84 protein-coding genes are annotated in these 82,740 nt (G+C 32.7%); 58 read left to right on the top strand and 26 right to left on the bottom strand.

The window, feature by feature from the left end:
* On the top strand, positions 1-431 hold a 431-nt coding region (locus tag ABD690_RS00420), incomplete at its 5' end, for a T9SS type B sorting domain-containing protein (RefSeq protein WP_344725914.1).
* Position 432: 1 nt separating this feature from the next.
* On the opposite strand, the gene ABD690_RS00415 is transcribed toward ABD690_RS00420, so the two are convergent.
* The gene (locus tag ABD690_RS00415; RefSeq protein WP_344725912.1) at positions 433-1,491 is read right to left on the bottom strand and encodes a 3-oxoacyl-ACP synthase III family protein; all 1,059 of its coding nucleotides are present in this window, start codon (positions 1,489-1,491) and stop codon (positions 433-435) included.
* Positions 1,492-1,588: 97 nt separating this feature from the next.
* Positions 1,589-4,438 (bottom strand): aminomethyl-transferring glycine dehydrogenase, encoded by a 2,850-nt coding sequence (gene gcvP, locus ABD690_RS00410; RefSeq protein WP_344725910.1) that lies wholly within the window; start codon positions 4,436-4,438, stop codon positions 1,589-1,591.
* Between the two features lie 122 nt (positions 4,439-4,560).
* Here gcvP and ABD690_RS00405 point away from each other — a divergent pair, with 122 nt between their 5' ends.
* Positions 4,561-5,391, top strand: a complete 831-nt coding sequence (locus ABD690_RS00405; protein ID WP_344725908.1) for a UbiA prenyltransferase family protein — start codon at positions 4,561-4,563, stop codon at positions 5,389-5,391.
* Here ABD690_RS00405 and ABD690_RS00400 read toward each other — a convergent pair.
* The 5 genes from ABD690_RS00400 to ABD690_RS00380 form a co-directional block, all read right to left on the bottom strand.
* Positions 5,368-5,637 (bottom strand): hypothetical protein, encoded by a 270-nt coding sequence (locus ABD690_RS00400; RefSeq protein WP_344725906.1) that lies wholly within the window; start codon positions 5,635-5,637, stop codon positions 5,368-5,370. The two genes, ABD690_RS00405 and ABD690_RS00400, sit on opposite strands and share 24 nt — an antisense overlap.
* 2 nt (positions 5,638-5,639) lie before the next feature.
* Positions 5,640-6,191 (bottom strand): sigma-70 family RNA polymerase sigma factor, encoded by a 552-nt coding sequence (locus tag ABD690_RS00395; RefSeq protein ID WP_344725904.1) that lies wholly within the window; start codon positions 6,189-6,191, stop codon positions 5,640-5,642.
* Positions 6,192-6,231: 40 nt separating this feature from the next.
* Positions 6,232-8,268, bottom strand: coding sequence for a M3 family metallopeptidase (locus ABD690_RS00390; protein ID WP_344725902.1), 2,037 nt, complete (start codon positions 8,266-8,268; stop codon positions 6,232-6,234).
* A gap of 203 nt (positions 8,269-8,471) precedes the next feature.
* Positions 8,472-8,951 carry a 5-(carboxyamino)imidazole ribonucleotide mutase gene (gene purE / locus ABD690_RS00385; RefSeq protein ID WP_344725900.1) on the bottom strand — a complete coding sequence of 160 codons (480 nt, stop codon included), beginning with the start codon at positions 8,949-8,951 and terminating at the stop codon, positions 8,472-8,474.
* Between the two features lie 3 nt (positions 8,952-8,954).
* Positions 8,955-10,109: a 5-(carboxyamino)imidazole ribonucleotide synthase gene (locus ABD690_RS00380; RefSeq protein ID WP_344725898.1), complete on the bottom strand. Its 1,155-nt coding sequence runs from the start codon at positions 10,107-10,109 to the stop codon at positions 8,955-8,957.
* Between the two features lie 168 nt (positions 10,110-10,277).
* Here ABD690_RS00380 and ABD690_RS00375 point away from each other — a divergent pair, with 168 nt between their 5' ends.
* From ABD690_RS00375 to ABD690_RS00350, 6 genes are all read left to right on the top strand, one after another.
* Positions 10,278-11,825: a T9SS-dependent choice-of-anchor J family protein gene (locus tag ABD690_RS00375; protein ID WP_344725896.1), complete on the top strand. Its 1,548-nt coding sequence runs from the start codon at positions 10,278-10,280 to the stop codon at positions 11,823-11,825.
* A gap of 127 nt (positions 11,826-11,952) precedes the next feature.
* Positions 11,953-13,062, top strand: a complete 1,110-nt coding sequence (locus ABD690_RS00370) for an adenylate kinase (protein ID WP_344725894.1) — start codon at positions 11,953-11,955, stop codon at positions 13,060-13,062.
* A gap of 48 nt (positions 13,063-13,110) precedes the next feature.
* A complete protein-coding gene (gene obgE, locus ABD690_RS00365; RefSeq protein ID WP_344725892.1) occupies positions 13,111-14,121 on the top strand; it encodes a GTPase ObgE in 1,011 nt (336 codons plus the stop codon).
* 37 nt (positions 14,122-14,158) lie between these two features.
* A complete protein-coding gene (locus ABD690_RS00360) occupies positions 14,159-14,677 on the top strand; it encodes a DUF4136 domain-containing protein (protein WP_344725890.1) in 519 nt (172 codons plus the stop codon).
* 87 nt (positions 14,678-14,764) lie between these two features.
* Positions 14,765-15,319 (top strand): mycothiol transferase, encoded by a 555-nt coding sequence (locus ABD690_RS00355; protein ID WP_344725888.1) that lies wholly within the window; start codon positions 14,765-14,767, stop codon positions 15,317-15,319.
* A 6-nt stretch (positions 15,320-15,325) separates the two neighbouring features.
* Positions 15,326-16,048: an SDR family oxidoreductase gene (locus ABD690_RS00350; protein ID WP_344725886.1), complete on the top strand. Its 723-nt coding sequence runs from the start codon at positions 15,326-15,328 to the stop codon at positions 16,046-16,048.
* Positions 16,049-16,083: 35 nt separating this feature from the next.
* Here the strand turns inward: ABD690_RS00350 and ABD690_RS00345 are convergent, their stop codons facing one another.
* Positions 16,084-22,284: an alpha-2-macroglobulin family protein gene (locus ABD690_RS00345; RefSeq protein WP_344725884.1), complete on the bottom strand. Its 6,201-nt coding sequence runs from the start codon at positions 22,282-22,284 to the stop codon at positions 16,084-16,086.
* A 126-nt stretch (positions 22,285-22,410) separates the two neighbouring features.
* Between ABD690_RS00345 and ABD690_RS00340 the strand changes: the two genes are divergently transcribed.
* The 3 genes from ABD690_RS00340 (at position 22,411) to ABD690_RS00330 (ending at position 25,646) form a co-directional block, all read left to right on the top strand.
* The gene (locus ABD690_RS00340; RefSeq protein WP_344725882.1) at positions 22,411-23,139 is read left to right on the top strand and encodes a tetratricopeptide repeat protein; all 729 of its coding nucleotides are present in this window, start codon (positions 22,411-22,413) and stop codon (positions 23,137-23,139) included.
* Positions 23,140-23,193: 54 nt separating this feature from the next.
* The gene (locus tag ABD690_RS00335; protein ID WP_344725880.1) at positions 23,194-24,549 is read left to right on the top strand and encodes a UDP-N-acetylmuramate--L-alanine ligase; all 1,356 of its coding nucleotides are present in this window, start codon (positions 23,194-23,196) and stop codon (positions 24,547-24,549) included.
* Positions 24,550-24,731: 182 nt separating this feature from the next.
* A complete protein-coding gene (locus tag ABD690_RS00330; RefSeq protein ID WP_344725878.1) occupies positions 24,732-25,646 on the top strand; it encodes an Abi family protein in 915 nt (304 codons plus the stop codon).
* Positions 25,647-25,658: 12 nt separating this feature from the next.
* Here ABD690_RS00330 and ABD690_RS00325 read toward each other — a convergent pair whose 3' ends face one another.
* A complete protein-coding gene (locus ABD690_RS00325; protein WP_344725876.1) occupies positions 25,659-26,246 on the bottom strand; it encodes an FMN-binding negative transcriptional regulator in 588 nt (195 codons plus the stop codon).
* A gap of 65 nt (positions 26,247-26,311) precedes the next feature.
* Here ABD690_RS00325 and radC point away from each other — a divergent pair, with 65 nt between their 5' ends.
* Genes radC through ABD690_RS00305 form a run of 4 tightly spaced genes read left to right on the top strand, consistent with a single transcriptional unit; the run spans position 26,312 to position 29,860 of the window.
* Positions 26,312-27,010, top strand: a complete 699-nt coding sequence (gene radC, locus ABD690_RS00320) for a RadC family protein (protein WP_344725874.1) — start codon at positions 26,312-26,314, stop codon at positions 27,008-27,010.
* Complete coding sequence (locus ABD690_RS00315; protein WP_344725871.1) at positions 27,011-28,312, top strand: polysaccharide deacetylase family protein; 1,302 nt, start codon at positions 27,011-27,013, stop codon at positions 28,310-28,312. It begins immediately after the preceding gene.
* Entirely contained in the window at positions 28,302-28,991 is a 690-nt protein-coding gene (locus ABD690_RS00310) for a YjjG family noncanonical pyrimidine nucleotidase (protein WP_344725869.1), read from the top strand. Before ABD690_RS00315 ends, ABD690_RS00310 begins: the two co-directional genes overlap by 11 nt.
* 23 nt (positions 28,992-29,014) lie before the next feature.
* A complete protein-coding gene (locus ABD690_RS00305) occupies positions 29,015-29,860 on the top strand; it encodes a hypothetical protein (protein ID WP_344725867.1) in 846 nt (281 codons plus the stop codon).
* Here the strand turns inward: ABD690_RS00305 and ABD690_RS00300 are convergent.
* Positions 29,857-31,134, bottom strand: coding sequence for a replication-associated recombination protein A (locus tag ABD690_RS00300; RefSeq protein WP_344725865.1), 1,278 nt, complete (start codon positions 31,132-31,134; stop codon positions 29,857-29,859). The two genes, ABD690_RS00305 and ABD690_RS00300, sit on opposite strands and share 4 nt — an antisense overlap.
* A gap of 120 nt (positions 31,135-31,254) precedes the next feature.
* Here ABD690_RS00300 and ABD690_RS00295 point away from each other — a divergent pair, with 120 nt between their 5' ends.
* Entirely contained in the window at positions 31,255-32,019 is a 765-nt protein-coding gene (locus ABD690_RS00295; protein WP_344725863.1) for a rhomboid family intramembrane serine protease, read from the top strand.
* Here the strand turns inward: ABD690_RS00295 and rlmB are convergent.
* The 6 genes from rlmB to ABD690_RS00265 form a co-directional block, all read right to left on the bottom strand.
* Complete coding sequence (gene rlmB / locus ABD690_RS00290) at positions 32,016-32,750, bottom strand: 23S rRNA (guanosine(2251)-2'-O)-methyltransferase RlmB (RefSeq protein ID WP_344725861.1); 735 nt, start codon at positions 32,748-32,750, stop codon at positions 32,016-32,018. The two genes, ABD690_RS00295 and rlmB, sit on opposite strands and share 4 nt — an antisense overlap.
* 66 nt (positions 32,751-32,816) lie before the next feature.
* Positions 32,817-33,851 (bottom strand): hypothetical protein, encoded by a 1,035-nt coding sequence (locus ABD690_RS00285; RefSeq protein WP_344725859.1) that lies wholly within the window; start codon positions 33,849-33,851, stop codon positions 32,817-32,819.
* A 24-nt stretch (positions 33,852-33,875) separates the two neighbouring features.
* Positions 33,876-34,769: a hypothetical protein gene (locus ABD690_RS00280; protein ID WP_344725857.1), complete on the bottom strand. Its 894-nt coding sequence runs from the start codon at positions 34,767-34,769 to the stop codon at positions 33,876-33,878.
* A gap of 18 nt (positions 34,770-34,787) precedes the next feature.
* Positions 34,788-36,263: a SusD/RagB family nutrient-binding outer membrane lipoprotein gene (locus ABD690_RS00275; protein ID WP_344725855.1), complete on the bottom strand. Its 1,476-nt coding sequence runs from the start codon at positions 36,261-36,263 to the stop codon at positions 34,788-34,790.
* Positions 36,264-36,275: 12 nt separating this feature from the next.
* Positions 36,276-39,335, bottom strand: a complete 3,060-nt coding sequence (locus ABD690_RS00270; protein ID WP_344725853.1) for a SusC/RagA family TonB-linked outer membrane protein — start codon at positions 39,333-39,335, stop codon at positions 36,276-36,278.
* A 120-nt stretch (positions 39,336-39,455) separates the two neighbouring features.
* Positions 39,456-41,150, bottom strand: a complete 1,695-nt coding sequence (locus ABD690_RS00265; protein ID WP_344725851.1) for a BamA/TamA family outer membrane protein — start codon at positions 41,148-41,150, stop codon at positions 39,456-39,458.
* 177 nt (positions 41,151-41,327) lie between these two features.
* Here ABD690_RS00265 and rpsL point away from each other — a divergent pair, with 177 nt between their 5' ends.
* From rpsL to ABD690_RS00080, 37 genes are all read left to right on the top strand, one after another.
* Positions 41,328-41,702 carry a 30S ribosomal protein S12 gene (gene rpsL / locus ABD690_RS00260; protein ID WP_006795815.1) on the top strand — a complete coding sequence of 125 codons (375 nt, stop codon included), beginning with the start codon at positions 41,328-41,330 and terminating at the stop codon, positions 41,700-41,702.
* 25 nt (positions 41,703-41,727) lie between these two features.
* Entirely contained in the window at positions 41,728-42,204 is a 477-nt protein-coding gene (gene rpsG / locus ABD690_RS00255; protein ID WP_344725843.1) for a 30S ribosomal protein S7, read from the top strand.
* Between the two features lie 6 nt (positions 42,205-42,210).
* Complete coding sequence (fusA, locus tag ABD690_RS00250) at positions 42,211-44,337, top strand: elongation factor G (RefSeq protein ID WP_344725841.1); 2,127 nt, start codon at positions 42,211-42,213, stop codon at positions 44,335-44,337.
* Between the two features lie 12 nt (positions 44,338-44,349).
* Positions 44,350-44,655 (top strand): 30S ribosomal protein S10, encoded by a 306-nt coding sequence (gene rpsJ, locus ABD690_RS00245; protein ID WP_007650482.1) that lies wholly within the window; start codon positions 44,350-44,352, stop codon positions 44,653-44,655.
* Between the two features lie 146 nt (positions 44,656-44,801).
* On the top strand, positions 44,802-45,419 hold the full coding sequence (rplC, locus tag ABD690_RS00240; protein ID WP_344725838.1) for a 50S ribosomal protein L3: 618 nt from the start codon (positions 44,802-44,804) through the stop codon (positions 45,417-45,419).
* A complete protein-coding gene (gene rplD / locus ABD690_RS00235) occupies positions 45,419-46,048 on the top strand; it encodes a 50S ribosomal protein L4 (RefSeq protein WP_344725836.1) in 630 nt (209 codons plus the stop codon). Before rplC ends, rplD begins: the two co-directional genes overlap by 1 nt.
* A 7-nt stretch (positions 46,049-46,055) precedes the next feature.
* Positions 46,056-46,346 carry a 50S ribosomal protein L23 gene (gene rplW, locus ABD690_RS00230; RefSeq protein WP_344725834.1) on the top strand — a complete coding sequence of 97 codons (291 nt, stop codon included), beginning with the start codon at positions 46,056-46,058 and terminating at the stop codon, positions 46,344-46,346.
* Between the two features lie 10 nt (positions 46,347-46,356).
* Positions 46,357-47,181 carry a 50S ribosomal protein L2 gene (rplB, locus tag ABD690_RS00225; protein ID WP_344725832.1) on the top strand — a complete coding sequence of 275 codons (825 nt, stop codon included), beginning with the start codon at positions 46,357-46,359 and terminating at the stop codon, positions 47,179-47,181.
* Positions 47,182-47,187: 6 nt separating this feature from the next.
* On the top strand, positions 47,188-47,466 hold the full coding sequence (rpsS, locus tag ABD690_RS00220) for a 30S ribosomal protein S19 (RefSeq protein WP_027880209.1): 279 nt from the start codon (positions 47,188-47,190) through the stop codon (positions 47,464-47,466).
* Between the two features lie 6 nt (positions 47,467-47,472).
* Positions 47,473-47,880 (top strand): 50S ribosomal protein L22, encoded by a 408-nt coding sequence (gene rplV, locus ABD690_RS00215; RefSeq protein ID WP_344725829.1) that lies wholly within the window; start codon positions 47,473-47,475, stop codon positions 47,878-47,880.
* A gap of 9 nt (positions 47,881-47,889) precedes the next feature.
* Positions 47,890-48,603: a 30S ribosomal protein S3 gene (gene rpsC / locus ABD690_RS00210; protein WP_344725827.1), complete on the top strand. Its 714-nt coding sequence runs from the start codon at positions 47,890-47,892 to the stop codon at positions 48,601-48,603.
* Between the two features lie 20 nt (positions 48,604-48,623).
* Positions 48,624-49,043, top strand: a complete 420-nt coding sequence (gene rplP, locus ABD690_RS00205; protein ID WP_344725825.1) for a 50S ribosomal protein L16 — start codon at positions 48,624-48,626, stop codon at positions 49,041-49,043.
* A gap of 13 nt (positions 49,044-49,056) precedes the next feature.
* A complete protein-coding gene (rpmC, locus tag ABD690_RS00200) occupies positions 49,057-49,248 on the top strand; it encodes a 50S ribosomal protein L29 (RefSeq protein ID WP_344725823.1) in 192 nt (63 codons plus the stop codon).
* Positions 49,249-49,260: 12 nt separating this feature from the next.
* Positions 49,261-49,518 carry a 30S ribosomal protein S17 gene (rpsQ, locus tag ABD690_RS00195; RefSeq protein ID WP_119030689.1) on the top strand — a complete coding sequence of 86 codons (258 nt, stop codon included), beginning with the start codon at positions 49,261-49,263 and terminating at the stop codon, positions 49,516-49,518.
* Positions 49,519-49,520: 2 nt separating this feature from the next.
* The gene (gene rplN / locus ABD690_RS00190; RefSeq protein WP_344725817.1) at positions 49,521-49,889 is read left to right on the top strand and encodes a 50S ribosomal protein L14; all 369 of its coding nucleotides are present in this window, start codon (positions 49,521-49,523) and stop codon (positions 49,887-49,889) included.
* An 11-nt stretch (positions 49,890-49,900) separates the two neighbouring features.
* Positions 49,901-50,212, top strand: a complete 312-nt coding sequence (gene rplX / locus ABD690_RS00185; RefSeq protein WP_344725816.1) for a 50S ribosomal protein L24 — start codon at positions 49,901-49,903, stop codon at positions 50,210-50,212.
* A gap of 2 nt (positions 50,213-50,214) precedes the next feature.
* Positions 50,215-50,766, top strand: coding sequence for a 50S ribosomal protein L5 (gene rplE, locus ABD690_RS00180; protein WP_344725815.1), 552 nt, complete (start codon positions 50,215-50,217; stop codon positions 50,764-50,766).
* A 3-nt stretch (positions 50,767-50,769) separates the two neighbouring features.
* Positions 50,770-51,039, top strand: coding sequence for a 30S ribosomal protein S14 (rpsN, locus tag ABD690_RS00175; RefSeq protein WP_027880200.1), 270 nt, complete (start codon positions 50,770-50,772; stop codon positions 51,037-51,039).
* Between the two features lie 73 nt (positions 51,040-51,112).
* Positions 51,113-51,511, top strand: coding sequence for a 30S ribosomal protein S8 (gene rpsH, locus ABD690_RS00170; RefSeq protein ID WP_344725810.1), 399 nt, complete (start codon positions 51,113-51,115; stop codon positions 51,509-51,511).
* 17 nt (positions 51,512-51,528) lie between these two features.
* Positions 51,529-52,071: a 50S ribosomal protein L6 gene (gene rplF / locus ABD690_RS00165; protein ID WP_344725808.1), complete on the top strand. Its 543-nt coding sequence runs from the start codon at positions 51,529-51,531 to the stop codon at positions 52,069-52,071.
* Between the two features lie 10 nt (positions 52,072-52,081).
* Entirely contained in the window at positions 52,082-52,438 is a 357-nt protein-coding gene (gene rplR, locus ABD690_RS00160; RefSeq protein ID WP_344725806.1) for a 50S ribosomal protein L18, read from the top strand.
* Between the two features lie 6 nt (positions 52,439-52,444).
* Complete coding sequence (rpsE, locus tag ABD690_RS00155) at positions 52,445-52,969, top strand: 30S ribosomal protein S5 (RefSeq protein ID WP_344725804.1); 525 nt, start codon at positions 52,445-52,447, stop codon at positions 52,967-52,969.
* A 15-nt stretch (positions 52,970-52,984) separates the two neighbouring features.
* Entirely contained in the window at positions 52,985-53,167 is a 183-nt protein-coding gene (gene rpmD, locus ABD690_RS00150) for a 50S ribosomal protein L30 (protein WP_054729595.1), read from the top strand.
* A 12-nt stretch (positions 53,168-53,179) separates the two neighbouring features.
* Complete coding sequence (gene rplO, locus ABD690_RS00145) at positions 53,180-53,632, top strand: 50S ribosomal protein L15 (protein ID WP_344725802.1); 453 nt, start codon at positions 53,180-53,182, stop codon at positions 53,630-53,632.
* A gap of 14 nt (positions 53,633-53,646) precedes the next feature.
* On the top strand, positions 53,647-54,990 hold the full coding sequence (secY, locus tag ABD690_RS00140) for a preprotein translocase subunit SecY (protein ID WP_344725800.1): 1,344 nt from the start codon (positions 53,647-53,649) through the stop codon (positions 54,988-54,990).
* Positions 54,991-55,002: 12 nt separating this feature from the next.
* Positions 55,003-55,218 carry a translation initiation factor IF-1 gene (gene infA / locus ABD690_RS00135; RefSeq protein ID WP_007094967.1) on the top strand — a complete coding sequence of 72 codons (216 nt, stop codon included), beginning with the start codon at positions 55,003-55,005 and terminating at the stop codon, positions 55,216-55,218.
* Between the two features lie 4 nt (positions 55,219-55,222).
* Complete coding sequence (gene ykgO, locus ABD690_RS00130) at positions 55,223-55,339, top strand: type B 50S ribosomal protein L36 (protein ID WP_013305171.1); 117 nt, start codon at positions 55,223-55,225, stop codon at positions 55,337-55,339.
* Between the two features lie 2 nt (positions 55,340-55,341).
* Positions 55,342-55,716, top strand: coding sequence for a 30S ribosomal protein S13 (rpsM, locus tag ABD690_RS00125; RefSeq protein WP_344725793.1), 375 nt, complete (start codon positions 55,342-55,344; stop codon positions 55,714-55,716).
* A 103-nt stretch (positions 55,717-55,819) separates the two neighbouring features.
* Positions 55,820-56,203, top strand: coding sequence for a 30S ribosomal protein S11 (rpsK, locus tag ABD690_RS00120; RefSeq protein ID WP_344725791.1), 384 nt, complete (start codon positions 55,820-55,822; stop codon positions 56,201-56,203).
* Between the two features lie 172 nt (positions 56,204-56,375).
* Positions 56,376-56,981, top strand: a complete 606-nt coding sequence (gene rpsD, locus ABD690_RS00115) for a 30S ribosomal protein S4 (protein ID WP_344725789.1) — start codon at positions 56,376-56,378, stop codon at positions 56,979-56,981.
* 97 nt (positions 56,982-57,078) lie between these two features.
* On the top strand, positions 57,079-58,071 hold the full coding sequence (locus tag ABD690_RS00110; RefSeq protein WP_344725787.1) for a DNA-directed RNA polymerase subunit alpha: 993 nt from the start codon (positions 57,079-57,081) through the stop codon (positions 58,069-58,071).
* A gap of 61 nt (positions 58,072-58,132) precedes the next feature.
* Positions 58,133-58,606 (top strand): 50S ribosomal protein L17, encoded by a 474-nt coding sequence (rplQ, locus tag ABD690_RS00105; protein WP_344725785.1) that lies wholly within the window; start codon positions 58,133-58,135, stop codon positions 58,604-58,606.
* A gap of 85 nt (positions 58,607-58,691) precedes the next feature.
* The gene (locus tag ABD690_RS00100; RefSeq protein ID WP_344725783.1) at positions 58,692-59,411 is read left to right on the top strand and encodes a hypothetical protein; all 720 of its coding nucleotides are present in this window, start codon (positions 58,692-58,694) and stop codon (positions 59,409-59,411) included.
* Between the two features lie 112 nt (positions 59,412-59,523).
* Entirely contained in the window at positions 59,524-60,627 is a 1,104-nt protein-coding gene (gene carA / locus ABD690_RS00095) for a glutamine-hydrolyzing carbamoyl-phosphate synthase small subunit (RefSeq protein ID WP_344725781.1), read from the top strand.
* 157 nt (positions 60,628-60,784) lie between these two features.
* Complete coding sequence (eno, locus tag ABD690_RS00090; protein ID WP_344725779.1) at positions 60,785-62,077, top strand: phosphopyruvate hydratase; 1,293 nt, start codon at positions 60,785-60,787, stop codon at positions 62,075-62,077.
* Positions 62,078-62,266: 189 nt separating this feature from the next.
* The gene (locus ABD690_RS00085; RefSeq protein WP_344725777.1) at positions 62,267-63,553 is read left to right on the top strand and encodes a citrate synthase; all 1,287 of its coding nucleotides are present in this window, start codon (positions 62,267-62,269) and stop codon (positions 63,551-63,553) included.
* Between the two features lie 67 nt (positions 63,554-63,620).
* Positions 63,621-64,535 (top strand): dimethylarginine dimethylaminohydrolase family protein, encoded by a 915-nt coding sequence (locus tag ABD690_RS00080; protein WP_344725775.1) that lies wholly within the window; start codon positions 63,621-63,623, stop codon positions 64,533-64,535.
* A gap of 1 nt (position 64,536) precedes the next feature.
* On the opposite strand, the gene ABD690_RS00075 is transcribed toward ABD690_RS00080, so the two are convergent.
* The 3 genes from ABD690_RS00075 to lysS form a co-directional block, all read right to left on the bottom strand.
* On the bottom strand, positions 64,537-65,064 hold the full coding sequence (locus tag ABD690_RS00075; protein WP_344725773.1) for a YceI family protein: 528 nt from the start codon (positions 65,062-65,064) through the stop codon (positions 64,537-64,539).
* A gap of 86 nt (positions 65,065-65,150) precedes the next feature.
* On the bottom strand, positions 65,151-67,214 hold the full coding sequence (locus tag ABD690_RS00070; RefSeq protein WP_344725771.1) for a response regulator: 2,064 nt from the start codon (positions 67,212-67,214) through the stop codon (positions 65,151-65,153).
* A gap of 66 nt (positions 67,215-67,280) precedes the next feature.
* Positions 67,281-68,975, bottom strand: a complete 1,695-nt coding sequence (lysS, locus tag ABD690_RS00065; RefSeq protein ID WP_344725769.1) for a lysine--tRNA ligase — start codon at positions 68,973-68,975, stop codon at positions 67,281-67,283.
* A gap of 148 nt (positions 68,976-69,123) precedes the next feature.
* Here lysS and ABD690_RS00060 point away from each other — a divergent pair, with 148 nt between their 5' ends.
* Positions 69,124-69,282 carry a YqaE/Pmp3 family membrane protein gene (locus ABD690_RS00060; RefSeq protein WP_344725767.1) on the top strand — a complete coding sequence of 53 codons (159 nt, stop codon included), beginning with the start codon at positions 69,124-69,126 and terminating at the stop codon, positions 69,280-69,282.
* A 29-nt stretch (positions 69,283-69,311) separates the two neighbouring features.
* Positions 69,312-70,028, top strand: a complete 717-nt coding sequence (lipB, locus tag ABD690_RS00055) for a lipoyl(octanoyl) transferase LipB (RefSeq protein ID WP_344725765.1) — start codon at positions 69,312-69,314, stop codon at positions 70,026-70,028.
* Positions 70,029-70,117: 89 nt separating this feature from the next.
* On the opposite strand, the gene ABD690_RS00050 is transcribed toward lipB, so the two are convergent.
* The 3 genes from ABD690_RS00050 to ABD690_RS00040 all read right to left on the bottom strand — a co-directional run bounded on the left by ABD690_RS00050 (position 70,118) and on the right by ABD690_RS00040 (position 72,433).
* Positions 70,118-71,167 (bottom strand): nucleoid-associated protein, encoded by a 1,050-nt coding sequence (locus tag ABD690_RS00050; protein WP_344729259.1) that lies wholly within the window; start codon positions 71,165-71,167, stop codon positions 70,118-70,120.
* 102 nt (positions 71,168-71,269) lie between these two features.
* Positions 71,270-71,827: a hypothetical protein gene (locus ABD690_RS00045; protein WP_344725763.1), complete on the bottom strand. Its 558-nt coding sequence runs from the start codon at positions 71,825-71,827 to the stop codon at positions 71,270-71,272.
* Between the two features lie 180 nt (positions 71,828-72,007).
* Positions 72,008-72,433, bottom strand: coding sequence for a lipocalin-like domain-containing protein (locus ABD690_RS00040; RefSeq protein ID WP_344725761.1), 426 nt, complete (start codon positions 72,431-72,433; stop codon positions 72,008-72,010).
* 168 nt (positions 72,434-72,601) lie between these two features.
* On the opposite strand from ABD690_RS00040, the gene ABD690_RS00035 reads away from it, so the two are divergent.
* Together ABD690_RS00035 and ABD690_RS00030 are read left to right on the top strand one after the other, a co-directional pair.
* Positions 72,602-73,171 carry an RNA polymerase sigma factor gene (locus ABD690_RS00035; RefSeq protein WP_344725759.1) on the top strand — a complete coding sequence of 190 codons (570 nt, stop codon included), beginning with the start codon at positions 72,602-72,604 and terminating at the stop codon, positions 73,169-73,171.
* 1 nt (position 73,172) lies between these two features.
* On the top strand, positions 73,173-73,910 hold the full coding sequence (locus tag ABD690_RS00030; protein WP_344725757.1) for a tetratricopeptide repeat protein: 738 nt from the start codon (positions 73,173-73,175) through the stop codon (positions 73,908-73,910).
* Here ABD690_RS00030 and ABD690_RS00025 read toward each other — a convergent pair.
* The 4 genes from ABD690_RS00025 to ABD690_RS00010 form a co-directional block, all read right to left on the bottom strand.
* Positions 73,907-76,669, bottom strand: coding sequence for a CHAT domain-containing protein (locus tag ABD690_RS00025; RefSeq protein ID WP_344725755.1), 2,763 nt, complete (start codon positions 76,667-76,669; stop codon positions 73,907-73,909). The genes ABD690_RS00030 and ABD690_RS00025 overlap by 4 nt on opposite strands.
* Before the next feature lie 62 nt (positions 76,670-76,731).
* The gene (locus ABD690_RS00020) at positions 76,732-77,364 is read right to left on the bottom strand and encodes a hypothetical protein (RefSeq protein WP_344725753.1); all 633 of its coding nucleotides are present in this window, start codon (positions 77,362-77,364) and stop codon (positions 76,732-76,734) included.
* Positions 77,365-77,452: 88 nt separating this feature from the next.
* Entirely contained in the window at positions 77,453-79,888 is a 2,436-nt protein-coding gene (locus ABD690_RS00015) for a ribonuclease HII (protein WP_344725751.1), read from the bottom strand.
* 31 nt (positions 79,889-79,919) lie between these two features.
* Positions 79,920-80,519 (bottom strand): ribonuclease HII, encoded by a 600-nt coding sequence (locus ABD690_RS00010; protein ID WP_344725749.1) that lies wholly within the window; start codon positions 80,517-80,519, stop codon positions 79,920-79,922.
* Between the two features lie 69 nt (positions 80,520-80,588).
* Between ABD690_RS00010 and ABD690_RS00005 the strand changes: the two genes are divergently transcribed.
* Entirely contained in the window at positions 80,589-82,556 is a 1,968-nt protein-coding gene (locus ABD690_RS00005; RefSeq protein WP_344725747.1) for a putative porin, read from the top strand.
* Positions 82,557-82,740: the final 184 nt, after the last annotated feature.

Raw genomic sequence — 82,740 nt, 5'->3', positions numbered from 1 at the left:
CAAGTCAAACTGAGACATTGTTTTCGGATTCCAATGGAGAAGTAATCTTGACTGATTTGGCATCAGGGCTTTATCAAAGTATTTCAATTGAAGAGGTAACTACTGGTTGTATAGATGATTTGGGTCAGATTGATTTGGAATGTATGGGTCAAGAAATATTGTGCTTCAAAACAAAGATGTTTTTTACACCTAATGGAGATGGATTTAATGATTTTTGGCATTTAGAAATGCTCTCAAATAGTTGTGATTATATTTTATATATTTTCAATAGGTATGGTAAATTACTAAAAACCCTCACGCCATTTGATGATAAGTGGGATGGTACTTATAATGGGTTAAATATGCCATCCAGTGATTATTGGTATCTTGTTGATTATGACAATGGGCAAGGAAATTTACAATATAAATCACATTTTACTTTAAAAAGGTAATTTAATATTTGTAAACCATAGCGTTTATGTGCATGCCAGCACCAACACTTGCAAATATAATAACATCACCTTTAGAAAGGCTTTGATTTTCTATTTTATTATGTAAAACCAAATCATAAAGCGTAGGAACAGTAGCAACAGAGCTGTTTCCGAATTTTTGAATGCTCATAGGCATAATGTTATCAGGAATTGAAGTTCTGTATAGTCTATAAAAACGTTTTAAAATAGCTTCATCCATTTTTTCATTAGCTTGATGAATGAAAATCTTTTTCACATCGTTAATAGAATAGCCGCTTTTGTCAAGGCAGCTTTTCATAGCTTGAGGTACATGGCTTAAAGCAAATTCATAAATTTTGCGACCATGCATTTTTATATATCGTGTATCTCGACAAAGGTTTTGGTTATTTGAGTTTCCAAAATATAAATAATAGGCTTCGTCTAAAGTATGACTTACGGTTTCGTGGGCTAGTATGCCTCCTTCATTATCTGTAGCTTCAATGACTGTTGCTCCAGCGCCATCAGAAAAAATCATAGAATCTCTATCGTGTTTGTCTACAACGCGCGATAAGGTTTCTGCTCCTATTACAAGGCATTTTTTAGCTATGCCAGATTTAATAAAAGCATTTGCTTGTATCACACCTTCAATCCAACCAGGACAACCAAAAAGTATGTCGTAAGCGACGCATTTAGGATTTTTTATACGCAGGTTATGTTTTATTCTAGCGGCTAAACAAGGAAGAATATCGCTTTGAATGGTGTTGTGTTTCACATCTCCAAAGTTATGTGCAACAATAATGTAGTCTAATTCTTCAGGGTCTATATTAGCGTTAGCAATTGCTCTTTCAGCAGCAAAAGCACCTAAATCTGATGTAACAAGATGAGGTTCAGCATAACGACGTTCAACAATGCCTGTTATGTCTTGAAACTTCTCAACAATGACTTTATTTGAGGAATCTATACTAGAACCATCACTGTTTAAAAAAATATGTTGATTGAAGTTTTCGTTTTTTTCTATAGTGTCAGGAATATAACTTCCTGTGCCTGTTATGTGTATGTTCATTAAAAAAGGGTTTGCTATTAACGTAATATAAAATTAATTACTGTCAATCAAAAGCAAACCCTCTTTTTGTTTAAAATACGATGTTCAACCTGTTAAATTAGGCATCAATATACTCCTCAATAGGAGCACACGTACATATTAAGTTTCTGTCTCCGTAAGCATCGTCAACACGTCTTACTGAAGGCCAAAATTTATTGTCTTTTACATAATCTAAAGGATAAGCAGCTTGTTCTCTTGTGTAAGGGAAATCCCATTCGTTGGCTGTTACCATTTCTAATGTATGTGGAGCATTTTTAAGTACATTGTTGTTGTCCTCTTTTGATGCTTGGTCAATTTCTTTTTTAATTGAAATCATAGCATCACAAAAACGATCCATTTCGGCTTTGCTTTCGCTTTCTGTTGGCTCTATCATTAATGTGCCAGCAACTGGGAAAGATACTGTTGGTGCATGAAATCCGTAGTCCATTAGTCGTTTAGCAATATCAGTAACTTCAATACCATTAGCTTTAAAAGGACGACAATCAACAATCATCTCATGAGCAGCTCTACCCATTTCGCCAGAGTATAATGTATCAAAATGTCCTTGTAGTCTAGTTTTTATGTAATTCGCGTTTAAGATGGCTGCTTTTGTAGCATCAGTAACACCTTTAGCGCCTAACATTTTTATATATCCGTAAGAAATTAAACAAACTAAAGACGATCCGAAAGGCGCACCAGATATAGCCGTAATAGCTTTTTTACCACCTGTTTTTATAACAGGGTTGCCTGGTAAAAAAGGAACCAGTTGTTCAGCAACACAAATTGGTCCAACGCCAGGTCCGCCACCACCATGAGGAATGGCAAATGTTTTATGAAGGTTTAAGTGACATACGTCAGCACCAATATTACCAGGGTTTGTAAGTCCAACTTGAGCATTCATGTTTGCACCATCCATGTATACTTGACCACCGTTGTCGTGAATTATCTTTGTTATCTCTTTAATGGCAGATTCGTAAACACCATGCGTAGATGGATAAGTAACCATTAAACAAGATAAGTTGTCTTTGTGTAATTCAGCTTTTTCACGTAAATCATCAACATCAATGTTACCTTTTTCAGTTGATTTTGTTACAATTACTTTCATACCAGCCATAACGGCACTTGCAGGGTTGGTACCATGAGCAGATGAAGGGATTAAACAAATGTTTCTGTGATGATCACCACGAGATTCATGATATGCTTTAATAACCATAAGTCCTGCAAATTCACCTTGAGCACCAGAGTTTGGTTGTAGTGATGTAGCAGCAAAACCTGTGATTTCAGTCAATTGATCTTCTAATTCTTTTAAAATGGTTAAATATCCTTTGGCTTGTTTTTCTGGTACAAAAGGATGTACATTTGCCCATTTAAAAATACTTAAAGGAAGCATTTCTGCAGCCGCATTAAGTTTCATGGTACAAGAGCCAAGAGATATCATTGAGTGATTTAATGATAAGTCTTTACGCTCTAATTTTTTTATGTAACGCATTAACTCGGTTTCAGAGTGATATGTGTTAAAGACATCAGATGTTAAGAACTCGGTTTTACGTTGTAGGTTTTCAGATATGGTATTTGCTTGTGGTATTTCAGAAACTGTAAAGGCTTCTTTTTTTGCTACTTTAGCAAATACTTCAATAAGGTAATTGATGTCTCTTAATGTTGTAGTTTCATTTATAGAGATGCTTACGGTATCTTCATCAGGATAGTAAAAGTTCACCTTTTTTTCTTTGGCAACCTTTTTTACTTTTTTTGCATCCGTTTTAATTTGAAGCGTATCAAAATATTCAGAATTTACTTGATTGAAGCCTAACTTTTTTAAGGAGTTAGCTAATAGTGCCGCTGCATTATGAACGCTGTCTGCAATAAACTGCAAACCTTTAGGTCCATGATACACGCTATACATTCCGGCCATTACGGCAAGTAAAACTTGTGCAGTACAAATGTTTGATGTAGCTCTATCTCGTTTGATGTGTTGCTCACGAGTTTGAAGTGCCATACGTAACGCTCTGTTACCATCGGTATCTTTTGTTACTCCAATAATACGTCCTGGGATGTCACGTTTGTAAGCTTCTTTTGTTGCAAAATAAGCAGCATGAGGGCCGCCGTAACCCATTGGTATTCCAAATCGTTGCGTAGTTCCTACTACAACATCGGCACCAAATTTACCTGGAGCTTCTAGTTTTACCAAGCTTAAAATATCTGCAGCTACTGCAACTTTAATGTTGACGTTATTTGCTTTTTCTATAAACGATTTAATGTCTGTTACTTGTCCTAATTTTCCTGGGTATTGTAAAATAGCTCCAAAGAAATCAGATGAAAAATCAAAGTCGCTTTCTTTTCCAACAACTAATTCTATACCAATAGGAATCGCTCTTGTTGTTAAAATTGATAAGGTTTGAGGTAAAATATCTTCTGAAACAAAAAACTTATTTACATTTTCCTTTTTTTGGGCTCTGTCTCTGACAGCAAACAGTAAACTCATGGCTTCTGCGGCTGCTGTGCTTTCGTCTAGTAATGAGGCGTTGGCTAATTCCATTCCAGTTAAATCTGTAATCATGGTTTGGAAATTTAACAATGCTTCAAGACGTCCTTGGGCAATTTCTGCTTGATATGGTGTGTAAGCAGTATACCAACCTGGATTTTCTAGAATGTTTCTTTGAATTACTGCTGGAAGAATTGTAGGGTGATACCCTAAACCAATATATGTTTTATAGACTTTATTTTTTTTAGAGACATTATGCATATGAACAAGATATTCTTGCTCACTCATTGGTTCTTCAAGGTTAAGTGGCTTTTTTAGCTTAATATCATCTGGAATAGTTTCATAGATAAGTTGGTCTAACGAGTCAACACCAATAGTCTTTAACATTTGGTTTTGGTCCGCCTCTCTGGGACCTATGTGACGTTGTGCAAAAACAGTTGTATTCATTACAAAATTATAGTTGTGTTTTAAGGCGCAAAATTACGTAAATATTCACGTTATTTAGTTAATGAATACTAAAGTTTTTAACCAATTAAATAGGTTATTAACACTTTCCTTATTTTTGTTGTATGCGATTTATAAAGCAGATATTTGATTTTTATATAAACAGCAGTATTCATGTAGCTTTAGCTGTTTATTGTTTGGCTTGGTTAACCTTGCTGAAGTTTAATTTGCCTTATGATGAAGATGTGTTATATTTTATTTTTTTTGCTTCAATTACTGGCTACAATTTTGTGAAGTATTTTGGGTTGGCAAAATTTCATCATAGAAGTTTGGCAAGTTGGCTTAAAATAATTCAGGTTTTTTCATTTATATGTTTTGTAGCAATGTGCTATTATGCACTACGTCTTAATGCTACTACGTTATTATATATTGGTGGTTTAGGTGTTGTTACTTTTTTGTATGCAATACCTTTGCTGCCTAGTAAACTACTATTAGATAAGCATGAGAATTTACGTAGTATAAGTGGCGTTAAAGTTTACATTATAGCACTTGTTTGGGCTTGTGTTACTGTGTTTTTGCCTCTTATTAATGCAGATTATTTTATAGAAGCAGATGTGATTGTGTTAAGTTTACAACGTTTTGTGTTTGTGTTAGTACTTATGTTTCCTTTTGAAATACGAGATTTGCAATATGATAGTATAAAGCTGTCAACAATACCACAACAAATAGGGGTCAAGCTAACTAAAGTGATAGGTGTGTTTTTGGTTGGTATTTTCTTTTTGTTAGAATTTTTTAAGGATATATTGCCACAAAATCATATTTGGGCATCATGTATTGTGTCAATATTATTGTTGCTAGCATTGTTATTTGCCAAAAAACAACAAGGAGATTACTATAGTGCCTTTTTTGTAGAAAGTATTTCTATAATATGGTTAGTTTTGATTTTGCTTATTTAACTCTTGTTTGAATTGTTCTTTAAGATTTTGGCGTTCTAAAGTGTTTAAACATTCTATATTAGAATTGTCTAGGGTAGTTGTGAGCTGTTTGTTTTTTTTAACATAAGCCCTAGTAACTCTACACCAAGTGTATCTTAAATTAAGTTTAAGTTTTTCAACAATAGACGCCTCTTTGTATTGAGACTTATCACAGATATGTTTAGCCTCATCACAAGAAATAAATAAAAATGATTTTTTTTCTTTCATACTTAAAACCAGTTTTTCTCCATACAATCAGCCATTGCGCTTCTAGCTCTATGGACAATAACCCAAAGGTTAGACGCAGTGATATTTAGTTCATTACAAATAGTTTCGGTTTCTAAACCTTCAATAGTTTTCATTCTAAAAACTGTAGCTTGTTTTTCAGGGAGTTTGTCTAAACAATTAAAAATAGCATCACCAAGTTCGTCATTTTCTAAAGCGTCTTCGGCTGTTTTATCAAAAGGATCTGCAACACGTTCTTCAAGCCAATCACCTTCGTCTTCATCAGAGTTATAAGAAATACGTACTTCGGCTTGTCCTTTTTTGGAGTTTATTTTACGATAGTAGTCTATGATTTTTCGCTTTAAAATAGCAATTAGCCAAGTGCGCTCACTAGCATCGCCTTTAAAGTTTTTCATAGCTTTTAAAGCTGCAAAAAAAGTATCTTGTACTAAATCTTTAGCCATTTCTCTGTCATTTACGCGAGAGATGGTGTAATTAAATAGATAGTCAGAATATCTGTCAATCCAAGTGTTGGGATTTAGTTCGTGTTTAGGCATGCTCTTTTTCAAGAATTTTTATCAAATGTAGACAAAAAAATTATTTCTCAATCAAACCAGCACGTTTTAGTAGTGCTTCTGGTTGAGGTTCTTTTCCTCTAAATCGTTTGTAAAGTGTCATAGGATCTTCAGTTCCGCCTTGTGAAAGTACATTGTCTTTAAACTTCTGCGCCACATTTTTACTAAAAATACCTTCTTCTTTAAAGAACTCAAAAGCATCAGCATCTAATACTTCAGCCCATTTGTAACTGTAATATCCAGATGAATAACCACCTTGGAAAATGTGAGAAAACGAGGTGCTCATACAATTTTCAGCTACATCAGGATAAAGTTTCGTGTTCTCAAATGCTTTTTGTTCGTGTGCTTTTACTGAATTTATTGTTTCTGGAGCTTCATTAGCGTGCCAACTCATATCCAATAACCCAAAACTTAACTGACGTAAAGTTTGCATACCTTCATGAAATGTAGCCGAAGCTTTTATTTTTTCAATTAAATCCATTGGGATTACTTCTCCAGTTTCATAATGGGTTGCGAACAACTCTAAAGCTTCTTTCTCGTAACACCAGTTTTCTAATACCTGACTTGGTAATTCTACAAAGTCCCAAAATACACTCGTACCAGAAATACTTGGGTAGGTAGTGTTGGCTAACATACCATGTAAAGCGTGACCAAACTCGTGAAAAAGTGTGGTAACTTCATTGAAGGTTAGAAGTGAAGGTTTGGTTTTTGTAGGTTTGGTAAAGTTGCAAACTATAGAAATGTGAGGTCTGCTATTTTCGCCGTTTTTCACATACTGTGGTTTGTAAACAGTCATCCACGCACCATTACGTTTTCCTGCTCTTGGGAAAAAGTCAGCATAAAAAACCGAAATATAATTACCGTCACTATCAGTTACTTTGTAAGTAAGCACATCGTCGTGGTATTTATCAATCGTGTTGATTTCTTCAAACTGTAAATCGTATAGTTTTTCAGCAATGGTAAACACACCATTAATAACGTTTTCAAGTTTGAAATATGGTTTTAGCTTTTCGTCATCTAAATCGAATAGCTTTTGTTTTAATTTTTCTGAATAATAGGCGCCATCCCATTTTTGTAATTGCTCAATACCATTTAGTTCTTTGGCAAAATCGCTTAACGTTTTAAACTCACGTTCGGCAGCTGGTTTAGCCTTTTCTAATAAATCGTTTAAAAAGGTGTTTACAGTTTCAGGGTTTTTTGCCATACGCTCTTCTAAAACAAAATGCGCATGCGTTTTGTACCCTAATAAGTTAGCACGTTGATGACGTAGTTTGGCAATTTTTAAAACAATGTCTTGATTATCTAATGCATCATTGTTAAACCCTTTTGCTCCAAAAGCTAAAGCTAATTTTTTACGCAACTCACGATTTTCAGCATAGGTCATAAACGGAATGTAGCTTGGATATTGTAAGGTAATCATCCAGCCGTCTTTACCTTTTTGTTCAGCCGTTTGTTTGGCTTCTTCTTTGGCACTTTCTGGTAAACCGTCTAAATCAGCTTCATTAGTAATATGAAGTTCATATTTGTTAGTTTCGGCCAATACGTTTTCGCCAAATTTTAGTTTTAGTTTGCTTAATTCTTTATCAATGTCACGAAGCTGTTGTTTTTTTTCTTCAGGTAAGTTGGCTCCATTTCTAGAGAACCCTTTATATTTTTTATTAAGAAGTGTTAACTGTTCGGTTGTTAAATCTAGACTGTCTTTAGCATCGTAAACGGCTTTAACGCGTTTAAATAACGTTTCGTTTAAAGTGATATCATTACTGAATTCAGATAATAAAGGAGAAACTTCTTGAGCAATCTTTTGGATTTCGTCGTTGGTTTCAGCAGAATTTAAATTGAAGAATATACTTGAGATTCTATCTAACTGCTCACCTGAAAAATCTAAAGCTTCAATCGTATTTTGAAACGTTGGTGCTTCCGGATTATTGGTTATGGCATCAATTTCTGCTTTTGCATCTTCAATGCCTTTTTTAATTGCAGGAAGAAAATCTTCGTTCTTTATTTTTGAAAACGGAGCAGTATGAAATTGAGTGTCAAAGGGTTTGTTAAGAATATTCATGGTTTTATTAGAATAAGATTGAAAATCAATGTGTTAATTTTCTTACTAAATAGTTTGTTTTGTGATAATTAACGTTATTTTAAGATAAAAATCTATTAAGTATATTACTTTTGCGCTGATTTTTCATAAGAGTTAATAAGAAAACTCTATAAAAATAGTTGATTAATAGCAAAAAAACCTTGACGTCCTGTCAAGGTTTTTTATTATAAGTCTTTTGCAGATTCTATTACCTTGGCTTTCAGGCCTTCTTTATAAATCATAATTTTATCTAAAACGCACTTATCAGAACTTCCAATAATTTGAGCAGCTAAAATTCCTGCGTTTTTAGCACCATTTAGAGCTACAGTTGCAACAGGAACGCCTCCAGGCATTTGGAGAATAGATAAAACAGAATCCCAACCATCAATAGAGTTGCTACTTTTTACAGGAACACCAATAATAGGTAATGGAGATAAAGAAGCTACCATGCCAGGTAAGTGTGCTGCACCACCAGCTCCAGCAATAATTACTGAAATGCCTCTTGTATGTGCGTTTTTACTGTAGTTGAACAGTTTTTCAGGTGTACGATGCGCAGAAACAATATCAACTTCTATTTCTATATCAAATCCTTTTAGGATGTCAATAGCGTCTTGCATAACAGGCAAATCGCTTTTACTTCCCATAATAATTCCTACTTTGCTCATAGTTTATTTACTCATAACTTTAATGGTTTTCTTTACTTGTTCAGCTACACGTCTTGCTTCATTTATATCTTTATTAACAATGGTTACATGTCCCATTTTTCTAAATGGACGTGTTTGTTTTTTTCCGTATATATGAGGTGTAACACCTTCTAGTTTCATGATTTTAGCAATGTTTTCATATACAACATTTCCTGTATGACCTTCGGCTCCTACCAAATTTACCATAATTCCACCAACTTTACTATCGGTTTGTCCTAATGGTAAATTAAGAATAGCACGTAAGTGTTGTTCAAACTGTGAGGTGTAACTCGCTTCAATAGTTTGATGACCCGAATTGTGAGGTCTTGGAGCTACTTCGTTAACCAAAATCTCGTCGTTTTTAGTCTGAAACATTTCAACCGCTAAAAGTCCAACATGGTTAAATGCTTTAGAAACATTTAAAGCCACTTCACGAGCTTTTTTTGCAACTGCGTCGTCAATTCGCGCAGGGCAAATAACGTATTCCACTTGGTTGGCTTCTGGGTGAAATTCCATTTCAACGACTGGATACGTTTTTATATCTCCATCTACATTTCTAGCAACAATAACTGCCAGCTCATTTTTAAAAGGAATCATGTCTTCAGCAATACACTCAACATTTGGTAAGCCTTCTAAATCCTCAATAGTTCTTACAACTTTTACACCATTACCATCATAACCAAACTGTGCGCTTTTCCATACAAAAGGGAGTTGTAAACCGCCATTGTGAATAGCTTCTTTAATTTCAGATGTGTAAGCGAATCGAGTAAAATCGGCTGTAGGGATGTTATGGTCTTTGTAAAAGAGTTTTTGTGTTGCTTTATTTTGAATGGTTCTCAGAGTTTTTGAAGAAGGATATACTTTTACGCCTTCTTTTTCTAGAGCTTCAAGTGCATTGGTGTTTACGTTTTCAATCTCAAAGGTTAAAACGTCAACCTGTTTTCCAAAATTGTAAACCGCATCAAAATCCATTAAATCGCCAAGTTGAAATTCGTCGCATGCAATTTTGCAAGGTGCTTCGTTGCTAGCATCCAGTACTTTAGTGTGGATATCAAATTTTCTAGTGTTGTAAAGTAGCATTTTACCTAGTTGTCCGCCACCTAAAATGCCTAATTTAAATTTTGAAGAGAAAAAATTCATAGTTTGTTAAGCTCTATGCTTTTAGTGTATAAGATGATTTACGAGCTAATGTTTGTTAGTAATGCGTTACAAAGATAGTCGTAAGATGTTAAAAAAACAGTTAAAATGTTAAGATTTTGTTTTAAAAATCTTAAGTTTATGGTTAAATTAAACTATTAACTATTTTATATGATGAAAAAACTACTTTTATTTACATTTTTTGTTTTACCTTTTTTATCATTCTCTCAATTTGTAGAGAGTTTTGAAGGAAGTACAGACATTCCGTCAGGATGGACTGTTATTGATCAGGGAGATGCAGGTAACACGTGGCAGATTGTAGATTTGTCTACATCAGAACTAACTGCACAAACAGGAGATAATATTGTGTCTATTTTATATAATGCAGTGGCTCACGATGATTATTTAATTACACCTTCGGTTTCTGTACAAGCAGGTGTTTCAGATTTTTTAAGTTTTTGGGCAAGAAGCCGCGATCCTAATTACCCAGAAACGATAAGTTTAAGAGTTTCTACTACTGGAACGGCGGCTAGTGATTTTACTGAAACGCTAGAAGCCAATGTAGCTCCTGCTAGTGGTCCAGATTTTGTTAAGTATCAGTATGAATTAACAGATTATGTAGGGCAAACTATTTATATAGCATTTTATTCTTCTACTACAGATATGTTTGCTTTTGATTTGGATGAGATAGAAGTTACAGCAATACCAAGTTGTTTTTCGCCAACAGCAGCAGCTGTTGATAATATAACTACAACAACAGCTACAATTTCTTGGACAGGAGATTTAGGTAATTATGAGGTAGAGTATGGAGCTCCAGGATTTACTGCAGGTTCAGGTACGCCAGCACCAGCTGTTATGAATGCTACATCTACCATGTTATCGGGTTTAAGTTCAGGTACAATGTATGAATATTATGTGAGGCAAGATTGTGGTAGCTCTGATTACAGCGATTGGTTTGGTCCAATAGCATTTACAACTTTATGCGAGGCTGAAACAACATTCCCTGTTCAAGAAGGTTTTGAAAGTGGATCTATGCCAGTTTGTTGGGAGAATGAAGATGTTTCTGGAGGTGAATCATGGACATTTGTAGCTCAAAACGGTGATGGATCTATTACACCAAGAACAGGTGCTACTATGGCTGAATTTAGAACAACAACTTCTGGAGATGTAACAAAATTGGTGTCCTTACCTTTAGATCTTTCAAGTGCGACAAGTCCAGAATTAGATTTTTATTACGCAAATGTAAATTGGTTTGGAGATATTGATGAGCTTCGAGTATATTACAAAACAGACGTTAATGATGCTTGGGTACAAATAGGAGAAGATTACACAGCAGAGCAAACTGATTGGACTAATGTGGTTTTAGCTTTACCAAACCCATCTGCTACCTACTATATTGCTTTTGAAGGAACTTCAAACTGGGCAAGAGGGTTAAATATTGATGATGTAACTGTAAGATTAGAGTCTCTTTCTGTTGATAGTTTTGATAAAACTCAATTGTCAATCTATCCAAACCCTGTAAAGAATACACTAAACATTTCTTATGCTTCTCAAATATCATCTGTTGAAGTTTACGATTTATTAGGAAAAGTTGTTTTACAAAGCACACCTCAATCTACATCAGCAAAATTAGATATGAGTTCACTAGCGTCAGGAAGCTATATTGCAAAAATTTATAGCGGAAATAACACGCATACAATTAAAGTTTTAAAGGAGTAATTGACATTTTAATAACTTATAAAAAGGCAGCTATAATTAGCTGCCTTTTTTAATTTTAAGTATATTGTTTAGAATTCGCAAAACGTTAATCAAATGATTATCTTTGCATTTCTAAAATTAAAAACACGTGGTAAAATTACACGATTTACACTTTAAGCCATTTATTTCTGAAGACAAAATTCAGGAGGTTGTACAACGTATGGTTAATGAAATAGCCCATGATTTAGGTGATGAAGTACCTGTGTTTATAGGCATCTTAAATGGGTCGTTTATGTTTGTAAGTGATTTTGTGAAAAAATATCCTAAAGCTTGTGAAGTTACCTTTATAAAGCTAGCATCTTATGAAGGTTTGAAATCTACTGATGATATACAGCGCTTAATTGGCCTAACACAAGACTTGACAGGTAGAACGGTTGTGATTTTAGAAGACATTATTGACTCTGGTAAAACACTGGCTGAAGTTCATAGAATTTTCAAAAACGAAAATGTAAAAGAACTTAAAATAGCGACCTTGTTTTATAAACCAGAAGCCTACAAGAAAGATTTTAAACTACATTACGTTGGTATAGAAATTCCTAATAAATTTATAGTGGGTTACGGACTTGACTATGATGGATTAGGTAGAGATTTACCAGCTATATATCAATTAAAAACTACACAACACATGACTAATTTTGTCCTATTTGGACCTCCAGGAGCAGGAAAAGGCACACAAGCCGAATTTTTAAAAGAAAAATACAGTTTAGTACACATTTCAACAGGTGATGTATTTAGATTTAATATTAAAAATGAGACCGCTCTTGGTATGTTAGCAAAATCATACATGGACAAAGGAGAATTAGTTCCTGACCAAGTAACGATTGATATGCTAAATGCTGAAGTAGAAAAAAATGCAGATGCTAAAGGGTTTATTTTTGATGGCTTTCCGCGTACCAATGCCCAAGCTGAAGCATTAGATAAATTAATGGATGAAAAAGATTCTCAAATCAATGCTATGATAGCACTTGAAGTTGATGATGAAGTTTTAGTGCAACGTTTATTAGAGCGTGGTAAAACAAGTGGAAGAGCTGATGATGCTGATGAAAGCATCATTAGAAACCGTATTAAAGAGTACTATAAAAAAACAGCCATACTTAAAGACTATTATTCTGCACAAGACAAATACTACGGTGTAGATGGTGTTGGTAGTATTGAAGATATCACAGCGCGTTTGAGTAATGTTATAGACTCATTATAATACTTGCAATATATAATTAAATAATATCCGCTACTGCGGAAAGGGAATATGACTGAAGGGAATTTTGTTGATTACGTAAAGTTACATGTAGCCTCTGGAAACGGAGGTAAAGGGTCTGCACATTTACACCGTGAAAAGTATATAGAAAAAGGAGGTCCAGATGGTGGTGATGGTGGTCGTGGTGGACATGTAATCATAAGAGGTAATGCTAACCTCTGGACATTATATACCTATAAGTTTAAAAGACACTTTAAAGCTGGTCATGGCGAACATGGTAGTAAGCAGCGTAGTACAGGTGCAGATGGAGCAGATATATACATGGATGTTCCTTTAGGTACTGTTGTAAGAGATAAAGAAACCAATGAAATCCTTTTTGAGATTACCGAAAATGGTGAAGAAAAAACCATTGCCCAAGGTGGAATGGGTGGTCGTGGAAACTGGCATTTTAAAAGTTCAACAAATCAAACACCGCGATATGCGCAACCAGGTATTCCCGGAGAAGAGCGTGATATTATTCTAGAATTAAAAATATTAGCAGACGTAGGTTTAGTAGGTTTTCCTAATGCAGGAAAATCTACATTACTGTCTGTTGTAACAGCTGCAAAGCCTAAAATTGCTGATTATGAGTTTACAACCCTAAAACCTAATTTAGGTATTGTAGAGTATAGAGATCATCAATCATTTGTAATTGCAGATATACCTGGAATTATAGAAGGTGCTGCAGAAGGACGCGGACTAGGACATTATTTTTTACGTCACATAGAACGCAACTCGGTATTGTTATTTTTAATCCCGGCTGATGCTGATGACATTAAAAAACAATATGATATTTTACTAGATGAGTTAAAACGCTACAACCCTGAAATTTTAGATAAAGAGCGTTTTGTTGCTATCTCAAAAAGTGATATGCTAGATGATGAATTAAAGGCAGAGCTTAAAGAAGAGTTAGATAATGAACTTCCAGTAGACTACATGTTTATGTCTTCAGTAGCACAACAAGGACTTCAAGAGCTTAAAGATACTTTGTGGAAGATGTTAAATGCCGCTCCAACAGAGTAAGGTATATCCTAATTTCGTAACTTTAAAATAAAAAGTTATGCGATTTTCCTCTTTATTTGTCTTATTAATAATTGTTTCCTGTGCTCCTATATATGTTAATCATGATTATGAAAAGGGCACAGATTTTTCAAAATACAAAACCTACAATTATTACGATAATATCAATACAGGTTTAAGTGATTTTGATGCCAAACGCTTATTTTCTGCTTTAGATGAAGCTCTTCAGACTAAAGGATTTCAAATGTCAACTTCTCCTGATTTTTATATAGATATTAAAAGTTCAGAACGCCAATCAATGAAAAGAAATAGTGTTGGCGTAGGTGTAGGCGGCAGTGGGTCTCATGTTGGAGGTGGCGTTTCAGTAGGAATTCCTATAGGGCAACCTAATATAGACCGAAAAATACAATTTGATTTTGTTGATGAAAACGGAATAGGTTTGTTTTGGCAAGCTATTAGCGAGAGTACATTTAAACCTAATGCAAAGCCTGAAAGTCGAGAGGCACTCTTTAAAGCTATTGTTAACAAGGTTTTGAAAGAGTTTCCACCAAACCAATAAAGTTTTCTTAATATGCGTTAAGCTACTGTTAATCGTTTCATATCTATAAATAGGTTGTTTATCTTCGAGGGATTAAAACCAATCAACATGAAACGAACATTATCCATTTTAGCAGTATTATTACTCATTTGTTTTCAATCTCAAGCACAATACGAAATTAAATCGTCAAAGAAATACTCTCATGATATTGGGAATATGGTTTCTATGTTAGACGACCTTAAAGGGCGTGTTGAAAGGATTGTTAAAGATCTAAACCAAGAGCAAACAGATTTTTTAATTGATAAAAATGCAAATAGTATTGGAGCAATCATTTATCATTTAGCCGCTACTGAAGCCTACTATCAAGTTTACACCTTTGAAAAAAGACAATTTAATAAAGAAGAGGAAAGTAAATGGAGTGTTGCTCTAGGACTAGGAGATAAGGGTCGTGAAGAATTACAAGGAAAACCAATTCAGTATTATTTAGATATTTACAATGAAGTTAGAGAAAAAACAAAAGAACTACTAAAAACAAAAGACGATACATGGTTCTCAAAAAAGAATGGAGCTATGACCAATCACTGGGCGTGGTTTCATGTTATGGAGCACCAAGCAAATCATATGGGGCAATTAGCCTTTTTAACAAAACGATTACCAAAATAAAAAATTATGAATTTAAAAAACAAAGTAGCATTAATAACAGGTGGAAGTAAAGGTATTGGCTTTGGTGTGGCTCAAAGCTTATTACAACAAGGTATTCATGTAGCTATAACAAGTAGATCAAGTGCTTCGGCAAGTGAAGCTGCAGGGTTATTAAACGCTAGTAATACAACAGACGCAAAAGCTATAGGTATAGAAGCCGATGTGCGAAATTTTGAAAGTCAAACAAACGCTGTAAAACAGATTATAGATACTTTAGGTAGTCTTGATATTGTTGTTGCAAATGCCGGATTAGGACATTTTGCAAGCATAGAAGATTTAACCAGTGAGCAATGGCAAGAGACTATTGATACAAACCTTACAGGTGCTTTTTATTCAATAAAAGCAAGTGTAGATGCACTAAAAGCATCTAAAGGATATTACATTACCATTTCAAGTCTAGCAGGAACCAATTTCTTTGCTAATGGTTCTGCTTATAATGCCAGTAAGTTTGGTGTTACAGGTTTTACACAGGCGGTTATGTTAGATTTACGTAAGTATGGTATTAAAGTAAGTACCATTATGCCAGGATCAGTATCTACACATTTTAATGGTAATGAACCTGATGCTTCTGATGCTTGGAAAATTCAAAGTGAAGATATTGGAGAATTGGTTGTTGATTTATTAAAAATGAATCCAAGAACCTTACCTAGTAAAATAGAGGTTAGGCCAACAACGCCACCAAGTAAATAATAAAAAAGGCTTCAAATTTTTGAAGCCTTTTTTATTTAATTATTAACTGAAATTCTCACGCCTTCACTATGGCTACTAAACTCTGGTGCATACATACTTTGAATGGTTGTGATGCCATTACTCATATCTCCAGAATTGTTTACACGTAAGTCGTATTCAAACACATAAATTCCTTTTGGTAGATAATCAAAGAAGAAATTAGTACTTGCATCTTTAGTCGCTTCATAATAGCCTAATCCATCTTGCCATTTGTATTGTGATAGTGCATTAACAGGTTCTAATCCTGCTGCTCGCATATCTTTCATGTGAACAAATTCCATAGCGCGATCACTACGTAATTCTATACGCACACGTACCAAATCGCCAACTTCTAAATGCGTTTCTGAAGTGATTTCTGTAAGCTCTTCACCAGTATCAGTATTATTCTTTTTAAATAATTTCTTCTGAAGTTTTAAAGGTGTTTCAGCGGAAGTAATCTTATCTAAATCTTCAAAATATTGCCAGTATAAACTTCCCCAAGCAATGCCATTTCCTTTTTTGGTGAGTTTTACTTCTGCCATTTCAGGTTTAATTTCGGTAGTGTTCCAAGATGTTTTATAATAACCAGTTCCTGCTTCAACTTTTACGGTTTCTAATTTTGAAGGCTCAACAGGCTTATTACCTAAAACAACATCAACCATTTCGGTAACGCTTAACCAATCGCTGCCTTGTAATAGCAATGCGTAAACTGCTTCGGTAGTTGCTTTTGTGGTTTTCCACTGATTGGTTTGCTTGTTTTTAAGCAACCATATTTTTAGGTTGTCTACAGTTTTGGTGTCATTTTCAATTTCTGAAAACGCTTCAATCAGCAACGCTTGCGTTTCAATAGGTGCTTGATACCAATACCAAGAGCTTGTGTTTTCTTTCCAGTACATACCTAATTCATCTGAAGTAATACTGTTTTCTTTTAATGATTTTAAGATTTTAGAAGCTGTTTTGTTATCTTCCATTCTGTGTGTAATTAAAGCCATTAATCCTTTAGCATACAACGAACGTGACAACCAATGTTTTTCTATTTGTGTGTGGTAATATTTGGTAATGTCTTCAACTTCTTTTGATGTTTTAATTTCAGGGAAAAAGCTTCGCATGTACAAATAATGCAATTGAGTATAGCTCAAGTGGTCTTTGTCTAAATCTACTTTGCTGCTGTATTTTTTAAGGTCTTTATATTCTTTTACAAATTCAGCATCTAGATATTCTATAGCATGTTGTATCATAGATTGCTCTTCAAAACTAGAATTTACATTTAAGTGTTTTAAATGTCCAAAACCAGCAATAATATGCTGCGTAATGTAACGGTTTTCGCGTCCGCCTTTAAACCAAGACCAAGCACCATTGCTCATTTGGTTTTGTTGTAGTTTACGTAAGGCAGATTGCAATTCGTTGTTCATTTTATTCATGTCAAACAACAAAGCGATACGTTTCTTTTGTTCGGTTTCACTTTGTGCATCGCGTAACCAAGGCGTTTCTTGAATAAGAATAGATTTTAATGCTTCATTTTTTTCAAGATTGCTTAATAATGCATCTGTGTTTTTCCACTGATTGAAAACCTCTTGTATTCTAGGATTGCTGTTTGCAATATGACTTGCCAACGCATTTGCATAGTAACGACTAAAGGTTTGCTCATTACAATCATACGGATATTCCATAAGGTAAGGCAATGCTTGAACTGCATACCAAGCAGGATTAGAGGTCATCTCTAAAGTGAGCTTATGATGTTTTAAGGTTGTAGATACGTTATTTTTAAGCTTATCTAGAGTAAACGTTCTGGTTTCGTTACTTTTTATCCACATCGGTAATGTTTCGGTGACTAACATTCTGTTGGTTAGCACAGGTAATGCACTTTGTTCACCATCACTAAAATCACCAGATTTTGCTATAATTTTATATTGAATAGCACTCACATTATCCGGAATGTTTAGCGTCCATGATACTTGAGTATTACCTTTTGCGTCTACTGAAAAGGTTTCAACTATGTTGGAACTGATAAGATCTTGATTAATATCCTTTCCTGAAATAGCATCTGTTAACTCTAATTTAGCTTGACCAGAAAGCGCCTGTTCAGTAAGATTAGCAATTTTGGTGCTAATGGTAATAACATCACCTTGACGTAAAAAGCGAGGTGCATTTGGTAACACCATTAACTCTTTTTGAGTTACGGTTTCAAAACTGCTTACAGCGCTATGTAGCGTTTTGGTATGTGCTAAAAGCTGCAATTTCCATTTGGTCAAGGCTTCTGGTGTTGTGAAATTAAAACTTACGTTTCCGTTTTCGTCGGTTTGTAACTGCGGAAAGAAAAATGCGGTTTCTTGAAGGTTTTTGCGGATGCTAACCTGACTGAAATCCACATTTTTAGTGGAAATGATTATGACACCATTAGCACCTTGAGAACCATAAAGCGCAGAGCCTCCAGCGCCTTTTAGTACTGTTGTGTTTTCAATTAATTCTGGAGATATTTTTTGAAGATCTTCACTCGATGCTATTTTACCATCAATAACAATAAGTGCTTCTGTGTTCCCAGAAAGAGATCTATTTCCTCGTAAAACAATTCTTGTTGTTTGATTCGTATTGTTATTGTTGATTTGAAGACCAGAAACTTTACCTTGTAAACTTTCAACTACGTTTTCCTTTTCAAGCTTTTGATCTTCTGTGATTGACGCTAACCTAGCTTTTTCAGATTGAAAATAGTATGGCCTATGCCCAAAACTCAAACCAAACCAATTAAATTGATCATAAGATTGATGAGGATATTGAATAAATGTTTGGTTTAGGTTTTGTATTCTAAATCTACGTGTACCAAAGCTGTAAGCAGCATTTCTTCTGTTGTAGCTAGAGTAAGTAGTTTTGTGTATTGGGTTGAAACTCCAATTATGTGGTTTAAATTGGTCTAAAGATGCATCGTACATACTTGCTAATAGTTCGGCAGACACTTGTTCACCTTTTGAACCTTTTATTTTAAAACGCCAAGTTTCATCTTTTCCTGGTTGTAATTTGTCTCTAAATGTGGTGGTTTCAATCTCTAAATCTGTTTTAGGGTATGGTACTGAAATGATCTCTGATCCTGATTGATGACTATTAGCAAAAGCAAAACTATAGTGCACAGCAAAACCTCCTATGTCGTCTTTTGTGACTGGAATTTTAATAGTTTTTTTGTTGTTATTAAGGTCAATTATATACGTGTTTATAGTTTCATGATTTTTTTCAACATCAAGTGTTATAGTTATATTTTTTGCTGATGAACCTATGGTTATTTCAGCCATATCATTTACATCATAATTTGTTTTATTGGTTGTGATGCTGAATAATTGATTATCGGCTAGAGTATTGTCTTTATCACTGTAAAGCGTAGTTTTTGCTTCAGCTTTTACATCTTGTTTAAAGGAATCTTTACTTTCTAAAACAATGATGTATTGTCCAGATTGCCATTTTTTTATGTTGCCGAGTTCTAGAGTTTTCGATTTTTCTGTATCAAAGTGTTTTTCAAAAACTAAAAGCCCTTTTTTCCAGTTGTTAGGATTGTCTTCATCTTGATAAGCATCATGTGGGAATTGATTTTTAAATGCTGTTTCTGAAAGCATAAGGTAGTCTGGCGCTTCCCATGGTCTGTCACGTAATACATATTTTGGAGCTTGTAGTTTATAAATTTTTATAGTACCACTAGCAGGAACAAATTCGCCGTTAAGGTTTTGTGTGTTAATTTCTAACGTATGATTTTTATTTGTTTTGTCTAATAGATTTGCTACTGAAACAGTAGCTGTCATAGCATGATAGCCAACGTTTACTATTGTTGTGGCACTTCGTGTTTCGCCATTTAAATCGATAACATCAGCGGTGATTTCATAATTGAAAATAGGCTGTGAGCTTTTATCTACACTTATGTCAGGAATGGCTTTAAAAGTAATTTCAAACGCACCTTTATCATCTGTTGTTGTTTCGCCGTGACTAATTTCTTGTGATTCGCTAAAAAAAGCAGGGCGAGACCAATAGTACCAACTAGGATATTGTACTTTTCTGTGTACACGATACACTACTTTAGCATCTGTTATATTGCTGCCTGCGTAGGCTAAAGCAGTTCCTTTTACCTTGATAGAATCGTTTATTTTAAAAGTCTCTGTAATAGGAGCAAAGTTGGTTTCAAATTTAGGACGCTTGTATTCTTCAACCGAAATAGAACTTGAAGCATGAATTGTTTTATTGTCAGCTTTTAAATCGAGCGTATAATATCCTGTAAGTCCGTTACTAGGTAGTATAAATTCTCCAGAAATAGAGCCAAATTCATTGGTTTTAAATTTCAGTTCTTTTACAATTTCATAATTGGTATCATATAGAGTAACACTTAAATTTTCATTAGCTAAAACTTCAGATATATCATGATCAGTTTTCATGGCAATGCCCTTAAAGTAGACTGTTTGTCCAGGACGATAAATACTTCTGTCAGTAAAAATAAAGCCGTTGTACTTTGTGTTTTCTTTTTGTGTAGTGTGTGATTGATTTATGTAATAATCACCAAAATAGGCTTTATCATTTTTTGTGGTGGCTTCAATTTTTACTTGCGTCCAATTAAAACCATCTTTTATAATTTCAATTAACCCTTTAGAATTTGAAGTTAAATTTTTACTCTGTAAACGTCCATTGTAGTTCTTTTTGTAAGTGATTTTTACATCAATATCCTGAATAGGTTTTCCTGTATTTCTATTAACAAATTGATAGGCTTGCTTGTTGTTTTCTGTCTTATCAATAGCCGCGATATTGGTAATTTGTATGGTTTGAGTAGCAAAGGTATCGTTGCCTAAAACAGATGCAACAATTAGGTAACGACCATTTTCTAATGCAGGCATGATTACTTCTGTGCTATGATTTTGGTAGTCGCCTTCGTTTTTTAATGTTGTTTCCCAAGTTTTTGATGCAGTAAGTTTTTTTATAAAGGCTAATTGCTCATCTTCACGATAGGTTTTATTAAATAAGGCAAATTGCTTTTCATTAAGTTTATAAACATCAAATTTTAAGTTGTTTATATTTTTGTAAGAAACAAGTAATCTAGAAGCTTCTTGAATTGGTAAAAAGCTTTCTGTTTGAATTTGAATATTTTGTTTTAAGATACTTTTTTTAAGAGCGTCACATTTATCTGCTGCAATGCTTTTAGGGAAAGCCGTTATAACCGATTGGCAAATATTATAGGCATCTTTAACTTTCCATTGAGCTGATTCATTTGTTTTAGGATCATATTTGCTGCCTTGTTGATGCCACAATTTTGCTAATTCAAAACTGTATAATCCGGAAACTGCTTTTGAGTTGTAAAAATCTTTAGATGATTTTAGTGTTGCTTCTAGCTTGGTTTCTTTATTAGAAAAAGTAGCATGTTCTGCTACAAAATTTAATCGTTCTATATCTACATCAACCAAAGCTTCTGGCGACTTATCTTTTAAATGAAATTGAATTAAATCTTGAAATATTTTTAAAGCTTGTAATTGTAGAGATGTTGTGTCTTTTGATGTTAATTCAAGACGAGAAAATGTTTTTACACCGCTTAAATATTTAGGGTTGTCAATTTCAAACTTGTAAGCAGGTTTGGTAATGCTGTTTTCGTTGGTTTTATAAAAATCTAAAGCATTATGCGCTAACAAATCAAATAATGTAGGTCTAAATGTTTTAGAGTTTTTTTGAAGAATTAATAATTCATCATAAGTTTCTAATGATGTTTGTTGTAGAATAAGTCCGTTTTGTAACGCATTATTATGGTGTTTTTTAATTTCAGAAAATAGAGTTTCTAAATCCCAAGTTCTAAAGTCGGTTTCATTTACTTTATCAGCGGTTTTTGTACGGTTGTAAAATTTCCATCGATTTTGCTGAAAATATTGCCAATATAAGTCGGCAAGCATGCTTTCTAATACATTTTTTGTAGGTGTTTCGCTCTGTGATATTTCAACTTTAAAGTCGTTTATAATGGTAAGTTGTGCATCTTCTTCTAGAATTAATGCGTATTTGCTTTTATGTAATAGCGCTTTTATAATTTGTGGTTTATTGTTCGTTTTTTTAGCTTTTTCAGAGATTTGTTCAACAATTTTTAATGCAGATTTAGGTAACCCTTCGGCATCAAAAGCCTCGACTTGTTTCCAAAGTGATTCAAATTTGTTGTTTTGAGCTTGAGAGACGTTTGCAAAAAGAATTATGGTAAAGAATATGGTAAGGTGTTTCATATGTTTGTTTTTCTACAAGGTTACTTTCAAAAGGTATACCAAAAAAGAACTAATTAGTAAAAGGCGCGTTTGCTTTAGTGAAGTTAGTTGTTTTTTAAGTTATTAAGAAAAGTTACTTTTGTTTTTATGAGACTGTTTTTTATACTATTTATACTGCCAGTTTTATTATCGGCCCAATCTACGGTAGCTGATGTTGTTTTATTGATTGAAAATAGAAAATTTGAAGAAGCAGAAACGTTAACAAAGCGTTATTTAACAGAGTTTCCCAACAATCAAGAAGGTTTAGAGTTGCTGGGCGATGTATTTGCTTATCAAGAAAAATGGGATGATGCAGTTTTGCAATACAAAAAACTAACCGCTTTAAACCCTAAAAAAGCAAATTATCATTACAAATACGGAGGCGCTTTAAGTATGAAAGCAATAAATGCGAATGTTTTTGTAGCTACTACATATGTTTCAGATATAAAAAATGCTTTTTTAGAAGCATCGCACTTAGACGAAAGTCATGTAGATACACGTTGGGCATTGGTAAAACTTTATATAGAGTTGCCTTTTGTTTTAGGAGGAAGTAAAAAACAAGCCATGCATTATGCCCAGCAGTTAGAAGTAATCTCTAAAGTAGATGGTTATTTGGCAAAAGGCTTTGTTTATAATGAAACCGATGATAAAATCAATGCTGAAAAATTTTATAAAAAAGCATTAGCGGTTGGAGGTTCAAAAACGTGTTATAAAGAATTATCTAATTTTTATTTAAAACACAACGAAAAAGAAAAAGCATTGCATATTTTGAAGCAAGCCTACGATAAATTTAAAGATGTAAAGTTTAAAGAAAAAATAGAAGAGATTACAAGATAATACCATAAAAATACGTAGGAAAACCAGTATATTTGAACCCTACAAAATCATATTATGAACGTACATTTTATAGCTATAGGTGGTGCAGCTATGCACAATTTGGCCATTGCATTACATAACAAAGGTTATCAAGTAACAGGAAGCGACGATACTATTTTTGATCCTTCAAAAACTCGTTTGGAAAACAAAGGTTTGTTACCAGAAGCTTTTGGTTGGTTTCCTGAAAAAATTACAGCAGATTTAGATGCAGTCGTTTTAGGTATGCATGCCAAAGCTGATAATCCGGAGTTGCTTAAAGCGCAAGAATTAGGCTTAAAAATTTATAGCTATCCAGAGTTTTTGTACGAACAGTCAAAAGAAAAAACGCGTGTTGTTATTGGTGGAAGCCATGGTAAAACTACCATTACGTCTATGATTTTACACGTGATGCATTATCACGATCGTGATGTCGATTATATGGTTGGTGCGCAACTTGAAGGGTTTGATGTTATGGTAAAACTCACAGATGACAACGATTTTATCGTGTTAGAAGGTGATGAATATTTAAGTTCACCAATAGACAGACGACCAAAGTTTCACTTGTACAAACCAAACATTGCCTTGTTAAGTGGTATTGCTTGGGATCATATTAATGTATTTCCAACCTATGAAAACTATGTAGAGCAATTCAGCATATTTGTTGATAGTATTGTGCGCGGTGGAAGTGTGACATATAGTGCTGAAGATGCTGAAGTTGCTAGAGTAGTAGAAGCTAGTGAAAATACCATACGTAAGTTACCATATTACACACCAGAATATACGGTTGAAGATGGCGAAACCCTATTAGAAACTCCAGAAGGCCCTTTACCTATTGAAGTGTTTGGGAAGCATAATTTAAACAATCTTGCAGGAGCTAAATGGATTTGCCAACACATGGGAATTGACGAAGACGATTTTTACGAAGCCATTGCAACCTTTAAAGGCGCGAGCAAGCGTTTGGAGAAAATAGCTGAAAGCGCAACCAGTGTTGCTTACAAAGATTTTGCGCACTCGCCAAGTAAGGTAGAAGCCACTACAAAAGCGGTTAAAGAGCAGTACAAAAACAGAACGCTAGTTGCGTGTTTAGAACTGCATACCTATTCTAGTTTAAATGCTGAATTTTTAAAAGAATACAAAGGCGCTTTAGATGCAGCTGATGTTGCAGTGGTGTTTTATAGTCCACATGCAGTGGAAATTAAAAAGCTAGATGCAGTAACACACGAGCAAATTGCCAAAGCGTTTGAGCGTGACGACTTAATTATTTATACCAATCCTGACGATTTTAAAAACTATTTATTTTCTCAAGATTTTAATGACAAAGCCTTGTTGTTAATGAGTTCTGGGAATTATGGCGGATTGGATTTTGATGCCATTAAAGGATTGATTGGGTAATGGTTTTGATTAAATTAATGATAATCAGGCGCTTGCGTGTTAAAAAATGTTAAATTTAATTAAAAACTATTTATTTGTACGGTACAAACAATAATTATGTTGTATATTTGTACACAACAAACCACTCCCGCCTATGATTTTCATGCGTATCAGGAGTGGTAATTTATTTTATACCTATTCCATTGAAGATATATAATAAACCTCCGTTAACATATCAGGAACAATTAGACAGATTAAAAGAAAGAGGTTTAATTGTCAACAACGAAGCTAAAGCAATTCATTTATTAGAGAATTTAAGTTATTACAGAATAAGTGGATATTTATATCCGATGCTTACAGATAATAAAGAAGATCATGAATTTAAAAAAGGAAGCACATTTGAGAATGCTTTTAAAATGTATTGTTTTGATAGGGAGTTGAAGCAATTGATTTATAGTGATATAGAGAAAATTGAAGTTTCTTTCAGGGCTAAATTGACTTACGTGTTATCACATAAGTACAATGCTTTTTGGTATACATACGAAGGTTTATTTAAGAACAGAGACAAGCATTTAAAAAGTCTTGAAACTACGTATAAAATGGTTTCTGACAGTACTGAAGATTTTGCAATAAAGTACAGAAAGAGATATGTTAATACATATCAGCCAAGTTGGATGGCATTAGAAATTGTCACCTTTACACATCTCTCGGTTGTTTATGAGAATTTAAAAGATACAGCTGCAAAATCAGAAATTTCAGAACATTATGGAGTTCCATATCAATTGTTAGAAAACTGGTTGAAAATTCTAACATATACAAGAAATATTTGTGCTCATCACTCCAGGTTTTGGAATAGAAATTTATCATTGCCGATAAAAAAGTCTACAAAAGAATTACCCTTTAATTGGATTGAGCAAACCGATATACCAAGAAATAAGTCCTATATCTATTTAAGTGCAATAAAATATTTATTGGATAGGGTTAATCCAAAAAATACTTTTACAGAAAGATTAACTGTTTTATTTGAGAAATATAATAATATAGATATCCATAAAGGAATGTCATTCCCAGAAGATTGGAAAGAACAACCATTATGGAAATTAGATCTTTCTAAATAAATTTAAAATAGACTAAAAAACTGATTCTAAAAACGCTTTAATGCTATTCTGGTTTTGTTTAATCAGTTCATCTTTAGCCAATTCAAAATCTTTTTTATTTCGGTTTTGGGAGAGTTTAAACTTGCCTTCCCAAGCAGTAATTGTAATTTTAAAACCCTTTACATAAGGCAGGTACGCATCCATTTTAGGGTTGTCAGGTTCTAGTACATACGCGTTATTTGGTTCAAGAAATTCGGTCATAGCAATCATGCTTTGCTTTATGGCTTCAGGATTATCAATTTCGGCAACCGTTCCTTTAAGGTGTACTTTTACATAATTCCAGGTTGGGAGTTGTTCGGTACTGTAAATACTTGGCGATATGTAACATTCTGGTCCAGAAAAAATAACCGTTACAGCTTGGTTGTTCTTAAGTAGTTCGACTTGCGGATTAAACATATCTAAATGGCCAATAAGGGTTTCGTCTTTGTAAATCAAAGGTAAATGCGTTACTAAAGGTTCATTGTTTTTCACCGAAATAAGCGTCGCCAAAGGATACTGTTGCATCACAGCAATCATGTGTGCTTTATTGTCATCCTGATGTATTTTTGGAGGATAGGTCAAATGAAAATTTAGATTTCAGATTAACGATTGTTGATTTATAAATTTACAATATTTATCTTTATGCTATGCAGGAGAAACCCACGTCATTTTCTATAAAACATTGGAGTCAAGACGACCAACCTAGAGAAAAGCTTCGCGATAAAGGTAAAGCAACGTTAAGCGATGCCGAATTGGTAGCAATATTAATAGGTTCTGGTAATAAAGAAGAAAGTGCTGTAGAGTTGTCTAAACGTATTTTGGCAAGCGTTGGCAATAACTTAAACGAACTTGGAAAACTATCACTCAAACAATTGATGGATTTTAAAGGTATTGGTGAAGCTAAAGCTATTACTATTGCAGCAGCTATGGAATTGGGACGACGACGTAGAGGAGAAGAAGCACTAGAAAGAAAGAAAATTACCTCAAGTATTTCGGTATTTGAATTGATGCAACCTGTTATTGGTGAGTTGCCACATGAGGAATTTTGGATTGTGTATTTAAACAATTCTAATAAAGTGATTCAGAAGCAACAATTAAGTAAAGGTGGCATTACAGGAACTCTAGTAGATGTACGTTTGGTGATGAAAAATGCATTAGAGCTTGGTGCTACAGGACTTATTTTAGCGCACAATCATCCATCAGGAACATTAAAACCTAGTGAAGCCGATAAGCAACTTACCCAAAAAATGAAGCGTGCAGGAGAAAGTTTAGATATAAAAGTACTAGATCACTTAATTGTTACAGAGAAAGCGTATTTTAGTTTCGCCGATGAAAATATCTTATAAGTGCTATTAGTTTACACCCATAAAATCACGCCAAGAGTAAAATATGCCTTTAAGCATATCCTTACACGAATTTTAGGAATACCTGTTACATTTACCACAACTATAGAAGATTTTATAGCTCATGACAGCCTAAAAATGTCTTATACAAAGCAACCTTTAAGTCATGAAGTTTTTATAAGAAGTCACGATATTTTATTTGAGCATGGATTATCAGATATAGATATTCATGTTCAAGATTGGGAAAACACAAAGTGTTTCTTTTCTAATGGAGAAAAAAGCGCAATACCTTTTGATATTTTTTCAGCAGCATTTTATTTGTTGAGTCGCTATGAAGAATATCTACCTCACGTAAAAGACGAATATGGACGCTTTACAGCTGTAGAAAGTTTAGCGTACAAGCATGATTTTTTACATCAGCCAGTGATAGATGTTTGGGCCTATAAGTTCAAAAAGGTTCTTGAAACTCAATTTCCAGATTATGAGTTTCCAAAAAAATCTTATGCTATAAAGCCTATAATAGATGTGCCTTCACCTTACAATTTTAAGCTAAAAGGTCTAATGCGTAATTTTGGAGGAACCATAAAAGACCTTTTCGGATTTAAGTTTAAACGTCTTTACTATAGGTATATAGTGCTTTTCGGAATTAAGAAAGATTCTTATGATACCTTTAAGTACATCATAAACAAGCAAAAACAAAGCAACTTTAAATTCTTATTCTTTTTCTTGATAGGCGATTACTCTACATATGATAAAGGTATTAGTGCAAATAAAAAACAGTTTGTTACTCTAATAAAGCAAGTAGCAGATTATTGTAAGGTAGGAATAAAAGCATCATATTTTGCACTAGAAGACATTGATATTTTAAAAAAAGAAAAGCAACGTATGGAAGCTATTTTAAATACATCATTGACAGCGTCTAGGCAATCTTTTTCTAAACTAAATTTACCACAATCTTACAGAAACTTAATTGAGTTAGAAATATTAGAAGATTATACTATGGGTTATGTAAATCATACAGGGTTTAGAGCAGGTACATGTACGCCTTTTTTCTTTTATGATTTAGATTATGAAATACAAACACCACTTAAAATTACATCATATCATCTTTTAGATTTTTCGTTGCTGAAACACCAATCATTATTAGATAAAAAGAAAGCACTAAATGAGATTATATCTGAAATAAAAGCTGTAAACGGAGAGTTTGTTCCGGTGTTTCATAATTATACATTTAGTGATGTAGATAGATGGGTTGGCTACAAAGAATTATTTAATAATATACTAAATTCAGTAAATGAAAATTAACGGAATAGAGCATGTGTTTTTTGATTTAGATCACACACTTTGGGATTTTGATAAAAACTCTGCATTAACATTTGATTATATTTTTAAAGACAATAATATCTCATTAAACCTTGATGAGTTCTTAATACATTACGAACCAATAAATCATGCTTATTGGAAATTATTTAGAGAAGATAAAATAGATAAGGAGAGCTTACGCTACAAGCGTTTGTATGATAGTTTTAAGGCAGCAAACTACCAAGTATCAACAAGTATGATTTATAAACTATCAGAAGCCTATATTAATGAACTGTCTAATTACAACCACTTATTTGTAAATGTATTTGAAGTTTTAGATTATTTAAAACCAAAGTATAAGTTACATATTATTACCAACGGATTTAAAGATGTGCAACACAGTAAGTTAAATAAATCTAACATTGATCATTATTTTGAAACCGTAACAAATTCTGAAATGGTAGGCGCAAAAAAACCTAACCCAAGAATATTTAATCATGCTTTACAAATGGCAAGAGCAAACCCAGAAGCAAGTATTATGATTGGTGACAATTATGAAGCTGATATTTTGGGAGCACTTAATATGGGAATGCGAGCTATATGCTTTAATTATCATGACGCAAGCTTAAGTGACGACATACATCAAGTTAAAAATTTGATAGATTTAAAAAACTATCTATAAATCGCCGTATCTTTATAAAAAATATGACAAGTATTATGGTAAAAAAAATGTTTCTTCTTTGTTCTTTATTTGTATGTACAACAATTGTTTTAGCTCAAGATAATTTAAACGCTTATAAGTATGTAATTGTACCATCAATGTATGATTTTCAACGAGAAACAGATCAATATCAATTAAACTCTCTCTCAAAATTTTTGTTTGAAAAATATGGCTTTATTTCCGTTTTAGATAGCGAAACTTACCCCGAAGAAATAGCTAATAATGCTTGTTTAGCCTTAAGAGCTGATGTTTTAAAAGACCCAGGGATGTTTAAAACCAAGCTTAAAATTCAATTAAAGAATTGTAAGAATGAGGTTGTTTATGTTTCTAAAGTAGGAGAGTCAAGAGAGAAACAATTTAAAGTAGCATATAACAAGGCTTTAAGAGATGCGTTTTCTTCTTTATCAATGCTAAACCATAAGTTTGATTCATCTCAAGCTATAGTTAATACGTCTCCACAAGTAGCTCAAACAGATACGTCATCTAAAGAAGAAATTAAGCGTTTACAGGAGGAAATTAAAACTCTAAAGCGAGAAAAACAAGTTGAGGTTGTTAATAAGGCACCAAAAGCAGAAATTTCTAAACCTAAAGAAGTAAAAAGTAAATCTGTAAATTTTACGGCTAAGTTAAAAAGTGATGGTGTTTTTAATTATGATTTAATAGATGAGAATAATCAAATAGCTTATACCATTTTATTTTCAGGAAAACAAGATGTCTATATGGTAAAAGATGCCAATGCCATTATCTATAAAATGAATGGAAACTGGGTAATTGCAACAAGTAAGCATGATAATTCTTTAGAGGTTAAAGCTATAAAAATTACTTTTTAGTAGTTATACTTACCTTTCCAGCGTTGTTTTAAAAACTCTCTATGGCCATTTTCACGTGCATTATTTCCCGGGTCATAAAGCTTGGTGTTTTTTATATCGTCAGGTAGAAATTCTTGTTCAGCAAAATTATTGGCATAGTTATGAGCATATTTATAATTATCTCCATAGCCAAGTTCTTTCATAAGTTTTGTTGGCGCATTTCTAATTTCCAGTGGAACCGATAAGTCTCCAGTTTGTTTTACTAATTGTTGCGCATTATTAATGGCTTGATATGCAGCATTACTTTTAGGAGAACACGCAAGATAAGTAGCACATTGACTTAAAATAATACGAGATTCTGGGTAACCAATAGTTGAAACGGCTTGAAATGTGTTATTAGCAATAACTAAAGCTGTTGGGTTGGCATTACCTATGTCTTCACTTGCTAATATTAATAAACGCCTAGCTATAAACTTAACATCTTCACCTCCTTCTATCATTCTCGCTAGCCAATAAACAGCGCCATTAGGATCGCTTCCTCGAATAGATTTTATAAAAGCAGAAATAATATCATAATGTTGCTCTCCAGTTTTGTCATAACGCACCGTGTTGTTTTGTACTTTGTTTAAAACCGAATCGTTAGTTATGGTAATATCATCACTAGCTTCAGAATTTACAATCAACTCAAAAATGTTTAGCAATTTTCTTGCATCACCTCCAGAAAGGCGCAATAAAGCGTCGGTTTCTTCAAGTTTTATGTTTTTTTTAGAGATGTGTTCATCTTTTTCAATAGCACGCTTTAAAAGTGCTTCTAAGTCTGTTTTACTAAAAGATTTTAAAATATAAACTTGACAGCGAGATAGAAGCGCAGGGATAACTTCAAAACTAGGGTTTTCAGTTGTAGCGCCAATAAGTGTAACCCAACCTTTTTCTACAGCTTGAAGAAGCGAATCTTGTTGCGATTTGCTAAACCTATGTATTTCATCAATAAATAGAATAGGGTTTTTACTTGTAAATAAACCTCCAGATTTTTTAGCTTTTTCAATAACATCTCTTACATCTTTAACACCAGAGCTTATAGCACTTAACGTATAAAATGGTCTGTCAGACTCTGTGGCAATAATATTAGCTAGTGTTGTTTTTCCAATACCAGGAGGACCCCAAAAAATCATAGATGGTATAAGTCCTTGTTGTATTTGTTGGGTTAAAGAACCATTTTTACCAACAAGATGTACCTGGCTAATGTAGTCATCAAGAGTTTTTGGTCGTAAACGTTCTGCTAAAGGCTCATTCATAATGTAAAATTAATAGAATTATTTTGAGTTTATATTCATGTGATTTGATTTTTTGCTGACAATTTATCATTTATATAAACATTGGATTGCTATTTGCTACATCTGTTAGTAAATTTACTTATGAAATCTTCAGAACAATTTCAATTTACAAATGGCGTCATTGTTTACCCTGTTTTTATGGTGTTATGCTTATGGCTAGTTTTTTGGGTTGAAATTCGTTTTGGTTATGACTTTACAAAATGGGGTATTTACCCACAAACACTCAAAGGGTTAAGAGGTGTTGTATTTAGTCCGTTTATTCATTCAGGTATTTCCCATTTATACCATAATACCATACCGCTTTTTGTGCTATCAGCAGCAGTTTTTTATTTTTATAAACCCATCGCTTTAAAAGTATTTGTTTTTGGTGTTTTACTTTCTGGTTTATTGACTTGGTTGATAGGAAGACCATCTTATCATATTGGTGCCAGCGGACTTATATATGTACTTGTTAGTTTTACTTTTTTTAAAGGTGTTTTTGCAAAGCACTTTAGGCTTATAGCATTGTCATTATTGATCGTTTTTTTATATGGAAGTATGGTTTGGTATACCTTACCAATAGAGAAAGGTATTTCATGGGAAGGCCATTTATCAGGTCTTATTGTTGGTTTGTTTTTTGCTCTCATTTTTAAAAAGCAAATAGCTAAACCCAAAAAATACGTTTGGGAAGATCCTGCTTATAATGAAGATAATGATCCTTTTTTAAGACATTTTGATGAAAACGGAAATTTTATAGAGCAATTACCTGATGACGAACTTTATGATGTAAATGAAAGTGTAGAAGAGAGGTTTAATCAAAATCAACCAACAGTTAATTACATTTATAAAAAGCAGTCTGATGATTAACGACGTTGTCTTATAGCTTCATATAAAAACGCTCCACAAGCCACAGAAACATTAAGTGATTCAATCTCTCCTAATAAAGGTAGTTTAGCTTTATCATCAACAAGTTTTAATACAGAAGGGTTGATGCCGCGACCTTCAGATCCCATGATGATTGCACAAGGTTCTTTAAACGAGATATCGTATAGCGTATTATCAGTTTTTTCTGTAGCTGCTATAACTTTTATGCCACTTGCTTGTAAATGAAATAATGCATCTTTAATATGATCTACCTTACAAATGGGAATTTTAAAGACAGCACCAGCACTTGTTTTTATGGTATCACCATTTACTGGAGCACCTCCTTTTTTCTGAATAATAATACCATTCACGCCAGTACACTCAGCAGTTCTAATTATGGCTCCAAAATTTCTTACATCATTTACTTGGTCTAACAACAAGAAAAGCGGAGTTTTAGTAGCTTCTGAAGCCTGCATAACTAATGTTTCAATATCTACAAAATCAATTGGAGAAATTTGAGCAATGGCACCTTGGTGGTTTTTATTGTTTAGTCTATTTAGTTTTTCTACAGGGACATAAGAATAGTTGATATTTTCTCTTTTTATAAGAGTTTCAAGTTCTTGAAAAAGATCACCGCGTAGTCCCTTTTGAAGAAATACCTTATCGATAGTTTTACCAGATTGAATTGCCTCAATTATAGCGCGTATACCAAATATTTGTGTGTCTTTTTCCATGCGACAAAGGTAAAAAAAAAGAGGCTGAAAAATCAGCCTCTTTTTAAGATTTATTTAAAGGATATTTTATTGCTCTTGAGCAACTAAATTTCCGTCACTATCATAAACAGTGTATTTACCACCTACAACTTCAATTGCAGCACCTATTTTTAAACCTGAAAAGTTTCCACCGTTATCTCCACTTAATGTGTCATAAGTAAAGAAAAGGTTATTGTTACTTAATTCAGTTTTAAAGATACCTGTTTTTCCAATTTTTAAGTTAAAAGGAATAGCAAAGCTACCTATTAATGACTCATCAGCACGGAAACCAAAATTTATGTCATATAAATCGATTCCAATACCATAGTAACCATCAGGTAAAACTTGAGATTCAAGAGCTATTTCAGGACAAGCACTTGTACCAGATATGTAAGCTAATAATGAACCTGAATTAAGGTCAACTAATACAGTATCAAAATCAACAATACCACATAAATCACCATGGTCATTGATAATTTCATCATCATCAGTATAAGTGAATGGCTGACCATTAGCATCAATTGCTTGAATAATATTCTCATCTAAATATTGGTAATTTTGATCTTTAGCCCAATGTAATTCAACACCTAAAGTATTGTTTGTGTAGTTATCAACATCAATAGAAAAAGAATCATTTCCTACAATTTTACCATTACCATTTCCACTACTTCTTAATTTAAAGACATACTTATCAGTACCTTCAACCTCTAAGTCAATTAAAGGGTTGATAGTGAAAGTGTAAGACGTTGTATAAGCTGGTACTCTAATCAAATAACCATCTAAACCAAAACCGTCATCTACAGTTGTAGGCGCGTCAGGATCTGTAGAGTCAGCTCCAATATTGAAATCAGACATGTCTCCACCTGAAACAATTTCTAATTTAAAATCAAGAGTTTCTTTATATGGTGTGTCTACATTTAAAGTAACTGTAAAGCTTTCACCTTCAGTTACTGAAGTTCTTGATACATTATCTATTGTAACACCAGGCTTTACAGAGTAAATGTATTCTGTATCATCATCATTACAAGAAGTTATCCCTAGAGCAACTATAGATGATAATATGATATTTTTTATATATTTCATTTTGAATTAATTTAAAAATTATTATTAGTTAGGAACTAAAGTATATGTTCTACCAGAGTATACGTCCTCGATTCCGAATTGAGAGAATACTAGGTTTCCTGAACCGTCAACATAACCAGGTACACCTTGTATAATCTCATTAGAAAATTGCCATTCAGTAAATACTAATTGACCCGCACATGCGTAGAAATAAGAAGTATATCCACTTCCTGGCCATCCCATCATACTGTCTAATTGGTAGTTTCCATTACCTAAATGTGTAATAACATGAGGTTGTGGTCCACTTGAATAGTTAATTGTATAAGTTCCTGCTAAATCAGTACGACATAATTGTAACTTAACAATTGTAGATTTTAATTGTTCACCAATTACTGTGTTACCTGAAGTAATGATTGTTTTTAAGTGTAATACGTAAAATGAAATTTTAGAAGCGTCTAAAGCGTCATTATAAACATGCGTATCAATTAGGTCAAATGTTTGATTAGCTGGCACAACAACTTCATTTGTAGCATCAAGAAGATCAAAGTGAGTTCCTTCAATAGCTTCGTCTACAAAGTCTCTAATCTCTGCATTACCATCTTCTAAAGCAATTCTTTGAGCTTTTGTTAAGCTAAAAATAGTTGCGTATTCAGTAGGTGTTAAACCTAAATCTTCTATTGTTCCTATTTCATAAGTTATTTTAACTTCTGTATTATCAGGTAAACCATTATTACCTCCAAGGTAATGTACAGGTACTCCCATTTCAAATGTTGCACCTGGTTCACCAACAAAGTTTCCAAGAGTAACGTCCTCTTTAAACCCATAAACACGGGCTAAACTTTCATTTTGAGTTGTGTTTTCAACTTCATCATCAACTAAACATGAAAAGCAAAATACTGATGCCATGATAGCGATGAAACAAATTTTTATATTTTTCATAATTTCTATTTTTTTTAATTATTGAGCCCAGAAAGGACCAGTTGCAAATACGTCAGCTGATGATTGTTGTGGAACATTAGCTGAATTAGATACTAATTCAGAAGATGGATACATCAATCTCTTAGGTCTAGTTGATGATTGAGCTGTTAGTGCTAATGGAATATCATTTGGATATCCTGTACGTGTAAACTCAATGTAAGACTCTATAGCGTTAATTCCATTTGTAGCAATCCATTTTTGTCTCATAATAGCTTCTAACTTATCTTCATCAGAACCAGCCCATCCTAAACCAACAGTAGTTGGGTTATAAGTAGAACGATCAGCACCTAATAAAGCAAATGATGCATCTATAGCAGCTTCAAAACTTGCTTGTGGATTTCCAGGGATATAGCTGTATAATTGTGCTTCAGCTTGAAGTAATAAACTTTCAGCACCAGTCATGATATAACCATCTTGACCAGAATCAATTACTAAACCAGGCCCAATAGGAGATAATCCAGCAGGTGAGTTGTCACCATCAGCTCCTTGCTCATGTCCTACAATTCCTCCACTTCCATCGTCAGCTTCGTCGTATAAGAAGTTTATACGGCTGTCAGCTGAATTAATTAAAAAGTTTACAGCATATTGAGATGCTCTGTAGAAATTATAGTTTACACTAGTAGTCTCGTTATTTGAGAAGAATAATGCATAGAAAGGGTTTTGTTGAGCAACGCTCTCATTAGAATACCCTGGGTTTATAGTTACATCATCGTTAATGAAAACAGCTGTTTGTAAAGTAGCAAACTGTTGGTTTAAGTACGTTTGAGATTCAGTGTCTCCGTTTCTAGCTTTTGTAGATTCACGCATTAAGATACGTAACTTAACAGTGTTAGCAAAGCTAACCCAGCTAGACATAGAGCCTCCAAAAATTACATCTTCAGCACCAACGTCTAATGTAGTTGCATCAGCATTACCAATCATAGCAATAGCTTCATCTAATTGAGTAACTAAAGCTCTGTATATTTCCTTATCATCATCATAAGCAGGTGTTAGGTTGTCAATACCTTTATGTGCTTGAGAGTAAGGAATATCACCATATAAATCTACTAAATACTGGAAGTAAAAAGTTTTCATGATTTTAGCAATCGCTTTGTGGTTGCTATAAGCATTATCAGGATGATTTATAATAGCTTCAAAATTTGCTGTGTTTCTAAATAATGAAGTAAATATCCCTGAATAGAAGTTGTTATCTATTGCAAGTGAAAACTCTTCAGAAAACCCACCAGTAAATGAGTTTACGTTAGCACCCCAATTGTTCATCATGGTATTACCCAAAATGTTCATTGTTCTTGCTTGAGTTCTGTATGTGTCAGTCATAGCACCCGATAATATTAAGTCAGGTGTTACGTCATCTGATGAAGGTGCATTTGGATTGTCATTAATATCCAAATAATCGCTACATGAGAAAGTAATCGTAAGGACTACTAATAATATTAATTTTATTTTCGTATTCATAATTTTTTTTAATTAAAAAGTTAAGTTTAGAGTCATACCATATGTTCTTGTAATAGGGTATTGTCCAGTAACACTAAGACCTTGATCATTTCCTGAACTTCTTCCAATTTCTGGATCAGCATAACCTCTATTTTCTTTAGGTAATACGATGAAAGGATTTCTCGCATTAACACCTAATCTTAAGCTAGTTAAACCAATACTTTCTAACATTTCTCTGTTGAATGCATAGCTTAATGAAAGCTCTCTAACTTTAAATGCAGTTGCATCTAATACAAAGTTTTCAGTTACATCTCTATACTCATTTGAGAAATAATTTAAGTAGTCTGAATATGTAGTACCTCCAGTAATCACGCTAGTGTTAGCCTCATAAACTCCTGGTGAAGTTTCAATAGCTGAATTAGGGAAAATAAATCCTCTACGACCACCTTGCGCAGACTCTACTAAATGACCTGACCATGATAACCAGTCTTTAGTACCTGCCCAGAATTGGTGTCCAGTTCTGTAATCCATAACAGCAGCTAATCTTAAACCTTTGTACTCAACAGAAGTACTTAAACCTAAAATATAATCTGGAGTTGATTTTCCTAATACTTTAAATTCAGAAGTTTTAATAGGGTTTCCTGTAGTTGGGTCAATTAATACTCTTCCTTGAGGGTCTCTTTCATAACCAGTACCTTTAATTAAAGGAAACTCTTCTCCTTCTGTAGCAAAAATACCTACATCAGCAAATGATGCTAAAGCAACCTCATTTGAATTATCTGAAACTTTATCAATGATTGTTTCGTTTGTAGAGTAGTTTAAGTTAAGATCCCATCTGAAGTTATCTGTTCTGAAAGGTGTTAAACCTAAATCAATTTCATAACCACTTGTTGTAGAAGATGCTACGTTAATAGTTGAATTTGATAATCCAGAAGCAGCAGATGTACTAATAGCTGTTACTAAGTCACTGTTTTTAGACTCATAGATAGAGAAATCTAAAGTTACACGGTCACCTTTAAAGAATCCTAAATTAACGTTTAATTCATAAGACTCGATAAACTCATTTACTAGATCTGGATCAGCGATTGATTGATCTAAAACGAAAGAGTTTAATGTGCTAAATGGATAACCTGTAGCTTGGTTTAATGTAGAGTTAATTTGGTATACACCAACTCTGTCATTACCAACTTTAGACCAGTTAGCAGAAACTTTAGCATATGATAAAACATCACCACTAATGTCAAACGCTTTTGTAGGAACAAAAGAAAGACCTACTTTAGGGTAGAAGAATGAATTGTTTTCTTCTTTTAATCTTGATGTCCAGTCGTTACGTCCTGTTACATCTAAAAATAAGTAATCTTTATATCCTAAATTAATACTTCCAAATAAAGAGAATCTTCTGTCTCTAAAGAATGAATTTGAAGTATTTGGAATACCAGTTACGTTACTAATGTTATAATAACCAGGAATAGTAAGGTTACTTCCTGAAACACCAGTAGATGTAGACATATTGTCTTGAATGTTGTTACCAATGATAGCTTTTAAGTTAAGATCATCAGTTAACATGTAATCAAAATTGATTAATAAATCATTATATATATTTCTAGATTCGCTGTTAGTTTGAGCAAACGTAGAAATCGTAGAGTGGTCACCTCCACCAACACCTAAGTTGTCAACATATCCATTTGTATAACCCATTGCGTAAGATCTAAATGTTCTAACACTTGCATTATTAACGATGTTAATGTTGTCGTTGATGTCATATTTTAAGTTTAAGATACCATTAAAACGATCAGATCTGTTAAAGTTTCTGATGTTATCTCTCATCCAGTAAGGATTTCTATAATATGCAGTCCAGTGACCTTGGTTACCAGAATTCTCAAACATTTCAACAGGAACGTTTGATGCTGTTTGTAATAATTCAGTAAATAAGTTAGAAGTTGTTGTTTCTGTACTTGATGTGTTGTAAGTAACATTACCACCAACAAACCATTTACCAACACGCTTACTAGCCTTTAATAATACAGTTGTTCTATCTAATTCATCTCCTTCAACAACAAAATCTGTATTTTGCTTGTTTACAGAAAGTAAAACATTACCATCTCTATCTCCTGCAGAAATAGAAACACCATTTTGTAAAATAGTACCTGTTTTAAAGAATTCTTTAATGTTATCACTATCTCCTACATATGGAGCCATGATATAAGAACCATCAGCTTGTGCTAAACCTACAGGTTGTAATGTTCCGTCAAATTCAGGACCCCAACCACCATTTTCATATGATATGTGATTTCCATCCCATCCTTGACCATATTTTGTTTGTCTTTCTGGAACAAAAGAAACTTCTTCAAAAGAAACAGATGAATTTACAGCAACCTCAAGTTTTCCACCAGTGTTACCTGATTTTGTAGTTACAATAATAACACCATTGGCACCTTGAGAACCATAAAGGGCACTACCACCAGCACCTTTTATTACGTTTGTAGACGCGATAATTTCAGGAGCTAAATTTGCTAACGTATTTGCGCTAGAAATAATTCCATCAATTACAATTAATGCCTCGTTATTACCAGTTAAAGATCTGTTACCTCTCAATACAATTCTAGTTGTTTGATTAACACCGTTGTTTGTTGTATTAATTTGTAGACCAGATACTTTACCTGTTAAACTTTGCACAACATTAGGGTTTGATGCTTGAGTTAACTCTTCAGCCTTAACTACTTTTGAAGCTGATGTTAACTCGTCTGCCTTACGCTCAACACCTAAAGCTGTAATAACAACCTCATCAATGGCTTGAACATCTGGCTCTAAACCAAAACTAATAGTGTTTGATGCACCTACTGTCATTTCTTTACTTGTGTAACCAACAAAAGAATAAGATAGTACATCACCTACACTAGCAGAAATGGAATAGTTTCCATCAAAGTCTGTTTGTGTACCGTTAGTCGTACCTTTAACAATAATATTAACCCCAGGAAGTGGTAATCCGTTTTCATCGGATATAGTTCCTGAAATTGTTTTTTCTTGTGCAAACGTGAATTGCACAACAAACGCTAGGAATAGCGTTAAAATTCCACTAAACTTTGTTTTCATTTTATATTTTATTTGAATTAGTCTATGCCAAAAATCATAATAAAAAGTTAATTAAACAATAATAATTGGTTAAAATTTTAATTTTTTTTCAAAAAAAAAGCTTTTGAAGCATTATTATATCTAAAAAACTGCTGATAAACTTAAGTGAATTTGTGAGTTGGAAAGTTTAAATTTTTGGTTCTCACTTTTGCCATTTGCATAGTTGAATTTTAATAAACCAGCTTTGGTTAATATACCAAATCCTAGCCCAAAACCGTAGAGTTTTTCTTTTTGATTTATTAATTTGTTTTCAAAATATGAAAAATCTATAATGCTGTGTATGTATATGCTGTTGCTTAAGGTGTATCTGTACTCGGTGTTTATTAAGCCGAAAAGTGAAGCTGTAAGACTATTTTCTTCAAAACCTCTAATTGAGTTGATGCCCCCAAATCGAATAAGCTCGTTTTCTAAAAAGGTATTAGAAAATAAGTTAAAACCATTTAATCTTATGTAAGCACTGTTTTTTGAATTTAATTCAAAAATGTTAAATGTGTTGAAACTTACTTGTGTTTGATTTTCTGAAATTCTTTCAAATTCGCGTTTTCCAGTGCCAACTTCAATATCAAATAATGATTTTACAGGAAATAAGCGATTGTTGCTTTTTATTTTAATGTATTCATATCTTAAGCTATAAAGAGTTTTTGAATAATCTTTAATAGAAGCTATACTGTTTTGCTCGCTTAGTAAGTTTTCAGATTGTGTTGTGTTAACGCCAAGAGAAAGTTTGTTTTTTGTGTTTAATTGGTAGTTGATATAAATGTTCTGATTTACTGTTGAAAACGTTGAGTCTTTTTTGAAGATATTTAATTCTGCTTCGGTGCCAATTGGAGATCCAAATAGGTAAGGTATATTTATATTCGCGTTAAAAGTTTTTTGGTCGTTCTCATCGCTCTTGTAAATAATGTTTAAACGCTCACCATAATTTAGATTGTTGAGCAAGCTTAAGTTTAGATATCCGTTGAATTCTAACTTGCTAGTTTCTTCGTTTGTGCCAAAACCTAAAAAACCATCGAAAGAGTTGCTTTTAATTTTATCAATATATAGATACAAGGTTGTTGAATCTTCAGTGAAAAGAACTTCAGGGTCTTTTAGCTGGTTGGCAAATTTTAGATTCTCAAACTTAAGTGTTTTCTTTTTTATTGCAGATAAATTAAAAATGTCCTCTGTTTTAATTTTAAAAAAATACTTCAAATATGATTTTGGAAATCTTTCATAACCTTTTACTATAATTTTATCAATGGTTCTTGTTTTTTGTTTTTCAGATACAAATAATGAGGCTTCAACATTGTCCTTATTAATAATGATGTTTGATAGTTTAATTCTGTTAAAAGGTTGTCCGTTTTCAGAGAGCTTTAAGTTAATATGAGATAATGTTTCTTCAGTAGCTTCTATGGGAATTACAAAATAACCATCATCAATATTTTTTGTAATAGACTTTAAGATGGATTTAGGTGTGATGTTTTCATCATACTTAATATGTAGATTATTGTATTTTTTTTTTAAATAAAGCGTAGCGTTAAAAACAGAGTCATTTTCTTTATTTATGTTTTGAATAAAAGAATTAAGGTAGCCTATTCTTAAAAACTTATTTTTTAATGAATCTACTTCTGCTTTTATAGATGAAAAATCTTTATGGTATTTGTTGTAAGAAACTGAATCAATAATTTTTGTTTCTATTTCATTATTGCCTGTAACTTGTAGCTGTAAATCTTGAGCTTTAGTATAAAAGGAAAAGTATAAATTGATAATGAAGAATAGAAGCAGTGATTTATTCACAATGTCATAACTGTTTAATTTGTAAAACTAACGCAAAAAGTACATTTATTATATGTGAGGATATAATATTTTTAAAAACAGTTGAAAATTAATGTGTTTACATTTGAAAAATTCAAATTTATTTCTACCTTTGCAGCCCTCTAAGAAGAGGTATTAGTAAAATAATATAGAAAATTTATGCCAACAATTTCACAATTAGTACGAAAAGGAAGAGCCAAAATAACCAAGAAGAGTAAATCGGCTGCTTTAGATTCGTGTCCACAAAGACGTGGAGTGTGTACTCGTGTTTACACTACAACACCTAAAAAACCAAACTCGGCAATGCGTAAAGTTGCAAGGGTAAGGTTGACAAACGGTAAGGAAGTGAACGCGTACATCCCAGGAGAAGGTCACAATTTACAAGAGCACTCGATAGTATTGGTTAGAGGTGGAAGGGTAAAAGATTTACCAGGAGTTAGATATCACATCGTTCGTGGTGCTTTAGACACAGCAGGTGTTGCAGGTAGAACGCAACGTAGATCTAAGTATGGTGCAAAACGCCCTAAAAAGTAATTTTAAAAAACTTTAAGAAGAAGACATGAGAAAAAGACAAGCGAAAAAAAGACCGCTTTTGCCAGATCCGCGTTTTAACGATCAGTTAGTGACTCGTTTTGTAAACATGATGATGTGGGATGGTAAAAAGTCTGTGGCTTTCAAGGTGTTTTATGATGCAATTGATATTGTAGAACAAAAGAAAACTGACGAAGAAAAAACAGCTTTAGAGTTGTGGAAAGATGCTTTATCTAATGTGATGCCTCACGTAGAAGTACGTAGTCGTCGTGTAGGTGGTGCAACATTCCAGATTCCAATGCAAATTCGTCCAGACAGAAAAGTTTCAACAGCTATGAAGTGGTTGATTAGCTTTTCAAGAAAAAGAAATGAAAAATCTATGGCTCAAAAACTAGCTTCAGAGATTTTAGCAGCAGCTAAAGAAGAAGGAGCAGCAGTTAAAAAGCGTGTAGATACACATAAAATGGCAGAGGCAAATAAAGCATTCTCTCACTTTAGATTTTAATAAGACATGGCAAGAGATTTAAAATACACAAGAAATATAGGTATTGCTGCACATATTGATGCAGGGAAAACGACAACAACAGAGCGTATTCTTTTTTATACAGGTGTTTCGCATAAAATTGGTGAAGTTCATGATGGAGCTTCTACAATGGACTGGATGGAGCAAGAAGCAGAAAGAGGTATTACAATTACTTCTGCTGCAACTACTTGTACATGGCAGTTTCCTTTAGAGAATGCGCAACCTACTCCTGATACAAAAGGGTATCACTTTAATATTATTGATACTCCAGGTCACGTTGATTTTACAGTAGAAGTAAATAGATCATTACGTGTATTAGATGGTTTAGTATTCTTATTTAGTGCTGTTGATGGTGTTGAGCCGCAATCAGAAACTAACTGGAGACTTGCAGATAACTATAAAGTACCTCGTATTGGATTCGTTAACAAAATGGATCGTCAAGGATCTAACTTCCTTGCTGTTTGTCAGCAGGTAAAAGACATGTTAAAGTCTAATGCAGTGCCAATCGTATTAAATATCGGTGATGAAGCTGATTTTAAAGGTATTGTAGATTTAGTTAAAAACAGAGCTATTGTATGGCATGATGATAACTATGGTTCTACATTTGACGTAGTTGAAATTCCTGATGATTTAAAAGAAGAAGCTCGTAAATACAGAGCGTTATTAATCGAAGAAGTTGCAACTTACGATGAAAACTTATTAGAAAAATTCATGGAAGATGAAGATTCTATTACAGAAGAAGAAGTGCACGCTGCGCTTAGAGCTGCTGTAATGGATATGGCTATCATCCCAATGATATGTGGTTCTTCTTTCAAAAACAAAGGTGTTCAATTCTTATTAGATGCGGTATGTCGATACTTACCATCGCCTTTAGATAGAGATAATATTGTAGGAACAAATCCTGATACAGGAGAAGAAGAATCTCGTAAGCCAGATGTAAAAGCACCATTTTCAGCTTTAGCATTTAAAATTGCTACAGATCCTTTCGTAGGACGTTTAGCATTCTTTCGTGCTTATTCAGGACGTTTAGATGCTGGTTCTTACATTTTAAATAACCGTTCAGGGAAAAAAGAACGTATTTCTAGAATCTATCAAATGCACTCTAATAAGCAAAATGCTATCGATTATATCGAAGCTGGAGATATAGGTGCAGCAGTAGGGTTTAAAGATATCAAGACTGGTGATACTATGTCTGATGAGAAAAATCCAATTGTATTAGAATCTATGGATTTTCCTGATCCGGTAATTGGTATCGCTGTTGAGCCTAAAACTAAAGCAGATGTTGATAAACTTGGTATGGCTTTAGGTAAATTAGCTGAAGAAGATCCAACGTTTACAGTTAGAACTGATGAGGCTTCAGGTCAAACAATTATATCAGGAATGGGTGAGCTTCACTTAGATATCATTGTTGATCGTCTTAAAAGAGAATTTAAGGTTGAAGTTACTCAAGGTCAACCTCAAGTAGAGTACAAAGAAGCTATTATGAGACGTGCAGAACACAGAGAAGTTTACAAAAAACAATCTGGTGGACGTGGAAAATTCGCAGATATTGTATTTACTCTTGAACCAGCAGAAGAAGGAAAAGAAGGATTAGAGTTTATTTCTGAAATTAAAGGTGGTAACGTTCCTAAAGAATTTATCCCTTCAATTGAAAAAGGATTTAAAATGGCAATGCAAAACGGTCCTTTAGCTGGATACGAAGTTGATGCTATGAAAGTAACTTTAACAGATGGTTCATATCACGATGTAGATTCTGATCAACTATCTTTCGAATTAGCTGCAAAATTAGGTTTCAAAGCTGCTGCAAAAGCTGCAAAAGCTGTTATTATGGAGCCAATGATGAAGTTAGAAGTTATCACACCAGAAGAAAACATGGGTGATATCGTAGGAGATCTTAACCGTCGTAGAGGACAAGTAAGTGACATGGGAGACAGAGCTGGAGCAAAAACAGTAAAAGCAATAGTTCCTTTATCAGAAATGTTTGGATATGTAACAACATTAAGAACATTATCATCTGGACGTGCGACATCAACAATGGAATTTTCACACTATGCTGAAACTCCTTCAAACATATCTGAAGAAGTAATTAAAGCAGCAAAAGGCGTAGAAGCTTAATACCTAAAAGAAATGAGTCAAAAAATCAGAATAAAATTAAAGTCTTACGATCATAATTTAGTTGATAAGTCTGCTGATAAGATTGTAAAAACAGTAAAAAGTACTGGTGCTGTTGTAACAGGTCCAATTCCTTTACCAACACACAAAAAGATTTTCACTGTATTACGTTCACCACACGTAAACAAGAAGTCAAGAGAACAGTTTCAATTAAGCTCTTATAAGAGATTATTAGATATCTATTCTTCATCTTCTAAAACAATTGACGCTCTTATGAAATTAGAGTTGCCAAGTGGTGTAGAAGTAGAGATCAAAGTGTAAGGCACTTATAAAGCATCTAGTTTTAATTAGATGTAAACATGTCCTCAACGAAGGTTGTGGAAAAACGGATAAAATACAATTCAAGGCTGAAACGTATTTTTCAGCCTTGAGTTTTAATAAATAAATTAATAATTAAATAAATAAATATGTCTGGGTTAATTGGAAAAAAAATCGGTATGACCAGCATTTTCGATGAAAATGGAAAAAACATTCCATGTACAGTAATCGAAGCAGGTCCATGTATCGTTACCCAAGTCAGAACTGAAGAAGTTGATGGTTATAATGCTGTTCAATTAGGTTTCGATGACGCGACAGAAAAAAGTGCTACTAAAGCAGACTTAGGTCACGCTAAAAAAGCAGGAACTTCTGTAAAACGCAAAATCGTTGAATTTAAAGGTTTTGATGCGGAGTACAAATTAGGTGATGCAATCACTGTAGAGCACTTTGTAGAAGGTGAGTTTGTTGATGTTTCAGGAACATCAAAAGGAAAAGGATTCCAAGGAGTTGTTAAACGTCATGGATTTGGTGGTGTAGGTCAAGCTACTCACGGTCAGCATAACCGTTTAAGAGCACCAGGGTCAATTGGAGCTGCGTCTTATCCAGCACGTGTATTCAAAGGAATGCGCATGGCAGGAAGAATGGGTGGTGAAAAAGTGAAAGTTGAAAATTTAAGAGTTTTAAAAGTAGTTCCAGAAAAGAACTTACTAGTTGTTAAGGGATGTGTTCCTGGACACAAAAACGCTTATGTAATTATTAGAAAGTAATGAAAGTAGCAGTTTTAGATATAAACGGAAAAGATACAGGTAGAAAGGTAGACCTTTCTAAAGATGTATTTGCTATTGAGCCTAATAATCATGCAGTGTACTTGGATGTTAAACAATATTTAGCAAACCAAAGACAAGGTACTCACAAATCTAAAGAAAGAGCTGAGATAGCTGGTAGTACACGTAAGATTAAAAAACAAAAAGGAACAGGAACAGCTAGAGCAGGAAGCATTAAGTCTGGAGTATTCAAAGGTGGTGGACGTATGTTTGGACCAAGACCAAGAAACTACAGCTTCAAGCTTAACAAAAACGTAAAGCGATTAGCTAGAAAATCTGCCTTAACAATCAAAGCTAATGAACACTCAATTGTTGTATTAGAAGATTTTAATTTTGATACTCCAAAGACAAAAAATTTCACAGCTATTTTAAAGGCTTTAGATTTAGAAAATAAAAAATCTCTCTTTGTGTTGGGTGCGTCAAATAATAATGTATATTTGTCGTCACGCAATTTAAAAAGCTCTGAAGTTGTAAGTAATTCAGAATTAAATACTTACAAAATATTAAACGCAAACAGCGTTGTGCTTTTAGAGAGCTCTTTAGAAGAAATTGAAACGAATTTAAGTAAATAAGAAGACCATGAGTATCTTAATTAAACCTATAATCACAGAAAAAGCTACAACTCAAAGTGAGTTGTTGAATAGCTATACATTTCAAGTGAATACTAAGGCGAACAAGGTAGAAATCAAAAAAGCAGTTGAAGCTGCTTATGGTGTTTCTGTTGTAAAAGTTCGTACTATAAATGTCCGTCCAGATAGAAGAACCCGTTATACAAAAACAGGTATTCAGCATGGTAAAACAAATGCAGTTAAAAAAGCAATTGTACAACTGGCGGAAGGTGAAATGATTGATTTATACAGTAACATGTAATTAAAGACAAATGTCAGTAAGAAAATTAAAACCAATCACACCAGGACAGCGATTTAGAGTAGTAAATGGATTTGACGCCATTACTACTGATAAGCCGGAGAAAAGTTTATTAGCTCCGAAAAAAAGGTCTGGTGGTAGAAACAGTCAAGGAAAAATGACTATGCGCTACAAAGGTGGTGGTCATAAGAAAAGGTATCGTATTATCGACTTTAAACGTAACAAAACTGGAATTCCAGCAGAAGTTAAGTCTATTGAGTACGATCCAAACAGAACAGCATTTATTGCGCTTTTAAACTACCAAGATGGTGAGAAGCGTTATATCATTGCTCAAAACGGTTTGCAAGTAGGTCAGACAGTTGTTTCTGGAGAAGGAGCAACAACTGAAATAGGTAATGCAATGCCATTAAGCAAAATTCCTTTAGGAACTATAATATCTTGTGTTGAGTTACGCCCTGGTCAAGGAGCAGTTATGGCTCGTAGTGCAGGTGCTTTTGCTCAATTAATGGCGAGGGACGGTAAATTTGCAACTGTAAAATTACCATCAGGAGAAACTCGTTTAATATTAGTGACTTGTATGGCGACGGTAGGAGTTGTGTCAAATTCAGATCATCAATTGTTAGTATCAGGTAAAGCTGGTAGAACAAGATGGTTAGGAAGAAGACCTCGTACTAGACCAGTAGTTATGAACCCTGTTGATCATCCAATGGGTGGTGGTGAAGGAAGATCTTCTGGAGGTCACCCACGTTCTAGAAATGGTGTACCTGCTAAAGGTTATAGAACCCGTTCTAAAACAAAAGCGAGTAATAAGTATATTGTAGAACGTAGAAAGAAATAATAAATCATGGCAAGATCATTAAAAAAAGGACCTTACGTTCATTATAAATTAGAGAAAAAAGTAGCTGCCAATGTTGAAGCTAACAAGAAAACAGTAATCAAAACTTGGTCAAGAGCAAGTATGATTACTCCAGATTTTGTTGGTCAAACAATTGCAGTACATAACGGTCGTCAATTTGTACCTGTTTATGTAACTGAAAACATGGTAGGACATAAATTAGGAGAATTTTCACCAACAAGATCTTTTAGAGGTCATGCGGGTGCTAAAAACAAAGGTAAAAAGTAGTAAGCTATGGGAAGTCGTAAAAAACAAATGGCAGACGCTATTAAGGAAGCAAAAAAGCAAGTAGCTTTTGCAAAACTTAATAACTGTCCTACATCACCAAGAAAAATGCGTTTAGTAGCCGATTTAGTAAGAGGTGAACGCGTAGAGAAAGCGCTTAATATTTTGAAATTCAGTCAAAAAGAAGCTTCAAATCGTTTAGAAAAATTGTTGCTGTCTGCAATTGCAAACTGGCAAGCTAAAAACGAAGATGCAAGTATTGAAGAAGCTGAATTATTTGTAAAAGAAATACGAGTTGATGGTGGGGCAATGTTAAAAAGATTGCGTCCAGCACCACAAGGTCGTGCACACAGAATAAGAAAACGTTCAAACCACGTAACATTAGTGGTTGGAGCTAACAATAATACACAAAGTTAAGATAGAGATATGGGACAAAAAACAAATCCAATCGGAAATCGTTTAGGAATTATCAGAGGATGGGAGTCTAACTGGTTCGGAGGAAACGATTATGGTGATAAACTTGCCGAAGACGATAAGATCAGAAAGTACGTTCACGTACGTCTATCTAAAGCTAGTGTTTCAAGAGTAATTATCGAAAGAACTCTTAAACTTGTAACCGTTACTATCACTACTGCTAGACCTGGTATCATTATCGGGAAAGGTGGACAAGAGGTAGACAAGTTAAAAGAAGAGCTTAAGAAAATTACTGGTAAAGAAGTTCAAATAAATATATTTGAAATCAAAAGACCTGAACTTGATGCGCATTTAGTAGCAGCAAGTATTGCTCGTCAAATAGAAAACAGAATTTCTTATAGACGTGCAATAAAAATGGCTATCGCTGCAACAATGCGAATGAATGCTGAAGGAATAAAAATTCAAATTAGTGGTCGTTTAAATGGTGCTGAAATGGCGCGTAGTGAGCACTATAAAGAAGGACGTATTCCTTTGTCAACATTTAGAGCCGATATTGACTATGCTTTAGTAGAAGCACATACTACTTATGGTAGATTAGGTGTAAAAGTATGGATCATGAAAGGTGAAGTATATGGTAAAAGAGAACTTTCTCCGCTTGTTGGTCTATCTAAGAAGCAAGGAAAAGGTGGACGTGGAGGAAACAATAAACCTCGTCGTAGAAAGTAATTTTTTAAAGAAAAGAAGACATGTTACAGCCGAAAAGAACAAAATTTCGTAAGCAACAAAAAGGGCGCATGAAAGGAAATGCCGGAAGAGGGCATAGATTATCAAGCGGAACTTTTGGAATAAAATCATTAGACTCTTGTTTTATTACAGCTCGTCAAATTGAAGCAGCTCGTATTGCCGCTACACGTTACATGAAAAGAGAAGGATCTATCTGGATTAAAATTTTCCCAGATAAGCCAATTACAAAGAAACCTCTTGAAGTACGTATGGGTAAAGGAAAAGGTGCTGTTGAGTACTGGGCAGCCGTTGTAAAGCCAGGAAGAATATTATTTGAAGTTGGTGGTGTTCCTTTAGACGTAGCTAAAGAAGCCTTACGTTTAGCAGCTCAAAAATTACCTGTAAAAACAAAGTTTATAATTGCTAGAGATTACGAAGCATAATTTATTTGATATTATGAAACAATCAGAAATTAAAGAATTATCTGTAGCTGAGTTACAAGAACAACTTAGTGAGACAAAAAAGAGCTATTCTGAAATGAAAATGGCTCACGCAATTTCTCCTCTAGAGAATCCAATTCAAATACGTTCCGCAAGAAGAACCGTAGCTAGAATTGCGACAGAATTAACTAAAAGAGAAATACAATAATTCTGCATAAAGATGGAAACAAGAAATTTAAGAAAAGAACGTATAGGAATTGTTACTAGTAACAAAATGCAGAAATCAATTGTGGTATCTGAAGTTAAGAAAGTAAAACATCCTATGTATGGAAAATTCGTGTTAAAAACAAAGAAATATGTTGCACACGATGAAACAAACGATTGTAACATTGGAGATACTGTAAAGATCATGGAAACAAGACCTTTAAGTAAATCTAAATGTTGGAGATTAGTTGAAATAATTGAAAGAGCGAAGTAATTATGGTACAAACAGAATCAAGATTAAAAGTAGCTGATAACACTGGAGCTAAAGAAGTATTAACAATACGTGTTCTAGGTGGTACTAAAAGACGATACGCTTCTGTAGGAGACAAAATAGTTGTTTCTGTAAAAGATGCAACTCCTAATGGAAACATTAAAAAAGGAGCTGTTTCTACAGCAGTAGTAGTTCGTACTGTAAAAGAAGTAAGAAGACCAGACGGATCTTACATTAGATTTGACGATAACGCATGTGTTTTATTAAACCCAACAGGTGAGATGAGAGGAACACGTGTTTTTGGTCCTGTTGCAAGAGAACTTCGTGATAAACAATTCATGAAAATTGTATCATTAGCACCTGAAGTGCTTTAATGACTAAAAAAATGACAAAGCTTAAAATAAAATCAGGAGATACAGTAAAAGTTATAGCTGGAGATCACAAAGGATCTGAAGGTAAAGTTTTACAAGTATTAAAAGATAAGAACAAAGCGATTGTTGAGGGAATCAACATGGTTAAGAAACACACTAAACCAAGTGCACAAAACCCTCAAGGTGGAATCGTAGAAAAAGAAGCGGCTATTCACGTATCAAACTTATCATTACTTACTTCAAAAGGAGAAGAAACAAGAGTAGGATACAGAATGGAAGGCGATAAGAAAGTGAGATTTTCTAAAAAATCTAATGAAGTAATATAGTTATGGCATATACACCGAGACTTAAAGAAGAGTACAAAAGCAAAGTAATTGCTGCTCTAACAGACGAATTTGGTTATCAAAATGTAATGCAAGTACCTAAATTGCAAAAGATAGTATTATCTAGAGGTGTAGGTGCTGCAGTAGCAGACAAAAAATTAATTGATCACGCTGTTGATGAATTAACAACGATAACAGGACAAAAAGCTATAGCAACAATATCTAAAAAAGACGTTGCATCTTTTAAATTACGTAAAGGCATGCCAATTGGAGCAAAAGTAACTTTACGTGGAGAAAGAATGTATGAATTTTTAGATCGTTTAATAACTTCAGCATTACCACGTGTAAGAGATTTTAATGGAATTAAAGCGACTGGTTTTGATGGTAGAGGTAATTACAATTTAGGAATTACAGAACAAATTATATTCCCAGAAATTGATATCGATAAGGTAAACAAAATTTCAGGTATGGATATTACATTTGTAACTACTGCTGAAACTGATAAAGAAGCAAAATCATTATTAACACAATTAGGATTACCATTCCAAAAGAATTAAGATATGGCTAAAGAATCAATGAAAGCCCGTGAGGTAAAAAGAGCTAAAACAGTAGCAAAGTATGCTGAAAAACGTAAAGCTTTAAAAGAAGCTGGAGATTACGAAGCATTACAAAAGTTACCAAAAAACGCTTCACCTGTACGTATGCACAACCGCTGTAAATTAACAGGAAGACCTAAAGGTTACATGAGAACTTTTGGTATTTCACGTGTTATGTTCAGAGAAATGGCAAACAAAGGGTTAATACCTGGTGTTAAAAAAGCCAGCTGGTAAAAAATTAAATATTTATAAACTGGTTTCAGGTTTAGCAAGCATTGTTAAAAACCGTTACCGCAAATTAATAACTATGTACACAGATCCAATAGCGGATTATCTAACAAGAATTAGAAACGCAGTACGTGCTAATCACAGAGTAGTAGAGATACCTGCATCTAATCTTAAAAAAGAAATCACTAAAATATTATTCGACCAAGGATATATTTTAAGTTACAAATTCGAAGACAACACAGTACAAGGAACTATTAAAATAGCTCTTAAGTACAACAAGGAAACAAAAGAATCTGTAATTAAGAAAATTCAAAGAATAAGTAAACCAGGTTTACGTAAGTATGCAAGTTCAAAAGACTTACCTAGAATCCTTAATGGTCTTGGTATTGCCATAGTTTCTACATCTCACGGTGTAATGACAGGTAAACAAGCTCAAAGAGAAAATGTAGGTGGTGAAGTATTGTGTTACGTTTACTAATTTAAAGCAGAAAGAACATGTCAAGAATAGGTAATAACCCAGTAGCAATTCCAGAAGGAGTTACAGTAGAAGTTAAAGACAATGTAATTACTGTAAAAGGTAAATTAGGTGAATTAACTCAAGAATTTTCTTCAGTATCAGTAAAAGTTGAAGAAGGAAATGTAATAGTAGAACGTTCTTCTGAAAAGAAAGAAGAAAAATCTAAACACGGTCTTTATAGAGCATTAGTTGCAAATATGATTCATGGTGTATCTAAAGGATGGACTAAAGAATTAGAACTAGTAGGTGTTGGATATAGAGCAAGTAACCAAGGACAAAAATTAGATTTGGCTTTAGGTTTTTCTCATAACATTATTATTGATTTAGCTCCTGAAATCAAGGTAGAAACAGTATCTGATAAAGGTAAGAACCCAATAGTAAAATTAACATCTCATGACAAACAACTTGTAGGTCAAGTAGCTGCAAAAATACGCGGCTTTAGAAAACCAGAACCTTACAAAGGAAAAGGAGTTAAGTTTGTTGGTGAAGAAATTAGAAGAAAAGCAGGTAAATCAGCTTAATAAGTAAGTTATGGCATTAACAAAGAACGAAAGAAGATTAAGAATAAAAAACAGAGTTCGTAAAATAGTTTCAGGAACTGAATCTAGACCAAGACTATCTGTTTTTAGAAGTAATAAAGAAATTTATGCTCAAATTGTTGATGATGTTACTGGTAAAACAATCAGTTCAGCATCTTCAAGAGACAAAGATATTAGCTCTGCAAAAGGGACAAAATCAGAAATAGCTGCACTAGTAGGTAAATCTGTTGCTGAAAAAGCTCTTAAGGCAGGAATTGAAACAATCTCTTTTGATAGAGGAGGTTATTTATATCATGGACGTGTTAAATCATTAGCCGAAGGAGCTAGAGAAGCAGGACTTAAATTTTAAGAAATTATGTATCAAAAATATAAAAGTGCAGAACTAGTAAAACCAAGTGGATTAGATCTTAAAGATCGTTTAGTTGGTGTACAAAGAGTTACTAAAGTAACAAAAGGTGGTAGAGCCTTCGGATTTTCAGCTATCGTTGTAGTTGGTGATGAAGCAGGTGTCGTAGGTCACGGTTTAGGAAAATCTAAAGATGTTGCTAGCGCAATTGCAAAAGCAGTTGAAGATGCAAAGAAAAATTTAGTAAGAATTCCTATCGTAAAAGGAACATTACCACACGAACAAAAAGGTAAATTTGGTGGAGCAAGAGTCAACATCATTCCTGCAGCTCCTGGTACAGGAGTAATTGCTGGAGGTGCTGTAAGAACAGTATTAGAAGCAGTAGGTGTACATGATGTATTATCTAAATCTCAAGGATCATCAAACCCACATAACGTTGTAAAAGCAACCTTTGATGCATTATTACAATTAAGAGACGCAAGAACAGTAGCTCGAGATAGAGGTATTTCTCTTGAAAAAGTTTTTAAAGGTTAATAATAAAGAAAAGAGATGGCAAAGATAAAAGTAACAAAAGTAAAAAGTGCAATCAATCGTACTCAAAGACAAAAAAGAACTCTAGAAGCTCTTGGTCTTAAAAAGATTGGACAAGTAAAAGAGCACGAAGCTACACCTAATATTTTAGGTATGGTTGCTAAAGTTTCACATTTAGTTTCTGTTGAAGAAACAAAATAATATAACACTGAAATGGATTTAAGTAATTTAAAACCTGCAGAAGGTTCAGTAAAAAATCAAGGAAAAAGAGTAGGACGTGGTCAAGGATCTGGTAAAGGTGGTACTGCAACTCGTGGACACAAAGGTGCAAAATCTCGTTCTGGTTACTCTAAGAAAATAGGATTTGAAGGAGGGCAAATGCCACTTCAAAGACGTGTTCCAAAATTTGGTTTTACAAACATTAACCGTAAAGAGTACCAAGGCGTAAACCTTGATACTTTACAACAGCTAGTTGATGATAATAAAATTAAAGATACAGTAGATTTTGAAACATTAGTTTCTTTAAGATTAGCTGGTAAAAACGATCTAGTTAAAATATTAGGAAGAGGCGAATTAAAATCTAAATTAAAAGTATCTGCTCATAAATTTACTGCTTCAGCAAAAGCTGCTATAGAAGCTGCCGGAGGAGAAGCTGTAACATTATAATTCACGACAAGCGCATGAAATTTATAGAAACAATTAAAAATGTTTGGAAAATAGAAGAACTAAGAAACAGAATCGTAGTAACCCTAGGTCTGTTATTAGTTTACCGTTTTGGCGCTCAAGTTGTTTTACCAGGTATTGATGCAGCGCAATTAGAAAACCTTCAAGGTAACACAGAAGAAGGCCTTTTAGGACTTCTTAACGCCTTTACAGGAGGAGCTTTTGCTAATGCATCAGTTTTTGCTTTAGGTATTATGCCTTATATATCAGCTTCTATTGTAGTTCAGTTAATGGGTATAGCAATACCATATCTACAAAAACTACAAAAAGAAGGAGCAAGTGGACAAAAGAAAATAACACAAATTACACGTTGGTTAACCATCGCAATTTGTTTAGTACAAGCTCCAGGATATTTAGCTAGTTTACCAGCATTAGGAATACCAACATCAGCATTTTTATTAGGTCAAGGAGGTATCTTCTATGTTTCATCTGTAATAATCTTAATAACAGGAACCATATTTGCAATGTGGTTAGGAGAAAAGATAACAGATAAAGGAATAGGAAACGGTATCTCTTTATTAATTATGGTAGGAATCATTGCTAATTTACCTCAAAGTTTCTTATTAAATGCATCATCTAGATTAGAGACTAACAGCGTTATGCTTATAGTAATAGAATTAGTAATTTGGTTAGTTATTATCTTACTATCTATTATGTTAGTAATGGCAGTTAGAAAAATAGCTGTTCAATATGCTAGAAGAACTGCATCTGGAGGTTATGAGAAAAATGTTTTTGGTTCAAGACAATTCTTACCTTTAAAACTAAATGCCTCTGGTGTAATGCCAATCATTTTTGCTCAAGCAATTATGTTTGTACCTGGTCTAATAGGCGGATCATCTTTCTTAAAAGAGACTGCAACAGGACAGTGGATGCAAACAAACTTTGCTGACATATTTGGTCTTTGGTACAATATTGTGTTTGCATTCTTAATAATCGTATTTACATACTTTTATACAGCAATTACAGTACCAACAAATAAAATGGCAGATGACTTAAAACGTAGTGGTGGTTTTATACCTGGAATTAGACCAGGAAGTGAAACATCTGAATATTTAGACAAAGTAATGTCTCAAATTACTTTACCTGGATCTATATTTTTAGCGCTTATAGCTGTGTTCCCAGCAATTATTGTAAAGCTAATGAATGTACAAACAGGTTGGGCTTTATTTTTTGGTGGAACATCACTATTAATTATGGTTGGAGTTGCAATAGACACTATGCAACAGGTAAACTCTTACTTGTTAAATAGACATTATGATGGCTTGATGAAAACTGGTAAAAATAGAAAAGCAGTAGCTTAATTTACTTATACTATGGCAAAACAAGCAGCAATAGAACAAGACGGAACAATTATAGAAGCATTATCAAATGCAATGTTTCGTGTTGAATTAGAAAATGGTCACATTGTGACAGCACACATATCTGGTAAAATGCGTATGCATTACATAAAATTATTACCAGGAGATAAAGTAAAATTAGAAATGAGTCCTTACGATTTAACGAAGGCTCGAATAACCTATAGATACTAATACTATGAAAGTAAGAGCATCAGTAAAAAAACGTAGCGCAGATTGTAAAATAGTGCGTAGAAAAGGTAGACTTTACGTAATAAACAAAAAGAATCCTAGATTCAAACAAAGACAAGGATAATTATGGCAAGAATTGCAGGTGTAGACATACCAAAGAACAAAAGAGGAGTTATCTCCCTTACTTATATCTATGGAATAGGTAGAAGTAGAGCAAAAGAAATTTTAGCTACTGCTAAAGTTGATGAAAGTACAAAAGTACAGGATTGGACAGATGACGAAATTGGAAACATTCGTGAAGCTGTAGGATCATTTACTATTGAAGGTGAACTACGTTCTGAAACTCAATTAAACATTAAGCGATTAATGGATATTGGATGTTACAGAGGTATTCGTCATAGAGCAGGACTTCCTTTAAGAGGTCAACGTACTAAAAACAACTCTAGAACAAGAAAAGGTAGAAGAAAAACAGTTGCTAACAAAAAAATGGCAACTAAATAATAAGACATTAGTCATTAGAGTTTAGACGTTAGATGAATCTGTTTGAAATAGCAATGTTTAGGATTCTAACAACTAAAAGCTAACAACTAGAAACTATAATAATATGGCAAAGTCAAGTACAAAAAAACGTAAAGTAATAGTTGAGTCTATTGGAGAAGCTCACGTAACAGCTTCTTTCAATAATATCATTATCTCACTTACTAACAAAAAAGGAGACGTTATTTCATGGTCTTCAGCTGGTAAAATGGGATTCCGTGGATCTAAAAAGAACACGCCTTATGCAGCTCAATTAGCAGCAGAAGATGCAGCAGCAGTTGCTCAAGAAGCTGGATTGAAAAAAGTAAAGGTATATGTTAAAGGTCCAGGAAATGGTAGAGAATCTGCTATTCGTTCTATCCACAATGCAGGTATAGAAGTAACAGAGATTATCGATGTTACTCCATTACCACATAATGGATGTCGCCCTCCAAAACGTAGAAGAGTTTAATTTATAGACTATTAAAATTAATATCAATTGTTTTTTACAGTTGATATTAATTTTTTTATACGTAAATTTGCAAACTGAAAAAAAATAACAACAAGTATAACAAGAGATTAACGATTATCGAAGGATAAGATTAAGACCTTAATTCATAATCACTCTTAAATTCAATTTTAAAATGGCAAGATATACTGGTCCTAAAACAAAAATAGCTCGTAAATTTGGTGAAGCTATATATGGAGATGATAAAGCTTTTGAAAAAAGAAACTATCCTCCAGGACAACACGGAGCAAACAAGCGTCGTGGAAAAAAATCTGAATACGCTATCCAGTTAATGGAAAAGCAAAAAGCAAAATATACTTATGGTATATTAGAAAAGCAATTCAGAAACATGTTTAAAAGAGCAACAGCTGCACAAGGTATTACAGGTGAAGTATTACTTCAATTATGTGAATCTCGTTTAGATAATGTTGTATACAGAATGGGGATTTCTCCATCAAGAAGTGGTGCGAGACAATTAGTATCTCACAGACACATTACCGTAAATGGTGAAGTTGTAAATATCCCTTCTTACCAATTAAAAGCTGGTGATGTTGTAGGTGTTAGAGAAAAATCTAAATCTTTAGAAGCTATTGATAGATCATTATCTAACTCAAGCAACGTTTATGAGTGGATCACTTTCAATAACGAAACAAAAGAAGGTACTTACGTATCAGTTCCACAAAGAATCCAGATTCCAGAAAATATCAACGAGCAATTCATCGTCGAATTATATTCTAAATAATAAATTTAAAACATTGGTATTTGGCCAAAGGGTTTATTCGTACTTCTTCAAACTTATAAACCGCGCAACCAAGTAACAATTAAAACGAAGAAACAATATGGCAGTATTTAATTTTCAAAAACCAGACAAAGTAATCATGATTGATTCTACTGACTTCGAAGGAAAATTCGAATTCAGACCATTAGAACCAGGTTATGGTTTAACAGTAGGTAACGCTTTACGTAGAGTATTACTTTCTTCTTTAGAAGGTTTTGCAATTACATCAGTAAGAATAGAAGGTGTAGATCATGAGTTTTCAACAATCGCAGGTGTTGTAGAAGATGTTACAGAAATAATCTTAAACTTAAAACAAGCACGTTTTAAAAGACAAATTGATGATGTAGATAACGAATCAGTATCTATTTCAATTTCTGGACAAGAGCAAATAACAGCTGGTGATTTCCAAAAGTTTATTTCAGGGTTTCAAGTATTAAATTCAGATTTAGTAATCTGTAATTTAGACCCTAAAGTAAATATAAACATGGAGTTAACTATTGAAAAAGGTAGAGGTTATGTTCCTGCTGAAGAAAATAAAAAAGCTTCAGCACCAATTGGAACGATTTTTACAGATTCAATCTATACACCAATTAAAAATGTTAAGTATAGCATTGAGAATTACCGTGTAGAACAAAAAACAGATTACGAAAAATTAGTTTTCGAAATCATTACAGACGGTTCTATCAATCCTCAAGATGCTTTAACAGAAGCTGCTAAAACATTAATTCACCACTTTATGTTATTCTCTGATGAGAGAATTACTTTAGAAGCTGATGAAATAGCACAAACTGAAACATATGATGAAGAATCATTACATATGAGACAGTTATTAAAAACTAAATTAGTTGACATGGATCTTTCTGTGCGTGCGCTTAACTGTTTAAAAGCTGCTGAAGTAGATACATTAGGTGATTTAGTATCATTCAACAAAAATGATCTAATGAAGTTCCGTAATTTCGGTAAAAAATCTTTAACAGAGCTTGAAGAGCTTGTAAACGTTAAAGGTCTTAATTTCGGTATGGATTTATCAAAATATAAATTAGATAAGGATTAATTAATCATATTTTGCTCCTCGAAATTAACGAGTTTGGTAGCAAGATGATAAAACAAAAGTCATGAGACACGGAAAAAAAATAAACCATTTAGGTAGAAAAACAGCTCACAGAAAAGCAATGTTAGCTAATATGGCTTGTTCTTTAATAGAGCACAAGCGTATTAACACTACAGTAGCAAAAGCAAAAGCCTTAAAGCAATTTGTAGAGCCTTTAGTAACAAAATCTAAAGAAGATACAACACATAACAGACGTATTGTTATGTCCCGTTTAAGACAAAAAGAAGCTGTTGCCGAATTGTTTAGAGATATTGCTCCTAAAGTAGGTGATCGTCCAGGCGGATATACTAGAATTATTAAGTTAGGAAATCGTTTAGGTGATAACGCTGATATGGCAATGATAGAACTAGTTGATTACAACGAAATCTATAATGCCGGAAAAGCTAAAAAGAAATCTACTCGTAGAAGCAGAAGAGGTGGTTCTAAACCAGCAGCTGCTCCAACAGCAGAAACTAAAGCTACAAACGAAGAAGAGTAGTAAAAATTAAGATTTTTTTAAGAAAAGGTGAACCGTAAGGTTCACCTTTTTTTTTAATTTTAGCATACTTAAAAAAAATAATATTATGATTAAAAATTTTATAGCTTTCCTATGCATGTTAATAACAAGTCAAATGCTATTAGCTCAACATGGACAAGCGCCTGTAGGTCAAAGCTTACAGTCTAATTCTTACGGAGAAACAATGAATGCTTTAAACTCAAGAGGAAGCTGGTTACCACCGTTAGGGAAAAGAAATGTTGTTGACGGTACTCCTTTTGCTTTTGAAGGTAGTAGCAACAAAGTTATACTATACACTAAAAAAGGAGATGCTTATAAAGTACCTAAAGGTAATTATGATGCTCAAAGAGGTGTTTTTGTGTCATCTTTTACAAAAGATTCAACATTTGTTTTTAATAATAGGGATATAGATTATGCCCTTGTTAATAATAAAAAAATGGTTAGACTATCAGATGCTGTAAATTCAAATGGAAAATTCTATTTAGTTCTAGCTGAAAATCAATCTACAAGTATAGTAAAGGAGTTTCAAGCAAAAATAATTCCTGGTGCTATCAATCCTTTAACGCAAGAAAAAACATCTAACGACAGATATTACTTAAGTGAAGACTTATTAATCTATAAGGGTAATGAGTTAGATAAACTGAAATTAAATAAAAGAGTAATATCGAATTTGTTCTCTGATAAAGAAAAAGAAATTAAAGCTTACATTAAAGAAAAAGATTTAAATATTAAGGAGTTAAGTGATTTCTTGAAAATTTATAGCCATTATAACTCGCTTAAGTCTTAAGTAAGATGAAAATTAAAAACACTATAAAAACATATTTATTATAGTAATAAAAAGGATAAACATTTTAGTTTATCCTTTTTTTTATGCAATTTTGCAAAACCCTTTTTTAGAAATGAAATACAACAAACGAGACAAAGCCATAATACTTCTAGCAGATGGTACAATTTTCCACGGTAAATCTATAGGAAAAAAAGGAACTGCTTTTGGTGAAGTGTGTTTTAACACTGGAACAACAGGATATCAAGAAATATTTACTGATCCTTCTTATTTTGGTCAATTAATGGTAACAACCAATGCTCATATAGGAAACTATGGTACCTTAACTGAAGAAGTTGAGTCTAATTCAGTAAAGATTTCTGGATTAATTTGTAAAAATTTCAGCTTTAACTATTCAAGACCTGCAGCAGATGCATCTCTAGAAAGCTTTTTTGAAAAACATAACGTATTAGCCATATCTGATGTTGACACCAGAGCATTAGTAAGCTATATAAGAGATCATGGTGCTATGAACGCTGTTATATCAACAGAAGTAGAAGATATAGATAGCTTAAAAGAACAATTGCAGTCTGCTCCTGACATGAAAGGATTAGAACTAGCATCTAAAGTGTCTACAAAAGAAGCTTATTATTTTGGTGACGAAAATGCGACTTACAAGATTGCTGCTTTAGATATAGGTGTAAAAACTAACATTCTACGTAATTTAGCTAAACGTGATGCCTACATAAAAGTATTCCCTTATAATGCAACATTTGAAGAAATGAGTGCATGGAATCCTGATGGGTACTTTTTATCAAATGGTCCTGGAGATCCAGAACCACTTGTAGAAGCACAAAATCTAGCTAAAGAAATTATAAAACGAAATTTACCACTTTTTGGTATTTGTTTAGGGCATCAAGTCATTGCTTTAGCAAATGGTATTTCTACTTATAAGATGCATCATGGGCATAGAGGTATTAACCATCCTGTAAAAAACTTGATAACAGGAAAAGGAGAAATAACCTCACAAAACCATGGGTTTGCTATTAATAAAGAAGAGACAGAAAATCATCCTGATATTGAAATAACACACATACATCTTAATGATGAAACAGTAGCTGGAATTAAAATGAAATCTAAAAATTGTTTCTCGGTACAGTACCATCCAGAAGCAAGTCCAGGACCTCATGATTCATCCTATCTATTTGATCAGTTTATAGATAATATAAAAGATAAATAGTAATAGAACCTCAAAGAAATTTAATTTTCTTTGAGGTTTTTTTATTACGAAAACAATATCGTAACATTTAATCATAATAATATATTAGTAGATATTATTTAGAGTAACAATTTTGTAAATTTGTTACTAATTAAAACCAATTAATTTTTAATAACAAATGAGTATTATAACAAACATTCACGCAAGACAGATTTTAGATTCAAGAGGAAATCCAACAGTAGAAGTTGATGTGATTACAGAAAATGGTATAATGGGAAGAGCAGCTGTTCCTTCAGGAGCATCAACAGGAGAACACGAAGCTGTAGAGTTGCGAGATGGAGGAAATACTTATATGGGAAAAGGTGTAGCCAAGGCCGTAGAAAATGTTAATACAATTTTAGCTCAAGAACTATTAGGAGTTTCTGTTTTTGAACAAAACTTAATAGATCAAATTATGATTGAGTTGGATGGTACGCCAAATAAATCAAAATTAGGAGCTAATGCTATTTTAGGCGTGTCTCTAGCAGCAGCAAAAGCAGCAGCAAACGAATTAGGAATGCCTTTATACAGATATGTAGGCGGTGTGTCAGCCAATACACTTCCTGTGCCTATGATGAATATCATTAACGGAGGTTCTCATAGCGATGCGCCAATTGCGTTTCAGGAGTTTATGATTATGCCTGTAAAAGCAAAAAACTTTACGCATGCAATGCAAATGGGAACTGAAATTTTTCATAACCTAAAAAAAGTACTTCATGACAGAGGTTTAAGTACAGCTGTTGGTGATGAAGGTGGTTTTGCACCAAACCTAGAAGGAGGAACTGAAGATGCTCTAGATACTATAAAAAAAGCAGTAGAGAAAGCAGGTTATACATTAGGTGATGATATTATGATTGCTCTAGACTGTGCGTCTGCCGAGTTTTATGTTGACGGTAAATACGATTACACTAAATTTGAAGGAGACAAAGGTCAAGTAAGAACTAGCCAAGAACAAGCTGATTATCTTGCTCAATTAGCAGAAAAATATCCTATTATCTCAATAGAAGATGGTATGGATGAAAACGATTGGGAAGGTTGGAAATACCTAACAGAAAAAATAGGAGATAACGTTCAGCTAGTAGGTGACGATTTATTTGTAACAAATGTAGAGCGTTTATCACGTGGTATAGAAAAAGGAATAGCAAACTCTATACTAATAAAAGTAAATCAAATAGGAACTTTAACAGAAACAATAGCGGCTGTTAATATGGCTCACAATGCTGGTTATACTTCAGTAATGTCACACCGTTCAGGTGAGACTGAAGATAACACTATTGCAGATTTAGCTGTAGCCCTTAATACAGGCCAAATTAAAACAGGATCGGCTTCACGTAGTGATCGTATGGCAAAATACAACCAATTACTTCGTATTCAAGAAGAGTTAGGAACTGTAGCGTATTACCCTCAAGAAAAAGCTTTTAAAATCAAATAGAAAATTAGTTCTACCATACAAAAAGAAGCGGTTATTAAATTGTTAATAATCGCTTCTTTTTTTTATCAATTTTAATAATATGATTATTGTTAAAACCTTTGTTAACATGCTTTATAAATCGTGATATATTTCTTAAATTTGTGAAGTTCAATACAGATAAAATTAAACTAAAAATTTTACATAATAAATATGACAGATAAAGCTACTTTGGAGATAAACGGAGAGAAACATGAATTTCCGTTAATAGTTGGAACAGAAAATGAGGTAGCCATCGATATTAAAACACTTCGTGGTGTTACCGGAGGCGTAACAACAATTGATCCTGGATACAAAAATACAGGCTCTTGCGAAAGTGCTATTACTTTTCTTGATGGTGAAAAAGGAATTTTAAGATATAGAGGATACTCTATTGAAGAATTAGCAGAAAAAGCTAGTTTTTTAGAAGTTGCTTATTTACTTATTTTTGGAGAGTTACCAACACAAACTCAACTAGATAAATTCCATAGTGATATAAAAGCACAATCTGTTGTAGATGACGATGTAAAGAAAATATTAGATGCATTCCCAAAGTCTGCTCACCCAATGGGAGTTTTATCTTCTTTAACAAGTGCATTAACAGCATTTAACCCTTCTTCAGTAAATGTAGATTCTGAAGAAGATATGTACAATGCTATTGTTAGAATATTAGGAAAATTCCCAGTATTAGTAGCTTGGACATTACGTAAGAAAAAAGGACTTCCATTAGATTACGGAGATAGCTCTATAGGATATGTTGAAAATGTCTTAAAAATGATGTTTAAACAACCTAATGAAGACTACAAAATGAACCCAATATTAGTAGATGCATTAGATAAACTACTAATATTACACGCAGATCATGAGCAAAACTGTTCTACATCTACAGTTAGAATTGTAGGTTCTTCTCATGCAGGTTTATTTGCATCATTATCAGCAGGTATTTCTGCGCTTTGGGGTCCACTTCATGGAGGAGCAAACCAAGCAGTTTTAGAAATGCTTGAAGCAATCAAAGAAGATGGTGGAGATACTAAAAAATACATGGGTAAAGCAAAAGACAAAGAAGACCCGTTCCGTTTAATGGGATTCGGTCACCGTGTTTATAAAAATTTCGACCCTAGAGCAAAAATTATAAAAGTAGCAGCTGATGAAGTTTTAGGAGATTTAGGTGTTGAAGATCCAATTCTTGATATAGCAAAAGGATTAGAAAGAGAAGCGCTAGAAGATGATTACTTCGTAAAACGTAAACTATATCCAAACGTAGATTTTTATTCAGGAATAATTTACCGTGCTATGGGAATTCCTGTAGAAATGTTTACAGTAATGTTTGCATTAGGACGTTTACCAGGTTGGATTGCTCAATGGAGAGAAATGAGATTACGTAAAGAACCTATAGGTCGTCCAAGACAAGTATATGTAGGAGAGAACACAAGAGATTTTGTTGAAATTAGCAAAAGATAATTTATTTTTAACAACATAAACAAAAAGCTTCATAAGCAACTATGAAGCTTTTTTTATACATTTAATTATGCTCAACTTAAACGTAAAAAACGAAACATCAAGATTACGCGCCGTTGTTTTAGGAACGGCAAAAAGCAATGGTCCAACTCCAACTATAGAAGAAGCCTATGACCCAAAGTCATTAGAGCATATAAAAGCAGGAACTTATCCTGTTGAGGCTGATATGGTAAAAGAAATGGAAGCAGTTGCCGCTGTTTTAGAAAAGTATGATGTAACAGTATTTAGACCAAAAATCATTGAAGACTACAATCAAATATTCTCCAGAGACATTGGTTTTGTAATAGATGATAAGTTTGTTGAAGCAAATATTTTACCAGATAGAGAGCAAGAATTTGAAGCTATAGAGCATGTATGGTCTCAAGTGCCTAAAGAGCAACGAATAAAATTGCCAGAGCACTGCCATATTGAAGGTGGTGATGTCATGTTGTATAACGACTATATTTTTATAGGAACATACAGAGGAGCTGATTATTCTGATTATATCATTGCAAGAACCAATATGGAAGCAGTTGAAGCAATGAAAGCGTTGTTTCCTCATAAAAAGATAAAATCCTTTAACCTTCGAAAGTCAAATACCAATCCTAGAGAGAATGCATTACATTTAGATTGCTGTTTTCAACCTGTTGGAAAAAATAAAGCCATTTTACATAAAAATGGGTTTCTTGAAGAGGAAGAGTATGAGTGGTTATTTAATTTCTTTGGAAAAGAGAATGTTTTTGAGATTGATAAAGAAGAAATGTATAATATGAATAGTAACATTTTTTCTATCTCTGAAAATGTTGTAATCTCTGAAAAAAACTTTACACGTTTAAACACCTGGCTTCGTAGTCAAGGAATAACCGTAGAGGAAGTTTCTTATTCTGAAATAGCAAAACAAGAAGGCTTGTTGCGTTGTAGTACCATGCCTCTTATTAGAGACTAAACTACTGTTTTACCACGCAATTTATGCTAACTTCAGCTTCATGGCCAACTCTAAATGAGCCAAAGTCTTCGCCTATATTATAGTCAAGACGAAGCACTTGAAAAGTACCCTTAAACGTGTTGTTAGAAAACGTAAAAGGGATTTCAACAGTTTTTGTAATGCCATGCATTGTTAATTCTCCTGTTGTAGCATAGTGATTATCTTTTGTGGTAATATTTGTAGACTTAAAACATATTTCAGGATATTTCTCAACATTAAAAAAATCATCACTCTTTAAGTGGTTATCACGCTTTTCATTGTTTGTGTCAATAGTGGTTGCATCAATACAAATATTAAAGCTTGAGTTTTCAAGGTCGTTTTCGTCAAAATTGAAATCACCTTGCATACCTGTAAAATCACCATTGACTTTAAAGAAGCCTCCACCAGTAATTTTAAATGTAACCACAGAAGCATTTGTGTCTATAGTTTGTGCCATTAAAGCAGTGAAAGGCATCAAAAGTACGCTCAATAAAAATATTGTTTTCTTCATAGCATAAAGGTTTTTTCTTGTAAGCTACTTAAAAATACAAATTTCAAATCGAAATGTTTTTATAAACAGAATTTTTTAACCATTAATTAAGTAAAGTACGTGGCAATTAATCTGTATAAACGCTCTTTAGTAAATGGCTTTGTAATATAATTATTCATACCACTATCTAAAGCTTTTTGTATAGCGGTTGATGTTACATTTGCAGAGAGGCCAATTATAATAACATCAGAGTCTTGTTTACGTATGATTTGTGTGGCTTCATAACCATCCATTTTTGGCATATGAATATCCATAAGAATAAGATTGTATCTATTTTCTTTAAATCGATCTAGAGCCAATTGCCCATTTTCAACACTGTCAACATGTATGTCTATATCTTCAAGTAGTTTTCTTAATACAGTAACATTAATTTTGTTATCATCAACAACTAGCACGTTAATGTTAGGGAGTTTGAAGTTTTCATAAGTTTCTCCAAATTGATAAGATTGTTTTTCAGAGATTTCCATAATTCCTGTAAAAGTGAATACACTGCCTTTGTTTTCAAAACTATCAACTGTTATAGAACCATTTAATAATTCAGCAAAGTCTTTACTAATGGCTAATCCTAAACCACTACCTTCATACTCTTTTTTAAGGCTGCTTTCTATTTGTGTAAATCTATCGAAAATGGTTTTTAATTTACTTTTAGATATCCCAATTCCTGAATCTTTTACTTGAATTTTAATACTTAATTTTTCTTCAATCTTTTCTTCGTTATAAGTAACTTCAACGCCTCCATTTACTGTAAACTTAAGAGCATTTTTTAATAAGTTTGTAATAATTTGCGAATATTTATTCATATCGCTTATTACACTATAGCTTTCATTATTTAGAAACGATAAGTTTATATAAAGACCTTTTTGTTTAAAATGGTACTCATAAGTATCAATAAGTTCTTTAAGTTTTTCTGAAGGACAGAATAAGTGCTTTTCTAATATAATATTACCAGATTCTATTTTGTGTATCTCTAAAATATCATTAACAATAGCTAATAAATTATTAGAAGATTTATCCATTAGCGCTACATATTCTTTGTCGCTTTCTTTAAGATTACTGCTTTTTAATACTTGAATAAAGCCTAATATAGCGTGAAGTGGTGTGCGTATTTCATGGCTCATATTAGATAAAAAATCTGTTTTAGCTTTTGAAGCTTGCTCGGCTTTTTGTTTCTGTTTGTTTAGTCTGAAATTAACATTAGCTAATTTTTTATTGATAGATAAGGCTCGTTTAGTTTCTCTCAAAGCCTTTAGGTAAAAGTAAATAAGCATGCTTATTAATAAGGATAATATAATGCCAAATAAAAGCATGTAATTTATAAAAGCACGTTTGTTGGTGAAAAATAATAGCTCGTTAGTAGGATAGAGTTTTAGACTCCAAAACTGTTTGTCTAAATAATCTATGGTTAAATCGCTTTTATAAACAAAGCTATCGTCTATTAAAGCTCTGTTTTTAGTGTTGTATTCATAAAATAGTACACCTTTATTGTCTCGTAGCTCAATGGCATAATCTTTTAAACTTGTAGAAAAAGTATTAAAACTATTAGTGAAGTCCATTCCTGCACTTGCAGTTCCTTGGAATGTATTATTATAATATGCAGGAATATCTATAAGAAAAGCATAGCCACCTTGTGTCATTTTAGACCAAGGAGTAACGTTTATAGAGCTATCAATACTATGAGATTCCCACTCTTTTTTACGATAATCAATTTTTGATATATCTAGATTTAAAGCAGCTTCATTACCTTTTAAAGGATGAATTTTTCTAATCACCATAGAGCTATCAATCCATTCAACAAACTTAATTGCATCAGATTGTTTAAGAATAGTATTTACTTCTTTATCCCAATATTTATGATAATCTCCATTTGTAAACTCTAATCTGTTTTTTAAGTTTTCAAGTTGAACAATCTCTTTGTTAATGTGAGCGATAAACTCTTGAGTTGTTAACTCTCCAGTAAGTTGAATTTGCTGTTTAACCCATACCTGATAATCATCAATAGATTTATCCCAAATAGTAATAACCAAAACAGCTATTGAGGTTAATGCAAGAATAGGTAAAACAAATATTCTTTGTAAAACCGCATCATAAATTTGAGACATGTTAATCTTCATGAGTACTAAATACTATTTAAAAATATAAAAAAGGAACTGTAAAAAAAACAGTTCCTTTTTTATTGTTTAGACAGCTTCTACAAGCAGATTTTCATCTGTTTTCTCTACTTTAGCAAGCTTGTTTTTTGTCAACTCTTTTATGGTTTTATCCCATTTTTTATTGCTTAAACCAGATTGTGTTTTTAGCTCTATAAGTTCTAATTTTTCAGCCTTTTTTAGAAGCTCTAAAACAGCTTTTGCGTCGTCACTTATAGCTAGAGGCTTTTTTTCTGGTCTCATTTGCGGGAAGAATAAAACTTCTTGTATAGACTGATTGTTGGTTAAAAACATAATTAATCTATCCATACCAATTCCCATACCAGATGTAGGAGGCATACCATACTCTAAAGCGCGTAAAAAGTCAAAATCTATAAACTCTGTAGCTTCGTCATCGCCTTTTTCAGCAAGTTTTAATTGGTGTTCAAAGCGTTCACGTTGATCTATAGGATCATTTAATTCAGAATATGCATTGGCTATTTCTTTACCACAAACCATAAGCTCAAAACGCTCTGTTAATTCAGGGTTATCTCTGTGCTCTTTACAAAGCGGACTCATTTCTTTTGGGTAATCTGTAATAAATGTTGGTTGAATGTAGTTGCCTTCACACTTTTCACCAAAAATTTCATCTATTAGCTTTCCTTTCCCCATAGTTTCATCAACTTCAATTCCCATACTTTTGGCAGCTTCACGAATTTCAGTTTCGCTTTTACCAGTAATGTCAAATCCGGTAAAATGTTTTATAGAGTCAGCCATTGTTACACGGGCATATGGTGCTTTGAAATCTATTTCATGGTCTCCAAAAGTAACTTTTGTAGTGCCGTTTACAGCTGTAGCACAATGCTCAAGTAATTGTTCACAAAAATCCATCATCCAGTTGTAATCTTTGTAAGCAACATAAATTTCCATAGCTGTAAATTCTGGATTGTGCGTACGATCCATACCTTCATTTCTAAAGTTTTTAGAAAATTCATATACACCATCAAAACCACCAACTATTAGTCTTTTTAAATATAACTCATTAGCAATTCGCATGTATAAAGGAATATCTAAACTATTATGGTGCGTTATAAAAGGTCTTGCTGCAGCACCACCTGGAATAGGTTGTAAAATAGGCGTTTCTACTTCAAAATAACCAGCGTTATTAAAGAAATTACGCATGGCGTTAAATAGTTTGGTACGTTTTACAAAAACGTCTTTTACATGTGGATTTACAACAAGGTCGGCATAGCGTTGTCTATAACGTTGTTCTGCATCAGTAAAAGCATCATGAACTTTACCATCAGCATCTACACGAGGTTGTGGTAATGGTTTAAGAGCTTTGCTTAATAACGTAAAGTCTTTTACCATAACCGTTTTTTCGCCAACTTTTGTTGTGAAAAGCTCTCCTGTAACACCAATAAAATCACCTATGTCTAGGAGTTTTTTGTATACGGTATTGTATTTTGTTTTGTCGTCACCAGAACAAATTTCATCTCTATTAAAATATACTTGAATTCTGCCTTCACTGTCTTGAAGTTCAGCAAAGCTGGCATTTCCTTGAATACGACGAGACATCAAACGACCGGCAATAATAACCTTTTTTCCTTCTTCAAAATTCTGTTTGACTTGTTTAGAAGTTTCTTCAACAGGAAATAAATCTGCTGGATAAGGGTTGATACCTAATTCGCGTAATTTTGAGAGCTTGTCTCTACGTACTAATTCTTGTTCTGATAATTGCGACATAAATAAATTTGAATTGTATAATTTTATGAAGCTACAAAGATAATTACTATTCGTTAGGATTTCAATTTATTATATTGGAAATATATGATGTAACAATTAGTAAATTATGTAGACCTATAAGTACATCAATCATTAAAAACAAATCAATATGGGATTTTGGAGAGTACTCCTTTCAATATTATGCCCGCCTTTAGCCGTTATAGACAAAGGTTGTGGTTCAATTTTAATTGTGTTTTTATTGTGGCTTTGCGGCTGGGTTCCGGGAGTTATAGCTGCTTTAGTCATTTTAAATAACCCTAATAGATAAGCCAAGAATTTTCCGTAATTTTGTATTCTATGAATAAGCAAGTAGAATTACAGGAATTAGGCTATAAAGATTATAAAGATACTTGGGATTATCAAGAGACTTTATTTAAAGGAATTGTTGATACTAAAATAAAAAATAGACGAGAAGATGCCAATCTAGAAACGCCTAATTATTTTTTATTTGTAGAGCATCCACACGTATACACTCTTGGTAAGAGTGGTGATATGTCTAATTTACTTATTGATGAGAAACAGCTTGCCGAAAAAAATGCTGTTTTTTATAAAGTGAATCGCGGTGGTGATATTACCTATCATGGTCCAGGACAAATAGTAGGGTATCCCATTTTAGATTTAGATAATTTTTTTACAGATATTCATAAATATTTGCGATTTCTAGAGGAAATGATCATTCTAACTTTGGCAGAATATGGTTTGAAAGCCGAGCGAAGTCCTGGAGAAACAGGTGTATGGTTAGATGTTGGAACACCTTTTGCTAGAAAAATTTGTGCTATGGGTGTTCGTGCAAGCCGTTGGGTAACCATGCATGGTTTTGCTTTAAATGTAAATGCTGATTTAGGATATTTTGACAATATGATTCCTTGTGGCATTCGTGGTAAGGCAGTAACATCTCTAAATGTAGAATTAGGTAAAAAAGAAGTTTCTATTACTGAAGTGAAAGATAAATTACTAAAGCATTTTGTTAATCTTTTTGAAGCAGAGATGAAGTTTCAAGAAGAAAAAGTCTGATTTTTTACTCAATGCTTTGATAGATATTGTATCTTCAATTATAAAAAACGAAGCAATAAAAAAGCACCATATTAATTAGTGCTTTTTTATTATCCTTCAGCATTAAAAAATACTTTGTAGTAATGCATTTTCTTTTCTTCATCATACCCGCGTTCTAGATATTCACTAGAGGCTTCAGGGGCATCAATATCTAGCTTTATTTGTATGTTAGTATCTAGTTTAATTTCTGTTTTTATTTTTTTCTTCTCTTTTTTTACAACAGCTTCAGCAACATCAAATTGATTACGAATTACAATATCCATGTCACTTTCAAATGATTTTTTATAGTCATCAAAAAGTGTTTTATGCTTGTCTTCTTCAAAAATCTCATCTTTAAAAGTTTCAATATTTACGGTTTCATGATCTTTAAAAAAATCTATGGTTTTTGCCAAGAAATTGTTTTGTTCTTGGTTACCATAACTTGTTTTTAAAACTTCTTCAGAAAAATCTTTACATAATGCTATATATTGTTGTGTATGACTATTGGCGTCATCAGCATATTTAATGTTTAGGAAATGATTGGTCCAATAATGCGCATCGTAATTGTTATTATCTGCGCTTAAAATAATACGTCCTTCTGTATCGCTTTGATTTAAAATTAAGCAACCCTTATCTACTTTTTTAGAACTAATACCTTTTTGTACAACAACATCATAACTGTTGTTTTCAAGATAGGTTTGAAAGAAATTAACCTTGTTTTCAATTTTAAAAATCCCTAATGCGTTTGTGGTAATTTCATTAAACTCGATACCTTCAAAAAGCACCACCAAAACATCTCCAGTTTTTATTTGTGCAGAATTAGATTGCTCAAATAAATGTTTTACAATATGTTTAGAGGTTTCAATAAAAGCATCGTCATCTGTAAAAATTTGTGAGCTATAGGTGTTTATTTCATTTAGTGAAATATCTGCATGATGATTAAAGCGGTAGCTTTGCACAGCAGAACCAAATGGTCTTAATAAAAATGGAAGCATAAGGTCATAACTAGCTTCATCAAAATGAATTTCGTTTTCTGAAAATGCATTTTTAGTACTGTTGAATTTGTTTCCTACTTTATGTAATATGCATTTAGCAATAGAGGCGTTTCTACGTGAGATCATAATCTGAAAAATTGAGACTACAATACTAATCATTTCGGTATAAAAAGACATAAAAAAACCGAAGGTTTTAACTTCGGTTTTTAAAAAGCATTGTAAGGAAGATTAATAGTCTAATCCAAGTTGATTTATGACGTCTTCGTAAGACATTTTTTCAAAATTAACTTGACTTTTTGAAGTTGTGTTTCCTGGAACTAAAATGTATCTAAACGTTAACCCAGGTTCGGTTTCTAAATCGCTAACGTCAGTCTGGTTTGCAAAAAGGATTAATGAATTTTCTACACCTTCACTTGGAACATTAGCTAAAGCAAAACTAAAAATGTCTTCATATGGTAATTGATAGATTATATATTCATCACCTAATAATGTTTGTCTAACATACATCATAGCAACACCGCCGTTATCAATAAACTCTTGATAGTTAGGGATGTCTATGGCCATATAACCATAGTCGTTTGCACCATTTGTGTGATCAAATTGGATTTGAAACCAATCTGAAGATACCACATTAGCATTCCCATCTTCTCCAGCAGGGCCTTGTTCACCTGGCAAGCCATCGCGACCGTCTTCAGGTGAGCATGATATTGTAAATGCCATAACAAAAGCTAACATTAAATACGTTGTTGTTTTTACGGTTTGTTTAATTGTTTTTGTAAGTTTCATAATTTTAAAAGTATTATTGATTAATATGCTCTTTTATGTATTTTTATTTATGAAGGTTAACATTTGTACTAAAAAAGTTTTTACATGAAAAAGCCAAAAATTTAGGTCTCGCTATAACGTAAACTTTTGGCATAATCAACTAACTCAAAAAAACTAAATTATTATACGTTTTGTTTTTACTTATTTTTCTAATAATGTAGTCATTGTACCAGAAGAGATTTCTTGAGTAATTATTAATCTGGTATCTGAAATGAATTCTATATTTAGGTTACTAGTATCTGTACCAATTGTTACTTGAATTATACTGTCATCTATTAATTGATATGTAACCGAGTTTATACCGTTAGATTCACAAACATCAGATGAGTTGATTCTGAAATTCTCTATCAATAAAGTGTCTAAATCTATAAATTCAAGGTAGGATTGTTTTTGGCAGTCATCTAATGTACTTTCAGAAGATGAAATCCAATACCATTTTCCTGATATTAATAAATCTTGTGTAGTTGGTTCTGGCTGAATTTGTGGTTGAAAATTATCATCATCATTACTACAGTTTAATACTAATAGTGTGATTAACATAAAGCTTAAGAGTTTTAAAATTTTCATTGTTTTAATTTTTAAAGTTTAACTCTTTATGCGTTATTTTTTTTAAGGTTAACATTATTTCTAGAATAATTATAAAATGATTGTTTTGAGTAGAAATGAGATATTCTGATTAAAAAAAATTAAATTAGCAGCAAGAAATTGTTAACCTTTTAAGTTTCTTTCTATTAAATGGTAAATAAGCACGCAGATAGTTTACTTAAAGAATTAAAGCAAGGCTCTAATGCTGCCTTTAGGCAGGTTTATGAAGAAAATAGAGACAAGTTTTTAAATTATGCCAAGCGATATAATTTATCTGAAGATGATAATATTGATATCTATCAAGATGCTTATGTAATATTTTACAACAACATTATAAGTGGTAAAATAGAAAGTTTTACAAGCAGTATTTCAACCTATTTATTCAGTATAGGAAAATATTTAATACTTGATAAGATGAGAAAAGATAAAAAGAAAGTAGGTAACAATTTTGACTTGTCTTTAGTAGGCGATCAAGATGCATTGATAACTAATATTGATATGCATGAGCCAGAACTAACAACAGAACAAAAGCTCCTTCAAACCCACTTTAAATCTTTAGGAAAAAAGTGTCAAGAACTTTTAACCCTATTTTATTATAAAGGTTTTACTATCAAAGAAATTTTAGAGTCTGGAGATTATAATAGCGAGAATGTTATAAAAAGTCAGAAATCAAGATGTATGAAAACATTAAGGGAACGTATAAATTCTAATACCATATAATATGAATAAACAGGATTTATTATATCGTTACTTTTCAAAATCTTTAACACCAAACGAAGAGCACGTTTTTGAAAACCTATTAAACACTGATGCGGAGTTTAAAAAGCAGTTTGAGTTTGAAAAAAATTTAAAGCAGGTAATACAAAAAGAAGAAAGCAAAAAACTTAAAGCAAAACTGCAAGATTTTGAAAAAGACATTAAAACCAAGACTTCTTCAGAAAAAACAACTCATAGTATATTTAATTATAAAAACTTTGCCATAGCAGCAACTATAGCTTTACTAATGGGCTGGTTTGGATACAATACTTTTTTTAACACAAATTATAACGACTTATATCAAGATAATTTCAAGGTTTATCCTAACACTGTTTATACCATAACAAGGAGTGATGATAATAATACAATAGAGCGTCAAGCTTTTGTAGCTTATGAAACAGAAGATTACCAGCTAGCAATCAATAAATTTAATGCCATTTCTGAAACTGAAAAGAATAGTTACCTAACGTTCTATAAAGCTCAAGCGTTTTTGAAATTAGAAAATCTTAAAGATGCCAAGTTGTTGTTTGAAGAAGTTATTGTAAAAGATAGAGGCTTTGTTGCAGAATCTCATTGGTATTTAGCATTGATTTATTTAAAAGAAAATGATAAAGAAAATACACGTAAGCAATTAAAATTACTTATTTCAAATTTTGATTATAATAAAAGTAAAGCCAAAGATTTATTAGACAAAATAAATTAAGATCGCTTCTTTCTATATATAATAACCCCAAAAAAGATAAAAATAGCCATACCAGAAAGTATCCAAATAAAATAGTTTGTGTTGGTTATAGCAGTAGTGTTACCAGAAATTACAAATCCAGACCAATAGTAAGGATGTGATAAGTTGTTTTCATTATTTTCTTTTATAAAAAATAACTTGGCTTTTTGAAGCGCTTCATTTTTGGTTTTTCCTTTTGATAAAAGTTCGTAAAAACGCGCCATGATTTCTGAAGATGTCCCGTCATTAATTTTCCATAGTGTGCTGGCTATACTAGAAGCGCCACTAAAATAAAACCCGCGAGCCAAACTCATAAAGCCTTCACCACGTTTTAAATTACCAATACCACTTTCACAAGCACTTAAGGTTACAAGATTGGCATCTAGATTAAGGTTATACAAGTCACTAACATATAATAAGTGCTCTTGATTAGAAACTGGTTCAAAAGCCAAATAAGAGAATTCTGGATTAGCATCATTTACAATTGCGTGCGTAGCTAAATGTAACATTCCGAATTTTTGATTTTCTAAATCAAAGTTTCTTAAAGTAGCATTATTACCAGAAAACATAACACCATCAAAGTAACTTAAAATAGATTCCGCTTCTTTTTTGTTGTTAGGTAATGGCAGCAAGTTTTCATTTGAAGGATTTGTAAAACTAGGAGCAAAAGCAAGTAGTGCGTTGTTTTCTTTTTTATTTTCTAATAATTGAAAAAATAGGGTAGCAGAATTTGAGTAACTAATAGTTTTATCTTGAATTAAATAATGTAAACCATTTTTTTCTGTATTTAGACTGCCAAAAGGAATGTAGTTAAGAAGACCATCAGGAATAATTACGAGGTTTTTATAATCTTTATGTTTGTTTGCTATTGGGTTTAAAATAGTATTGTATAAGTTATATGTGTTTTTTGCTAGTGCCTTAATATCAGATTTAGGATTACTAATATCTTTATAAGTACTTACTATAGATTCATTAAAATGGTTTGATAACAATACTTTGTTAAAAGAACACGCGTTTTTATCTATTGAAATAATGTACAGCGCATTTGTTCCAAAAAAGTAAGAAACTAAAACAGTATCATTTTTTAAATCATTCTGAATGTTTTTTAAACTACGAACTTGAGTATTGTATTTTAAATCATAATAAGATTTATAATTGGTTTCAATGGTTTTTATATGTTGTCTGTATGATTCCTTTAATTGAAAAAGCTGTTCTCTTTCAAGATCTGTAACTTGTTTCTTTGAGTTTAATCGTTTCTCAAGACTACTTATTTCAGATTTTAATTGTTTTTCTTGTTCTAATAAAGTTTCAGGAACAGCACCAAAACGTGTTGCTTTTGCACTCAAAAGTGCTTCAAAAAGTAAAATGTTCTTACTTTTCTCTGAATAAAAAAAAGCTTGTTCTATATACTTTTGGTTTTGGCTACTCTCATATAAGTTATATGTAGCTTCCATTCCGGATTCAAATAGTGGAAAAGCATCTTCAATTAAAAGAAGTTTATCTGCTTCACTTTTAAAAGAAGGTTTTAAACTGTCTAATGTTTTTATACCTGAATTTACTGTTTGAATAGATTTGCTATAGCTTGTTGTTGTATTTTCAGCATTAAGTATTGCGGCTTTATCTTTATATAGTTTAACTAAAAGTGATTTGTTTGAAAAAGCATCAATTTTGTTTGTCAAGGTATTGATACCAGAATTAAAGTTTTCAATAGCCTTTTTGTGCTTTTTGTTTGCAGCATATAATAATCCTATTTTTTGATAGTATGTGGCAATTTCAGGATGAGGTTTATTTTGCCATTTATCTTGAGTTAGTTTTAATGCTGTTTTATAAGCCTGTAAAGCCAAACTGTCGTTTTGTTCAGATTTGTAAAGTTCAGCTTTTATGTCATAATACTTATTCCAAAACGGATGAGAATCGGTAAGGTTTTTACTCAATATACCCAGATATAATTTTGCGCTATCTGGTTGTTTCAAATTTATGTGGTTTAAAGCCAAAATTTGAGAAATAGAAATAATGCTGTTTTTGTTTCCTTGATTATTTAAGTTGTAGTTGAGCGCTTTTTTAAAATAACTGTTAGAGGCTTTGTAATCTTTTGTGCGTCTTAACAAATCTGCCAGTAAGCTATAGTTTGCATAAAGCGAAGCTTTATCATCAGGCTTTGTTTTAGATATAAACCGAATGTTTTTGTTGTAAAATTGTTTTGCTATATCATACTTTCCTTCTTCAGAATTCATTTTAGCAATAAAATTATAAGAACCAGAAAGAAGATCTATAGCGTCTTTTGTTATAAGTGAATCTGAAGCTTGTTCTATTTGAGTAATTATTTTTTGAAACACTTGCTTTGAAACTTTATAGTTATTTGTTTCAAAATGATAAATTCCGGTGTCGTACAAATAGGAGTTTTGGTAATCTGTATAATTAGGAACGGTTTTTAAGTAAGCGTCATGATTATTAAAAATACTATCTAAAGCATTTAAGTTAGATCTCATTTTACTTAAATTATAGTTGTAGCTAGCAATTCTATTTATACTAACTAATGAGGCTATAACATTTTCCCATTCTTCCTTCTCTATATATATGTCTTTTATTTTATTAAAATAGTAGTAAGCAGAATCCTGATTGGTATAAAAATGCGTATATCCTTTTTGAATTAAAATGTTTATATCTTGAGGGTTGTTTTCTTCTTGCGCATTTAGGTTAAGCGTTAATAAGAGAATAAAAATGTAAATGATTTTTTTCATAAAAAAAGCTTTCAATACGTTTTGTACTGAAAGCTAATATACAAATAATTAAACCTGATAGGTTATGGTCTTATATAACCATTAATTTGATAAGAAGTTTCTATGCCTTCAGTATCAGTTTTATTTACAACAATAAAAACATCACCCGTATAATCAGGATCTAAGTCGATATTTTGAAATTGTGTTTCAGCTTCAAATCCAGGAACAGGTTGTAATTCTGAATTTTCAGTAGATCCTACTAAAATCTCTTGGTTGTTATAAATGTAAACATTTAGAGTTGCTACATCAATATCACAAACTATATAATCTAAACTTATAGGCATACATGTTCCTGTTGTAGGGCAAGGCGGCGGTGGCGGCGGTAAAGGAACACCTCCAATTGGGCGAGGTCTTATTCTTTGTAGCTGTTCTGTAAGTAATGATTTTGTTAATAAAGCTTCTTCTAAATCGGCTTCGGTTTCTGCACTTCCTTGACCATTATCTATAATGGCTTGCAAGGAGTCTATTTCAATTTGAACATCGGCAATTTGAACATTAAGGTATTGCCTTTGCATGTCTCCTTCATAAGAATAATTGCTTTCGTTTAAAAAAGCTTGTTGTACTGGTGAATTATCATCATTGTCTTCACTACAAGAAGTGGCATAACTAAAGCAAAGCATAATTGCCAGTAAATAAAATAAGCGGTTTAGCTTCATAATATTGTTTTTTGTTATTTAATGTTAGCGACGTAATAAAGTTAACATATTTTATTAATATTTTTTTGAGGCTATATACTTCAGAGTTTTAATTTATCTGATAAAGCAAAATAGAATTATCATCTCCTTTAGTTACAAACTCAAGATTTCTATCAGAATCAATGTTGTCAAGTTCAATTTTTGAGTTTCCGTACACTGGGAAATTAGAAATAGACTTGGCTTGGCTATCAAATAAATAAATCTTTTTAGATTGTAAATCTGTTATAGCTACATAGATTTTGTCGTTTATATAGTAAATTTCAGGTTTACTATAATTACCATAATCCATTTCTAGAGTTTTAGACTTAATGGTTAATTTGTTTTCAGATTGCGCAACTAGTGTTTTACTTGTTGAGGTAATATGGTGCAAGTCTGTTAAGTTAATATTTTGAGAAGCTGTGTTTCCTTGAGTGTCTATAGTTATTAATGCTCCATTTTTTGACGTGGTTGTAAATTTACCATTATATAAGTATACGGCTTCGCTAGAGTAGGAGTAATTATTTTTTAACTGTACACGTGTTTTTCCTGTTCTGTCTAAAATGTGAAGCTTGTTGTCTGTTTTTACAAGTATGTAATCTTTTCTTCCTATTCTGATATGTTGAGGTTGGTGATTAATTACATCGTCAGCATTTTTATATGTAAAGCCTTTTACAGTTTTTCCAGCATCGTCATACATTAAAATGTTTTTACCTTGTGTTATGAGTAATCTGTAATTTCTGTTGTTGTCATAATCAAAAACAGATAAAGGTTGTGTGATGTTATCATTAAACTTTAATGGAAATGGTGAAACATCTTTTCCGTTTCTATCTAAAACATAAACACGATTAGGTGTTGCAAATGCTAATTGAAGTCGACCGTTTTTATACATGTCTATTTGCTCAATCTTTCCTAAAACGGCTCCATCTAATTGTTTTTTCCAAAGCACTTTGCCTGTATTTGAAATAAGGTACAAGTTGTTTTTTATATCTTGAACAACAATATCTTTTCCATGAGTAAGATGATTGGTAACAAATTGTGGGGTATTAAGTATGTTGTTACTTAATTTTAAACTGAATGATTCACTAATTGAGTTTTCTACAGCTTTAGTTTTGCCTTTTTGAATTACAGCGTTTACATGAGAAAAATTACTGTCATATATATATTGTATAACGGTAGATTTATAATTGTCTAAATTAAAACCGATAGATTCACCAATATGTGTTTCAATAAAGGTTTTTAATCCGACGTTGTTAGATACAAACATTAATGAAGCTTCATCAGTAATACGTGATTTTATATTATCGTAATATGAGCGGTCATTTAAGGTTGTACTGTTTTGGTGGCTAGCAATTATGTTTTGAAGAAGCTCTATACTATCTGAAAAAATAAAAAAGGTGTCTATAATACAATATTTGGTTGCTGATTTATAGTTTATAAAAGGTGTAAAGTTTTCATAAAACAACTCGGGCTTATTAAAACTATAAATAGGAACTTGTCTATATGTTTCTATTTCTAGTTCATTTTCAGATAGCGCATCTTGTGTTGAGGTTTTATCTAATGAGTTTAAAACGACTGCTTGGTCGTTACCATAATATATAACACCCGTTTCAATAACATTATCAAATAGAAGTGTGTTTGATTGTAAGGAGTCCTTTTTATGAAAATGCTGCAAATTTTGTTTTAAAGTATTGTAATTATCAAAAGTAAAACTTAAAAAGCCATCACTATTTGCAGGTGTTATATTAGCAAGTTGGTTTTCTTGAGGTTTTGTGTTTTTAAAAACGTTTATTAAGCTTTTTGTTGAGTCTGTAGCTTTTGTTATACCGTTTATAAAAATATCATCTTGTTGTAAATCTACATCTAGCAGAAAATAGTTGGTGAAATTTCTTAAACCTGTTGTATCGTTCAATGTTGTTTGAAGCGTTTCTTTATTTTGTTTATTGTTTATTAACACAGAAAGTTGACTGTTGTTTCCTGAAGAGTCTAATAATGAAACAAGCTCTTGGTTAGGCTTTTTTATGTTGATAGTTTGCTCAAGAAAATCTTTGTTTGAGGCTCCTATAAAAATACTGTCTTTAATAACACTATATAAGGTTTCATTATTAATAGTTGTTTTCCTGTAGGTGTTACTTTTTGTCTTAACAGTTTCCACCTTAATATCAGGAAGCGAATCTATGTTAAATAGTGATGGATGGTATTTGGTTATAATACTATATTGTAAACTATCATTAGTGTCATTTGCAAAACAAAGCAACACATCATCATTTGTATTAAAGTGTTGTATTGGGCTTGCAATATTTGATAGTTTTTTATAAACATTGGTTTCAGAAGTTTTTTTTAAAAGATCGTTATTGTTTAAGTTACTTTTTAAGCTTTCAAGATTAGAAACCTTTAATATATATGTAGCATTTTCAGGAATGAAATCTGAAGGTTGCTTTAAATTGCGGTCAGTTTTGCAACTTGTAATTAATAAAATAATGCTTAAAAAATATAAATGTGATTTCATTAAATAGATAGGTTTGTACAAAGATATAAAGTTATAGCTCTAATTTTAATTGTTCAGGTAATAGTCTAAACGATTTCCTATGATAATTAGTAATCCCATGTTTTTTTATAGCTTCTCTATGTGTTTTTGTAGGATACCCTTTGTTTTTTCTCCAATCATACATAGGGAATTCTTCATGAATGCGCTGCATATAATCATCACGATACGTTTTTGCTAATACTGAAGCCGCTGCGATAGACAAGTATTTACTATCACCTTTTACTATAGTTTCATGGTTTACATTATTAAAAGGTTTAAACTTGTTGCCATCAACAATAATGAATTCAGGATTAACTCTCATGTTTTTTATAGCTTCATGCATAGCAAGTATAGAAGCATTTAATATATTGATGTCATCTATAGTTTCTGGAAAAACATGAGCAACGCCAAAGGCAAGCGCTTCTTTTTCAATTATAGGTCTAATTAACTCGCGTTTCTTTTCAGATAATTGTTTAGAGTCGTTTAGTATATCATTTTTAAAGGTGTCAGGCAAAATTACAGCAGCAGCAGTAACAGGACCACAAAGGCAGCCTCTGCCAGCTTCATCTGTTCCACATTCTAGTTTAAAACCTGAATAATTTAACTTGAGCATTTAAATAATTCTTAATATAATAGCGTTATTGTAAATTGTATTTACCTTTGCAAGGTCGAAAAAATAATTATGAGGAAAATATTTTTAGCATTTTTTTTACTATGCCTTTTTAATTTTGGGTTTTCTCAAACAAAGCCAACACTTACAAATAGTCCAGAAACTATAAGAAATTTATCTACAGAAGATACTTTAAGCAGAGGTTCAACTAGAAGCACAAGTAACGAGAAAATAAAAAACCTTGATGCTAAAATAGAGCAATACCTAATTATTTCGGCAGAGCGAGACACTACAATTGTTGATACAAGCTTGACTATTCAGCGTTATTATAAATTTAATTACTTAAGACGTGATAATTTTGGCTTAATGCCTTTTAATAATGTAGGTAGAAGCTATAACTCGTTAAATTACGATTTTGAGAGCACCAAACTTATGCCACAGTTTGGAGCAAGAGCACGCCATTTTAATTATATGGAAATAGAAGACATTAATTATTATGATGTGCCAACACCTTTAACAGAGCTTTATTTTAAAACCGCTTTTGAACAAGGGCAACAAGTAGATGCGTTCTTTACCGTAAACACATCTAGACAATTAAACTTTTCATTAGCTTATAAAGGTCTACGATCTTTAGGAAAATATCAACACGCACTTACAAGTACAGGAAACTTTAGGTTTACTACAAGTTATAAAACTAAAAACAAACGTTACATAGCAAATGCGCATATAGTAATGCAGGATTTGCTTAACGAAGAAAACGGAGGTTTGATTGATAGCAATATTGAATTTTTCGAATCAGGTGCTCCGGAGTTTCGTGATAGAGCTGTTTTAGCAGTGAACTTTGAAAATGCCGAAAATATTCTAGAAGGTAAGCGTTTTCATTTAGACCATCAATACCATATAACAAAGCCTCAAGATTCCTCAGCAAATAACTTAAACATAAGACACATTATGTCTTTAGAAGATAAGTTTTTTGAATATAGACAAACAAAGGCTAATGAATATTTTGGGACAGCCTTTATTCAAAACAATATAAAAGAACGAGTAACTCTAGAAGACTTTTATAGTCAGCTTCAATTAAATTATAATGATGTTACATTAGGAAGTTTCCAGGTTAATGTTGGCTACGATAATTATAACTATGGTTATGATAAAGTTGTTAGACTAATTAATCAAGATATACCAAATAGGTTAAAAGGAGATGTTGTAACCGTAGGAGGTAAATACAAGAAACAATTTGGTAAGTTTTTATTAAAGGGAGAACTTCAAGCAAATGTTTCAGGAGATTTTGATGGAAACTACTTTTTAGCCCAAGCATCATACCCAATTACAAAAGGAATCAATTTAAGTGCTAAAATAAACCATAGCTCTAGAATGCCTAATTATAATCAGTTATTATATCAAAGCAGTTATAGAAACTACAATTGGAGTAATAACTTTAAAAATCTAGAGACTCAAAAGTTAGAGTTTAAAATAAGCGCACCAAAAATAGCCAACATAACAGTTGATGCCACAACAATAAATAACTATACATATTTCAAAAAGAATAAAGATTCTAATTTAGTTAAGCCTTTTCAAAATGATAAAACAATAAATTACATAAAGGTAAAACTCTCTAGAGAATTTAAATTAGGCAAGTTTGCTTTAGATAACACTATAATGTATCAAAAAGTAGACGATGATAATGCCGTGCTTAATGTTCCAGAACTTGTAACAAGAAATACACTGTATTATTCTGATTATTTATTTAAGAAAGCGTTGTTCTTACAAACAGGAGTAACCTTTAACTACTTCTCAAAGTATCATATGAATGCTTATGATCCTTTGTTAGCAGAATTTTATGTGCAAACCAATCAAGAATACGGAGGGTTCCCTAGGTTTGATTTCTTTATAAACGCAAGAGTTCAACAAGCTAGAATATATTTAAAAGCAGAACATTTTAACGCTGCATGGACAGGATACGACTTTTATTCTGCGCCAAACTACCCATATAGAGACTTTGTTATAAGGTTTGGTCTAGTATGGAACTTCTTTTTATAAGTTTTAAGTAACCGTTCTATAACATTTTAGTTTTGTAGTTTACCATATATAGAGGTGTAGATTTAAAGTGTAGTATAAGATTTTTGTTGATTTAAGGAGTATAGTTTATGGTCTATATAAAAAGGATTAAAAAAACTTTATCATTAACATGTTGTAAACAAGGTTTTTAATGGTCAAGGTTAAA

The sequence above is a fragment of the Corallibacter vietnamensis genome, assembly GCF_039537875.1.
Lineage (GTDB): Bacteria > Bacteroidota > Bacteroidia > Flavobacteriales > Flavobacteriaceae > Corallibacter > Corallibacter vietnamensis.
The sequence above is the reverse complement of the archived record's forward strand: the minus strand, read 5'-3'. Positions and strand labels throughout refer to the sequence as shown.

Bases quoted from the DNA above. Each gene is read 5' to 3' on its own strand.
- rplQ (WP_344725785.1), top strand. From the start codon at position 58,133: ATGAGACACGGAAAAAAAATAAACCATTTAGGTAGAAAAACAGCTCAC.
- infA (WP_007094967.1), top strand. From the start codon at position 55,003: ATGGCAAAACAAGCAGCAATAGAACAAGACGGAACAATTATAGAAGCA.
- ABD690_RS00415 (WP_344725912.1), bottom strand. From the start codon at position 1,491: ATGAACATACACATAACAGGCACAGGAAGTTATATTCCTGACACTATA.
- rplF (WP_344725808.1), top strand. From the start codon at position 51,529: ATGTCAAGAATAGGTAATAACCCAGTAGCAATTCCAGAAGGAGTTACA.
- ABD690_RS00300 (WP_344725865.1), bottom strand. From the start codon at position 31,134: ATGAATGAGCCTTTAGCAGAACGTTTACGACCAAAAACTCTTGATGAC.
- rpsD (WP_344725789.1), top strand. From the start codon at position 56,376: ATGGCAAGATATACTGGTCCTAAAACAAAAATAGCTCGTAAATTTGGT.
- ABD690_RS00030 (WP_344725757.1), top strand. From the start codon at position 73,173: ATGAATAAACAGGATTTATTATATCGTTACTTTTCAAAATCTTTAACA.
- rlmB (WP_344725861.1), bottom strand. From the start codon at position 32,750: ATGGAAAAAGACACACAAATATTTGGTATACGCGCTATAATTGAGGCA.
- rpsK (WP_344725791.1), top strand. From the start codon at position 55,820: ATGGCAAAGTCAAGTACAAAAAAACGTAAAGTAATAGTTGAGTCTATT.
- ABD690_RS00340 (WP_344725882.1), top strand. From the start codon at position 22,411: ATGAGACTGTTTTTTATACTATTTATACTGCCAGTTTTATTATCGGCC.
- ABD690_RS00280 (WP_344725857.1), bottom strand. From the start codon at position 34,769: ATGAAAAATATAAAAATTTGTTTCATCGCTATCATGGCATCAGTATTT.
- rplX (WP_344725816.1), top strand. From the start codon at position 49,901: ATGACAAAGCTTAAAATAAAATCAGGAGATACAGTAAAAGTTATAGCT.
- rpsG (WP_344725843.1), top strand. From the start codon at position 41,728: ATGAGAAAAAGACAAGCGAAAAAAAGACCGCTTTTGCCAGATCCGCGT.
- rpsL (WP_006795815.1), top strand. From the start codon at position 41,328: ATGCCAACAATTTCACAATTAGTACGAAAAGGAAGAGCCAAAATAACC.
- ABD690_RS00080 (WP_344725775.1), top strand. From the start codon at position 63,621: ATGCTCAACTTAAACGTAAAAAACGAAACATCAAGATTACGCGCCGTT.
- ABD690_RS00395 (WP_344725904.1), bottom strand. From the start codon at position 6,191: ATGCCTAAACACGAACTAAATCCCAACACTTGGATTGACAGATATTCT.
- rplN (WP_344725817.1), top strand. From the start codon at position 49,521: ATGGTACAAACAGAATCAAGATTAAAAGTAGCTGATAACACTGGAGCT.
- ABD690_RS00305 (WP_344725867.1), top strand. From the start codon at position 29,015: ATGACAAGTATTATGGTAAAAAAAATGTTTCTTCTTTGTTCTTTATTT.
- rplB (WP_344725832.1), top strand. From the start codon at position 46,357: ATGTCAGTAAGAAAATTAAAACCAATCACACCAGGACAGCGATTTAGA.
- secY (WP_344725800.1), top strand. From the start codon at position 53,647: ATGAAATTTATAGAAACAATTAAAAATGTTTGGAAAATAGAAGAACTA.
- ABD690_RS00040 (WP_344725761.1), bottom strand. From the start codon at position 72,433: ATGAAAATTTTAAAACTCTTAAGCTTTATGTTAATCACACTATTAGTA.
- rplW (WP_344725834.1), top strand. From the start codon at position 46,056: ATGAGTATCTTAATTAAACCTATAATCACAGAAAAAGCTACAACTCAA.
- ABD690_RS00270 (WP_344725853.1), bottom strand. From the start codon at position 39,335: ATGAAAACAAAGTTTAGTGGAATTTTAACGCTATTCCTAGCGTTTGTT.
- ABD690_RS00275 (WP_344725855.1), bottom strand. From the start codon at position 36,263: ATGAATACGAAAATAAAATTAATATTATTAGTAGTCCTTACGATTACT.
- rplE (WP_344725815.1), top strand. From the start codon at position 50,215: ATGGCATATACACCGAGACTTAAAGAAGAGTACAAAAGCAAAGTAATT.
- rpsN (WP_027880200.1), top strand. From the start codon at position 50,770: ATGGCTAAAGAATCAATGAAAGCCCGTGAGGTAAAAAGAGCTAAAACA.
- ABD690_RS00075 (WP_344725773.1), bottom strand. From the start codon at position 65,064: ATGAAGAAAACAATATTTTTATTGAGCGTACTTTTGATGCCTTTCACT.
- ABD690_RS00345 (WP_344725884.1), bottom strand. From the start codon at position 22,284: ATGAAACACCTTACCATATTCTTTACCATAATTCTTTTTGCAAACGTC.
- eno (WP_344725779.1), top strand. From the start codon at position 60,785: ATGAGTATTATAACAAACATTCACGCAAGACAGATTTTAGATTCAAGA.
- ABD690_RS00005 (WP_344725747.1), top strand. From the start codon at position 80,589: ATGAGGAAAATATTTTTAGCATTTTTTTTACTATGCCTTTTTAATTTT.
- gcvP (WP_344725910.1), bottom strand. From the start codon at position 4,438: ATGAATACAACTGTTTTTGCACAACGTCACATAGGTCCCAGAGAGGCG.
- rpmC (WP_344725823.1), top strand. From the start codon at position 49,057: ATGAAACAATCAGAAATTAAAGAATTATCTGTAGCTGAGTTACAAGAA.
- ABD690_RS00025 (WP_344725755.1), bottom strand. From the start codon at position 76,669: ATGAAAAAAATCATTTACATTTTTATTCTCTTATTAACGCTTAACCTA.
- radC (WP_344725874.1), top strand. From the start codon at position 26,312: ATGCAGGAGAAACCCACGTCATTTTCTATAAAACATTGGAGTCAAGAC.
- ABD690_RS00050 (WP_344729259.1), bottom strand. From the start codon at position 71,167: ATGATCTCACGTAGAAACGCCTCTATTGCTAAATGCATATTACATAAA.
- ABD690_RS00335 (WP_344725880.1), top strand. From the start codon at position 23,194: ATGAACGTACATTTTATAGCTATAGGTGGTGCAGCTATGCACAATTTG.
- rplV (WP_344725829.1), top strand. From the start codon at position 47,473: ATGGGAAGTCGTAAAAAACAAATGGCAGACGCTATTAAGGAAGCAAAA.
- ABD690_RS00010 (WP_344725749.1), bottom strand. From the start codon at position 80,519: ATGCTCAAGTTAAATTATTCAGGTTTTAAACTAGAATGTGGAACAGAT.
- ABD690_RS00350 (WP_344725886.1), top strand. From the start codon at position 15,326: ATGAATTTAAAAAACAAAGTAGCATTAATAACAGGTGGAAGTAAAGGT.
- rpsQ (WP_119030689.1), top strand. From the start codon at position 49,261: ATGGAAACAAGAAATTTAAGAAAAGAACGTATAGGAATTGTTACTAGT.
- fusA (WP_344725841.1), top strand. From the start codon at position 42,211: ATGGCAAGAGATTTAAAATACACAAGAAATATAGGTATTGCTGCACAT.
- ABD690_RS00100 (WP_344725783.1), top strand. From the start codon at position 58,692: ATGATTAAAAATTTTATAGCTTTCCTATGCATGTTAATAACAAGTCAA.
- rplC (WP_344725838.1), top strand. From the start codon at position 44,802: ATGTCTGGGTTAATTGGAAAAAAAATCGGTATGACCAGCATTTTCGAT.
- ABD690_RS00390 (WP_344725902.1), bottom strand. From the start codon at position 8,268: ATGAATATTCTTAACAAACCCTTTGACACTCAATTTCATACTGCTCCG.
- lysS (WP_344725769.1), bottom strand. From the start codon at position 68,975: ATGTCGCAATTATCAGAACAAGAATTAGTACGTAGAGACAAGCTCTCA.
- rplR (WP_344725806.1), top strand. From the start codon at position 52,082: ATGGCATTAACAAAGAACGAAAGAAGATTAAGAATAAAAAACAGAGTT.
- rplO (WP_344725802.1), top strand. From the start codon at position 53,180: ATGGATTTAAGTAATTTAAAACCTGCAGAAGGTTCAGTAAAAAATCAA.
- purE (WP_344725900.1), bottom strand. From the start codon at position 8,951: ATGAGCAAAGTAGGAATTATTATGGGAAGTAAAAGCGATTTGCCTGTT.
- ABD690_RS00020 (WP_344725753.1), bottom strand. From the start codon at position 77,364: ATGAAGCTAAACCGCTTATTTTATTTACTGGCAATTATGCTTTGCTTT.
- ABD690_RS00015 (WP_344725751.1), bottom strand. From the start codon at position 79,888: ATGAAATCACATTTATATTTTTTAAGCATTATTTTATTAATTACAAGT.
- ABD690_RS00060 (WP_344725767.1), top strand. From the start codon at position 69,124: ATGGGATTTTGGAGAGTACTCCTTTCAATATTATGCCCGCCTTTAGCC.
- obgE (WP_344725892.1), top strand. From the start codon at position 13,111: ATGACTGAAGGGAATTTTGTTGATTACGTAAAGTTACATGTAGCCTCT.
- ABD690_RS00085 (WP_344725777.1), top strand. From the start codon at position 62,267: ATGACAGATAAAGCTACTTTGGAGATAAACGGAGAGAAACATGAATTT.
- rplD (WP_344725836.1), top strand. From the start codon at position 45,419: ATGAAAGTAGCAGTTTTAGATATAAACGGAAAAGATACAGGTAGAAAG.
- rpsC (WP_344725827.1), top strand. From the start codon at position 47,890: ATGGGACAAAAAACAAATCCAATCGGAAATCGTTTAGGAATTATCAGA.
- lipB (WP_344725765.1), top strand. From the start codon at position 69,312: ATGAATAAGCAAGTAGAATTACAGGAATTAGGCTATAAAGATTATAAA.
- ABD690_RS00045 (WP_344725763.1), bottom strand. From the start codon at position 71,827: ATGAAACTTACAAAAACAATTAAACAAACCGTAAAAACAACAACGTAT.
- ABD690_RS00355 (WP_344725888.1), top strand. From the start codon at position 14,765: ATGAAACGAACATTATCCATTTTAGCAGTATTATTACTCATTTGTTTT.
- ABD690_RS00035 (WP_344725759.1), top strand. From the start codon at position 72,602: ATGGTAAATAAGCACGCAGATAGTTTACTTAAAGAATTAAAGCAAGGC.
- ABD690_RS00375 (WP_344725896.1), top strand. From the start codon at position 10,278: ATGATGAAAAAACTACTTTTATTTACATTTTTTGTTTTACCTTTTTTA.
- rpsH (WP_344725810.1), top strand. From the start codon at position 51,113: ATGTACACAGATCCAATAGCGGATTATCTAACAAGAATTAGAAACGCA.
- carA (WP_344725781.1), top strand. From the start codon at position 59,524: ATGAAATACAACAAACGAGACAAAGCCATAATACTTCTAGCAGATGGT.
- ABD690_RS00405 (WP_344725908.1), top strand. From the start codon at position 4,561: ATGCGATTTATAAAGCAGATATTTGATTTTTATATAAACAGCAGTATT.
- rpsM (WP_344725793.1), top strand. From the start codon at position 55,342: ATGGCAAGAATTGCAGGTGTAGACATACCAAAGAACAAAAGAGGAGTT.
- ABD690_RS00285 (WP_344725859.1), bottom strand. From the start codon at position 33,851: ATGAAATATATAAAAAATATCATATTATCATCTATAGTTGCTCTAGGG.
- ABD690_RS00295 (WP_344725863.1), top strand. From the start codon at position 31,255: ATGAAATCTTCAGAACAATTTCAATTTACAAATGGCGTCATTGTTTAC.
- rpsE (WP_344725804.1), top strand. From the start codon at position 52,445: ATGTATCAAAAATATAAAAGTGCAGAACTAGTAAAACCAAGTGGATTA.
- rpmD (WP_054729595.1), top strand. From the start codon at position 52,985: ATGGCAAAGATAAAAGTAACAAAAGTAAAAAGTGCAATCAATCGTACT.
- ABD690_RS00110 (WP_344725787.1), top strand. From the start codon at position 57,079: ATGGCAGTATTTAATTTTCAAAAACCAGACAAAGTAATCATGATTGAT.
- rpsJ (WP_007650482.1), top strand. From the start codon at position 44,350: ATGAGTCAAAAAATCAGAATAAAATTAAAGTCTTACGATCATAATTTA.
- ABD690_RS00070 (WP_344725771.1), bottom strand. From the start codon at position 67,214: ATGAAGATTAACATGTCTCAAATTTATGATGCGGTTTTACAAAGAATA.
- rplP (WP_344725825.1), top strand. From the start codon at position 48,624: ATGTTACAGCCGAAAAGAACAAAATTTCGTAAGCAACAAAAAGGGCGC.
- ABD690_RS00380 (WP_344725898.1), bottom strand. From the start codon at position 10,109: ATGAATTTTTTCTCTTCAAAATTTAAATTAGGCATTTTAGGTGGCGGA.
- ABD690_RS00400 (WP_344725906.1), bottom strand. From the start codon at position 5,637: ATGAAAGAAAAAAAATCATTTTTATTTATTTCTTGTGATGAGGCTAAA.
- ABD690_RS00360 (WP_344725890.1), top strand. From the start codon at position 14,159: ATGCGATTTTCCTCTTTATTTGTCTTATTAATAATTGTTTCCTGTGCT.
- ykgO (WP_013305171.1), top strand. From the start codon at position 55,223: ATGAAAGTAAGAGCATCAGTAAAAAAACGTAGCGCAGATTGTAAAATA.
- ABD690_RS00310 (WP_344725869.1), top strand. From the start codon at position 28,302: ATGAAAATTAACGGAATAGAGCATGTGTTTTTTGATTTAGATCACACA.
- rpsS (WP_027880209.1), top strand. From the start codon at position 47,188: ATGGCAAGATCATTAAAAAAAGGACCTTACGTTCATTATAAATTAGAG.